Origin of the sequence: Nocardiopsis deserti, from assembly GCF_008638355.1 — a bacterium.
GTDB classification, from domain to species: domain Bacteria; phylum Actinomycetota; class Actinomycetes; order Streptosporangiales; family Streptosporangiaceae; genus Nocardiopsis; species Nocardiopsis alborubida.
In genome coordinates this window covers 1-115343 of record NZ_VWVS01000015.1, presented here as the reverse complement: position 1 = coordinate 115343, position 115343 = coordinate 1, and the positions used below count along the sequence as shown (strand labels likewise).

The window sequence follows — 115343 nt, the reverse complement described above, 5'->3', positions numbered from 1 at the left end:
TCACGGGGTCCTCGGTGCGCGGGTTGTCGTTGGTGATGACCAGCTGGTCGGCCAGGCGCGCGGCGGCCTCGCCCATGAGCGGGCGTTTGGCGCGGTCGCGGTCGCCGCCGCAGCCGACCACCATGGTCAGCTCGCCCTCGGTGGTGGCGCGCAGGGCGGTCAGGACGGCCTCGATGGCGCCGGGCTTGTGCGAGTAGTCCACGAGCGCGGTGAAGTCCTGGAAGGCGTGGGGCACGGCGTCGGCCACGACCGGTTCCATGCGCCCGGGCACGCCCGGGGCGGCGGCCACACCGGCGATCGCGGTCTCCAGCGGCAGTCCGGCCTCGACCAGTCCGACGATGGCGGCCATCGCGTTGGAGACGTTGAAGGGGCCGGGCAGGGCGATGGAGGCGTTGGCCTCCATGCCGCCGGGGCCCACGATGCGGAAGGCGCTCCCCGTGGCGCCCAGACGCACGTCCACGGCCCGCCAGTCGGCCTCCATGGCGGTGGCGGGGTCGGCGTCGGTGTAGCCGTCCACGGCGAAGGTGGTGACGGGGACGCGGCCGTCGGCCTGCACCATGTCCACGAGCGCGCGGCCGAAGCGGTCGTCGGCGTTGACCACCGCGATGTCGCAGTACTCGGGGGTGAACAGGCGGGCCTTGGCGTCGAAGTAGTCGCGCAGGTCGGAGTGGAAGTCCAGGTGGTCCTGGGACAGGTTGGTGAAGACCGCGACGTCGTAGCGGGTGCCGCCCACCCGGCCCAGGGCCAGGGCGTGGCTGGAGACCTCCATGGCGGCGGCGGAGACGCCGCGTTCGCGCATGAGGGCGAACAGGCCGTGCAGGTCGGTGGCCTCGGGCGTGGTGAGCGAGGAGGTGACGCGCTCGTCGCCCACCCGCATCTCCACGGTGCCGACGAGGCCGGTGTGCATCCCGGCGTGGCGCAGGCCCGACTCGACCAGGTACGTGACGGTGGTCTTGCCGCTGGTGCCGGTGGTGCCGATCAGCAGCAGGTCCTGCGCCGGATCCTTGAAGATCCACGAGGCCGCCTTGCCCAGCGCGGCGCGCGCGTCGGGGACCACGACGACGGGCAGTCCGGTGGCGGCGGCCAGCTCGGCCCCGTCACCGTCGGTGAGGACGGCGGCGGCGCCCGCCTCGGCCGCCTGCGCGGCGAAGTCGGCGCCGTGCGCACGGGTCCCGGGCAGGGCGGCGTACAGGTCGCCGGGCCCCACCTTGCGGGAGTCGTGGGTGATGCCGCGGACGTGCACCTCCCTGTCGGGCACCTCGGGGGGTCGGTCCGCGCCCAGGTCCGGGCGCAGGAGGGAGGCGTCCGGCCCGAGCAGCGCTGCGAGGGCGGACAGTGGACGAAGTGGCGTGTGTTCAGGTCGCATTACCGGTGGCACGTGTGGAGGTTAACCGCTGTCGACGACCGGTCGGTAATTTCCACGCTGCGTTCGTCGAGGTTTCCCGAACCGGGCGTTTCGGCCGGGTTACGCGGGTTCGTCGCACGCGTCGATGACCGTCCTGTGTCCTTCGCGGCCGGGGTCGCGCCCCCGGCGGGCGGGACCTCCGGAACCAACGACCGCGAGGAGGAGCGGCTGTGCCCTGGCGGGCTCCGGACGGTGCGGCGACAGGTCGCCAGCCCGGGCAGGCTGTTCCACGCCCAGGCGGTGTTTTCTGGGACCTCCGCTTCGCTTCGGCCCGCCCGTCGCCCGCCACCGCCCGTCGGGGGCGCTCCGCGACGAGGCGGGCTACCGCCCTCAACGGACGCTACGCGCAGCATTTTCCTTGTCCGGGCGCCCGGAGCACGGGAACCGGGTCGAAGCAGGCGCAGTGGCGCCGGAGGCGGGTGGGCTCGTGCCCACCCGTCACCCACCGCCGCCCTCGCCCGACTCCGGCCCCTCCAGGACCCCGTGGACGCCCGAACCAGACCCCACAAGCTTGAGAGGCCCGTCCGCGAAACAGACCCTAGGCTGGAGACGTCCCCAGGGCTCCTCGGACGCGGAGGTGGCACATGGCCGGAACCGTCCCGTCGCAGCGCCCTCTGGTGCTCGACGGCGGGCTGGCGACCCGTCTGGAGGCCTACGGCCGCGATCTGGGCGGCGGGCTCTGGTCGGCGCGGCTGCTGGCCGAGGAGCCCGACCTCGTCCGCCGGGTGCACCGGGACTACTTCGAGGCGGGCGCGGACGTGGCCATCGCCGCCGGGTACCAGGCGAGCGTTCCGGCGCTGACCGCGCGTGGCGCCACCCAGGCCGAGGCCCTGGCGCTGATCGCCCGCTCGGTGGAGCTGGCGCGGGCCGAGCGCGATGCGTTCGGCTCCGGCCTGGTGGCCGCCGGGGTGGGCCCCTACGGCGCGGCCCGGGCGGACGGCTCGGAGTACACCGGCGACTACGACCTGGACGAGGAGGGCCTGTACGCCTGGCACCGGGAGCGCTGGCGGGTGCTCGCCGACGCCGGAGCGGACCTGCTCGCCTGCGAGACCGTCCCCTCGGCGGCCGAGGCCCGGGCGCTGGCCCGGCTGCTGGCCGAGACCCCCGGCGCCCGCGCGTGGATCAGCTTCTCCTGCCGGGACGGCGAGCGCGTCAGCGACGGCACGCCCCTGCGCGAGGCCACCGCCGAACTCGCCCCTCTGCACGCCGCCGGGCGCCTGGTGGCGGTGGGCGTCAACTGCACCGCACCCCGGCACGTCCCCGCGCTGGTGCGCGCGGTCGCCGCGTGCGGCGTCCCGGCGGTGGCCTACCCCAACTCCGGAGAGGAGTGGGACGCGGCGCGGGGGCGGTGGACCGGCACGGCCGATCCCGAGGAGTTCGGCCGCGCCGCCGTGGGCTGGTACGAGGCCGGAGCGGCGCTCGTGGGCGGGTGCTGCCGCACCGGCCCCGAGCACGTACGCTCCGTGCGCGCCCACCTGGACCGCACCGTGCCCTGACGCGGTGGCCCCGCCCCGATGGGCCGCGACCCCGTACCCGTGGCGAGGCTCGAACGCCGAGATCGGCCACAGGTACAGGCCCAACGCGGGTCGGGGCCCGCGCATCACACCGGCGACGCTTTCGGCCAGCCCGCCTAACCGGCGCTCTGGTCCTCCGACAGCCGGATGGCGGGCGGCTCGGTCCCCGACGGCGGGATCTTCAGCGTCTTGAGCGCGAAGGACATGATGTCGTTGAACACCGGCCCCGCGGCCTCGCCGCCGTAGTAGTCCTCCTGCGGGTTGTGCAGCACCACCTGGACGACGACCTCGGGGTCGTCGGCGGGCGCGAACCCGGAGAAGGTGGACGTGTACCCGCCGCCGTCGTAGTCGCCCGTCTCGGGGTCGATCCGGTTGGCGGTACCGGTCTTGCCCGCGACCCGGTACCCGTCGATGCGGGCCTGGGGCGCGGTGCCCTCGTCGCTGGTGACCGCCTCCAGCATCAGCGCGAGCTGCCCGGCGGTCTCCTCGCTGATCACGCGCCGCTGTTCGGGCTCCTCGGACGGGGTGAACTCCCCCTGGGTGTTCACCGTCCCGGCGATCACCCGGGGCTCCACCCGCACTCCGCCGTTGGCGACGGTGGCGTACACCGACGCCATCTGCGCGGCGGTCACCGACAGGCTGTGGCCGATGGAGACCGACGGCAGCTGGGTGCCCCACCAGTCCTCCGGATCGTTGAGGACGCCCGCCTGCTCACCGGGCAGCTGGAGCCCGGTCGGCCGGCCGAGCCCGAAGTCCTCCAGGTAGGAGTGCAGGACGCCCCGCCCCACCTGGTCGGCGATCTTGATGGTGCCCACGTTGCTGGACTGGGCCATGATGCCGTTGGTCGTCAGGCGCAGGGTCTCGTGGGGGCTGGAGTCGTTGAACGTCTGGTCCAGGTACCGGATGCTGTCGGGCACGGTGTAGACCGTCTCCGGGGCGGTGATCCCCTCCTCCAGGGCGGCGGCCATGGTGATCACCTTGTTGGTGCTGCCCGGCTCGAAGATCGTGGCCACCGCGCCGTTGGACCACTGCTCGGCGGAGCTGGAGGAGATGTCGCTCTGGGAGTAGGTGGGGTAGTCGGCCATGGCGAGGACCTCACCGGTGCCGACCCGCTCCACGATGACACTGCCGCCCTGGGCGTCCAGCTCCTCCACGCGCTCGGCGAGGGTCTGGGCGGCGTACCACTGGATGTCCTGGTCCAGGGTCAGGCGCACGTCCTGGCCCGGCTCGGGCTCACTGACCAGGCCGCCCGCCATGGGGATCTGGGTGCCGTCGAGGCCCACCTCGACGCGGCGCTTGCCCGCCTCACCGGCCAGGGTGTCGTTGAGGTAGCCCTCCAGCCCCTCCAGGCCGTGGCCCTCGGCGCCCACGAAGCCGACGAGGTCGGCGGCACCGGTCTCCTCGGGGTAGACGCGCTCGTAGGAGGTCTGCGAGCCCAGGCCGGACAGGTTGAGGCCGGCCAGCTCCTCCCACTCCTCGGGCAGGACCCCGCGGGCGACCACCTCGTAGCGGCTGGGCGCGGCGTCCACCTTCTGGGCGACCTCGTCCTCCTCCAGGCCGAAGCGGGTGACGAGCTCCTCGACGAGCTGGTCGCGCTCGTCCTCGGCGACCATCTCGGGGTCGACGAAGACGGTGCGCACCTCCAGCGACAGCGCGAAGGGGTTGCCGTCGGCGTCGGTGATCTGGCCGCGCAGGGTGGGGATGTCGATGGTCTGGAGGCGCGTGTTGGAGGCCGCCTCGGCGTAGTGGTCGGCCTCCACGACCTGGATCTGCACCAGGCGTCCGGCGAAGAGCAGCAGGACGGCCATGATCAGGGCTCCGCCGATCTTGATGCGGCCCGGCGGCTCGCCCCTGCGGAAGGTGCGGCGCAGCAGGGGCGGGAGCGAGGGCGGGGAGCCCCCGCGGCGGGGGCGCTCACCGCCGCGCGCCTCCCGCGCCGGACGCTTCTGGGCGCGTGCCGAGGGGCGGGCGCCGCCGTCGGGTCGGCGCGGCTCGCGCTGGGGCCTCCTGTTGGGCCGGGACCCCGAGCGGTTGGCCGCCCCGGGCCTGCGCGGGTCCCGGGGGCGCCGGTCCCTGGGAGCGCTCACTCACCGCTCCCGGTGGCGCCGCTGATCTCGCCGGTGTCGGGGTCGAGGAAGAGCGGGGGCTCCCCGCCCCGCTCCATGCCCATGGCCTCGGCCTCGTCGGAGATGCGCTCGGCGCTCTCCAGCTCGGCGACGGTGCGACGCGCCTGCTGCTCCGCGTAGGACAGCTCCCGGTTCTCCTCCTGGAGGCTGGAGATGGCGAAGGCCTCCTCCGCCACGACGCTGCGCAGGACGAGCAGGCTGACGAGCGTGGCTCCCAGCAGGAACAGGATGAGCAGGACGAAGGGGATGCGCGGCGCCCGGCTCTGCGCGCCGTCCCCGGACCGGGTGCGCCCGGCCGGTGCGGGCGTGGGCTTGGACGGGGGCCTGGTCGCGCGCTTGGGCTGCGCGGGGGCCGTCTTCCCGGCGGGGGCCTTCCCGGCTGGGGTCTTGCCACCGCGGGCGGGTGCGCGGCGCGTGTCCGTCCTCGTGCTCATCTGGGTCTCCCTACTGCCGCGGTGGTCGCACGCGCTCGGCCGCCCGGAGGCGGGCCGACTGTGCGCGCGGGTTGCGTTCGTTCTCTTCGTCCGTGGGGAGTTCGGCGCCCCGGGTGAGGAGCCGGAGTTCGGGCTGCCGGTCGGGCAGGGGGACCGGCAGGTCCGCGGGCGTGGTGTCGGTGGCCAGCGCGGCCAGGGCCCTCTTGGTCATCCTGTCCTCCAGCGAGTGGTAGGACAGCACGGCCACGCGGCCGCCGACCGCCAGGCGCGCGACCGCGGCGGGCAGGGCGCGTTCGAGGATGGACAGCTCGGCGTTGACCTCGATGCGCAGGCCCTGGAAGGCGCGCTTGGCGGGGTGGCCGCCGGTGCGGCGGGTGGCCGCCGGGATGGCATCGCGCACCAGCTCGGCCAGGGCGCGGGTGGACTCGATGGGCGCCTGGGCGCGCTGGCGCTCGATGGCCCTGGCCACGCGGGAGGCGAAGCGCTCCTCGCCGTAGGCGCGCAGCACACGGGTGAGCTCGGCGACCGGGTAGGTGTTGACGACCTCGGCGGCGGTGAGCGGCTGGGTGCGGTCCATGCGCATGTCCAGCGGCGCGTCGTGGGCGTAGGCGAAGCCGCGGTCGGTCTCGTCCAGCTGCGGCGAGGAGACGCCGAGGTCGAGCAGGACGGCGTCGGCCTCGGCCGCGCCCGCCTCGTCCAGGGCGCGCGGGATGTCGGAGTAGACCGCGTGCACGAAGTGGGTGCGGTCGGCGTAGGGTACCAGGCGCGCGGCGCTGCGCTCCAGGGCGGTGGTGTCGCGGTCGACGCCGACCAGGCGCATGCCGGGGCAGGCGCGCAGGAGCGCCTCGGAGTGGCCGCCCAGGCCCAGGGTGCCGTCGACCAGGACGGCGCCGGGCCGCTCCAGGGCGGGGGCGAGCAGTTCCACGATCCGGTCGAGCATGACGGGCACGTGCAGGGGGTCGGCTCCGGAGCGGGTCGCGTCGACGCGCGTCCGCTCCCCGCCGGTGTGCTCCCCGTCCGCGGGGACGCCGTCCCCGCCCGGGTGGGCGTCCCCGGGCCCACCGCCTCGCCCGTGCTGCCGGTTGTCCCCCATGCGCTGCTGTTCCTCCACGCTGTCGCCGTCTCCCCCCGAGTCGCCGCGGTAGCGCCCCGGTCGGTGCGCTCCACGGTGTCCTTGGCACGGCCCGTCGGGTTCCGGCGGGCCTCCGGACACGGCCGCTATTGTCCACCTTCCGGTGGCTTCGCGCTCACGACCTGGCACCGGGGAAGTCGCGCCAGCTCGTGGAGACCGCGTCCGGAGGCCGTTGCCGGACTCCGGCTTGCGAGGGTGTGGACTGTGTGCTGGTCGGTCCGGCGGTGCTCCCGCCGGGGTCACAGCACCCCGGGCAGCACCTCCTCCGACAGTTGCGCGAAGGCGGGTTCCTGTTCGGCCTCGTAGTCCGACCACGCCCGGGAGTCCCAGATCTCCAGGCGGGTGTTGGCGCCGATCACGACGCACTCCCGGTCCAGGCCCGCGTAGTCGCGGAGCTTGGCCGGGATGGTGACCCTGCCCTGCTTGTCGCAGTTCTCGTCCGAGGCGCTGGCGAAGAGGACCCTGCTGTAGTCGCGCACCGCCTTGGCGGTGACCGGGGTGGTGGCGAGCGCGTCGGTGATGCGCCGGAACTCCTCCGTCGGGAAGACGTAGAGGCAGCGTTCCTGGCCCTTGGTGATCACCAGACCCCCCGACAGCTCGTCGCGGTACTTCGCGGGGAGGAAGAGCCGCCCCTTCTGGTCGAGCCGGGGCGTGTGGGTGCCGAGGAACACACTTCCACCTCCCTCACCCTCGAAGTGGAGAATTCACCCTCTCCACGGTGCCCCACCTTACTCCACTCTTCCCCACCGTCAACAGATCTTTCCGGCTTTCCCGACCTCTGGGAACAGCGAAACCGCAGTTCACAGCGCTGGGCGCGGAGGTGGGGGGGAGTGGAGGGCGCGGGGTGTGTCGCGGTGACACGGACCTTCGGGACCACGGCGACCTGCGGCGGCGCCACGCGCGTGCGAGCGTTCGCGCGCGGAGGAAACGGGGCGAGCGCCCACCGGATCGGCTCGGCGTGTCGGACCGGCGTGTCGGACCGGCGTGTCGGGTCCCGGGGCCGATCGCAGACAGGGTCCTCCCTGCTCCGCACCCTCGCCCCACGCCGGCGCCGTCACCGAGGATCAGGAGGGTGGTTGGACCCCTTTGACCTCTTTGGCCATCCCTGGAACCAATCGGCCGCTGATTCCGGCACTTTGGTTTGCAATCGGTTTGAATGGGCTTAGCCTCAGTTCCGAACAGCGACACACGGAGCCACAGGGAGCGGGAGGGGTCTGGTGTCACTCGGTACACACCACGGCGGTCGCGGGGGCGGCGTCCAGGGGGACGTCGGTGAGATCGTCGCCGTGGCCGACCGCGTCCGCGCCGCGATCGAGACGGTCATCGAGGGCAAGCCGGAGGTGCTGCGCCTGGCGCTGACGGTCCTGCTCGCCGAGGGCCACCTGCTCATCGAGGACGTCCCCGGCGTCGGCAAGACCATGCTGGCCAAGGCCCTGGGCCGCGCCGTGGACTGCTCCGTGCAGCGCGTGCAGTTCACGCCGGACCTGCTGCCCAGTGACATCACCGGCGTCAGCGTCTACCACCAGGACCGGCGCGAGTTCGAGTTCAACCCCGGCCCGGTGTTCGCCAACATCGTGGTGGGCGACGAGATCAACCGAGCCTCGCCCAAGACCCAGGCCGCCCTGCTGGAGTGCATGGCCGAACGCCAGGTGAGCGTGGACGGTCAGACCCGCGCCCTGGAGCGGCCGTTCATGGTGGTGGCCACCCAGAACCCGGGCGACATGGAGGGCACCTACGCCCTCCCCGAGGCCCAGCGCGACCGGTTCATGGCCCGCGTCTCGGTCGGCTACCCCGCTCCCCAGGCCGAACTCGACATGATCGACTCGCACAGCTCCAGCTCGCCGCTGGACAGCCTGACGCCCGTCACCAACGCCGCCCAGATCCGCGACCTGGCCGACCGGGTACGCACGGTGCACGTGGCCCCGGGCATGCGCCGCTACGTCGTGGACCTGATCAACGCGACCCGGACCAGCCCCGAGCTGCGCCTGGGCGCCTCGCCGCGGGCCACCCTGCACCTGGTGCAGGCCGCCCGCGCCTACGCCGCCCTGGACGGACGGCACTACGTCGTTCCCGACGACGTGCAGACCCTGGCCGTGCCGGTGCTCGCGCACCGGCTGCTGCCCGGCCCCGAGGCGCAGATGGAGCGCCTGACCCCCGAGCAGATCGTGGCCAAGCTGGTCGCGCGCCTGCCCGTGCCCGGCCCGCAGTAGACCCGGCGCCCGCGGCCCCGCGCGTCCGCCCCGCCCCCGTACGCACCCGCCCCCGAGAGAGGGTCCATGCGCCCGCACCGAACCCTCACCGCACGAGGCGTCTGCATGCTCATCCTCGGCCTGACCGCCCTGGTGGCCGGCCTGGTCGTGGGACAGCGCGAGGTCGTGGGCCTGGGCGTGCTGCTGACCGTGGTCCCGCCGCTGTCGGCACTGACGGTCCTGGGGGCCGCCTCCCGCGTCGTGCACAGCCGCACCCTGTCCCCCGTCCGGATCCCGGCGGGGCACAACGCCCAGGTACAGCTGCGCGTGGGCAACTCCTCGCGGACCTGGCCGGTGGCCGCGGTGTCGGTACAGGACACGCTGCCCGTACCGCTGGGCGACGAACCCCGTTACACGGTGGGTTACCTGGGTCCGCGCGCCGTGCGCGACATCGCCTACCTGGTGCGCCCGGCCGTACGCGGGAACTACCCGGTGGGCCCGCTGCGGATCGGGGTGACCGACCCGCTGGGGTGCGTGCGGGTCAGCCGCAGCGTGGGCGGGCCCTCGCGCCTGCTCGTGACCCCCGTGACCGTCCCGCTGACCGCGCTGGGCGCCGCCGACGGATCCAAGGGCGAGGACTCACCCCGGCGTTCGATGACCGGCGCCGGGGAGCAGGACCCCGTCCCCCGCGAGTACCGGTACGGCGACGACCTGCGCAAGGTGCACTGGCGGTCCACCGCCAAGCACGGTGAGCTCATGGTGCGCCGGGACGAGCAGCACTCGCGCGAGAACAGCGTGGTCCTGCTGGACACGCGGCGCCGGGCGCACGGGTACCCGGGCCCCGGCGGGTCCCTGGAGACCGCGGTGAGCGCGGCCGCCTCGGTGGCGGTGCACCTGCTCGACAGCGGCCACGAGCTGCGCCTGCACACCGAGCGGGGCCGGGTGCGGACCGCGAACGCGTCGGGCGTGCTGGACAGCCTGGCCGTCGCGGAGTCCTCCGACACACCCGGGCTGCTCGGCGGGATCGGCATGCTGGCCGACTCCCGCGGGACGACCAGCCTGGTCGTGGCGGTACTGGGCGCGGTGGACCCGGAGGAGGCCGCCGCCCTGTCCCGCACGGGCGGCCGGGGCGTGCGCGTCGCCGTGCTGTGTGCGCACGCCGCCTGGCCCGGCCCCGACACCCTGAGCGGGGTCCACGACGTGCTGACCGCGGCCGGATGGCGCGTCCTCGTCCTGGGTTCCGCCGCCGAACTGCCCGACCTGTGGCGCCGCGCCTGCGCGCCCGCTCCCGTCGCCGCCGGGCCGCACACCCCTCGGAAGGGTCCGCGTTGAGAGCACTGATGCCCCTGGCCACCCTGGTCTGCCTGCTGATGGCGCTGCCGCTGCTGGGCAGCCTCGTACGGGGCGAGACCTGGTGGGTCCCGGCCCTCGTGATGACGGTGGCGGTGGGCGGGGTGTCCGCGCTGTACCGCCTCAGCGGCTGGGGCTCCTTCCCGGTGCCGTTCCTCCAGGTGCTGGTGGCGGCGCTGCTGATGACGCCGCTGTTCGCCGGGCACGTCGCGCCCCTGGGACTGCTGCCCTCCGGTGACGTGGCGGCGCACCTGCTGCGGGTGTTCGACGAGGGCCTGGAGACGGTCAACGCCAGCGCGCCCCCGGTCTCCTCCACCGCCGGGATCATGCTGATCATCGCGCTGGTGTTCGTCCTGTTCGCGATCATCGCGGACTTCCTCGCGGTGACCGCGCGCTGCCCCGGGATGGTCGGCGTCCTGGTGGCCGTGCTGATGACGGTCCCGCTGATCGTGGACGACGCCGGACTGGGCTGGCTGCCCGCGGTCAGCGGCGCCGTGGGCTTCCTGCTGCTGCTCGCGGTGGACGTGTGGGTGCGCGGCCGCGAATGGGGCGTGCGCGTCCCGGACGGCCACGACTCCTCGGCCCGGGTGCTGAGCGCGGTGCGCAGGACGGCGACGGTGTCGCTGGCCTCGGCCGCCGCGGTGCTGCTGGCGCTGACGGTGCCGCTCGCGGTGCCGTCGCTGCGCACCGACGTGCTCCACACCATGGCCGACGGCACCTACATCGGCACCGGCGGGGACCTCATCACCACCACGCACCCGCTGGTCTCGCTGCGGCGCGAACTGGCCGCCTCCTCCGACCGCACGGTGCTGACCTACCGGACCGACGCCGAGCAGCCCGACTACCTGCGCACGTACGTGCTGGACGAGTTCGACGGCGCGAACTGGACGATGACGCCGGTGAACGCCTCGGGCGACACCCTGGTCGACGGGGAGCTGCCGCCGCCCACCGGGTGGGGCTCGGACTCCTCCGGCGACGCTGCGACCACGCGGATCTCGATGGACTCGGACTCGCCCGGGATCGACTTCCTGCCGCTGCCGTACTGGGCGCGGACGGTGGACGTGGCCGGGGAGTGGTACGCCGACCCCGCCAGCCACATGGTGTTCACCACCGAGAGCGCGCCCACGGGGCTGAGCTTCACCGTGGAGACCGTGGACCGGGAGCCGTCGGCCGAGGAACTGGCCGACAGCGGCAGCCCGCGGTCGCTGCCGGGCGACTTCCGCGACCTGCCCAGCGGGCTGGACCCGCGGGTCCGGGAGCTGGCCGAGCAGCTGACCGAGGACGCCCGCACCCCCTACGAGCGGGCGGTGGCGATCCAGGACCACTTCACGGGGGGCGCGTTCACCTACGACCTGTCCCCGCCCGCGGTGCCCGACGGCGCCGACCCCCTCGCCTACTTCCTGTTCGAGGACCAGGTGGGCTACTGCGAGCAGTTCGCGGGGGCGATGGCGGTCATGGCCCGGCAGGTGGACATCCCGGCGCGGGTGGCGGTGGGCTACACCGCGGGCGAACGCCAGGGAGACAACCGCTGGGCGGTGTCCGTGGGCGACGCCCACGCCTGGCCGGAGCTGTACTTCGAGGGCGCGGGCTGGGTGCGGTTCGAACCGACCCCGTCCTCTGCCGGGGGGCAGGGGTCGGCGTCGGTGCCCGACTACTCCCGGGGCGGGCAGGAGGGCGCCGAGGCCCCCGACGGCGCCGCGCAGGAGACGGAGGCCCCCTCCCCCGAGGAGTCGGAGGCCGCGGAGGACGAGGCCTCCGCGGAGGCCGAGGAGCCCAGTGATGCTCCTGAGGAGGAGCCCGGGGACGAGCCGTCCTCGTCGGTGGCGGCTCCGGGCGGCGGCGCGCAGGACGGCCCGGACCTGTCGTGGCTGCCCGTGGCGGGCGCCGTCGCGGGCGTGCTGCTGCTGTTGGCGCTGCCCGCGCTGGTGCGCGCCCTGACCCGCTGGTCCCGGACGGCGGCGCTGCCCGGCGGCGGACGGGGGACGGGCACCGGGGGCGCGCACACCGCGTGGCGGGAGCTGCGGGACACCTGCCTGGACCTGGGTGGTACGTGGTCGCTGGCGGAGAGCCCGCGTGCCACGGCCGAACGCCTGGCCGGTTCCGGTCCGGGGCCGCGGCCCGAGGCGGCCCCGGTGGGGCTGATGTCGGGGGCCGCTCCGGGCCCGGTGCCGCCGGAGGCCGCGGCGGCGCTGCGGCGGCTGGCCCTGGCCGAGGAGCAGGCGCGCTACGCGCCCTCGCCCCAGGCTCCGGAGGGGCTGCGCGCGGACCTGCGGACGGCCCTGGCGGGGCTGACCGGGGTGGTCGGGGCGGGAGCGCGCCTGCGCGCGGTGCTGCTGCCCCGGTCGCTGGCCCCGTGGCACCGACCGCGCCGCGCCGTCGCCCCCGAGCCCGTGACGTCGTAGTGGACTGACCAGAAGTGTTGTTGGCGTGACGCAAGGGCCCTGACCTGCGATGATCTTGTACTTATAGCCGATGTCGGCACTCGGGCCTCGCTACGGGTACAAGATCACGGTGCACGAGGCGGACCGGTGAATCCCTGGTCTCCGCACCAGCGGTACCGGCCGGGTCCCCGCCGCGGGACGGGTCCCGGTCCACGCCGCGCTCCGGTCCGTGTGCGGACCCCTCGTACGGGGTACTCGTCCGCCTCCCGCACGGAGGCCAGGGCAGGCCCTGCCCGCCGGCCCCTCTACGTCGAGGCCGGGCGCCGATCCACCCGGCGGTAGGGCTCGGTGTCCGGTCAGCAGGTCAGCAGGTCAGCGGCCCTCGCCGCTGGGTCCGGTGTTCTTCCGGCGGGACCACCGCTCTCGGTGCCCGGACGAAAAACGTGGTGGGCCCCGCACCACTGTGCGGGGCCCACCACGGGGAACTGCGTGTCCGGCACGGATCCCCTGCGGGATCCCCGCCGACGGGGTACGGCCGAGCGCGACCGCCGCGGGGTGCGGGACCGGGGTCCTACTCCTCGCCCTCCTGGCGACGGCGCCAGCGCTCCTCGAAACGATTCATCATGCCGGGACGGCTGCCGCCCCGACGCTTCTGCTTGGGCTCCGCCGCCACGGTGCCCTGGTCGGCACCGCCGCCCCCCGAGGCCTTGCGCCAGGCGTTGGCACCCCACAGGAAGCACAGCAGCATGACGAGGAAACCGAGGACGCTGATGGCGACCTGGGCGACTGTGGACTGGAGCATCAACCCCGTCATCAGCAGCACGATACCGACGACGAAACCGAGTCCGGCCTTGATGATCCAGCGCTTGTAATGGACCGCGGGGTTCGTTTGCCGAACGGTGTTCGCGAACTTCGGGTCCTCGGCATACAGCGCCCGCTCGATCTGGTCGAGCATGCGCTGCTCGTGTTCAGAGAGCGGCACGGCGCCTCCCTACGGCAGTCCCCGGTTGGGGTGACGGGTACTGAAGAACAGTCTCTTGGTCAGTGGTATGCCCAGAATACGATGAGCTAGCGCCCGGTGGAAAGAAAAGCTGCGTGCGTACCTGACCACCACAGGCCACGATACCCTCGCCCTGTATCGGAAACACCGGCTTCCATGCCTCTCTTCTACCCTCATTCCGGTCCTACCCTTGGGAACGCTCCGAGGGCCCCGGAAGTTGCCGCATCATACGTCGTTTTCGTCACGCTTGGCCAACACGGCCGACTGTATCGCGCCCGGCCCGAAACGTGCCGTTACGCGATCCATAACCCGTTCAACATCCCTCCAACCCGATTCCTCCTCCCCCAGCGCCAACTGGCGGTGCACCTGCTCCACCGGAATGACCCCCTCCACCCGCACTCCCACCAGGCGCAGCGGCACCCCCCGCAACCCGGAGGCGGTGTACAGCTCGCGGGCGACGGCGCTGATCTCGCGGGCCACGTCGGTGCCCTCGGGCAGGGTTCGCGACCGGGTGATGGTGGAGAAGTCGCCGCGGCGCAGCTTCACGCTCACCGTGCGTCCCGCCTGCCCCGAGGCCCTCAGGCGGCGCCCGACCTTCTCGGCCAGCCTCAGCAGCTCGCGGTCCACCACCCCGGGGTCGGTCACGTCCTCGTCGAAGGTCTCCTCCGAGCCGATGCTCTTGTCCGGCGACTCGGGCACGACCGGGCTCGTGTCCACGCCCCGGGACAGCTCGGCCAGGCGGGTTCCGGCCTTGTCGCCCAGCTCCATGCGCAGCAGGTCCGGCTCGTAGCGGGCCAGCTGGCCGACCGTGCGCACGCCCAGCCGGGCCAGGGTCCGCTCGGTCCGGTCCCCCACTCCGGGCAGCGCCCCGACCGGCAGCGGGTCCAGGAAGTCGCGCACGCGGGCGGTGGGCACCAGGAGCAGGCCGTCGGGCTTGCAGTGCGTGGAGCCGAGCTTGGCGGTGAAGCGGGTGGCGGCCACGCCCACGGAGCAGGTCAGGCGCTGTTCCCGGCGTACCCGCTCGCGGATCATCGCGGCGATGCGCACCGGCCCGCCCAGGCGGCGGCGCGCGCCGGACACGTCCAGGAAGGCCTCGTCCAGGGAGAGCGGCTGCACCAGCGGCGTCACCGAGCGCAGGATGTCCATGACGGCCTCCGACGCCTGGCGGTAGGCGCGGCCGTCGGGCGGGAAGACCAGGGCCTCCGGGCACAGGCGCAGGGCCCGCGCCATGGGCATCGCCGAGTGCACGCCGTGCGCGCGGGCGAGGTAGTCGGCGGAGGAGACCACGCTGCGCGGGCCGGTGCCGCCCACGATGACGGGACGCCCGCGCGCCTCGGGGTGGCGCAGTTGCTCCACGCTCGCGAAGAAGGCGTCCATGTCCAGGTGCAGGATGTGGCAGTCGCCGTCCGGTCCGGAGCCGTCCGCGGGGAAGTCCGCGTCCAGCGCGGCGATGCCCTCCGGGGAGACCATGCCCCGCATCGCGGCGCCGCGTTCCAGTTGGCGTCGGCTCATACAGCCAGGTTATGCCGTGCCGGGGGAACCCCGTCCCCCGGCACCGGGGTTCAGGAGCGGTGTGCGACGACGTGCAGCTGGGTGGCGACGCCGATCAGCTCGGGGTGCTCGGCGGCGGCCCTCTCCAGCTCCACCAGGTGCTGCCCGGCGTGGGCGTCGCCCTCCCAGGCGTGCCCGGGCACGAGGTCGGCGAACGCGCGGACGCCGCGGACGCTCTCCCCGGACAGCCCGGCCCGGCCGATCAGCTCCAGGACCTGCTGACGGGTGAAACGGCGCGGCATCGGGTCCCCCTCGCCCCAGCGGCCGTCGGGGTCGCCGAGCAGGTGGTGGGCCTCGGTGATGTGCCCGGCCAGCGCGCGGTGCAGGGCGCCGGCGACCGCGTTGGTGACCAGCAGGCTCACCGCACCGCCCTCGCGGGTGGTGCCGACCACGTCGCGCAGCGCCGCGGCCGGGTCGTCCACGTACTCCAGCACGTTGTGCACCAGGACGAGGTCGGCGCTGCCCGGTGCGAACAGGGAGGCCAGGTCGCGGGTCTCCCCCTGGACCCCGCGTACGGACACCCCCCGCTCCGCGGCGCGGCGCTCCAGGGCCGCGAGCGAGTCGGGGCTGGGCTCGACCACGGTCACCCGGTGGCCGAGTTCGGCCAGGGGGACGGCGGCTCCGCCGGTACCCCCGCCCGCGTCGACGATCTCCAGGGGTCCGTCCCCGAGCCGGTCCAGCAGTCCGACGAGGGCGTCCCACACGACCGCGGTCCGGGCCGCGTTGGCGGCCCGCCCCGGTCCGGTCGCCCCGCTCGCGCCGAGGCCGCCGCCCGCGGCCACGCTGGTCCTGTCAGTCACCTGCGTTCCCTCAATCCACGTTGCCCCGGCGGTCCTCCGAGCGCCGATGTGCCGCCACTCCCTAGAGCGAGAGCGTCGACTTGTTCTCCATCAGCCTGGACAGGAGTCCGCTGACGAAGTTGGGGGACTCGTCGGTGGACAGCTCCTTGGCCACGCCGACCGCCTCGGCGATCGCCACGCCGTCCGGGATGTCGTCGGCCCACAGCAGTTCGTAGGCGCCCATCCGCAGGATGTTGCGGTCCACGACCGGCATGCGCTCCAGGGTCCAGCCGATGGCGTAGGTGTCCAGGAGCTCGTCGATGCGCTCGCGCCGCTCGTCGACCGAGCGGGCCAGACTCTCGGTGAAGTCGTTGATCGGCGGTTCGGGCTGGGCCCGTCGGCGCCGGATGACGTCCTCCACCGAGGTGGCGCGCACCTCGGCCTCGTAGAGGACCTCGACCGCGCGCCGCCGCGCCTTGCGCCGTGCTCCGCTCATCAGTTGACTCGCCCGAGGTAGTCACCCGTGCGGGTGTCGACCTTGACGCGCTCGCCGGTGGTGATGAACAGGGGCACCTGGATGGTGGCGCCGGTCTGGACGGTGGCGGGCTTGGTGCCGCCGGTGGAGCGGTCGCCCTGGACGCCCGGGTCGGTCTGGGTGATCTCCAGCTCGACGGCGGGGGGCAGCTCGATGTAGAGGGGGTTGCCCTCGTTGGTGGCCACGGTGGCCTTGGTGTTCTCCAGCATGAAGTTCTTGCCGTCGCCGACGACGGCCTCCGGGACCGGGATCTGGTCGTAGGTCTGGGTGTCCATGAAGATGAAGGACTCGCCGTCGTGGTAGAGGTACTCCATCTCGCGGCGGTCGACGTTGGCGAACTCGACCTTGGACCCGGCGTTGAAGGTCCTGTCGACGATCTTGCCCGTGAGGACGTTCTTCAGCTTGGTACGGACGAACGCGCCGCCCTTGCCCGGCTTGACGTGCTGGAACTCCAGGACGTTCCAGAGGACGCCGCCGTCGAGCCGCAGGGTCGTGCCGTTCTTGATGTCGTTCGTCGTGGCCACTTCGGTCGTCTCTCCAAGGGGTCTGACACGTCGGGGACCGGCCCTCGCGGGGCCCGGTCGGTGTTCGGTGGGGCCGGGCACGGGCACCTCGGGGAGCTCCCCGGGCGCGCCGGTGCGCACGTCGCCTGTGTGCAGTCTAGTGGCTTCGCGGAACCCGGGTGTCGCCAGTGACCGCGCGGTACGCCTCGTCCAGCAGTTCGGGGGCGGGGCCGCTGAGGATGGCGGGCCGCGCCAGGCCGTCCAGGACGACGAAGCGCAGGGTGGCCCCGCGGGCCTTCTTGTCCACACTCATGGCGGCGCGCAGCTCGGGCCAGGCCCCGGGGGCGTAGGAGACGGGCAGGCCGACCGAGGAGAGCAGTGAGCGGTGGCGTTGGACCAGGTCGTCGCCCACACGGCCGTCCAGGCGGGCGAGTTCGGCGGCGTAGACCATGCCGATGGAGACCGCGTAGCCGTGCCGGAAGGTGTAGTTCTCGGCGCGCTCGATCGCGTGGCCCAGGGTGTGGCCGTAGTTGAGGATCTCGCGGCGGCCGCTCTCCCGCAGGTCGCCGGAGACGACGTCGGCCTTGACCCGGATGGCGCGCTCGATGAGCTCGCGGGTGTGCCTGCCCTCGGGTGCGGCCGCGCCCTCGGGGTCGTCCTCGACCAGGTCGCAGATGACGGGGTCGTCGATGAACCCGGCCTTGACGATCTCGGCCAGGCCGCCGATGTAGTCGGCCCGGGGGAGGCTCGGCAGGGTGGCGAGGTCACACAGGACCCCGGCCGGGGGGTGGAAGGCGCCGACGAGGTTCTTGCCCTCGGGAGTGTTGATGCCGGTCTTGCCGCCGACGGCGGCGTCGACCATGCCGAGCAGGGTGGTGGGCACCAGGACGGAGCGCACGCCGCGCAGCCAGGTGGCGGCGACGAACCCGGCCAGGTCGGTGGCGGCTCCCCCGCCGACGCCGACGACGGCGTCGCTGCGGGTGAAGCCCCGCTGCCCGAGCCGGGACCACAGGTCGGCGGCGACGGCGGCGGTCTTGGCGGCCTCGCCGTCCGGAACGGGCATGGAGTGCGCCCGGTAACCGGCGGCCTCCAGGGCGCCGACCACGGGACGGGCGATCCCGTCCAGGCTCTGGGGGTGGATGACGGCCACCTGGGCGGCGTCGCCGACCAGGGAGGGGAGTTCGGAGAGGACCCCGCTGCCGACCACCACGTCGTAGCGGCCGGTGGAGTCGCCCACACCGATCCGGGTCGCGGTCACTGCTGAGCCTTTCCGGAGTCCTGTCCGGCCAGCGAGGGCAGGATGGCGTCGACGATCTCTTCGGGGTGGTAACCGGTCGTCTCGACGGTGACGGTGGCCAGGCGCTCGTAGACGGGCAGGCGCTCGTTGAGCAGTTGGCGCAGCCGGGTGCGGGGATTGCCCGCGAGCAGGGGGCGGGCGACGTCCATGCCCACGCGCTTGGCGGCCTCGCCGAACTCCACCTGGAGGTAGACCACGTGGTGCTCGGCCAGGTCGCGCTGGGTGTCCTCGTCCAGGACCGCGCCGCCGCCGACGGCGATCACGCCCTCCCAGGCGCGCAGGCCCTCGGCGACGACCTCGCGCTCCAGGGCGCGGAAGCGCTCCTCGCCGTCCTCGACGAAGATGTCGCCGATGGGCTTGCCCGCGCGCTTCTCGACCTCGGTGTCGGTGCACAACAGGTCGGCGCCCAGACGCCCGGCCAGGGCCTCACCGACGGTGGACTTGCCCGATCCGGGTGAACCGATGAGCACCGCGATCGCTTTTGCCACGCTCTGCCTGCCTAGGTGATCCGTGGGTCCCTTCCCCGCGTGCGCGGGAGGTACCGCCCTGTTACGTGCGTCTTCCTGTCTAGCAGACCTCGGACACGCGGGTTCGGGGAGGACGAGGTCGTCCACAGGCCGGGCCACGCCGCTGGTGCGGGTGTCCGGTCCGCCTCCGTGCTCGGGTTCGGCGACCTCGTCGCTCACAGGCGCGTCGTGCGCCCCCGACCCCAGTGTGGCCCCTTCCGTCCGTGCCCCGCCAGCCCCGAAGGCGCCCCTGTGGACAACCGCCCCGGCAACCGGGCGCCCGGGCCGGGGCCGGGGCCGGGGCCGGGCCGGGGCCGAAGGTCAGCGGATGGTCAGCGCGTCCAGGTAGCCCTTGAGGTTGCGCGCCGTCTCGGCGACCGAGTCGCCGCCGAACTTCTCGACGGCGGCCTCGGCGAGCACCAGGGCGACCATCGCCTCGGCGACCACACCGGCGGCCGGGACGGCGGTGACGTCGCTGCGCTGGTGGTTGGCCTGCGCGGGCTCGCCGGTCTCGACGTCGATGGTGTCCAGCGCCCTGGGTACCGTCGCGATGGGCTTCATCGCCGCGCGCACGCGCAGCGGGTCGCCGGTGGTCATCCCGCCCTCGACGCCTCCGGCGCGGTTGGTGCGGCGGCGCACGCCGTCCGGACCGGGTTCGATCTCGTCGTGGGCCGCGGAACCGCGGCGGGCGGCGGTGCGGAAGCCGTCGCCGACCTCCACGCCCTTGATCGCCTGGATGCCCATGAGCGCACCGGCCAGGCGCGCGTCCAGGCGCCGGTCCCAGTGCACGTGGCTGCCCAGGCCGGGCGGCAGGCCGTAGGCCAGCACCTCGACCACGCCGCCGAGGGTGTCACCGGACTTCTTGGTGTCGTCGACCTCCTCGACCATGCGGGCGCTGGTCTGGGCGTCGAAGCAGCGCAGCGGGTCGGCGTCGATCGCGGCCAGGTCCTCCGGGCGCGGCTCCGGCGCGTCCTCGGGCACCGCCACGGGCCCCATGGACACCACGTGGCTCAGGATCTCCACGCCCAGGGCCTGGCGGCAGAACTGGCGCGCCACCTCGCCGATCGCGACGCGGGCGGCGGTCTCGCGGGCGCTGGCGCGCTCCAGGATCGGCCGCGACTCCTCGTGGCCGTACTTCTGCATGCCGACCAGGTCGGCGTGGCCGGGGCGGGGCCGGGTGAGCGGCGCGTTGCGCGCCACGCTCTCCAGTTCCTCGGCGGGCACGGGGTCGGGCGACATCACCTTCTCCCACTTGGGCCACTCGGTGTTCCCGACCTCGACCGCGACCGGGCCCCCCTGGGTGCGGCCGTGGCGAATGCCCCCGATCACGGAGACCTGGTCCTTCTCGAACTTCATCCGGGCACCCCGGCCGTACCCGGCGCGGCGGCGGAGCAACGCGGCGGCGATGTCGTCAGAGGTGACGGACACACCGGCCGGGAGGCCCTCCAGAATCGCGACGAGTGCGGGCCCGTGGGACTCCCCCGCGGTCAGCCAACGCAACATGTGCACGATCCTTTCACGGATCGGTGTGCGGTGGCGCCCCCGGGTTCAGGGTTGTGGAAACAGCGCTCCTCCCGCCAGGACGGTGGCCAGCGCGGCGGCGAGCATGAACGGGCCGAGGGGGAAGGGGTCCCTGCGGGTGAGCCTTCGCAGCGCCATGAGCACGATCCCCACCAGGGAGAAGGCCGCGAAGGCCCAGAACACGGCGACCAGCGCGCCGAAGGTCCCCGCCGCCCACCCCGCGTACAGCGCGGTGAGCCCGGAGAGCTTGACGTCGCCGAACCCCAGCCCCGCGCTGTGTACCCGCCACAGCAGCCAGTACAGCACCGTGACCAGGACCATGCTGGCGAGCGCCCCCGCGGCCCGGCCGGTGTCGGGGCCCTCGGGGGGCAGCAGGACGGCCATCCCGATCAGGGCCGCGGCGACCGGGTAGGCGGGGAGGACGACTGCGTCGGGCAGGCGCATGACCCGCAGGTCGATGACGGCCAACGGCACGCCGACGGCGGTCAGCCAGAGCACGGCCAGCACGCCGAAGGGGCACCAGTCGGGTTGGAGGGTGGCCCACAGGCCGACGCAGCCGAAGAGCGCGGCGGTCACGACGACGACCGCGGGGTGGGATCGGATGACCTGCTCGCAGTGGGGGCAGGCCCCCCGTCTTCGGAACGTCCGGGCCTCCACGGCGGGGAACCAGCGCAGGAAGCGCAGCTCGGCGCGGCAGTGGGGACAGCGGGGCGGCGGCGGGCCCTCGTCGTCGTCCTCCGGTGGGAGCCGGCGCTCGCCTCGCACGTCCTCGCCGGTGTCGGGGACCGTGGTGGCGTCGTCGCGCGCGGGCTGGACGTGCCGGTCGGCGCGGGGTGTGAGCGAGCTGCGGGAGGCGGGTGTCCGCGGCGGGCCGGCGGGGCCGAAGAGGTGGACGATACGGCCGTTGACCTGGCCCACCACCGCTCCGAGCAGGGCGAGCAGGACGGCGACGGTGACCGTCCACAGGTGCGGGTGGAGGAGGAGTGTCGAGGGGGTGGGCATGGTGGGAAGCTACCCTTCCGGGGCCCGTGGCGACACCGCCCGGCTTGGCCTGTGGAAAACTCCACGCCCGCGAACGCCGTGGCACCGCGCTCCAGCACGGGGCGTGCGCGGGACGAAGGCGCGCGGCGGTCGGGGCCCGCGGGGCCCCTGGCCGGCCGGAAGCGCCCGGGACGGAGTCAACCCTGGTCGGCGGCCCCGGGCCCGCTCGGGGACGCGTCGTCGCGCCGGGCGCGCACGACGGCGCTCAGTTCGATACCCCCGGGCAGCACGTACCGCAGTTCGGCGGTGAGCCTCTCGGCCACGCGGCGCAGGACCTCGTCGTCGCGCTCGTCGAGTTCGAGGCGGATGCCGATCTCGCCGCGCTCGGAGGGGTGGATGCGGACGCGCTCGATGCCGAACTCGGTCCGGGTGATCTGGTAGATGAGCCCGAGGACCTGCGGGTCGTCCTTGGGCTCGGGCACGGCGCCGCTCTCGGCGAGCATGCTGAGGAAGGGGCCCTGCACGGTGTAGGGCACGGGGCCGGCCACGTCGAGCACCAGCGCGTCCGCCTCCTCCTCCAGGGCCGCCTGGCAGGCGTCCCTGACGGTGAAGGGGACGGGGCGCGCGTCCGGGCGCCAGCGGCGGACCGCGTCCACGGAGGTGAAGGCGAGCATGCCGCGCCGCCCGTCCCTGCCGGTCATGATCGGGACGGCGACCTCGCTGTTCTTGTCCCTGGTGAGCCCGCCGGCGCCCTCCTCGGTCTCGGTGGCCACGGCGACCACGGGGATGAGCACGCGGGTTCCGCTGAGCGCGGCCAGCACCTGGCGGTCGCCCGTCTCACCCGACGCGTGTTCGCGCAGGCGTGCCTCGACCTCGGGATCGACGCTGCCGTCGTCGTCGCGGAAGTTCTGGGCGCCGATGATGGATGGTCTGCTCACGTGCACCGACTCTACCGGTGGGGCGCGGGACCCGTATCGCGCACTCGCGAAGGGCCACGGATCGGACGACGCGCACCCGGGTCCCGGCCTGCCCCGAGGATTCGGGCCCACGAAACGCTCGCACCCACGGGTACAGCACGCGCGGACCCTTATCCCCGCCGGTCGGCCCCGCCGCCCTCCAGCGCCCCGATGATCGAGCCGAGCTGGGCGACCTGCTCCCCGCTGAGGCGGTCGAAGATCAGCGAGCGCACGCGCGTGGCGTGTCCGGGCGCGGCCTGGCGCAGGAGGAGGGAGCCCTTCTCGCTGAGCACGGCCCACAGCCCGCGGCGGTCGTCGTCGCAGTGCTCCCGGTGCACGTAGCCGCCGCGTTCGAGCCGTGCGACCTGGTGGGAGAGCCTGCTCTTGGACACGATGACGCTGTCGGCGAGCACCCGCATGCGCATGCGCTGCCCCTCGGCCTCGGACAGGTGCACGAGGATGCCGTACTCGATGAGCGAGAGCCCGGTACGGGCGCGCAGGTCCTTCTCCAGCTCGTCGTAGACCCAGGCGTTCATCCTGAGGAAACCACGCCAGACGTGCTGTTCTCCGGCGTCGAGCCACCCGGCGTTCTCCATGCGGCCCATCGTAGCGGCGTGTCCGAAACCTCCGCTTCGCCACACCGCCGAGTCCCACGACGACGCGCGGCGGAATAACGCCTTGCACGAGAGCCCGGCATTGCCTAAACTCCTCTTCCAAGGAAGATTCTTCTAAGATGCCTTGTTACACCTCAGCGAATGGGCCCGACCCCCGGGTCCACCGACCCGACAGGGAGACACCATGGCAGCGCAGGAACTTCAGGCCGGAACCTGGAAGATCGACACCGCCCACAGCGTGGTCGGCTTCTCCGTACGCCACATGATGGTCAGCAAGGTCCGCGGGCGCTTCGAGAAGTTCGACGCCACGCTGACGGTGCCCGAGGACCCCACCCAGGCGTCCGTCGAGGCCACCATCGACGCCAGCTCGATCAACACCGACAACGGTGACCGCGACAACCACATCCGCTCCGCCGACTTCTTCAACGTCGAGGAGCACCCGGAGTTCACCTTCCGCTCCACCGGTGCCGTCGCCAAGGGCGAGGACTTCGTCCTGCGGGGCGAGCTGAGCATCAAGGGCAACACCCGCCCCATCGAGATCGCGCTGGAGTTCAACGGCTCCACCATCGACCCCTACGGTCTCAACCGCGCCGGCTTCACCGGCTCCACGCAGATCAGCCGCAAGGAGTTCGGCGTGGACATCGAGATGCCGATGGACGGCGGCGGTGTGGTCGTCGGCGACAAGATCACCATCGACATCGACGCCGAGTTCACCCGCCAGGCCTGAGCGCACCCGTGACGGCCGGGCGGACTCCGGGCCGGACGGGACGGGGGAACGGGCGGGGCGAAGCGGCCTCCCGGAAGTTTTGACGACACACCGTCATCACCTTCGGGGCCGCTCGGATATCGTCAGCGGGGGGAGGGCGCACAGCCCTCCCCCCGCTCGTGTCACGCGTGCGCGCCACCCGCCGACCAGGAGGTCCCGTGCCCCCGTCCAGCTCCTTCTCCCCCGAGGTCGTCGCCGCCGTCACCGCCCACATGAACGGCGACCACCCCGAGGACACCCTGCTCATCTGCCGCGCGCTGGGCGGTCGGCCCGAGGCCACCGCCGCGCGCATGACGGGCCTGGACGGCGACGGCGGCGACTACGCGGTCACCGTGGACAGGGCCGAGCACGCCGTGCGCGTGCCGTGGGCGCGACCGCTCACCGAGCGCGCCCAGATCCGCGCCGAGGTCGTGCGCATGTACCAGGAGGCCTGCGAGAAGCTCGGCGTGACCCCGCGCGGACGGCACTGAGGACCTCGGACAGGTCCGTGCCCTCGTGCGGCGGGGGCGCGGCCCCGCGCGGGCGGCACTGAGCAGGCGGCACTGAGCGGGCGGAGGGCGACGGCACCGCCCGCTTCGTCCCGTGTCCGGTCCCACACGCACCGTTCCGCACCCCGGGTGGAACTCCACGCGCCCGCGGGGAGTCAAAGGGAACGGGGGGCTACGTCGAGGAACCCGCACCGGGGCCCGGGTCGACGGCGCGCGAACCGCGCCGCGCGGACCTACCCTGGAGGGACCCTCGTTCCCCCGCAGGCCCACGACACGAACGCCTATCCGAAGGATGGCTCCGACCCCGATGGTCACGCCCGACCCCGGTGACGAGAACGCGCCGACCCAGCGGATCGAACCCACCGCGCCCACCACACGCATCGGTCCCGGTGAGGACCGCACGCGTGCGGGACGCACGCGCTGGGCCACCCGTGTGTTCCGCCCGGGGACAGCCCCGGGGGACGACACCGGACCCACCCGTGTGTCCTCCCCGGCCGCGGACCGCACCAGCGTCCTGCCCGGCGCCGGTCAGGCCGACGCCACCCGCACAGCCGCCGGGGCCCCGGGGACGCGTCCCGCCCGCACCATCCCGGGCGACGGCCGCGTCGACGGCCGCGCCCCCTGGTGGCGGACCCTGTTCGGCCCGCTCCTGGACTGGATGGCCCGCCTGGTCTCGCGCGTGGTGGTCGGCCCCGCGAGCGACCTCGACTACGCCGTCCCCGCCGAACTGCGCCGCCGCTACCGCGTGCTCGACCACATCGGCGCGGGCGGCGAGGCCGTCGTCTACCTGGCCGAGCCCACCGACGCCCCCGGGCGCAGGCTCGCGCTCAAGGTGTACCGGCCCGGCCACGACATCAACCGCGAACTCCTCGACCGCCTGCGCGCCCGCGGCACCGCCTCACCGCACACCCCCGCCATCCAGGGGTACGGCACCGCCGCCAGCTCCTGGGGCGAGGACCTCGCCTGGGAGGCCCAGGAGTACTTCTCCCACGGCTCGCTGCGCGCGCTCATCGACCAGGCCCCGCTGCCGGACGACCGCGCCCGCGCCGTGGTCTCCGCCGTCGCCGAGTGCCTGCACCACTGGCAGGACGAGCTCCAGCACAACCACACCGACGTCAAACCCGAGAACCTGCTGGTGCGGTCCCTGGACCCGCCGGTCGTGGCGCTCACCGACTTCGGCGGCGCCGTGCGCGCCACCATGAGCCGCGTCTACGGCGGACTGGCGGTCACCGAGGACTACGCCGCACCGGAGGTCGTCGAGGGCCGCCGCGAGGCGCCCGCGGCCTGGTGGTCCCTGGGCGTGATCGTGCACGAGCTGGTGGCCGGACGCCGCCCCGAGCGCGGCGGCAACTGGCTGACCGCCCGCAACACCGAGGTGGACATCTCCGCGATCACCGACGAGCGCTGGCGCCTGCTGGCCCGCGGCCTGCTCGCGCTCGCCCCGTCGGCCCGCTGGGGCTACGACGAGGTCGTGCAGTGGCTGGCGGGCGAGCGCCCGCGGATCCGCGCGGTGAGCCGCCTGCGCCCCATCGAGTTCGCCGGAACCAGCCACGAGGACCCGCCAAGCCTGGCCTTCGACCTGCTCGACCGCTCCGAGACCGGCGCCATGTGGCTGCGCACCCACTGGTCGCAGCTGCGCAGCTGGCTGGACCGCGAGGTCAACGACTACACCTTCGACCGCGCCTACCTGACCGGCCTGGACGCCCACCCAGAACAGGCGCACGTGGCGATCAGCGCGCTGGCCGCCCGGTACGTGCCCGGGATGCCGCCGCGCTTCCGCGGCCACGAGATCAGCGCCGACGGGCTGCTGGACCTGGCCACCGGCGACGCCAGCCGCCACGCGGTGGTGCGCGAGGCCGTGACCTCGGGCGCGGTGGGGCTGGGCGCCCAGCACTGGTGCCCGCACCCGGCCTGCCGCTCGGGCGGTTCGGGGCGGTGCGCCCTGCTGGAGCGCGTCCAGCACGAGGTGCCCCTGATCATGCGCAAGGTGTCCGAGAACGTCGACCGGCTGGTCGGCTCGGGCCCCGACGCGCCCCGGCGCCCGGACACCCACGAGACCGACACCGCCTGGGCCAGGGCGGTCGAACTGGTCCTGCTCCCCGACACCGCGTCCCGGAGCCGGTCGCTGCTGCGCCGCCAGTCCTGGCACCCGCGCCAGCGGACCGCCGCCCCGCACGCCCCGTGGTGGGTGGAGCAGCGGCGCCTGGCCCTGCGCGACGCCAACGGCCGCGACGCCCTGGCCACCCGGGGTGCCCTGATCACGGCGGTGCTCCTGCTGCCCGAGGCGGCCCGGGTGGGCGGCGGGATCGCCGAGCGCGAGCGCGCCGACGGCAGGGCGCGCCGCCAGGACCGCTGGGCGTCGCTGGCCGGTTCGGCCGGTGAGCGCTGGTCGCAGGTCCGTGAGAAGGCGGCCGGAGTCCGCAGGCGCGCCGCCGGGCCCTCCGCACCCGGCCGCCCGGAGGACCCGACCGCGCCGCACCCCTACAACCCCGCGGGAACGCAGGACCCCTCGCTCGACCCCCGGGAACAGGAACGCCGCAGGCGCCGGGCCGACAAGACCATGGGCCAGATCCAGCGGGCGATGAAGGCGGGCAAGTGCCGCCGGTTCGCCTACCCCGCGGCGCTGCTCGGGCTCCTGGACGGGCTGGGCCGCGTGGTGCGCCCGCAGGAGGGGTTCTACCCCGAGAGCGAGTTCGTGACCTCGGCCTACACCGGGCTGCTGGACGCCAGCGACGGCGCGGTCCTGGGCTGGCTGTCGGAGGTCACCGGGGCCGTCACCGGCCTGCTGCCCGGCGGCGTCGGCGCCGCGTGGTGGCTGCCGGTGCTGCTGTCGGTGCTGCTGGTGGCGCTGGGCCGCTCCGCGGCCAGCAGGAAGCCCACCTCGCGGGCCCGTCGGCGCCTGGGGGCCTTCCGCCTGGCCGTGGTGGGAACGCTGTTCATGGTGGTGGTGCTGCTGTCCACGGGCCTGCTGGCACTGGGCTCGGGCGTGCTGATCCCCCTGGACGGCCTGCTCGCCTAGTGGGCCGGCCGGGGCCGCGGAGAGCGGGCCCCGCCCGGCCACGCCCGCGCGGCCGCGCTCAGGGCCGGAGCCTGCTCAGGGTGTAACCCCGCCCGGCCGGGTCCAGGGAGCGCGTGGCCTGCTTGAACAGGTACTCCGCCCGCGGGTAGGACAGGCGCCCGCGCCCCGTCAGCGGACACAGGTCGGCCGTGGCGGGACGCCGCGCCGGTCCCGGACGCCGGTCGGCCAGGAAGAGCGGCCCCCGGTCGCGCCCCGCCACGAGCGAGGGCAGCAGCCGGGCGGTCCCCGACCGCCAGCCCACCCAGCCGTCGCCCGCCCGCGCGCGGCGGTCCTCCAGGTCCAGGTCCTCCACGTTGAGCGCCAGCACGAACTTCACCCGGGCACCGGACTCGTGCAGCAGCCGCCACAGCACACGCTCGCGCAGCGCGAAACCCTCCCCGTCGCACAGGCGCGCCACGGTCTCGGGGTCGAGCGGAACGTGCGGGGAACGGGTCTCGCCGCGCCGTTCCAGGTCCGCCGCGAGGTCCTCCAGCCCTGCCCAGGCGCCGAAGGAGCACACGGTCGACCTGTGCCGGTTCCACGTGCGCGGGGCCGCACCGCCCCAGGCGGTGGCGAACACGCCCGCCACCCGTTCGGGGGTCAGGTCGGCCAGGGGCAGTCCCTCCCCCAGTGAGCGGCACAACCGGTCCAGGGTCTGACCGTAGGAGCGCAGCGTCTCGGGGTCCAGGTCGTCACGGCCCAGGAACTCCCGGGCCGTTCCGCCCAGGTCGGGCCCGGCCGCCTCTGGGACCGCGATCTCCTCGGCCCGGCGCGACAGGAAGGCGCGTTCGGCGGCGTTCGCGGCCAGCACGGCGGCGCGCTCGAACTCCCGCCGCGCCTCGGCGGCCCGGCCCAGCCGCAGGAGCAGGTCGCCGCGCACGCCGGGCAACAGGTGGTAGTCGCGCAGGACCGGGTCCCCCGCCAGCTCGTCGACCAGGGCCAGTCCCTCGCCGGGCCCGCGCGCCCTGCCGACCGCCACGGCCCGGTTCAGGCGCACGACCGGGGTGGGCAGTTGGACGACCAGTTGGTCGTAGATGGCCGCGATACGGGCCCAGTCGGTGTCCTGCGCGGTGGTGGCCTGGGCGTGGCACACGGCGACGGCCGCCTGGAGCACGTACGGGCCGGGCGGGCCGCCCGCGTCGCGGGCGCGCAGCATGGCGGCGAAGCCCCGGCGCACCAGCAGAGGGTCCCAGCGGCCCCGGTTCTGCTCGTGCAATTGGACGATCTCGCCGGAGGGGCCGATCCGGGCCCCGGCCCGGGACTGCTGGAGCTCCATCAGCGCCACCAGGCCGTGCGCCTCGGCCTCGTGCGGCACCAGTTCGGCCAGGGTGCGGCCCAGCCGCAGCGCCTCCAGGCACAGGCCGGGGCGCATCAGGTCCTCGCCCGAGGTCGCCACGTAGCCCTCGTTGAAGACCAGGTAGACGACGCCGAGGACGGAGGAGAGGCGTTCGGCCAGCTCCCGCCCGGCGGGCAGGCCGAAGGCCACGCCCCCCTCGGCGAGCAGCCGTTTGGCCCGCGCGACGCGCTGGGCGATGCGCTTCTCCCCGGTGAGGAAGGCGCGGGCGATCTCCCCGGTGCTCAGCCCGGCCACCAGGCGCAGGGTCAGCGCGACCCTCTCCGGAGTGGGCAGCACCGGGTGGCAGGTGACGAACAGCAGGCGCAGGACGTCATCGTCCGGGGCGGGTGCGTCCTCGGGGCGGCGCTCCAGCTCGTGGGCGATCTCCTCGTGCTTGCGCTCCAGGCGCTGCTCCCGGCGCAGGCGGTCCAGGACGCGGCGCTTGGCGGCGGTCATGAGCCAGGCGCCGGGGTTGTCGGGAACCCCCTCGCGCGGCCACTGCTCCAGGGCGGCGACGAGGGCGTCCTGGGCGCACTCCTCGGCGGCGCCGACGTCGTGCGCGATCCGGGTGAGCGAGGCGACGATCCGCGCCGACTCCAGCTTCCAGACCGCGTCGACGGTGCGGTGGACATCGGTCACACCGACGATGACAGCACCGGCCGGGCGCGTGCGCAACCCGGCCGACGCCGCGACCGGTCAGGGGCCGAAGACCTGCTGGATGACGCTCTCGCCGTCGCCGACGATGCGGCGGAAGCGACGGGCGACCTCAAGGGCCTCCTCACGGGAGCGGACCTCGACCAGGGCGAACCCGGCCACGGCCTCCCTGGCCTCGGTGAACGGGCCGTCGGTCACGGTGATCTCGTCGTCGGCGGAGACCACCCGGGTGCCGCCGGGCTCCAGCCCTCCGGTAGCCAGCAGGACTCCGGAGGCGGTGAGCTCCTCCACGAACGCGGCCATCTCGGCGTACAGGCCCTCGTCGTCGCGGGCGTTCTCGGTGGGGCGGGTGGTCATCAGGAAGCGCACGGTGTGCTCCTTCGTCTCGTTTCGTTGCCTTCGGATACACGTCGAACGGGGTGATGTGACAGGGAACGCGACCATTCCCTGTCACATCGCCTTAGCGACGTGGGAAGGAGAAGCACAGAACACGAGAGAGGCCCCGGCCATGACCGCCACCCACACTCCCGCCACCGCCACCACCGCGCCCCGTCTCCACCGCGCCACCGTGGGCACCACCCGCGCGCTGCTCGCCGGTGCGGCCCTCGCGGCGCCCCTGTGGTCCGCCGTCTCCCTGGCGCAGGCCGCCACCCGGGAGGGCTTCGACCTGACCCGGCACCCGCTGAGCGCGCTCAGCACCGGCGACCTCGGCTGGCTCCAGATCGCGAACTTCCTGGTCGCGGGCGCCCTGACCGCCGCCGGGGCCCTCGGGCTACGCCAGTCCCTGCGCGGCGCCCCCGGCGGTACGTGGGCACCACGGCTGGTCCTGGTCAACGGCCTCGGCATGATCGCGGCGGGACTCCTCGTCATGGACCCGGCCAACGGCTTCCCCGCCGGCACCCCCGCCGGGATGCCCGAGGAACTCACCTGGCACGGCTACGGCCACATGGCCGCCGGATCGGTCTCCTTCGTCGCGCTGATCGCCGCCTGCTACGTACTGGGGCACCACTACAGCCGCACAGGCCACCGGGGCGCGGCCGCCGCCTCCCGTGTCGCGGGCACCGCGCTGCTGGTCGGCAACGGCTGGGCGATGACCGGCGGCCAGTACGGCTCTGTGACCCTCGCCGTCGGAGCTGTCACCGCCATGCTGTGGGTGTCGGCGGTCGCCGCACACCGCCTCCACTCCTCCTGAACAACTTCCGTCACACGCGTCACATGTCCCACGGTGTCCCCCCGACAGGGCGCGTGGGCTATGATCGCCCGGTTCGGCACACGGACGCACGGCGACGACGGGGAAGCAGGTGTCAGGTGGGTGAGGTGATCGAGCTGCGTTCGGGAGAGTACCGAGCGCGCGTCGACCGCACGGGAGCGGGGCTGCGGGCACTCACCTGGCGCGGCCGCGACGTGGTCTGGCCCTACGACGGTGACGGCCCCAAGGCCTTCCAGGGCCAGGTGCTGGCGCCGTGGCCCAACCGCGTGACCGAGAACGGCTACCGCTTCGACGGGGTCGAACACCGCCCGGAGCCCAACGACCCGGCGACGGGCACGGCCATCCACGGCCTGGTCCACGACCGGACGTGGACGCCGGAGACGGTGTCCGAGGACGCGGCCGAACTGCGGCTGGACTTCGGGGGCGGCCCCGGCTTCCCCTTCCCCCTGGAGATGACCGTCGCCTACCGGCTCACCGCCGACGGGCTGACGGTCGCCACCACCGCCCGCAACCGGGGAGACTCCCCCGCGCCGTTCGGGCTGGGCTTCCACCCCTACCTGACCCTGGGCGAGCCGGTGTCGGCGCTGGCCGCGCGCGGCGAGTTCGCGCTGGAGGTCACCGCCGGCATCCGGCAGCCGGTGGACGGGCAGATGCTGCCCGTGGGAGACCCCGTACCCGTGGACGGCGGCGACTTCGACTTCCGCACGCCGGGCCGCCAGCTGGGCGGCACCGTCCTGGACACCGCCTTCTCCGCGTTGGAGCGGGACGCCGACGGGCGCGCGTGGGTGCGGGCGAGCGGCCCGGAGCACCGGGTGTCGCTGTGGTGCGACCGCAGCTTCGGCTGGTTGCAGCTGTTCAGCGCGGACACCCTCGGCGGGGACGACCACCGGGCCCACCTGGCCGCCGAGCCCATGACCTGCCCGGCCAACGCGCTGGCCACCGGCACCGACCTGATCGTGCTCGCCCCGGGGGAGTCGACCGCGCACGTGTTCGGCATCCTCGCCGAGCCCCTGGCCTGAGTCCGGGCGCCGACGCACCAGCGCGCACCGCGTTCGTGACTCGAACCGCGGGCCCGGCCGCGCGGGGAGGGCCAGCGGTCGGGCGATCCGGCGACGCGGCCCACGGAAGGTCAGCCGCGCGGGGGCCGCGCGCACCGGACACGGCCCGCGCCACGGGGGCTCAGCCCGAGCCGGAGGGCTCCCTGCCCAGCACGTCGCTGAGCCGCTCCAGGTCCTCCGCCGTGTCGATGTCCTCCGGACTGGCGATGTCGTCGCAGGCCACGGCAGTGACCAGATGGGAGTACGCGCGCAGGAACGGGCGCGCCCCCACGTCGTGCACGGCCATGGCGTAGGCCGTCGACCAGTGCTCGCGGCCCAGCAGCACGGGGTTGCGCTGGTTGCCGTGGTAGGTGGCCACCGCGGCGCGGGCGCCCTGCTCGTGCGCCTCCACCAGGCGGTGCACCGCCTCGGGGGTGACCAGGGGCTGGTCGGCCAGCGCGATCAGCACGGCGTCGACCGTGTCGGGCAGGGCGTCGATCCCGGCGCGCACCGAGGACCCCATGCCGGTCCGCCAGTCGGGGTTGTGCACCGTGTGGGCGCCGCGCACCGGGGTGTCGGCGGCGCCCAGCACCACCATGACGGGGGCGCAGCCGCCCGCGGTCAGCGTGCGCACGCCGCGGTCGACCAGGCGTTCGCCGCCCACCTCGACCAGCGCCTTGGGGCGCCCGAGTCTGCTCCCCGAACCCGCGGCCAACAGCAGGCCCGCCACCGGGCCCGTACGCGTCCGCTCCCTGCCCTGCTCCTGCCCCCCAGTACCCATGACGTGATAATGCCACGCACGGGCGCGGAGGATGGGCGACCTGACGCAGCCCGTCCGGACGTGTTCCGCGAGCGCCCCCGGGGACCCGCCGTGACCAGGCACTCCAGGGCCGGACGGGTTTCGGTTCACTTCACACGGTGGCCGAATCCGGCCGGAACCAGGGGTTTACCCGGTGTTTCGTGGTGGATTCGGCCACTGGTCTCGCGCAGGGCCCGGCCGCTGCCGCCCCACCGGGCCTGCACCAGCTCCGCGGCGATCGACACCGCCGTCTCCTCCGGGGTGCGCGCCCCCAGGTCCAGGCCGATCGGCGAGTGCAGGCGCGCCAGCCCGGCCTCCCCCACCCCGGCCTCGCGCAGCCGCTCCAGCCGGTCCTCGTGGGTGCGCCGGGACCCCATCGCGCCGATGTACCCGGCACGGGTGCGCAGGGCCGCGCTGAGCACCGGCACGTCGAACTTGGGGTCGTGGGTGAGCACGCAGATGGCCGTGCGCTCGTCGATCTGGTCGGCGATCTCGTCCAGGAACACGTGCGGCCACTTGACCACCACCTCCTCGGCGGTGGGGAAGCGCTTGGCCGTCGCGAACACCGGCCGGGCGTCGCACACCGTCACCCGGTAGCCCAGATAGGTGCCCAGGTCGGCGACGGCCGCCGCGAAGTCGATCGCGCCGAACACCAGCATGCGGGGCGCGGGCGCGAAGGACTGCACGAACACCTCCAGCTCGTCCCCGCGCCGCTGCCCGTCGGTGCCGTACCGCAGCAGGCCCGTACTGCCCTGGGCGAGCATGCCGCGCACGTCGTCGTCCAGGGCGTCGGCCAGCCTGTCGCTGCCCAGGTCGCCCTCGGCGTGGCCGGGCCAGACCACGCGGCGCCGCCCCACCCGGCCCGGGTCGGAGGGGTCGGAGACGATGGTGGCCACGGCGACCGGCTGGTGCTCGTCGATCGCGCCGATCACCGAACCCAGCTGGGGATAGACGGCCCGGCTGATCGGCTCGACGAACATGTGCAGTGTTCCGCCGCAGGTCAGGCCGACGCTGAAGGCGTCGTCGTCGCTGACCCCGTAGGTGCGGCGCACGGGGACCCCCGTGCGGATGACCTCCAGGGCCTCCTCGTAGACCGCGCCCTCCACGCAGCCGCCGGACACGCTGCCGACGACCTCCCCCGAGGCGCTGACCAGCATCGCCGCCCCGGCGTCGCGGGGCGCGCTCTTGTAGGTGTCGATCACGGTGGCCAGCGCGAACGTCTCGCCCGACGCGTACAGGTCGGACACGGCCGCTCGGATGTCGCGCACGCGGTACCTCTTCCACGTTCCGTCGATGGCTCTCGGTACCAAACTATGTGCCCCGCACAACACTCGGGAGCCACCGATCCCCAGGAATTCGGCGGCTCCCTCCGGAGGTTCCTACGAGCGGCCCGGCTCGCGGCCCTCGCCGCGCGCGTGCAGCAGCGCGCGGAACTCCTCCAGGCCGAGCCGGGCGCTCTCGCCGTCGGCGCTCTGGATGGCCATCACCGCCAGGGTCGTACCGTCGGACAGGTCCGCCGAGGGCCAGGGTTCGCCCTCGGGCATCCGCATGTCCACGACCTCCGCCCAGGACAGCACGTGGGTGCGGATGCTGTTGACCACCGTCACACCCTCCTCCGTGGCCACCAGCCGCGGCCTGGCCAGCAGGTGCAGGGCGGCCGCGATGGCCAGGCCCAGCCCCACCATCAGGACCCGGTCCATGACCCCCCAGCTCCCCGGCAGGATCGCGGCCAGGACCGCCAGGGTCGCCACGATCAACAGCGCCAGGCCGTAGGCGACCCACCGCACCGACCGGGGCCGCCACGTCCTGGGCAGCACCGCCTGCCTCGACGCCTCGTCGTCCACGGGCTGTTCCCTCGTCCGCACCAACTGCTCCACTTCTGGACCGTGTTCGCCGCGGTCCCTCGGCTCACCGCGTCCGGACCGCGTCCCCGCGCACAACACCTCTTCGGCCGCCCGCGTGTGCGGGCGGTCCACCATCGTCACCGTGCGCGCCACCGGGCCGGATCAGCGGCGCAGCCCGCGCAGGACCACCGCCGTGTCCAGGGCGGCCAGCGCGGCCTCGGCGCCCTTGTCCTCGGCGCTCCCCGGCAGTCCGGCGCGGTCGAGCGCCTGTTCCAGAGTGTCACAGGTGAGCACGCCGTTGCCCACGGGGGTGGAGTGGCGCAGAGCCACCTCGGTCAGGCCGTGGGTGACCGACTGGCACACGTAGTCGAAGTGCGGGGTGCCCCCGCGGATGACCGCGCCCAGGGCGATCACGGCGTCGTGCTTGCGGGCCAGCTCCTGGGCGACCACCGGGATCTCGACCGCCCCGGCCACCTCCACCACGGCGGGCTCGACCGCACCCGAGGACCTCACCACCTCCAGCGCTCTGGTGAGCATCGGCTGGACCACGCCCGCGTTCCAGCGGGTCACGACGATGCCCACCGACACCCCCGAGGCGTCGACACCGTTGCTGTCGGGGCGTCCTTCACCACTCATGGGTTCCTGCTTTCTGTACGAACGGGTTGCGCGGGGCCCGGGCCGCCGCGCCCACCGGGGGCGGCCCCGGGGAGCGCCGCGCGCGGGGCTGCCGGTCGGCCGCGCCGGGAGGCCGGGGTCAGCGGACGACGCCGGTCAGGTCGTGGCCCATGCGGTCGCGCTTGGTGCGCAGGTAGTCGATGTTGTCCTCGGTGACGAAGGAGGGCATCGCCACCCGCTCCTTGACCCGCACCCCGTGGTGCTCCAGACCCTCGGCCTTGGCGGGGTTGTTGGTCAGCAACCGCACCGACGACACGCCCAGGTCGGTCAGGATCTGCGCCCCGGCTCCGAACTCGCGCGCGTCGGCGGGCAGGCCCAGGCGCAGGTTGGCGTCCACGGTGTCCGCCCCCTCGTCCTGGAGGCTGTAGGCGCTCAGCTTGTGCAGCAGGCCGATCCCCCGGCCCTCGTGGCCGCCCAGGTAGACGACCACCCCGCGCCCCTCCTCGGCGATGTCGGCCATGGCGGCGTCCAGCTGGGCGCCGCAGTCGCAGCGGTGGGAGCCGAACGCGTCGCCGGTGAGGCACTCCGAGTGCAGGCGCGCCAGGACGTCCGTGCCGTCGGTCAGGTCCCCGTACACCAGCGCGACGTGCTCGGCGCCGTCGGCGGCGCCCCGGTACCCGACCGCGCGCCACTGGCCGTACCTGTTGGGCATGCGCGTCTCGACCACGCGGGTGACCAGCGGCGGGTGGGCCTCGGCGTCGGTGAGCGCCTCGCCCAGGGCCTCCCGGTACGCGGCGAGCTGCTCGACCGAGACCAGCTTGAGGCCGTGCTCGTCGGCGAACGCGCGCAGCCGCGGCAGGCGGGCCATGGTGCCGTCGTCGTTGACGACCTCGGCGAGCACGCCCGCGGGGCGCAGACCGGCCAGGCGGGCGAAGTCGACGGAGGCCTCGGTGTGTCCGCGCCGGGCCAGCACGCCGCCCGGGCGGGCGCGCAGCGGCAGGACGTGGCCGGGGCGCACGAAGTCGGCGGGGCGGCTGCCCTCCGCGGCCAGCAGGCGGATGGTGCGGGCCCGGTCGGCGGCGGAGATCCCCGTGGTGACGCCCTCGCGCGCGTCCACGGTGACCGTGTAGGCGGTGCGCAGGCTCTCCTCGTTGCGCGCGGTCATCAGCGGCAGGTCGAGGCGGTCCAGGTCCTCGCCCTCCAGGGGGACGCACACCACGCCGGAGGTGTGGCGGATCATGAACGCCAGGAGTTCGGGCGTGGCGAGCTCGGCGGCGAAGATGATGTCGCCCTCGTTCTCGCGGTCCTCGTCGTCCACCACCACGATGGCCCGCCCCGCGGCGAACTCGGCGACGGCCTCCTCGATCGGGTCGAGGACGACGGCCTGGTCGATCGGTGTCGTGGCCGGGGTGGGCTCGGTGACGGTCATGTCCGCTCCCTGGGGTGCGTCGTGGATGTGGGTGCTGGGGCGGGCGGCGGCCCGCCCGCGCGGGTCCGCCCCCTCGCGCCGTGCGCGGGCGCTCACGCCCGCGGGCGGACCGCCGCCACGGCGGTGATCCTCTCGACGTACTTGGCGATGACGTCCACCTCGATGTTCACGGTGGCGCCGGTGGCCAGGCCGCCCAGGGTGGTCGCCCGCAGGGTCTCGGGGATGAGGCTGACCTCGAAGAACTCCTGCTCCGCGCCGGGCTCGCTGACCGCGGAGACGGTGAGGCTGGTGCCGTCGACGGTGATCGAGCCCTTCTCGACCACGTACGGCGAGAGGTGTGCGGGCAGCCCGAAGCGCAGAACGTCCCAGTTGTCGCCGGGATTCCGGGAGACCAGGGCGGCGGTGCCGTCGACGTGGCCCTGGACGATGTGGCCGCCCAGGCGGCCGTCGGCGCGGGCGGCGCGTTCGAGGTTGACGGGGGAGCCCGGGACCAGGCCGCCGAGGTTGGAGCGGTCCAGCGACTCCTTCATGACGTCGGCGGTGAAGGCGCCCTCGCCCCGGTCGACCACGGTCAGGCACACGCCGTTGACCGCGATGGAGTCGCCGTGCCCGGCGTCCGAGCTGACCAGGGGGCCTCGGACGGTGAGCAGCGCGGCCTCGCCCGTGGTGCCCGCGGCCTGGATGGAGACGACCTCGCCGAGTTCCTCGACGATTCCGGTGAACACGTCCTTGCCTTCCCTTCGCCTGGTGGCTCCGGGGTGAGGGGACGCGTGGAGAAGGGTCCACGAACAGGACGGCACCGGGGCCGCGCGTCAGCGGACGCGGGCGGCCAGGGACCGTCCCGACACGTACTGCCTCCCATCCGGACTTTCACCGTCGGTACCGGAATTCCACCGGTTCAACCGGCCGATGGACTCGGCCGGGTCGCGGACTGTCACCGCCGGTTCGGAATTACACCGACCCCGGAGCACGTGTTGAACTTGCTGGTAGGGATCCTAACCCCTCGTCAACAGGAGCGCCTAGCCGGTGTGACGGGAATCATCCGGCCCCGTCGCCGTCGGCGGAGACGGCGCGCGCTCGGGTTGGCGGCCCCGGCGGGCGTGTCGCCGCGGCCATGAGCCCCGCCCGCTCAGGGGGTTTCGGCCGCGGTTTCGGGTCTGGTGGCCAGGCCGCTGCGGACGAAGGCCTCCGGGGCCAGGAAGGAGGCCCAGAAGGTGATCGCGCCGTAGGCGACGAAGGACACGGCGGCGTCGGCGAGTCCGGTCAGGTGGCCGAAGAGCACGCTCACGAACACCTGTACCAGCACGATCACCGAGACGCCGAGGACGAAGCGGGCGGCCCGGGAGGCCAGGGTGCCCGCGGCGCTGTACCAGCCGCGCCGGGCGAGCAGGGTGAAGCCCACGAGCCCGCCGAGCAGGGTTCCGGCCACCGTGTACAGGCCGGTGAGGGTCTCGGCGGCCGGGTCGGCGGGGACGGCGCCGATCCACTCCTCGGGGACCGTCCAGTCGCCGCGCACCAGCAGCTGCCACAGGGTGGCCGCCAGGCAGGGCAGCAGGGCGGCGGCCAGGGCGTAGCCCACCCAGCGGGCGGTGCCCAGGCCCAGCCACCAGGCGGTGACGCGCTCCTCCCAGCGCAGGACCGCCCACAGCAGTGCGGCGCCCACCAGCAGCCCGGCCGCGACGTCGCTGACGAAGTGCGCGCCCAGGTAGACCCGCGAGAGCGAGACGAGTGCGATGACGGCGGCCACCGCCCACAGCGCGGCGCGGCGGCCGGACCTGATCCCGAGGTAGCCCCAGGTGACGGTGGCGCCCTGGGTGTGCCCCGAGGGGATTCCGAAGCTGTCCGAACTCGTGTGGGCCGTGACGCGGGCGTCGAACCAGGGGGGCCGGGCCCCGTAGAGCACGGACTTGAACAGCTGGTTGACCACTCCGGAGGAGGCCACCACGACGAACAGGCGCGCTCCCAGGCCGGGGTTGACGCACCAGAAGACCAGGGTGAGGGCGAGGATGACGAGGGTGTGGGAACCCAGGTGGGTGACCAGGCCCAGCGGATGGGCGAGCCAGTCCCCCAGGCCCTGGAGCCAGAGGATGGGGACGGTCTCCGCCTCCCACAGCGCGTCCATGGCCAGGTGTTCGACGGTCCAAGCGTTCAACGCGTACTCCCGGGGGTCCGCGCCTGGCAACGCGCTCACGCCGCGCCGCTCCCCCACGCGCGCGGAGGCGGAGGGGAAGACGGAGCCGCGACCAAGCGAGATTCACGACTACGAGTCGCACAGCCTAGGGGGAGGCGCCGGGCGGGGCCAGCGGTGGGCGCAACCGTGTCGCGATCGTTGCTCAGACGGACGTTCGGTGACGGTGGGGTCAGGGCCTCGCGGAGGCCCCGGCGGCGAGGGCGCGCAGGGACTCCACGGCCTTGGCCGGGTCCTGGGCCCCGTAGACGGCCGAACCGGCGACGAAGACGTCGGCTCCGGCCTCGGCGGCCCGCTCGATGGTCTCGTCGCTGACGCCGCCGTCGACCTGGAGCCAGACGGAGGCCTCGCGGCTGTCGAGGATCTCGCGGGCGCGGCGGATCTTGGGCAGGACCACGTCGAGGAACCTCTGCCCGCCGAAGCCGGGCTCGACGGTCATGAGCAGGAGCATGTCCATCTCGCCGACGAGGTCGGCGTAGGGCTCGACGGCCTCGGCGGGGTTGAGGGCCAGGCCCGCGCGGGCGCCCAGGCGGCGGATCTCGCGCAGCGTGCGCACGGGGGCCCCGGCGGCCTTGGCGTGGATGGTGACGCTGCCCGCGCCCGCCTCGGCGTAGTCCGGGGCCCAGCGGTCGGGCTCCTCGATCATCAGGTGGCAGTCCAGGGGGGTGTCGGTGGCCTTGAGCAGGGACTCCACGATGGGCAGGCCGAGCGTCAGGTTCGGGACGAAGTGGTTGTCCATGACGTCGACGTGGAGCCAGTCGGCGGACGGGGACACGGCGGCCGCTTCGTCGGCGAGGTGCGCGAAGTCGGCGCTCAGGATGCTGGGTGAGATCTGGATGGCCACGCGTGCAGTGTAGCCACGGCGAGCGGGGCGAGTGGCCGGGGTGCGGAGCCCGGAACTGCGGGGACGCGGGGAGGACGCGGAGGAGCGGTTTCTCTCCCCTCGTTGCGTGGGGATGACTCCGTAGCGGATCTTTACGACGTAGATTACAAATCGCCCTTTACGGACATGGAGACTGGCCGAGAGGAGTGGGGGGAGAGGGCGCCCGCGCGCACCGGGAACGGCCCCCGGGGAGGTGGGGCCCGTGCCAGGTGCCGTGGCGGGCGCCCGCGCGAGAGCGGCCGGAAGGACGGGAGATCCGTGAGCGAGGACACCGCGACGGGGCTGGGCGTGGTCTGCGAGCACGCCCGCGACATCCGCTACCGGCTGGAACGGGTGCCCGGCGGGCCCGCGCTGGTCGACGCGGTGCTCGGGGCCGCACGCGGCGGCGGGGACGCGTCGGCGGAGCTGGCCCGGCTCCAGGAGGCCCTGGTCGCCCTCGACGGGCGCGGGCTGACCGCCCACGCCGACGGCGTGCACCGGGTGGGGTCCGGGGGCGCGGGGGTGGCCGGGATCGGCCTGCCCCGCCCCGCCTTCGCCCTGTACGGGTGCCCCCAGGGCCGGTGCGCGCGCACGTGGGAGCCCACACCGGCCGAGGACGTGCCGGTCTGCCTGGTCAGCGGCGCCTCCCTGCGCCCGCCGCGGGGGCGGTAGGCGGTGGGCGACCTGTGGGCGGAACTGGGCCGCAGGCTCACCGAGCGGTGGGCCAGCGCCCTCGCGCTGCCCGGCGCCCTCTACCTGGCGGTCGCCACCGCCGCGTACGCCCTCGGCTGGTCCGGGGCGTGGGACGTGGGACACCTGGCCGAGCGGGTCACCGGCTGGGCCGCGGACCCGCGCGTGGACACCCTCGGCGGCCAGGCCCTGGTGCTGGCCGCCGTGCTGGCCGGGAGCACCGCCGTGGGCCTGGTCGCCCGGGGTCTGGGCTGGCTGGTCGAGCGCCTGTGGACGGCCGCGGACTGGGAACGGTGGCCGCCGCCGCTGCGCGGCTGGACCGGGCGGTGGGTGCGGTCGCGCCGCGCGAGGTGGGACCGGCTGCGGGGGGAGGCCGAGCGGGCGCGGCGCGGGGGCGGTGAGGAGGCGTTCGCGCAGGCCTACGACCGCATGGCGCGGCTCTCCCCCGAGCGGCCGGAGCGTCCCACCTGGTGCGGTGACCGGCTCGGGGCCGTGCGCACGCGGCTGGCCCGCGACCACCGCGCGGACCTGGCCGTGCTGTGGCCGCACCTGTGGCTGGTCCTGCCGGAGGAGGAGCGTGTGGAGGTCACCGGAGCCCGCGAGGACCTGGCCCGCGCCACCGGACTGACGGCGTGGGCGCTGCTGTACCTGCCGCTGACCGTGTGGTGGTGGCCCGCCGTGCTCGTCGCGGCCGCCGCGGCGGGGATCGCGTGGGTGCGTGCCCGGTCGGCGACCGGGGCCTACGCCACGCTGGTGGAGGCCGTCGTGCGCCTGCACGCGGTGGAGCTGGCCGACCGCGCGGGGGTGGTGCACGACGGGTCGTTCAGCGGGGAGCTGGGCGAGCGGTTGACCCTGCGCCTGCGCGCGAGCATGCCGCCGGTACCCGCGCCTTCACCCCCGCCCCGGCCGGACGGCGGCGCCTGAACACCGCGCGGGCGCCCCCGGACGGGTCGCGGACGCCCCCCGTGCGGGCTCAGGTCTGCTCGGACCTGCGCAGCAGCGCCAGGAACATCGCGTCGGTCCCGTGCACGTGCGGCCAGAACTGGGCGTACCTTCCCTCCGGACCGGCCGCGAGGTCGGGCACCCCGTCCAGGTAGTCGGCGGCGCGCAGCAGCGTGAGGTCGTCGCGCTCGGAGAGCACCCGGCGCACGGTTCCGTCGGTCTCGTCCAGGTGCGGCGAGCACGTGACGTAGGCGACCACACCGCCGGGGCGCACGGCCTCGACCGCGCTCACCAGCAGGCCGTGCTGGAGCGGCGCCAGATCGGCGGCCGACCTCTCGGTGCGCCGCCAGCGCGACTCCGGGCGTCGGCGCAGCGCGCCCAGGCCCGTGCACGGCGCGTCCACCAGCACCCGGTCGAAGGCCCCCGGACGCCAGGCGGGCCTGGTCCCGTCGGCGACCACGACCCGGCCCGCGTCGCGCGGGGAGCGGCGCACCGCACCGGCCACCAGCCCGGCCCGCGCGGGCTGCACCTCGGCGGCCAGCAGGCGGGCGTCGCGCTGCCCGGCCAGGGACGCCAGCAGACCGGCCTTGCCGCCCGGCCCAGCGCACATGTCGAGCCAGCGCTCGTCGTCGCCGTGGGTGTCCACCCTGGTCAGGGCGAGGGCGACCAGCTGGCTGGCCTCGTCCTGCACCGCGGCCCGGTTCTGGTGCACCTCGCGGATCGCCGCCGGGTCGCCCTCGGGCAGGTAGGCGGCGAACGGCGAGTAGCGGGCCTCCTCGGCACCGGAGGCCACCAGGTCGGCGACGGTGGAGCGGCCCGGCTTGGCCACGAGGGTCACCCGGGGGCGCTCGTTGTGCGCGGCGAGCAGGCGCTCGGTCTCGACCAGCCCGCCGGCGGACCGCTCCCCCAGTGCCCGGGCCAGCTCCTTGACGATCCAGCGCGGGTGGCTGTGCACGACCGACAGGTACCCGCTGGGGTCGGTGGCGCGGTCGGGGGCGACCACGGCCGTCCACGCGTCCAGGTCGCGGGCGGAGACCTTGCGCAGGACGGCGTTGACGAACCGGCCGCGGTGGTGGCCCACGACCCTGCGCGCCAGGTCCACGGTGGCGCTGACCGCGGCGTGCGGCGGGATCTTGGTGGACAGCAGCTGGTGGGCGCCCAGGCGCAGCAGCGGCAGCGCCTCGGTGTCCACGGAGGCGAGCGTGCGGTCCACGCAGGCCTCCAGGATCGCGTCGTAGGTGCCCTGGAGACGCAGGGTCCCGTAGGTCAGCTCGGTGGCCAGGGCCGCGTCGCGGCCGCTGATGCCGCGTTCGCTGAGCAGGGCGGGCAACAGCAGGTTGGCGTAGGCGTCGCGCTGGCCGACCGCGCGCAGCACGTCGTAGGCGACGCGGCGGGAGGGGTCGCGGGGCGGGGACTGTCCGTCCCCGCCCCGGCCGCCGCCCTGCGCGGGCTTCCCGCCGCGGCGGGGACGGCGGTACGGGGATCGGGACTGCTCGCTCAACGTGTGCTGCCTCAACAAACCGGGGACGGGACCGGCGGGCTCACCCGCCAGGTCGAGACTACGGCAGCTCAGCGCCCCAGGCGGTCCTCGTCGCCGGGACGCACGCCGCGCGCCCAGTCGACCGCGGCCATGGCGCGCTTGCCCTGCGGCTGTACCTCGCCCAGGACGACCGGGTGGGTGGCGGTCCCGACCAGGACCCGCTTCTTGTCGGCGTGCAGCTGGCCGGGGTCGAGCGCGGGTGTGTCGGCGTCGGTGAGGGGGGTGACCGGGCCCACCTTGAGGCGGCCGCCGCGGAAGGTGGTCCAGGCGCCCGGGGCGGGGGTGCAGGCGCGGGCCGTGCGGTCCACGCGCAGGGCGGGGGCGGTGAAGTCGAGTTCGGCGTCCTCGGGCGTGAGCTTGGAGGCGTGGGAGACGCCGTCGGCGGGCTGCTCGACCGGGCTGAGACGGTCGGCGGCGATGCCGTCGACCGTGCGCACGAGGAGTTCGGCTCCGGAGACGGAGAGCCGTTCCAGGAGTTCGCCGCTGGTGTCGGTGGGGCGCACGGTCTCGGTGAGGGTGCCGTAGACGGGACCGGCGTCGAGTTCCTTGACGATCCGGAAGGTGGACGCGCCGGTGATGTCGTCGCCGTGCAGGACCGCGTGCTGGACGGGGGCGGCGCCGCGCCAGGCGGGCAGCAGGGAGAAGTGCAGGTTGACCCAGCCGTGGCGGGGGATGTCGAGCGCGGACTGGGGGAGCAGGGCGCCGTAGGCGACGACGGGGCAGCAGTCGGGGGCGATCTGCGCCAAGCGCTCCAGGAACTCGGTGTCGCCCGCCTTGGCGGGTTTGAGGACCTCGATGCCCTCGCTCGCGGCGAGTTCGCCGACCGGGCTGGCGGAGACCTTCCGGCCGCGCCCGGAGCGGGCGTCGGGGCGGGTGACCACGGCGGCGACCTCGTGGCCGGAGTCGATCAGTGCGCGCAGGGACGGTACCGCCACCTGCGGTGTTCCGGCAAAGACAAGCTTCAACGTGGGTTCCCCTCCACCGCGGTCTGTCGGTTCCCCAGTTCTACCAGTGGCACCGGGCCGCGCCGCCCGGTGCGCGGGGCGGTGTCGCACGGTTCTGGTAGACAGAAGGGGATGACAGCGCAGCCCGGTCAGCCCGACGGGGTCCTCTTCGACCTTCCGGAACAGGAGAAGGCCACGGCTCGGGCGGCAAGCAGGTCCCGCCGCCCGGCCCCACGCAGGCCCGCCGAGCGGCTGCCCGTCGCGCGCGTGGTCGTGGACACCCCGCTGCCCCACCTGGACCGGTACTTCGACTACCGGGTGCCCGCCGACATGGACGAGGCGGCGGTGCCCGGCTGCCGGGTGAAGGTGCGGTTCAACAACCGCCAGCTGGGAGGGTTCCTGGCCGAGCGGGTGGAGACCTCGGAGTTCTCGGGGCGGCTGGCGTACCTGGAGGCGGTCGTCTCCCCCGAACCCGTGCTCACCCCCGAGATCCTGGGGCTGGCCCGCGCGGTCGCCGACCGCTACGCGGGCACGCTGAGCGACGTGCTGCGGCTGGCGGTGCCGCCCCGCCACGCCCGCGTGGAGAAGGAGGCGGCGAAGGCCGCGGAGAAGGCGGGGGCCGGCGCGTCCACGGAGACAGCGGGGTCCGGCGCGGATCCCGGGACGGCGGGGACCGGCGCGCCCCCGGAGACAGCGGGGACCGGTGCGGCCCCCGGGACGGCGGGGACCGGGGCGATCCCGGGCGACGCTCCGGCCGGGACGGACCCGAACGCCCCTCCGCCAAGGGCGTCCCCCGGCCCCGGGCCGGACACCGCTGGCGCCCCGCGGGCGTCCGCAACCGTGGCGGACGCGCCCCCCGGGGTGGCAGCGGCACAGGATGTCACCGAGGCGAATCCCGGACCCGGACCCTGGGCGGACTACCCCGAGGGCCCCTCGTTCCTGCGCGCGCTGCGGGCGGGCCAGCCCGCCCGTGCGGTGTGGAACGCCCTGCCCGGCACCGACTGGGCGGACGCGGTGGCGGTCGCCGCCGGGGAGACCCTGGCCGCCGGGCGCGGCACCGTGGTCGTGGTGCCCGACGGCCGCGACGTGCAGGCCGTCGACCAGGCCCTGGAACAGCGCCTGGGCGAGGGCCGGTACGTGGCGCTCACCGCCGACCTCGGACCGGCCGAGCGTTACCGGCGCTGGCTCTCGGTACTGCGCGGCGGGGTCCGGGTCGTGGTCGGCACGCGCGCGGCGGTGTTCGCGCCCGTGCGGGACCTGGGGCTGGTGGTGCTGTGGGACGACGGCGACGACGTGCACGCCGACCCGCACGCCCCCTACCCGCACTCGCGCACGGTGCTGTCGATGCGCGCGCACCGGGCCGGGGCCGGTGCCCTGATCGGCGGGCACACGCGCACCACCGACGCCCAGCTGCTGGTGGAGTCGGGGTGGGCGCACCCGCTGGCCGCGGACCGGGCGACCCTGCGCCGCCGCGCGCCCGTGGTCCGGGCGGCCGGGGACGACCGGGAGCTGGCCCGCGACGAGGCGGCGCGGTCGGCGCGGATGCCGAGCGTGGCCCTGCGCGCGGCCCGCGAGGCCGCCCGGACCGGCCCGGTGCTCTTCCAGGTCCCGCGCCGGGGCTACCTCAACACGCTGGCCTGCGCCGGGTGCCGCGAACCCGCGCGCTGCGACTCCTGCCGGGGCCCGCTGGCCGTGCGCGGTTCGCACGCCATGCCCTCGTGCGGCTGGTGCGGCCGGGTCGCCGGTCAGTGGGCGTGCCCGGAGTGCGGCGTCACCCGCATGCGCGCCGTGGTGGTGGGCGCCCGCCGCACCGCCGAGGAGCTGGGCCGCGCGTTCCCCTCGCTGACCGTACGCACCTCGGGCCGCGAGGACGTGCTGTCGCGGGTGGCGGACGCGCCGTCGCTGGTGGTGGCCACACCGGGGGCCGAACCGGTGGCCGAGAACGGGTACGCGGCGGCGGTCCTGCTGGACGGCTGGGCGCTGCTGAACCGGATGGACCTGCGCGCCTCGGAGGAGGCGCTGCGGCGCTGGTTGAACGCGGGGGCCCTGGTGCGGCCGGGCGGCACGGTGGTGGTGTCGGCCGACGCCTCGCTGCCGGTGGTGCAGTCGTTCGTGCGGTGGGACCCGGCGGGCTTCGCCGAGCGCGAGCTGGCCGAGCGCCGCGAACTGGGGTTCCCCCCAGCGGTGGCGATGGCCTCGGTCACCGGCGCCCCCGAACACGTGCGCGAGCTGCTCGACCAGCTCGAACTGCCCGAGGGCACCGAACTCCTGGGGCCGGTGCCGGTGGGCGCGGACCGGGCGGTCGGCCCGGACGGCGCCCATCCCCCGGAGCGCGCGCTGCTGCGGGTGCCCCGGGGCGGGGTGGGCGCGCTGTCCCGGTCGCTCAAGGCGGCGGCCTCGGCGCGCAGCGCGCGCCGCGACGAGCACCTGGCGCAGGTGCGGATGGACCCGCTGCACGTGGTCTAGCCGTGCACGGCCGGGAGTGTTCCCGGTGTGACCCAAGCGGCCCTGACCTGCGGTGATCTTGTACTTATAGCGAGTTTGGGCGCTCGAGCCCCGCTATAAGCACAAGACCACGGTGTGGGGGCGGCTCAGCGGCCGTACTCCGCGCGGTACAGGTCGCGCAGCGCGGCCACCTCCGCCGCGTGGTGGATGACCTCCCGGTTGACGTGGAGCACGAGGGCGACCATCGGGAAGTCCTCCCACTGGGGCGCCTCGGCGCTGCGCACCGGCGCGGCCAGGCCGCTCTCGCCCAGCTCCTGGACGTGCGAGGTCCAGGCCGTGTAGGCGTGGCGCAGCCGCTGCCGGGCCTCGGCGGCGGTCGCGGGCCAGTCGGCGTTCTCCCGCGTGGCGGTGCGGTCGCCGAAGTGCCAGTTGACGCGGGTCTCCAGGACCTCGACGACGATGTGCCCGAGCCGCCAGGCGATGGTGGTCACCGGCGGCGGTTCGGGTTCGGGGACGGCCGTGTCGGGCCGGTGGCGCCCGTCCGGCCCCTCGCGCACGGTCCAGGCGCCGGGCACCGGCATCCAGTGGAACTCCTCGTCGGTGAGCCCCTCCAGGCGGGGCCACAGGGAGAAGTCCCAGTAGAACCGCAGCTGCGCCAGGACCTCTCCGGTCCAGTTCACCGCCACCTGCGGACGCCCCCTCCGCGGCCGGGCGCGCGGCCCAGCCCGGCGAGGACGCCGGTGCCCGGGTCGGGCACGTCCTCGTCCGGGTAGGGCCACCACCGCAGGTCGGCCACCCCCGGTTCGATCGGCTGGAAGGGGGCGAAGGCGCGCTCCACCGCGGCACGGGGCGCCGGGGAGGTGAGCGCGAGGTAGCCGCCCCCGCGCATGAGGGCGTGCAGGCCGTCGATCCCGGCGGGCGGGTCGTCCGCGGTGAAGGGGCGGGTCATCAGAACGGCGACGGGCTCGTCGAAGTCGACGAGCCCGGAGGTGCCGAGACGGCGCAGGAGCGTGTCCGTGCCGGATCCGTCACCGGAGAGCACGGAGGCCCCGGCGGTGGAGAGCATGCCCGCGGCGCCGTGGGGGGCGACGTGGACGACCGAGGCGTCGGGGGCGGCGGCGTGCACCCGCTCGGCGGTCCCGGGTACCGGGCACCCCCAGTCGACGAACTGGCGTACGCCCGCGTCGGCGGACAGGTAGTCGACCGCGCGCCCCAGGAAGGCCTGGTGCAGGCGGGTGTGCTCGGCGTGCCGCGGGTCAGGACGCTCGCCCGTGCGGGAACCGAGGTCGACCACGCCGGAGCGTTGACCGGGGACGGGTACGGCCCCGCGCCCGCGGAGCACGGCCGTGAGCCGACCCGTCTTGGGTCCTCGGACGTTGGTCACGTTCACGCTCCCCCAGCCGGTTCGCTCGCGGGAGGCAGACGCTCGGCGGAGCGGGCCGGTCGGGCCCGGACAGCGTCGCGCCATGCCGTCAGGGCCCGATGGTACCCCCTGCGAAAGTGATCCTCGGCACACACATGGGTGTTATGCGCCCTATTTCGCCCTTTGGGGCCTCCTGGGGCGCAAGTGTTTCTGGTGAACGAACCCGACTCCGCGGACGGGGAGGGAGCGTCACGCCCCGCTCCACCGTGATTCCAGCAGGTCACCGCCCTGTGCCCTCGGGAAGGTCTTCCGACACGGCCGGACGGTCCCGAAAAGCACGCTTTCCTCAGTTTTCTGGGAAGCGGCCCCGTCCCGTGCCAGAGGCTCCCGTCCGGCCACCGGCCACCCGTCCCGAGAGCTGACCCGTGGTGGAAGGGCCCGGCCCTCCACCACGGAAACCGTCCCCCGTCGGAGGGCACCCGTCAGGCCCCCAGCGCTACCGGTCGGCGGTCAGCCTCCTGGCGGGGAGCTCCGCGCACAGCCAGGACACCACCGCGACCACCAGCACGGTCGCGGGCAGCAGCCAGAACGGGCCGCCGGGCCACGGACGCCCCAGGAGCCCCATCCCCGCGAAGGCGAGCGGGACCGCCGAGGCCAGGACACCGGCGACGACCGCGCCGACCGCGATCAGGGCGGCCTCCCTGCGCAGCAGCGACCGGACCTGCGCCGGGGTCATGCCCACGGCACGCAGCGCGTCCGTCTCCGCACGGCGGCGCAGTGTCTGGGCGGACAGGCGGTTGGCCACCGAGAGCAGCACGTACCCGGCCAGGCAGAGCAGCACCACGAGGTTGAGCACCGTGTTCGCCGCGAGCCCGGACCCGGCCTCGTCCGGGGCGGCGTCGGTGACCTCCACCCCCGGGTGGGCCGAGGCCAGGCCGTCGAGGGCCTCGCGGACCTCGGGCTCCCGTCCGGGTTCGGCGAGCACCCGCAGTTCGGCGGGCAGGTCACCGGTCAGATGGCCCCGGGCCAGGTCCCGCGAGACCAGGGCCCGGCCGAAGCCGAGTTCTCGCTCGTACAGCGCGACCACCTCGGCGCTGACCTCGCTCCCGTCCCCCATCCGGAACGTCACCGTCTGCCCCGGCTCCGCGTCGAGGGAGCGCGCGGTCTGCGCGCCCAGCGCGACGGTGTCGCCGGTCAGCGCGCCCAGGTCGCCCTCGGTGACACCCACGTCGACGACCTCCGGGGCGCCCGGCCCCAGGACCAGAGCGGGTACCTCCTGGTGCAGCGCCCCCTCCTCGAACGGCATCTCGGTGGTCCACACGAGGGTGGTCGGCGTGGCGGTGACGGCCGCGGCGACGGACGGGTCCTGCCGCACGGTCTCGGCCAGCCCCCGCGGAAGCCCGCCGAGCGCGGGCGCGGTCAGCGTGCTCGCGGCCAGTTCGCCTTCCTCGCGCTGCTCCGTCTGCGCGGTCAGCAGCGTGGTGTTGACGTAGCCCTGGCTGAGGGCGAAGGCCACCAGCATCGCCAGCGCGCTGACCGCGCCCGCCACCCGGTGGGAGTGACCGTGCAGGTTGCGCACCGCCAGCCAGGTCAGGGCGGAGGAGTGTGCGGGCAGGCGGCGGCCGAGCGCACCGCTCACCGCCCGCAGCAGGGCGGGGCCGACCAGGGCCAGTCCGACCACCGCGAGCAGGCTGGCCGAGGCCGGGCCGACCGCGGCCATCTCGTCGCCCAGCACCAGCGCCGGAACCGACGCCCCCACCGAGGCCAGGAGCAGTGCCGCCCCCGACCAGGTCCGCGCCCGGCCGGGAACGCGCGGCTCGACGACGGACCCGGCGAGCGCGTCGGTGGGCGGCGCGTCCGCGGTCCGGCCGACCGCGGCCAGCGAGGCCAGCCACACCGCGAGCGCCATCAGCACGACCGTGGCCAGGGCGGGCAGCGGTCCGAGCACCGGAGGCAGGCCCGGCGGGACCAGGCCCAGGGACGCGAACCAGTCCAGCGCGACCCCCGCCAGCAGGTAGCCCCCGCCCACACCGAAGGGCAGGACCGCCAGGGCGACGAGGAGGTTGGGGACGGCGACCAGGCGGCGGACCTGCCGGGGCGTGGCGCCCACGGCCCGCAGCAGCGCCAGGTCGCGGCGCTGGGCGGCCACGGAGACCGACAGCGCTCCGGCGACGGTCAGGCCGATGGTCATCACCAGGACGCCGCCGAGCGAACCGGCCACCGCGACCAGGACACCGCGTGCGGCTCCGGCGGCCGGGGACTCGGCGTCGCCGATCCGGTCCCCGGTCCGCACGAGCGCGTCCTCGCCGGCCAGGGCCTGCTCCACCGCCTCGGTGAGCCGCTCCTCCGACACGTCGGGCGCGGCGCGCAGGGCCACCAGGTCCACGGTGCCCCCGCGGGGACCCTCGGTGCGTCCGGCCAGGTCGGCGGCGGTGTCGTCGGCGAACAGGACCACGGTGGCGCCGGTGTCCAGCACCCCGGAGAGCCGGTGGTCGCCGGTGCGTCCCGCAGCGGTGACCCGCACCCGGTCGCCGACCCCGGCACCAGCGGCGGCTGCCGTGGCGGCGTCCAGGGCCACCTCCCGCGTTCCCTGAGGGGCCTCCCCCTCCAGGGAGGCGTCCTCCAACAGTGCGGCGGAGGACCAGCCGTGGCCGGTGGTGCGGGGATCGGCTCCCGTGACGACCCCGTCCCCGGTGTGCACGGCGGCCGGGAACCCGACGTCTCCGACGGCGGTGCCGACCTCGGGCAGGGCGGCCAGCCGGGCGGTGAACTCCTCGGGCAGTCCGGCCCGCTCGGGCAGTGGCAGGTCCAGGTCCTCGGCCTGCTCGACCGTCTGGGGCGCGGTGACCACGGCGTCCGCGCCCCGGAGCCGTTCGGCGGGGACCGACGAGCGCACCCCGGTGTCGGCGAGCACGCCGCCGACGGTGACGAACACCGATCCGCCCAGGACCGCGACGGCGACGGCGGTCAGCACCCCGGCACGGCCGCGCGCCAGCTTCGGCGCGAGGGGGCCGCGGCCGCCGACGGGGTTCGGCGCGACGGGACCAGGGGGCGGTCCGGGATCGGAGGCGGGACCGGAGCCGGAGTCGGGGCTCTGACCGGGAGCAGGTCCCGAACCGGAGAACGGACCCGGACCGGGGGTCGCCGTCATCGGTCCGCCTCCGCCCCGGCCGTCTCCAGGGAGGCCAGGTGTTCGGCCAGGTCGGACGCGGAGGGGGCGTGCAGGACGTCGGCGAGGCGGCCGTCGGCCATGACCGCGGTGGCGTGCGCCCGGGCGGCGGCCTTGGGGTCGTGGGTCACCATGACCACGGTCTGGCCGAGCTCGTCCACGACCTCCCGCAGCAGACCCAGGACGCTGTCGGCGGTCGCGCCGTCGAGCGCTCCGGTGGGTTCGTCGGCGAAGACGATGTCGGGGCGGGAGGCCAGGGCGCGCACGATCGCGATCCGCTGCTGCTGGCCGCCGGAGAGCTCCGTGGGCCGGTGGCGCAGCCGCTGCCCCACTCCCACCCGGCCGACGAGCGCGCGCAGCCAGCCCTGGTCGGGGGTCCGTCCGGCCAGGCGCAGCGGCAGGGTGATGTTCTCCTCCGCGGTGAGGGTGGGCACCAGGTTGTAGGACTGGAACACGAAGCCGACCCGCTCGCGGCGGAACTCGGTGCGCCGGGGCTCGCGCAGGGTGCTGATGTCGGTGCCGCCCACCACCACCGAGCCCGAGGTGGGGCGGTCCATGCCGGACGCGCAGTTGAGCAGGGTGCTCTTGCCCGATCCGGACGGCCCCATCACGGCGAGGAACGATCCGCGGGGAACCCCCAGCGACACCCCGGCCAGCGCCGAGACGGCGCCCTCGCCGTCGGAGTAGACGCGGTGGACGTCGGTGAGCCGGACGGCCTCGCCTTCGGCGTCCGGACCGGTGGGGCCCGGTGCGGTGAAGGCCGGGGCGGTGGCCGCCCCGTTCGCGCCGCTCAACGGTCGCCCCTGCGGGCCAGGACGATCAGCGCGGTGAGCGAGGCCAGCGCGGTGAGCCCGAAGGCCGACCCGACCAGCGTGTGGCCAAGCAGGGACAGGGTTCCGTTGGCCGCGGCGGACCCGGCGAGGACGACGCCGAGCAGGGCCAGGAGGGCCCTGCGGGCGGGTGTACGCCGGGGTCGGGAGGGCGCGGGGAGCGGCTGCGGAACGGAGGGCGACGGGGCTCCGGCGGTCGGAGCGTCGATGCGGTAGGGGTCGTCGGGCACGGTTGCTCCCTGGGTTCGGCGGGTGGCTGGACACGGCCGGTGTAGCGCCCGCCGTGTCGTCTCCGACGCTACGGAGCCGCGGCCCGCCGAAACATCCCGCCCACCCGCCGACCCCTGCTACAGCCAGCTGTAGCAGCGCTGCCCCGGACCCTTGTGACCAGCCGCCACACGCGCTCCCGCCATCACGGTGAGCGCACTGTGCCGCACCACCGCACCGCCGCAGGGTCCGGCGGGACGGCTCCGTCCGCGGCTCCCGTCAGAGCACCCGCACGGGGTCGGGCACCGGGGCGAGGCGGCCGTCGCAGTCGGCGTACTCCCAGCGCGGTCCGCGGGCCACGAGTTCGGCGACCGCGCCGACGAGGCGGTCCACGTGCTCCCGCGTGGTGCCCACCCCCAGGCTCGCCCGCACCGCCTGGGCGTGGCCCCGGGGCAGCAGGTGCCGGGTGAGCGGGTGGGCGCAGAACAGGCCGTCACGCACCCCGATCCCGTACTCGGCGGACAGGGCGGCGGCCAGCAGGTCGGCGGGCAGGCCGTCCACGGTGAACGACACGATGCCCACCCGCGGGTGCTCCCCGCCCCACAGGGTCAGCTCGGTGACGCCGTCGACCTCGGCCAGCCCCGCGCGCAGCCGCTCCAGCAGCGCCGACTCGCGGACGTGCAGGAGTTCCTGGGTGGCGGGGGCGAGGGCGTCGCAGGCGGCGGCCAGCGCCACGGCGCCCAGCACGTTGGGGCTGCCCGCCTCGTGCCGCGCGGGCAGGTCGTTCCACACCACGTCGTGCTCGGTGACCAGCCGTGTGGCCCCGCCGCCGGACAGGTAGGGCGTGGCCTCGCGCAGCCAGTCGGCGCGACCGGCCAGCACCCCGGAGCCGAAGGGGGCGTAGAGCTTGTGGGCGGACAGGGCGACGTAGTCGGCGCCGGTCGCCTCCAGGCTGAAGGGCAGGTGCGGCACGTACTGGGCGGCGTCCACGACCACGCGCGCGTCCTCGGCGTGGGCGGCCTCCACCAGTTCCTCCACCGGCCAGATCTCGCCGGTGACGTTGGAGGCGGCGGTCACGCACAGCAGGCGCGGGCCCTCGGGGGCCCCGCGCAGCGCGGAGCGGGCGGCCTCCACCGCGTCCTCCGGGGAGGCGGGCAGCGGCAGGCGCACCACCCGACCGGCCCGGGCGGCGGGGTGCTCCCAGGGCAGCAGGCTGGCGTGGTGCTCGGACTCGAACACGACCACCGTGCAGCCCTCGGGCACCGAGCGGGCCAGCAGGTTGAGGGCGTCGGTGGTGCCGCGCACGAACACCACGGCGTCGGCGGGCTGCGAGCGCACGCCCACGAAGCGGGCGACGCTGCGGCGGGCACGCTCGTAGGCATCGGTGCTGACCTGGGAGTGGTGGCCCGCGCCGCGGTGCACGCTGGCGTAGTAGGGCAGCGCCGCGGACAGGGCCTCGGCCACCGGGGTCAGACACGGGGCGCTGGCCGCGTAGTCGAAGTTGGCGTACTCGACGCGTTCGCCGGTGACCAGGGGGACGCCCTCGTCGGAGGTGACGACGGTGCACGCGGCGGTGTCGGCCGGGGGCGCGGCGCGACGGGCGGTGTGGACGGTAACGGCAGTGGTCATGGGGGCACCTCTCCTGTGGGTCGTGGGACCCGCGGAGATGTCACTCCGGCAACGCCTCAGGGGTCCGCGCTTGTCCGACACGGTCGTGTCGGGACCTGGTCCTCACCCGGGGCACCCCACCGCGGTAGGAGGGTTGCCGACCAGCTAGCCGGGGCTTGACGCTGGTACTCGTGACCTGCGAGGCAGACTAACACAGCCGTCCGGCGCGCGGCAGGGGGGCGGTGTGTGGCCCGGACCACCGCCCCGCTTGACAGCGGCGCGCGCGGTGGGGACATACTTGTGCCTGCCTGCCCTCACGCCGCGGGTGTCCGGTTTCCCCCGGCCGCCCTCCAGGCGCGAGACTCCAGAGCATCGGAGTTTTCGCGTGCCCGTGAGCGAGAGGTGTCCACCTTGTACGGCGACGACCGTATCCAGCAGGTCCTGCGCAATCCCAGGGTCGTCCTGGTGTCCGGCTACGCCCGCCTCCCCGACTCGGTGGCGAGCCACTCCCAGTACCAGCGGCTCGGCGTCGTGCTGGCCGTGGACACCGCCGACGGGCGCGTCGTCGCCGCGGACACCACCCTGCTCACCGAGCTGGCCAGGGACTTCTTCCGTGCCCTGGTCGAGGGGGCGTCGGTGACCGGGGACGTCGCCGAACTGGTGCGGCGGGTACAGACCCGCTACGCGGGCCAGTCCGGCGCCGCGCTGACCACCGCCCTCCGCCGCTGTCTGGAGACCTACGCCCAGCTGCGGGAGGGCGACCAGTTGCCGGGAGACCCCGGGGACGGGGAGGAGGCGCTGTCGTGACCGACGACCTTTCCGGAAACGGGGCCCGCACCGAAGCCGGAACCGGCGCCGGGTCCGAAACCAGGCCCGAGACCGGGGCCGAGCACCGGACCGCGCCGCTGCCGCTGGCGGGCGTACGCGTCGCCGACCTGTCCCGCGTGCTGGCGGGCCCCTACGCCACCATGCTGCTCGCCGACATGGGCGCCGAGGTGGTCAAGGTGGAACAGCCCGGACGCGGCGACGACACCCGCTCCTGGGGTCCGCCCTGGGCGGGGGAGGCCGGAACCGGGGGGCACGGCGAGGCCGCCTACTTCCTGTCGGTGAACCGCAACAAGCGCAGCCTGGCCATGGACCTGAAGGATCCCGAGGGCCTGGCCGCGGTGCAGGAGCTGTGCGCGGCCTCCGACGTGGTCATCCAGAACTTCCGGCCCGGGGTGATCGACCGGCTCGGGCTCGGCTACGAGGCGGTCAGCGCCCGCAACCCGGCCGTCGTGTACTGCTCGGTGAGCGGATTCGGGCCCGAGCACGAGCCCGCGACGCGCCCCGGCTTCGACATCGTGGTGCAGGCCGAGAGCGGGCTCATGGCCACCACGGGGCCAGCGGAGGGACCGGCGAGCAAGGTGGGCGTGGCCCTGACCGACGTGCTCACCGGGCTCAACGCCGCCGTGGGCGTCCTGGGCGCGCTCATGCGGGCCCGTGTCACCGGGCGCGGGGAGAACATCAGCGTGTCGCTGATCAACTCCACCCTCTCCGGGTTGGTCAACCTCACCCAGCAGGCGCTGGTGACGGGGACCGAGCCCGCCCGGGTCGGCAACGCGCACACCACGATCGTGCCCTACCAGGCCTTTCCTGCGGCGGACGCCGAGATCGTCGTCGCCGCCGGGAACGACGCCCTGTACCAGCGTCTGTGCGCGGCCCTGGACCGCCCCGACCTGGGCGCGGACCCGCGCTACGCCACCAACCCCGGCCGGGTGGCGCACCGGGACGAACTGGTCGGCGAACTTTCGGCGACCCTGCGCTCCCGGCCCGCCGACCACTGGATGGAGCTGCTGGTGGGGGCCGGGGTACCGGTGGGGCGGGTGCGCGGGGTGCTCGACGCGCTGCGCACCGCCGACGCCAGCGGCGACGACGTCCTGCGCACCGTGAAGCACCCCACCGCCGGGCTGCTCGAACAGGTCCGCGCGGGGTTCCGCCTGGAGGGCACCCCGCCGCCGCTCACCGCGCCGCCGCTGCTGGGGCAGCACTCCCGGCAGGTCCTGGCCGAACTCGGCGTCGACGGGGCCAGCGTGGACGCGATGGTCGCGCGCGGCGCCGTCCAGCAGCCCGACCCGGCCTGACAGCGGCGATTCGCGCGCTGGACCGGCACGGCCCCAGCGCGCGGCCGCGCCGCGGGTCCCACCCGGATCCCGCGCCCGGCACGGAGACCACCTCCCGTCCCCCTCCCGGGTCCCGTACCCGGGCCCGAAGACACCGTCCGCCTCCCGTCCGGGCCCTGGCCCCGGACGCGGATACACCGTCCATCTCCCGCACGGCCGCACCGGCCGTCAGCACCACGAAGGGACACCCGACCATGAGCGACTCCCGAAAGCCCGCCGCCCCGGATCCGCGCGACTTCCTGGCCGTGGACGCCGACCTGTCCGACACCGAGCGCGACGTCCGCGACGCCGTGCGCGACTTCGCCGCGCGCGAGCTGGCGCCGCACGTGGCCGAGTGGTTCGACGCGGGAACCCTGCCCGACCCGCGCGGGCTGGCCCGGGCCTTCGGCTCCCTCGGGGTGCTGGGCATGCACCTGGAGGGGTACGGCTGCGGCGGCTCCAGCGCGGTCGCCTACGGTCTGGCCTGCCGTGAGCTGGAGGCCGTGGACTCGGGCCTGCGCAGCTTCGTGTCGGTGCAGGGCTCGCTGGCGATGGCGGCCATCCACAAGTTCGGCTCCGAGGAGCAGAAGGAGGCGTGGCTGCCGCGCATGGCCGCCGGTGAGGCGATCGGCTGTTTCGGCCTGACCGAGCCCGACTCCGGCTCCGACCCGGGATCGATGCGCACCCGCGCCCGCAGGGACGGGGCGGACTGGGTGCTCGACGGCACCAAGATGTGGATCACCAACGGCTCGGTCGCCGACGTGGTCGTGGTGTGGGCCGCCACCGACGAGGGCGTGCGCGGGTTCGTGGTGCCCGCCGACACGCCCGGGTTCTCGGCCAACGTCATCCACCGCAAGCTGTCGCTGCGCGCGTCCATCACCTCCGAACTGGTGCTGGAGGGCGTGCGGCTGCCCGCCGACGCGGTGCTGCCCGGGTCCCGCGGCCTGGGCTCGCCGCTGTCGTGTCTGAACGAGGCCCGCTACGGCATCGTGTGGGGCGCGGCCGGCGCCGCGCGCGCCTGCTACGAGGCGGCCCTGGAGTACGCGCTGAGCCGCGAGCAGTTCGGCCGGCCCATCGCCGGGTTCCAGCTGACCCAGCGCAAGCTCGCCGACATGGTGGTGGACGTCAACCAGGCGGCCATGACCGCGCTGCGGATCGGGCGCCTGAAGGACGAGGGCCGGTGCCACCACAACCACGTGAGCTTCGGCAAGCTCTCGTGCGTGGCCGCCGCCCAGCGGGTGGCGGCGGCGGCGCGCTCGGTGCACGGCGCCAACGGCATCACCCTGGAGTACCCGGTGATGCGGCACATGGTGAACCTGGAGACGGTCGCCACCTACGAGGGGACCGAGGAGATCCACGCGCTCAGCATCGGCCAGTCGGTGACGGGGATCTCCGCCTTCCGCTGACCGTGCCCCTGCGGGCCCTCCGCTTCGGTCCGTGTCCGGGCCGGTCAGCGGGGACTCGCAGCGGGATGTGCGCCTCCCCCGGTGCCGCCGGGTGCGCGCAGCCACCAGAATGGGGAACAGCCGAGCGAGGGAGTTGCCGAGATGGGGAACGAGCCGACGAAGCGGTTCGAGATGACGGGGCTGCGGCGGACCGCCAACGCCGTCGTCAGCGGCTTCGTCAAGTACGGGGTGTGCCTGCCCGAGTTGCACCTGCTCACCACGCGTGGGCGCAAGTCGGGCTTCCTGCGCACCATCCCGCTCAGTGTGCTGGACAGCGACCGCGGCCGGTTCCTGGTCTCCCCCTACGGGGAGGTGGACTGGGTCCGCAACCTGCGCGGGGACGGCTTCGCGACGCTGCGCCAGGGCGGCTGGATCGAGCTGATCAGCGTGCGCGAACTGGGAGCCGAGGAAGCCGCCCCGTTGCTCAAGGAGTACCTGGACCACCCGCGCTCCGCCGTGGTGGGCCTGTACTTCGAGACACCGCCGGACGCCCCCGAGGAGGCGTTCGCGGCCGAGGCCGACCGCCACCCGGTGTTCGAGATCGTGCGCTCGACCACGATCCGCATCTGACCGGTGCGCGCGGGCACCGGGCTCCCCGCGCGGGCGCCCGGAGCCCGGCCGTGCCGGGCACGGCCGTGCCCGCGCGGCCCCGGACGCGGCGCCGGGACGGGGCCGCCGTACCCGCGGCCTCTTCCCCCGCCGCCCGGCGGGATCAGTTGCGGACGCGGAAGACGTCGTAGACGCCGTCCACACCCCGCACCGCGCGCAGCACGCTGCCCAGGTGGGCGGGGTCGGCCATCTCGAAGGTGAAGCGGCTCTGCGCCACGCGGTCGCGGCTGGTCTGGACGGTCGCGGACAGGATGTTGACGTGCTGGTCGCTCAGCACCCGCGTGATGTCCGACAGCAGCCGGGACCGGTCCAGGGCCTCCACGTGCAGCGCCACCAGGAACATGGAGTCCTCGGTGGGCGACCACTCCACCTTGACCATGCGGTCGGTGTCCAGCGTCGCGGTGTTCACGCAGTCCCGGCGGTGCACCGACACCCCGTTGCCCCGCGTCACGAAGCCGACGATCTCGTCGCCCGGCACGGGGGTACAGCACTTGGACAGGCGCGCCCACACGTCGGCGTCGCCCTCCACGACCACGCCCGGGTTGCCGTGCTGGCGCTGGCGGGTGGCCGCCTTGGTGGGCAGCGCCGACTCGGCGATGTCCTCGGTGTGGCTCTCCAGGCCGCCCATGGAGTCGACGAGCTTGCCGACCACGTGCTGGGCGCTGACCTGGCGCTCCCCCACCGCCGCGTACAGCGAGTCCACGTCCGGGTAGCGCAGGTCGCTGGCCAGGCCGATGATCGCCTCACCGCTGAACAGGCGCTTGACCGGAAGCTCCTGCTTGCGCATGACCTTGGCGATCTCGTCCTTGCCCTGCTCAATGGCGGCCTCGCGGCGCTCCTTGGTGAACCAGTGCCGGATCTTGTTGCGGGCCCGGGCGCTCTTGACGAAGTTCAGCCAGTCGCGGCTGGGGCCGGCGTCGGGCGTCTTGGAGGTGAGGATCTCCACCGTCTCACCGTTGTGCAGCTCGTTCTCCAGCGGCACCAGGCGGCCGTTGATGCGGGCGCCCACGGTGCGGTGGCCGACCTCGGTGTGCACGGCGTAGGCGAAGTCCACGGCGGTGGCGCCCTGGGGCAGCGAGATGACGTCGCCGCCCGGGGTGAAGACGAACACCTCCTGCACCGACAGGTCGAAGCGCAGCGACTCCAGGAACTCGCCCGGGTCCTTGGTCTCCTGCTGCCAGTCGATGAGCTGGCGCAGCCACTGCATGTCGGAGCTGCCCCGGGGCTTGCTCTCGCCGCCGCTGCCCCGGTCCTCCTTGTACTTCCAGTGCGCGGCGATGCCGTACTCGGCGCGCCGGTGCATCGCGCGCGTGCGGATCTGGAGCTCGACCGGGTTGCCCGAGGGCCCTATGACCGTCGTGTGCAGCGACTGGTACATGTTGAACTTGGGCATCGCGATGTAGTCCTTGAACCGGCCGGGCACCGGGTTCCACCGCGCGTGGATGGTCCCCAGGGCCGCGTAGCAGTCGCGGACGCTGTCCACCAGGACCCGCACGGCGATGAGGTCGTAGATCTCGTCGAAGCCGCAGTTGCGGGCGATCATCTTCTGGTAGATCGAGTAGTAGTGCTTGGGCCGCCCGCGCACGGTGGCCTTGAGCTTGGACTCGCGCAGGTCGGCCGAGACCGCCTCGATGACCTCCTGGAGGTAGACGTCGCGGCGCGGGGCGCGCTCGGACACCAGGCGGGCGATCTCGTCGAAGCGCTTGGGGTAGAGGGTGGCGAAGGCCAGGTCCTCCAGCTCCCACTTGATGGTGTTCATGCCCAGCCGGTGGGCGAGGGGAGCGAAGATCTCCAGGGTCTCACGGGCCTTCTTCTCCCGTTTGGCGCGGGAGGGTAGGTAGCGCAGTGTGCGCATGTTGTGCAGCCGGTCGCACAGCTTGATGACCAGCACGCGGATGTCGCGGGCCATGGCCACGACCATCTTGCGCACGGTCTCGGCCTGGGTGGCCTCGCCGTACTTGACCTTGTCCAGCTTGGTGACCCCGTCGACCAGCTCCGCGATCTCGTCGCCGAAGTCCGAGCGCAGCTCGCCCAGGGAGTAGTCGGTGTCCTCGACGGTGTCGTGCAGGAGGGCGGCGGCCAGGGTGGCCTCCTGCATGCCCAGCTCGGCGAGGATCGTGGCGACGGCGAGCGGATGGGTGATGTAGGGGTCACCGCTCTTGCGCTTCTGGTCGCGGTGGTGGTGGGCGGCGACCTCGTAGGCGCGCTCGACCAGCCGCACGTCCACCTTGGGATGGGTGGCCCGCACTGTCTTGATCAGTGGTTCGAGCACCGGGTTCATCGTCACTCCCCGCTGGGCGCCGAGTCGGGCGAGCCTTCTGCGTACTCGCACCGTGGAGGGCGTGGTGGAGGGGGACGGCTGTCGCGTGGCCCCCGCTCCGGAGACGTCGGAGGGCGCCGCTCCGTTCGCGGCGCCCTCCGGCCGGTCTCCCCGTGGTCTTGTGGCGGCGTCCTGCGCACCGGTACCGCCCGTGCGCCCCTGGGGCGCGTCCGGTCGCGGTTCCTGGGAGGCGTCCCGCCGCGTCTCGTCCGTCGGTACCGCCCCGGTCGAGACCACTTCGTTTGGCATGCCTACCTCCCGCGGATCCGTCCGGTCGCGCGGGCGCCGTCAGCGCCGCCCGGCTCCACCGGTGCACGTGTGTCATCAGGGCCAGTCGTGACGTGGCCGCCGCGGTACCTCTCCCACCAGTCTAGTGGGGCCGTTCCCGGCGGGAACGGCCTCGGCCTCCCCGCTCCCGCCGCGCCCGGCGGCGGGTGTGACACTGGCCACCGGGGGCTCACCCCCGGTGGTGGAGTACGTCAACGATGACGGGCCGTCGCGCATTCCCCCGTGGGGAGGGGCGTCGGCCGCGGCGCGGGTCGGCCGGATCAGACCGTGAGGAGGGTGTGCAGCTCCACGTCGGGCACCCTGTCCCGTCCCCGGAGCGCGGAGAGCTCCATCAGGACGGAGAATCCCACGACCGTACCACCCGCCTTGCGGACCAGGTCCACCGCGGCCCTGCCTGTGCCGCCGGTGGCGAGGACGTCGTCGACGATCAACACGCGGCTGCCCGGGGAGACCGCGTCGGCGTGGATCTCGACGGTCGCGGTGCCGTACTCCAGATCATAGGCCTGCCCGATGGTCCGTGAGGGCAGTTTCCCGGCTTTGCGCGCGGGGACGAAGCCGGAGCCCAGCGCCATGGCGACCGGGGCGCCGAAGATGAACCCGCGCGCCTCCAGTCCGACCACGTGGTCGACCCCGGCGGCGCGGAAGGGGGCGGCGAGGCCCTCCACGGCGGCGGCGAAGGCCTCCCGGTGGTTGAGCAGCGGCGTGATGTCCTTGAACAGGACGCCGGGCTTCGGGAAGTCGGGGACGTCGCGGATGTGCGCCCGGATGAGCTCCGGGCTCGGGACGGGCGCCGCGGTGGCGGTGTCGTCGGGCATGTGGGATGGGCCTTCTGCTGGGTTCTCGTGTTGTGGGGGCCGACGGGGCCGGGGCCTTTCCGGGGCGTCGCGGCGGCGGTCCGCGGCGGTCCGGACACGGCGGTACCGGCCCCGTGGGGAGGCCGGTACCGGGGTCGGACGCGCGCGGGCCCCGCCCGCCCCCGCGCGTGCGCGGGGAGCGACGGTCTGGGCCGCCGTGCGGGCTGTCCAGTGGTCTGGCCGGAAACGTTGCTGGTGTGAACCAGGTGGTTTCCTCCGTGATGATCTTGTACTTATAGCGAGGTTGGACGGTCGGAACGCGCTACAAGTACAAGATCACGCTGGGGAGTGTTTTCTGGACCTCCGCTTCGCTTCGGTCCGTGTTCGAGCGCCCGGAGAACAGGAACCTTCGGCGCCTACGGCGGGTTCGCTCGTTCCTCACGAACCCGCCTCCGGCACCTCCAGAACCCTGTGGGCGCCCGAACCGACCCCCCAGCTGAGACCGGTCCAAAAAACAGAACCTAGACGATGCCGAACTGGTGCACCTTTTCGGTCACCGCTCTAGCCCTTGGGCTTGTCGTCGTCGCCGAAATCGGGGCGGTCCTCCACCGGGGTGTCGTCGGCGGCCGGGGTGACGACCTCTCCGACACCGGCCTTGAGCATGCGGATGCGGGTCCCGGGCGCGATCTCCAGCAGGACGTCCTGCTCGTGGATCTCGACGACGGTGGCGAAGATACCGGCCTTGGTCATCACCTCGACACCGGGGACCAGGGCGTTGTGCATCTGCGTCTCCTGCTGGCGGCGCTTCTGGGCCGGGCGCCAGAACAGCAGCCAGAACACCACGAGGATCAGCAGGAACGGGAACAGCATGCCGAGGAGTCCGCCCGTGGGCTCTCCTTCGGCAGCGAGGTGGTAAAGGCCCTGCACGGGGGCGTCCTTCCTGACGTTTCGTCGTGTGGCCGACGGCTGTCGGATCGGACACCGCGACGGCCACCTTCTTCGCATCGGCACGAACCGCGTGGTCCGGACCTGTCCGGCACGTACAACGCGCCAGAGGTCCGGCTCGTTCCACCGGTGTCGAACGACACGTACGGAGCCTTGCCCCGTATCGGCTGTTTCGTCCCAGCTTACGTGGCGTGGGTCACCGGTATCCCACCGGATGAGATCGGAGTGTTAACGGTTCGTCCCCGATCCGCGCGGCCGGAACCCATTGTGCCTGGATCGGGGCCCTGTGTCAGACGCACTGGTCAGGGACTCGCCGTGCCGTTGTTACCGGGGTTGCCAGCGGGGGCGGGGTTGCCCGTGGCACCGCCGCCGTTGGCCGCCGCCGCGCCGAAGGCCGCGTCCGGCGGCGGGGTGAGCCCCATGTGCGCCCAGGCCTGCGGGGTGGCCACCCGGCCGCGCGGGGTGCGGGCCAGGAAGCCGGAGCGGACCAGGAAGGGCTCGGCGACGGTCTCCACCGTCTCGGCCTCCTCCCCCACCGACACCGCCAGCGTGGACAGGCCGACCGGGCCGCCGCGGAACCGTCTCATGAGCACGTCGAGGATGGCGCGGTCCAGCCGGTCCATGCCCAGTTCGTCCACCTCGTAGAGTTCGAGGGCGGCGCGGGCGGTGGCCAGCGACAGCTGTCCGTCCCCGCGCACCTCGGCGTAGTCGCGCACCCGGCGCAGCAGCCGGTTGGCGATCCGGGGGGTGCCGCGCGAGCGTCCGGCGATCTCCACGGCGGCGTCCGCGTCCAGGGGCGCGCCGAGCAGGCCCGCCGAGCGCTGGAGGATCAGCTCCAGCTCCTCGGGGGTGTAGAAGTCCATGTGCGCGGTGAACCCGAAGCGGTCGCGCAGGGGCGCGGGCAGCATCCCCGCCCGGGTGGTGGCCCCGACCAGTGTGAACGGCGCGATGTCCAGCGGGATGGCGGTGGCACCGGGCCCCTTGCCGACCACGACGTCGACCCGGAAGTCCTCCATCGCGACGTAGAGCATCTCCTCGGCGGGGCGGGCCATGCGGTGGATCTCGTCCAGGAAGAGCACCTCGCCCTCCTGGAGGGTGGAGAGCACGGCGGCCAGGTCCCCGGAGCGCTCGATGGCCGGGCCCGAGGTGATGCGCAGCGGGGCCCCCATCTCGGCGGCGATGATCATGGCCAGGGTGGTCTTGCCCAGGCCCGGGCCCCCGGACATCAGGATGTGGTCGGGCGCCCGGTTGCGCCGCCTGGCGCTGTGCAGCACCAGGGAGAGCTGCTCGCGCACGCGTTCCTGGCCGACGAACTCGTCCAGGGCGCGCGGGCGCAGGGCGCCCTCGATCTGGCGCTCGTCCGTGCCCGCGTCGGGCGAGACCGCGTCGCGCTCGTAGGGCGGGGGCCCGCCGGGGGCCGGGCCGCCGGGGTCTTCCTCGTGGAAGTCGTACACGGGGGTTCTCCCTGTTCCTAGGCGCGGCTGAGCCTGCGCAGGGCGCTGCGCAGCAGGACGGCGACGTCGTCGGTGTGCTCGGCCTCGGTCGCCACGGCGGAGGCGGCGGCCTCGGCGTCCTTGGCCGACCAGCCGAGGTTGACCAGGCCGGAGACCACCTGTCCGCGCCACGCGCCGTGGGGTTCGTTCCCGGACCCGGCGGCCTCGGCTCCGGGCAGGGTGCCGTCGGTGAGCACGGGCGCGTCGAGCTTGCCGCGCAGTTCCAGGACGATGCGCTGGGCCCCCTTCCTGCCGATGCCGGGTACCCGGGTGAGGGCGGTGGTGTCCTCGGCGGACACGGCGTGGCGCAGGCTGGAGGGGCTGTGGACCGAGAGCATGGCCAGGGCCAGGCGGGGGCCGACCCCGGAGGCGGTCTGGAGCTGCTCGAACAGGTGCTTCTCGTCGTCGTCGGCGAACCCGAACAGGGTCAGGGACTCCTCGCGCACGACGAGGCTGGTGGCCACGGTCCCGGTCTCGCCCACGTGCAGGCGCGAGAGCGCGGAGGGCGTGCACTGCACGGTCATGCCGACCCCGCCGACGTCGATGACGGCGGTGCCCGCGCCGCGTGCGGCCACCCGGCCGGTGAGGAACGCGATCATCTGGTGTGGGCACCGGGGAGGGTGCCCCTCTCCTTCCTGGGGGCGGGGCGCTAGCGGCCGCGGGTGCGGCGGGCCAGTTCCACCTTGCGGGCGAAGTCCTGCTGGGCCTGGGCGACGCGGGCCTGGGCCCCGCCGCGCCAGATGTGGCAGATGGCCAGGGCGACGGCGTCGGCCGCGTCGGCGGGCTTGGGGGGCCCGTCGAGTCCGAGGATACGCGCCACCATGGTGCCGACCTGCGCCTTGTCCGCGCGGCCGTTGCCGGTGATGGCGGCCTTGGCCTCGCTGGGGGTGTGCATGGCCACGGGCAGGCCGCGGCGGGCTGCGCAGACCAGGGCGATGCCGCTGGCCTGGGCGGTGCCCATGACGGTGCTGAGGTTGTGCTGGGCGAAGACGCGCTCGACGGCGACGGCGTCGGGCTGGTAGCGGTCCAGCCACTCCTCGATGCCGCGCTCGATGCCCACGAGCCGGTGGGGCAGGTCGGTGTCGGGGCTGGTGCGCACGGCGTCGGCGCCGAGCAGGGTGAGCGGTCGGCCGATGGCGCCGTCGACGGCGGCGACACCGCACCGGGTCAGTCCGGGGTCGATCCCCAACACGCGCACGCGCCCCACCCTCATCTTCTCGAACGTCCGTTCGCACACATGCTAGCGGCGGGTACCGACCTCCGCCTCCGGACCACCGCCCGGGCGTGTCCCCATCCGGAGGCGCCGATCCGGACCGGAACCCACCACAGTACGGCCACGGTCACGGGCCGCCCTGCCGCGAGCGTAGTCGCCCGGCCGGGCGCGACCACACGGCTCCGGCCCGCGCCCCGTCTTCGCGTTCCGGAGAAAAGGGATGGACGGGACACCGAACGCGTGCTAAGTTGCTCTCAGTTCGAGAAATACTCGAAATGAGCACAACTGGAGGCGCACGTGGCCGACCCGCGGCGCGAGGACGGCGAGAGCCGGTTCCTCGCCGACTACGACCCGCACGCGTTCGCCCCGGCCGCGATCACCGTCGACGTCGTCGCCCTCACCATCCGGTCGGGCGCGCCGCACGTACTGTTGACGCGGCGTGCCGCGCACCCCCAGCGCGGCTGGTGGGCGCTGCCGGGCGGGTTCGTCCGGGCCCAGGACGGACCGGAGGGCCCCGCCGACCCCGACCTGCCCGACGCCGCCCTGCGCGTGCTCTCGGAGAAGACCCTGCTGCCCACCGAGCTGCACCTGGAGCAGCTGGGCACCTACGGCGCCCGGGACCGGGACCCGCGCATGCGCGTCTTCTCGGTCGCCTACGTCCTGCTGGCCCCCGACCTGCCCGACCCGCACACCGGCCGGGACACCGAGGAGGCCGCCTGGGTCCCCTGGCGCGACCTCGGCCACGGCGACGGCGCCCGCGCCGGACTCGACCTGGCCTTCGACCACGGCCGCGTCCTGGCCGACGCCGTCGAGCGCGCCCGCTCCAAGCTGGAGTACACCCCGCTGGCCACGGCCTTCCTGCCGCCCGCCTTCACCATCACGGCGCTGCGCGAGGTGTACGAGGCCGTGTGGGGCCAGTCCCTGCACGCGGCCAACTTCCACCGCAAGATCCTCGCCGCCCCCGGGTTCGTGGAGGACACCGGGGAACTCGCCGAACGCGGCGGCGCGGGCGGCGGACGGCGCGCCCGGCTCTACCGGGCGGGCGGCGCCGCCCTGCTGCACCCTCCCCTGCTGCGGAGCACGCAGTGACCCCCGAGAGGAGTCCGATGACGGCCACCGGCCCCGCCTTCGAGGACGCCGAGCGCCAGGTCGCCCTGGCGGGCGATCCCGTGGAGCTGTTCGGCCCGCTGCCCGGGGGCGGCGGCGTGCCCCCGGCCGCCACGGCCCGCCACCGCGAGCTCGCCCGCGCGCTGCACCCCGACACGGCGCCGCCCGGAAGCGGCACCGCTCCCTTCGCCCGGCTCTCCGAGTTGTGGGACCTGTACCGGGCGATGGCCGCGGGCGACCTGCGCTTCGACGACCTCACCCTGGCCACCGGCGCGCACGCCTACCGGGTCGGCCGGGAGCGGCTGGCCCGGGGCGACGTGGCCGACCTGTACCCGGTGCGCTACCGGGCCCCGGAGTGGCGCGACGCGGTGCTCAAACTGCCCCGCGCCCCGCGCGACAACGACCTGCTGGAGGCCGAGGCGACCGCGCTGCGCCGCGTCCGGGAGCACGGCCACGAGCGCTACCGGGCCTTCGTCCCCGAACTGGTGGAGTCCTTCAAGCACCGCGACGCCGCCACGGGCGTGGAGCGGCGGGCCAACGTCCTGGGGCGGCTGCACGGCTTCCACACCCTGGCCGAGGTGCGCCGCGCCCATCCCGACGGCGTCGACCCGCGCGACGCGGCGTGGATGTGGCGGCGGCTGCTGGTCGCCGTCGGCAACGCCGCACGGGCGGGGGTGGTGCACGGCGCGGTCGTGCCCGAGCACGTGATGATCCACCCGGCCGAGCACGGCCTGGTCCTGGTCGACTGGTGCTACTCGGTGACGGCGCACGCCCCGCGCACCGCACCGCACGTCCCGGCGATGGTGCCCGGCCGCGAGGACCTCTACCCGCCCGAGGTGGCCGCGCGCCGCCCCGCGCTGGCCCAGACCGACATCCACATGGCGACCCGGTGCGTGGAGTACGTGACCGCGGGCCGCCTGCCCCGGCAGCTGCGGGCCTTCGCGCGCGGCTGCACCCTGCCCGCTCCCGAGCGGCGGCCCCGCGACGGGTTCGCCCTGCTCTGCGAGCTCGACGAGGCGCTGGAGCGCCTCTACGGGCCGCGCCGGTTCCGCCCCTTCGCCATGCCGGAACCGGCGCCGGCACCGGCCGCCGAAGCCTGACCCTCCCGCCCCTCGACCCCCGCCCCCGCCCCCGGCGGCCCGATCCGCCCACCCCGTTCCAAGGAGAACCCCCATGGGAAGCAGCCACTGGTCCACCGACGCCTACCACGCGCGTCAGGCCTACAACTCCTCCGTCGGCTCCAGCAGCTTCGGCTACACCGACGACGTGCTCGCCTCGACCCCGCGCGGTTCCTGGCGGGTCCACGACAGCCTCGACCCCCACGGGGTGGGCGTGCGCGAGAGCCGCGACTCCGCCGAGCACCCCGAGTCGCTGGCCATCTCGGTGCTCTTCGACGTCACCGGGTCCATGCGCAACGTGCCGCGCGTGTTGCAGACCAAGCTGCCCGACCTGTTCGGCCTGCTGCTGCGCAAGGGCTACGTGCGGGACCCGCAGATCCTCTTCGGCGCGATCGGCGACGCCACGTGCGACCGGGCCCCGCTCCAGGTCGGCCAGTTCGAGTCCGGCAACGAGCTGGAGGACGACCTGGGCAACATCCTGCTGGAGGGCGGCGGTGGCGGCCAGGTGACGGAGTCCTACGAGCTGGCCATGTACTTCATGGCCCGGCACACCTCCATGGACTGCCTGGAGAAGCGCGGGCGGCGCGGCCACCTCTTCGTCATCGGCGACGAGATGGCCTACGGGGCGGTCAAGGCGCGGGAGGTGCGCGAGGTGATCGGCGACGACGTCACCGAGGACATCCCCTTCCCGCGGATCCTGGCCGAGCTGCGGCGCAGCTTCGAGGTGTACTTCATCATGCCGACCGGCAGCGGGCACTTCCACAACGACAAGGTCCGCGGCTTCTGGGACACCCACCTGGGCCAGAACGTCATCTACCTGGACGACCTCGACGCGGTGTCGGAGACCATCGCGGTCACCGTCGGACTCGCCGAGGAGGCCATCGACCTGGAGAGGGGCCTGGCCGACCTGGCCGAGGCGGGCTCGGACGCGGGCGAGGCGGTGGGCAGGGCGCTGCGGACGCTGTCCGCGAGCCGCGGCCCCGTGGTCGTGGCCGACGCCCCGGGCGGACTCGGCGGCCCGGCCGACGCGGGCGGGGTGGACCGGCTGTGACCGGCGCGACCACCCCGTGGGCCGACGGGAACGCCGTCGTCGTCGACCTGGGGTTCGGTGACGCGGGCAAGGGCGTGACGGTCGACCTGCTGTGCGCGCGGCGGCGCTTCGGCGCCGTCGTGCGCGCCAACGGGGGCGCCCAGGCCGCGCACAACGTGGTGACCCCCGACGGCCGCCACCACACGTTCGCGCAGTTCGGCGCGGGCACACTGGCCCCAGGCGGCCCGGTGCCCACGCACCTGTCGCGGCTGATGGTGGTGGACCCCTTCGCCCTGGCCGCCGAGGCCGGGCACCTGGCCTCGCTCGGTGTGCCCGACCCGTTCGCGCTGGTCACCGTGGACCGCCGTGCGCTGATCAGCACGCCGTGGCACCGGGCGGCCAACCAGACGCGGGAGCGGGCGCGGGGCGAGGCCCGGCACGGCTCCTGCGGGATGGGGGTGGGCGAGACCGTGGCCTACGCCCTGGCCCGGCCCGAGGACGCGCCGACCGCCGGCGACTGCGCGCGGCCGGACGTGCTGCGCCGCAAGCTGCGCCGTCTGGCCGACCACCTGCACGCGGTGCGCCGCGCCCTGGAGCCTCCGGGCGCGGCGCGGACCGCACCGGGCACCACGGGCACGGCAGCCATCGCGGGAAGTCCTCCGGACGTGACGGGTCCGGGGACCGCTGCGAAAGCCGCGCCGGGCGCCACGGGCGCGGGAACCCGGTTCGGGGACACGGCGGCCGGGCCCGGGGCGGCGGCCTCCGGAGCGGCCCCGGACCTTCCCGCCGGGGTCCGGCCCGAGGCCGACCCCGACGTCGAGGAGTGCGTCGAGGCCTACCTGGCCTTCGCGCGGCGAGTGCGGCTGGTGGACGAGGACCACCTGCCCCGGCTGCTCGCCCGCTCCCCCGTGGTGTTCGAGGGGGCGCAGGGGGTGCTGCTGGACGAGTGGCACGGGTTCCACCCGTATACCACCTGGTCCACGACGACCACCGCGAACCCGCTCGCGCTCCTGTCCGAGGCCGGACGCCCCGGCGACGCCCGACGTGTCGGTGTGGTGCGCGCCTACACCACCCGGCACGGCGCGGGCCCGCTCGTGGCCGAGGACCCGGAACTGGGCGCGGTGCTGACCGAGGCACACAACGGCGCGCACCCGTGGCAGGGGGCGTTCCGGGTGGGGCACTTCGACGCGGTGGCGCACCGGTACGCGCTCGCCGCCACCGGCGGGGTGGACTCGCTCGTGGTCACGCACGCCGACGCCCCCGCGCGGGCGGGCGGGAGGCTGCGCTGGTGCACGGGCTACACCGCACCGGACGGGTCCGCCCTGGAACCGGTTCCGGCACCGGCCCCGGCGCCCACCCGTCCGGGCGCCGCGCTGACGGGCGCGGCGATGGCGGACGCCGCGGTGCGCCTGGACCGGCAGGAGCGGCTGGCCCGCGCCCTGCTGGCGGCGCGGCCCGTGCTCGCCCCCATGCCCGCCTCCCCCGCCGAGGCCGTCGGCGAGGAGCTGGGGCTGGCCCTGGAGGCGGTGTTCTCGGGCCCGACCCGCGCCGACGCCCGCGTCCCGTCGCGGGTCTGACCGCCCCCGTCCCGGCGGGACCGGTTCCGACGGGCGGCGGACACCCGTGTCGCGCGGATCGTACCGGCACGCGGGAACGCGCCGACACGCGGGCGGCCCGGCGCCATGTCCCCTGGAGGGTTGGCGAACCGCGCACTAGCGTGGGGCCGTGACTTCTCTCTCCGACCCCCGGGTCCGCGACTTCCTTCTCCAGGGCACCCGTACCGGGATGCTCGCCTACACCGCCTCGGACGGACGACCGCTGGCGGCGCCGGTGTGGTTCGTCGTCGAGGACGGCGACATCGTCTTCAACACCGGGGCCTCCACCGCGAAGGGCCGGTCCATCGCGCGCGACCCCAGGGTGGCGCTCACCGTGGACCTGCCCGAGCCGCCGTACGCCTTCGTGCAGGTGCAGGGCGAGGCCGTCGTCTCCGAGGACCCCGACGAGCTGGTGCGCACCGCGACCGCGATCGCCCGCCGGTACGTGGGGCCGGAGCAGGACGAGGAGTTCGGGCGGCGCAACGGCGTCCCCGGCGAACTCGCGGTGCGGCTGCGCCCGACCAGGGTGGTCTCCGCCTTCGACATGACCGGCTGAGCGCCCGCGTGTGAGCATTCCCGGGGACGCGGCCCTGTTCATCTACAACGATGACGAGAAGAAGCTGTACTACAGCCTCAGGCCGAACAGCGCGGGTGATCGCGGCTTCATCACCGACTGCAGGTCCCTGGGCGACGCGGTGGCGGTACTGCGCCAACACGGCTTCGGAGTCAACGCGTCAGATTTCGGCCTGGGCGGACTCAACCCGTCAGATCCCGAAGAACTGATGAGCCCGAACCACCGGTGAGGACATTGCTTCGGGGTTCGCTCAGCGGTCTCGGGCCTACTCCGCGTGGTCAGCCCACCGCGTGGGCCGCGAACGCCTCCGCGGCCGCGGTGAGCGGCCCCCTCCTGCTGATCAGGGACACGTGCAGGTGACCGGTGGGCTCCAGGTCCAGCACCAGCGCCCCGGCCCGCTCGGCCAGGTCCCGCCAGGCGTCGGTGACCACCGCGATCCCGGCCCCGCCCAGCACCAGCGGCAGGAGGGACACCCGGTGCTCGCTCTCCACGGCGACCCGGGCGTCCAGGCCGTCCGCGACCAGTTCGTCGACGAACCGGCGCATGCCCGAGCCGTGCTGCCCCACGATCAGCCGCTGGCCCTCCAGCCGCTCGGCGCGCACAGTCTCCCCGGCGCAGAAGGGCCCGTCGGGCGGGGCGAGCAGCACGAAGCTCTGGCACACCAGCGGATGGGCGCGCACCCCCGTTCCCGCGAACGGCCCGGAGGTGGCCACCACACCGAGCTCGCAGGCGCCGGTGCGCACCATCTCGACGGCGTCGCGCGTGGTCAGCGCGCTCCGGACCGACACCGACACCTCCGGGTGGCGCCGGGTGAAGCCCGCCACCAGACCGGTCAGCGGCTCGATCGCCTGGGTGGGCAGCACGGCCACGTCCACCCGGCCTCCGCGCAGCTCCCGGACCGACTCGACCGCCGAGCGGGCCAGGTCCAGGGCGCGCACCGCCTCGCGGGCGGGCTCGATCAGCGCGCGGCCCGCCTCGGTCAGCACCACGCGGCGGCCGATGCGGTGGAAGAGGTCGCTGCCCAGGTCGCGTTCCAGGGCCCGGACCGCCTGCGACAGGGACGGCTGGGACAGGTACAGGGCCGAGGCCGCACGGTTCACCCCGCCGTGGTCGACCACGGCCAGGAAGTACTCCAGCTGCCGGACGTCCACCGCTTCTCCTTATAGGCCGGTCCTATCAACGATATCGGCAGCCGGTCTTGGACGCCCGCGCACCCGGCCTGCTGGAATCCACCCATGGACCTCCTTCCCTCCGGGTTCGCCCGCCGCACCGTGGACGCCGGGGGCGTGCGCGTCAACGTCCGCCTGGGCGGGGACGGCCCCCCGCTCCTGCTGCTGCACGGCTACCCGCAGACGCACCTGATCTGGCACCGCGTCGCACCGCTCCTGGCGGACCGGTTCACGGTGGTCATGACCGACCTGCGCGGCTACGGGGACAGCGACAAGCCCGCATCCGACGAGCGACACGCCCCCTACGCCAAACGGGCCATGGCGCGGGACCAGTACCTGGTCATGCGCGAACTGGGCTTCGACTCCTTCGCCGTGGCGGGCCACGACCGCGGCGGCCGGGTCGGCCACCGCCTCGCCCTGGACCACCCGGAGGCGGTGACGGCGCTGTGCGCGCTGGACATCGTGCCGACCCGGTACGCCTTCGAGCACGCCGACGCCGAGTTCGCCCTCGGATACCACCACTGGTTCTTCCTCGCGGCGGGCAACGGCATCCCCGAGCACCTCATCGGGCAGGACCCGGACTTCTGGGTCCGTACCCGGATGGAGGCGCGCCACCACGGCGGCACCCCCTTCACGCCCGCAGCCGTGGACGAGTACGTGCGCTGCTTCCGCGACCCGGCCGCCATCCACGCCTCGTGCGAGGACTACCGGGCGGCGGCCTCCATCGACCTGGAACACGACCGGGCCGACGCCGGGCGCCGCCTGGAGTGCCCGGTCCTGCTGCTGTGGGGGCGGCACAGCTTCGTGGGCCGCCACTACGACGTGCCGGGCGCCTGGAGCGGGTACGCCCGGGACGTGCGGGGCCACGCGCTGGACTGCGACCACTACGTGCCCGAGGAGGCGCCCGAGGCCACGGCACGGCACCTGCGCGCGTTCCTGGGCGGGGGTTGCGCGACCTGAGCACGGACCCCCGGCGCCGGATTCGACCCCCTCGCCCCGAACACGGGGGTCGCGCTCCCTGAGTGCGGTCTCCGCGTCCCACCCGACACGCCCGACACGCCCGCCCAGCGACCCGCGCCCGCCCCTCCCGGCCGGGCTCCGGACCCTCCCCCCTGCCGTCCCCGCACCTCCCCGAACACCCCGAACACCCCTTGGAAGGACACCGCCATGAAGCACTACCGCGTCGCCACGATCCCCGGTGACGGCATCGGCAAGGAGGTCCTGCCTCCCGCGCGGGCCGTCCTGGACCGGATCGGCGCCCACCACGCGCTCTCCTTCTCCTACGACGAGTTCGACTGGTCCTGCGCGCGCTACCTGGCCGAGGGCGCCATGATGCCCGACGACGGCCTGGACCGGATCCGCCACCACGACGCCGTCCTGCTGGGCGCCGTGGGCTGGCCCGGCGTCCCCGACCACGTGTCGCTGTGGGGGCTGCTCATCCCCATCCGCCGCGGTTTCCACCAGTACGTCAACCTGCGGCCGATCAGCGTCCTGGAGGGGGTGCCCAGCCCGGTCGCGCGGGCACTGCCCGGCGAGGTCGACTTCGTGGTCGTGCGCGAGAACAACGAGGGCGAGTACTCGCGCGTGGGCGGCCGGGTCCACGAGGGCACCCCGTACGAGGCGGCCCTCCAGGAGGCGGTGTTCACCCGCAGGGGCGTGGAGCGGGTGCTCGACCACGCCTTCACCCTGGCCGGACGGCGCGGCGGGAGGCTGACCTCGGCCACCAAGTCCAACGGCATCGTGCACACCATGCCGTTCTGGGACGAGCTGGTGGCCGAGCGCGCGGCGCACCACCCGGAGGTGGCCTGGGAACAGGAGCACATCGACGCCCTGGCAGCCAAGATCGTCCTGGACCCGGCGCGGTTCGACGTCATCGTGGGCTCGAACCTGTTCGGCGACATCCTCAGCGACCTGGCCGCCGCCGTGGCGGGCGGTATCGGCGTGGCGCCGTCGGCCAACCTCAACCCCGAGCGCGAGTACCCGTCGATGTTCGAGCCCGTGCACGGTTCGGCGCCCGACATCGCGGGCAAGGGGCTGGCCAACCCGCTGGGGGCCATCTGGTCGGCGTCGATGATGCTCGACCACCTGGGCCACCCCGAGGCGGGCGCGCAGGTCATGGACGCGGTCCGCGCCGTCCTGGCCACCTCTCCCGTGCGCACGGCCGACCTGGGCGGCAGCGCGGGCACGGACGAGTTCACCGCCGAGGTGCTCTCCCGCCTGCCCTGACCGGGACGCGGACCCCGCCACCCCCTTTGTCTGACGGACACAGGGAACCCACCCCTGCTTGTCGCTTCCCGACAAGGCCTCCGCCCCGGAAAGCGAGCATGGTGGGAACCGACAGACGCGGTGAACAGGGGGAACCGGAGCGATGGCGGACGTGGGGCGTGTCGGCGGGGTCCAGCACGTGCTGGTCGTGGGCGCGGGGGTGGTCGGCCTGTCGACGGCCTGGTTCCTCCAGGAGCACGGCGTCCGCGTCACCGTCGTGGACCGGGACGGGGTCTGCTCCGGAGCCTCCTGGGGCAACGCCGGATGGCTCTCACCGGGCCTGGCCATCCCCCTCAACGAGCCGGGCGTGCTGCGCTACGGCCTGCGCTCCCTGCTCGACCGCGACGCGCCCCTGTCGGTCCCGCTGTCGCCCTCGCCGGACCTGTGGCTGTTCCTGGCCCGCTTCGCCGCGCACTGCCGCTGGGACTCGTGGGAGAGGGCCGTACGCGCCAACCTCGCCCTCAACACCGGGGCCCTGGACGCCTTCGACACCCTGGCCAAGGGCGGCGTGGAGACCACGGAGGTCACCGGGCCCATCACCGCCCTCTTCCGCTCCCCGCGTTCGGCCGTCGCTCTCCTGCGCGAGCTGGACCGGATCGCGGCCTCGGGGCTGGACGTCGACCACGCCGCCCTCACCGGAGCGGCGGTCCGCGAGGTCCTCCCCCACGCCTCGGGTGCCGTGGGGGCGGCGGTGCGCCTGGACGGACAGCGCCACGTCGACCCCGGCACCCTCGTCCACAACCTGGCGGCCTCGGTGCGCGAGCGCGGCGGTCGGGTCCGCACCGGGTTCGAGGCGGTCGGCCTCCGCCGGGAGGAGGGCGCGGTCGTCACCGTCTCCGGCGCCGGCGAACGGATCCGCTCCGACGCGGTCGCGGTGTGCACGGGCGCCTGGTTCGACCGGCTGGCCGCCGAACACGGCGTACGCGCCCGGGTCCGCGCCGGGCGGGGTTACTCCTTCACCGTCCCCACCGACGAGCCGGTGCCCGGCCCCGTCTACCTGCCGGAGGCCCGCGTGGCGTGCACCCCCTACCAGGGGGCGCTGCGGGTCGCGGGGACCATGGAGTTCCGGGGCCCCGACGACGCGCTCGACCCGCGACGGGTCGAGGCCATCGAGCGCTCGGCCAGCCCCTACCTCAGGGGGGTGCGCTGGAAGGAGCGCACCGACACCTGGGTGGGGCCCAGGCCGGTCACCTCCGACGGCGTGCCCCTGGTGGGGGCCGCCCGCACCCCCGGCGTCTACGTCGCGGGAGGACACGGAATGTGGGGGCTCACACACGGCCCGGTCACCGGTGGCCTCCTGGCCGAGCAGATCGCGACCGGCGTCCGCCCGCGCGCGCTGGAGGCGCTCGACCCGCTGCGCTGAACCCCCTGCTTCCGGCACCGGTGTCCCCGAGGGGCGCCGGTCCTTCCGTGCGCGGGACACACCCGCGTCCTTTCCGACGTCCCCGTTCCCACCGGGACGTCCCCGCCCTGAGAAGGTGAACGATGTCCACGCTGTCCCTCACCCGGGTCTACCGGTCCGACGCCGGTGAGATCGCGGTGCGCTCCTGGTGCGAGCGGACACTGGGCGGGGCCCGTGACCTGCGCTCGCCGGGGGCGGTGACCGCCGCCGGACGCGCGACCCGGGTGCACGTCCTGCCGGGCGGGCCGGGGACTCCCGTCCTGCTGCTGTCCGGAGCCCTCCTCGGGTCGGCGAACCTGGTCGCGACCGCGCGGGTGCTCCGCGCCGACCGGACCGTGCTCCTGGCCGACCTGCCCGGACACCCGGGCACGAGCGACTCCCGGCGCCCCCTGCTCGGACGGGCGGACGCCTACGGCGCCTGGTTGGACGCGCTGTTACCCCAGGTCACCTCCGAACCGGTGATCCTGCTCGGGCACTCGACGGGTGCCGCGGCCGCCCTGGCGGCGATGCCCTCCCCGCTCTTGGCGGGGCTCGTGCTGGTCGGTCCGGCGGGTCTGGCCGCCCCCGTCATGGACGGCGAGAGGCTGCGCGCCACGTTCTCCTGGCGGCTCTCACCGGGCGAGCGGACCAGCTCGCGGCTCCTGGGCCTGCTCAGCGGGCCCGTCGCCGCGGGCAGCACCACCCACCCGCTCACGGAGTGGGCGACCATGGTCGGACGCCACTGCCGCCCCAGCCCGGTCCCGGGCATACTGCGGGGCGAGGACTTCCGGGACTGGTCGGGCACACCCGTCACGGTGGCCACCGGAGCCCACGACCGCGTCTTCACCCCCGCGCTGCTGCGCGGTGCGGTGCACAGGCTGCTGGGCACCGACGTGCGCACGATCGCGAGCGCGGGCCACCTCGCGCTCCACGAGGCGCCCGCGCGCGTTCGCGACCTGCTGCGGGAGGTCGCCTGACCGGAGGATCAGCCGATCTCGGCCAGAACCGGCTGCGATGGCCCTGACCAACGGAGCACATGCTTCCGGGTCCGCCTCCGACGTACCGGTGCCCCTCCGTCCCGGCCGGATGGAGGGGCACCGGTGTGCTGGGCGGCGCGGAATCCTCACCCGTGTGCGCCCCGGGGTTCCGTATCCAGCACGCGTACCAGGAAACCGGCCAGTGCCAGGGCCTTGGTGCCCGCGTCGAGTTCGCCGTCACCGCTGACGCTCCACTCGGCGCTGCGGTCCTCCTTGACGTCGACCTCCAGCGTCAGCCGCCCGCCCGGCCTCCGGGCTTCGAGGTGGGCGGGGTCGTCCACATCGGGACCCTCCACCTCCATCCCGGCGGCGCGCAGGAGCGAGGCGTACGCGCGCTCGCTGACGCTGGTCGCCAACAGGCACTCCACGAAACGGGAGATCGAACGCTGGGTCGACCTCCGCATGGACCGCCAGCAAGTTCTTGGTCGCGATGAGCCGATCCGTATGTCCGTAGTTCTTGACGAGGCCATTCTCAGGCGTCCGGTGGGCGGGCCACAGGTCATGTCGGCACAGCTCCGGCGCCTGCTGGACGTGGTGGGTCTACCGCACGTCGATCTTCGGGTGCTGCCGTTCAGCGTCGGTGCTCACTCCGGTCCGGACGGTCCCCTTATCCGGACGGTCCCCCACCCTCATCAAGATGGCCGAACCGTTTCCCGAGGTCGCGCATATCGAGAGTCCCGCTGGCTCCATCTACCCGGAAACCGACGCCGTGGACCGATGCGCGGACACCTGCGATGGGTTGCAACAGCACAGTCTCCACGCCCAGGACACCGCCGCGCTCCTCGCGGCCGCAGAGAAGGAACTCCGATGAGCAGGGACAAGGCGGCCACCGTCCTTCCGGTCGCCTGACACGTCAGCAGTCACCGTGTCAACGGCAGCGGCCAGTGCGTGGAGGCAGGCCCCTTCACCGACGGGTCCGCGGCCCACGCGGTACGCGACTCCGTCAACCGCGACCACGGACACCTCGCCTTCGACACCGCTGGATGGGCGGCGTTCGTGGGTGGCGTCACCGGCCAGGACCCCGAAACGCCTGTGGCCGCGGCCCCGAGAGGCGCGGCCACAGGCGTCGGTTCCGAAGGGTCAGCCGATCTCCGCCATGACCTCGTCGGGGATGTCGGCGTTGGTGAAGACGTTCTGCACGTCGTCGGAGTCCTCCAGCGCGTCCACCACCCGCATGACCTTCTTGGCGGTCTCGGCGTCGACCGGGACCTCCATGGTCGGCAGGAAGCTGGACTCGGCGGAGTCGTACTCGATGCCCGCCTCCTGGAGCGCGGTGCGCACGGCGACCAGGTCGGTGGCCTCGCAGACGATCTCGAAGACGTCGCCCAGGTCCTCGACGTCCTCGGCACCGGCTTCCAGCACCGCCAGGGTCACGTCGTCCTCGGTGGTGCCCTCCTTGGACACGATGACGACGCCCTTGCGGTTGAAGAGGTAGGACACCGAACCGGCGTCGGCCATGTTGCCGCCGTTGCGGGTCACGGCCACGCGCACCTCGGAGGCGGCGCGGTTGCGGTTGTCGGTCAGGCACTCCACCAGCAGGGCTACGCCACCGGCGGCGTAGCCCTCGTACATGATGGTCTGCCACTCGGCGCCGCCCGCCTCCTCGCCGGAGCCGCGCTTGCGGGCGCGCTCGATGTTGTCGAGCGGTACGGAGCTCTTGCGCGCCTTCTGGATGGCGTCGTAGAGCGTCGGGTTCCCGTCGGGGTCCCCACCGCCGGTCCGCGCGGCCACCTCGATGTTCTTGATCAGCTTGGCGAAGAGCTTGCCGCGCTTGGCATCGATGACGGCTTTCTTGTGCTTGGTGGTGGCCCACTTGGAGTGGCCGCTCATGAATGTCCTTTCACGATGTCGACGAAGAGGCGGTGGATGCGCGTGTCGCCGGTCAGTTCGGGATGGAAGGACGTGGCCATCAGGCCGCCCTGCCGTACGGCGACGATCCTACCGGCCTCGTCGGGACCGGGGACTGCACCGAGCACCTCGACCCCGGGCCCGACCGACTCCACCCAGGGCGCGCGGATGAACACCGCGTCGAAGGGGTCGCCCCCCAGGCCGTCGATGTCCACGGCGGCCTCGAAGGACTCGGTCTGGCGCCCGAACGCGTTGCGGCGCACCGTCATGTCGATCCCGCCGACGGTCTGCTGGTCGGCGGTCCCGCCCAGGATGCGGTCGGCGAGCATGATCATCCCGGCGCACGTGCCGTAGGCGGGCATCCCCGCGGCGATCCGCTTGCGCAGCGGTTCCATCAGGCCGTAGCGGACGGCCAGCTTGGACATGGTGGTGGACTCCCCGCCGGGGACGACCAGCCCGTCCAGGGTGTCGAGCTGGTCGGGGGAGAGCACCTTGACGGTGTGCGCGTCCAGGGCCTGGAGCGCGCGCAGGTGTTCGGCGACGTCGCCCTGGAGGGCGAGGACGCCGATGGTGGGTCTGGCGGTCAAGTACGGCCTCACTCGTGGACGTAGGCTCGTGTTCTCCTGCAAGCGGGCGGCGGGGCCGGTCGCGGCCCCGCCGCCCGCATGGCGGGCGCGACGGGCGACCGTCGTGCGGCGGCTACCAGCCGCGGCCGGCGTAGCGCTGGGAGTCGGACAGGTCGTCCAGGTTGATGCCGACCATCGCCTCGCCCAGACCACGGGACACGCGCGCGATGACCGCGGGGTCCTCGTAGTGCAGGGTGGCCTGCACGATGGCGTCGGCACGCCTGGCCGGGTCACCGGACTTGAAGATGCCAGAGCCCACGAACACGCTCTCGGCGCCGAGCTGGCGCATGAGCGCGGCGTCGGCCGGGGTGGCCACGCCTCCGGCGGAGAACAGCGGGACCGGGAGCTTGCCCAGCGCCGCCACCTCCTTGACGACCTCGTAGGGGGCGCGCAGCTCCTTGGCCGCGCCGAACAGCTCGGCCTCGTCCAGGGTGCCCAGGCGCCGGATCTCGCCGCGGATGGAGCGCATGTGACGGGTGGCCTCGACGACGTTGCCGGTACCGGCCTCACCCTTGGAGCGGATCATGGCCGCGCCCTCGGCGATGCGGCGCAGCGCCTCGCCCAGGTTGGTCGCCCCGCACACGAACGGGACGGTGAAGGCCCACTTGTCGATGTGGTGGGCCTCGTCAGCCGGGGTGAGGACCTCGGACTCGTCGATGAAGTCGACGCCGAGCGACTCCAGGACCTGGGCCTCGACGAAGTGGCCGATGCGGACCTTGGCCATGACCGGGATGGAGACGGCCTCGACGATGCCGTCGATCATGTCGGGGTCGGACATGCGGGCGACGCCGCCGTCCCTGCGGATGTCGGCGGGGACGCGCTCCAGCGCCATGACCGCGACGGCACCGGCGTCCTCGGCGATCCTGGCCTGCTCGGGCGTGACGACGTCCATGATGACGCCGTTCTTGAGCTGCTCGGCCATGCCGCGCTTGACACGCTCGGTACCGACGGCGTTGTCGGAGGTGTTCGATGCGTTGTTGGCCACGGTGGTGGACTCCCGTTGTCTCGGTTCTGCTGAGGGCTGCCTTCGGGCAGCGGAGTCGACGGCCCCACGCGGCGGTACGCGGGCACCGTCGGCGCCGCGCACCCAGGTCGACCAGCCCCTCATCCTACTTCCACCCCCTTTCGAGGGTTTTGGCCAGATCGGTGTTTTCCCGGGTCCCGTCTCTACGGGGTGTCGGGTCCGACGGGCAGGAGCAGGATGCGCGGCGGCTGGTCGTCGATCTCGAAGAAGTCCGGCAGGGACGCCGTGCCCGCCAGGCGGAACGTCCGGACCAGCCGGGAACGGCGGGCGCGGCGGGTGTCGGAGACCGCGCCGTTGTAGAACGTGCGGGCCATGTGGACGCCCTTGGCGGCGGCCTCCACCTCGGTCAGGTGGGGCCGCAGCAGTTCGGAACGCTCGGCGGCCCCCGGAGATTCCAGTGCGGCGCGCAGCGTGCGCGAGAGCGCGCTCTCGGCCAGCTCCCGTTGCCGGTCGCGCGCCTCTCGGGCGGCCGCGGCGGCCCCGGGCAGGGCGCGCGTGGCGTCGGTGCCGTCGGCGGCGGCCAGCGCGGACGCGGCGGCCAGGCGCCGCTCCAGGGCGGCCTCCAGGGCCGCGCGGGCGGTGTCGACCCGGTGGTGCAGGCGGTGCAGGCGGGTGGCCCGCCACGAGAGGTAGAAACCGAACAGCATCAGGGCCAGGAGGATGCCGACGACGGCGGCGGCGAAGAGGACGTCCTCGGTCAGGGCCGTTCACCCCGTTCCGCGGTCACGTCGTCCCCCGGTGCAGCAGGGCGGTGGCCCGGGGCCCGCCGTCCGGGCGCACCCCCGCGGAGCGGCCGTCCCCGTCCCACAGCAGGACGGTCTGGTAGACGTGGGCGACGTCGGCGGCCACGGTGTCCCAGTCGTAGGCGCGCACCGCGCGGCGGGCGGCGCGCGAGAGCTCGGCGCGCCGCCCGGGTGCGTCCAGCAGCGCACCGGCGCGTTCGGCCAGGTGGGCGGGGTCGCCCGCGGCGAACAGCTCCCCGGCGGCGCCGCCGTCCAGGACCGCGGCGAAGGCGGGGATGTCGCTGGCAGCGATGGCCGCGCCGGAGGCCATCGCCTCGGTCAGCACGATGCCGAAGCTCTCCCCGCCCAGGTTGGGCGCGCAGAACACGTCGGCGGAGTGGTAGGCGCGCGCCTTGTCGGCGTCGTCCAGGCGCCCCAGCAGCACGACGCGTTCGCGCAGGTGCGCGGGGACGGCCTCCATGGCCGCCGAGGCGTCGCCGGGCCCGGCCACCATCAGGCGCAGGCCGGGGCGCTCGGAGGCCATGAGCACGAAGGCCTCCAGCAGGACGCCCAGCCCCTTGCGGGGTTCGTCCAGGCGCCCCAGGAAACCGATCGAGCCGCCCTCGCCCGGCCAGCCGGGCAGGGGGTCGGCGTGCGCGAACCTGCGCACCGCCACCCCGTTGGGGATGAGCACGGCGTCCCCGCCCAGGTGTTCGACCAGGGTGCGCCGGGCGGCCTCGGACACGGCGATGCGGCCGTTGATCTTCTCCATCGCCGAACGCAGCGCCGGGGAGCTCACCGCCATCGCCCGCGACCGGGGGTTGGCGGTGTGGAAGGTGGCCACCACGGGACCGTCGGCCGCCCAGCACGCCAGCAGCGAGACGCTCGGCGCGGACGGCTCGTGGATGTGCAGGACGTCGAACCCCCCCTCGGCGATCCACCGGCGCACCCGCGAGGCGGCCCTGGGGCCGAAGGTGAGCCGGGCCACCGAGCCGTTGTAGGGCACCGGGACCGGTCTTCCGGCGGGAACGAGGTAGTCGGGCAGGGCGCCGGTGTCCGCGTCACCCACCGGCGCCAGTACCGACACCTCGTGCCCCATGCCGGTGAGCGCCTCGGCGAGGTCGCCGACGTGCTGCTGCACCCCGCCCGGGACGTCCCAGGCGTAGGGGCAGACCAGGCCGACCCGCATGTCCACGGTCACCCGTTCCGTTCGTCTCGTCCGGGGGTCCTCTCCCCGCTGTCTTGAGGGGCCCCTACCCCGTTCGCCGCGGGGAACCCGCCCTCCGCACCCGGTACGGTGCCGCCGCCCGGTCGGCCCTGCGCGTGGCGCTCGTGGTCGGCACGTCCGTGGTCGGCGCTGAACACCGGCTGGAGCATGTGCCAGTCCTCGGGGTGCTCGGCGATCGCTCCCTCGAAGACGCGGACCAGCTCCTGGGTCGTGGCCTGGACCCGCTCGGCGCGGGTGGCCCCCCCGGCGACGGGGATCTCGTCGTGGACCCGGATGTTCCAGTACGGGCCGTCGTACCACAGCGAGACCGGCATCAGGGCGGCGCCGGTGTTGAGGGCCAGCGCGGCGGGCCCCGCGGGCACGCGCGCACGCTCCCCGAAGAAGTCCACCTCCAGGCCGGTGCCGCTGATGTCGCGGTCGGCGAGCAGGCACACCAGGCCGCCCTCGCGCAGCCGCCGGGCCAGGGTGCCCACGGTGCCCGAACCTCCGGTCAGCGGCAGCACCTCCATGCCCAGGGACTCGCGGTAGGCGGTGAAGCGCTGGAACAGGCTCTCGGGGCGCAGCCGCTGGGCGACGGTGGTCAGCGGGGTGCCCCTCAGGGCGATCCAGGCTCCGGCGTGGTCCCAGTTGCCCATGTGGGGCAGGGCGGCGACCACGCCGCGACCCGACCGGACGTGCTTCTCCAGTACCTCGATCCCGGTGGCGCGGGTCCGGCCCAGGACGTACTCCTCGCTCATGGCGGGGAGGCGGAACATCTCGTAGTAGTAGCGCATGTAGGAGCGCATGCCCGCACGGGAGAGCGCGCGCAACTGGGCGTCGGTGGCCCCGGGGCCGACCAGGCGCCTCAGGTTGCGCTCCAGGCCACGTGTGCTCTCGTCGTGGGAGCGCCAGGAGCGGTCGGCCAGGCGTTGGAACACCGCCCGCCCCGCGCGCTCGGGTGTGCGGCGGATCATCGCCCACCCCGCCGTGTAGGCCAGGTCGGCCGTGCGTTCGTCCACGTCGTGTCCCCGTTCCCGCGTCTCCCTGTTTCCCGTGTGCTCAGGCTCCGCTGTTGGCGTCTCCGGTTCCCGCGGCTCCCTCGACGTAGTCGGGGTCGTTGAGGCGGGCGCGGGTCTCCACCAGGCGCTGGAGGACGGTGAGCAGGCTCATCGCGGCCAGCAGCCACAGGCCGCCCGCGAGGACGTAGGGCACGTCCAGGCCGCCGAGGCCCACGGCGACGAGGATGACCACCAGGCGCTCGGTGCGCTCGGCGACGCCGACGTCGCAGTTGACGCCCAGCCCCTCGGCGCGGGCCTTGATGTAGGACACCATGAAGCCGCTGACCAGGCAGAAGAGGGTGAGTCCGGCGAGCAGGGGGTCGTCGCCCTCACCGATGAACCACCACAGGAGCCCGGAGAGGATGGCGGCGTCGGCGACCCGGTCGAGGCTGGAGTCGAGGAAGGCGCCGAACGCGCTGGCGCTGTCGCGGGCCCTGGCCACGGCTCCGTCGAGCATGTCGAAGAGCACGAAGACGGTGACGACGACCGACCCGGCGTACAGCTGTCCCTGTGGATAGAAGTACAGGGCGCTGACGACGACGCCGAGGGCGCCGACGATGGTGACGATGTTCGGTGTGAGGCCGAGGCGGGCCAGGCTCCGGCCGAGCGGAGTGGTGACCCGGGAGATCATGGGGCGAAGGATTCTCAGCATGTCTTCTTGGAATCGTAGGGCGGGAAGGGTCGCGGGGGTGGAAACCGCACCGGCGGGGGCGGATCGGGATGGGAACCGCAGCAGCGGGGAGGGCTCGGGGCCGGGCTGTGTGGGCTCGGGTGGGTTCGGTGGGTTCGGATGAGCTCAGGTGAGTTCGGGTGGACTCGTGGAGGGACGGGGCGGCGTCCGGGGGCGTGTCGCGTGCTCCCGTGGAACGCGCCCTAGTCTCTGGGCCAGTGCGCGGCGACCCTGGCCCGGGTCTGCTCCAGCATCTCGGGCAGCACCTTGGTCCGGCCGACGACAGGCATGAAATTGGCGTCGCCGCCCCAGCGGGGAACGATGTGCTGGTGCAGATGGGCCGCGATCCCGGCACCGGCCGCGTCGCCGAGGTTCATGCCGACGTTGAAGCCCTGCGGCCCGTAGGCGGCGCCCAGCGCCCGGATGCCCGCCTGGGTGAGGGAGGCCACCTCGGCGGTCTCGTCCTCGTCCAGGGCGGTGTAGTCGGACACGTGGCGGTAGGGGCAGATCAGCAGGTGGCCGCTGTTGTAGGGGTAGAGGTTGAGGACCACGTAGGCCGACTTGCCCCGGGCGACCACGAGGCCCTCTGGGTCGGACAGTCCGGGGGCGCGGCAGAAGGGACACCCGTCCTCGGGGCGCGAGCCGCTGGGCTTGCCCTCGCCTTTGATGTAGGCCATGCGGTGCGGCGTCCACAGCCGCTCCCAGCCGTCGGGACTCCCCGTGCCTGTGCCCGTGCCGGGAGGGTCGACCGGAACGTCTCCGTGCTCGTTGTCGGCACCGCGCATGGCCCGTCCGTTTCCGTCGCCTGTCCGTACTCTCTCGCGTCTCCAGCATAGAAGCGCGATGCCGACCGCGCGTCGAACCCGCCCCGGCCTGTGGACAACTCCGCGGGAACCGGTCGCGCCTGCCGCGGCCGCCGGTGTACCAACGCGTGGAGGGCGGCCGGAGTGCCCGACCATGCGGGTGTGGCCCGTCGGGGTGTGCGCCCGTCCGGGTGTCCGGTCCGGCGGGTGGGAGGTGAGCCCTTCGACTGTGACCCGCACCGACGGGTGAAGAGGTCGGGAAGCTGGGACCAGCTACCCCGGTGAGGTGGAGGTAGAGCCTCCAGCACACCGCCAGCCACACGGTTCGTTGGGGGTTTTGGACGCTTTGTAGGATCGGTGCCCGTGAGCACACTCCGTCCCGCCGTTCCGGCGGACCTCGAAGCCCTCACCATCTTCCTGCGCGGGGTCGACCTGACCCTGAGCGGACTCGACTCGCCGTCGGTGCGCCTGTGGATCGAGCGGGACGCCGACGGATCCGTCGCCGCCACGACCGGCTTCGAGCTCAGCGCCGACGGCCGCGACGCCCTCATCCGCAGCGTGGCCGTCCGGGAGGACCGGCGCCGTGCGGGCTCCGGGTCCGCGCTGGCCCGCCACGCGATCAGCCGGGCGACCGGACTGGGCGCGCGGCGGGCCTGGCTGTTCAGCCGCCGTTCGGGGCCCTTCTGGCGCGGCCTCGGCTTCGAGGAGGCCGACCGCCGCGAGCTGGCCCGCAGGCTCCCCGACACGCACCAGGTGCGCCTGTTCGTGGAGACGGGACAGCTGGACCGCGAGGTCGCCTGGCGGCGCCGACTGCTCTGAAGGCGGTTCTCCTACAGCTCCAGCAGGGTGCGCAGGTGGCGCGGGGGCGGGCTGCCGTGGGCGAGCATCGCGTCGTGACGCTCGCGCTCGGTGAGCGAGGGCCGGGCCAGGGCCAGGTCGCTCGCGATGTCGGAGACCTCGGTGTAGCCCACGTAGTAGGTGGACAGCTGGGCGCTGGTGAGCTGGGCGCGGCGCCACTTGCCGACGGCCTCGCCCTCCTCCTGGTGTCCGCGCTGGGTCATCAGGGAGATCGCCTCGGCCTCGGTGAGGTCGCCGGTGTGCAGGCGCACGTCCAGGATCGCGTTGATGATCATCCGCAGGCGCATCTTGAGCTGCACCAGGCGCAGGGACAGGTCCTCGCGACGGTCGCCGGACCAGCCGTGGCGGGCCAGCACCTCCTCGGCGTAGACCGCCCAGCCCTCCACGAAGGTGCCGCTCCACAGGGCCCGGCCCACCCGGGTGCCGCCCTCGTGGCGGGCGGCGTGGGCGAGCTGGAGCGCGTGCCCCGGCACGGCCTCGTGGGCCATCAGGTTGCGCAGCATGCCCGCGTTGTACTCGCGGAAGAACGACTCCCGGCGCTCGGCGGGCCAGTCCTCGGGCGGTGGGGCCACCGCGACCAGGGTCGTCTGCTCCCCTGCCCGCGGGTCGAGGGGGCCGGGGGGCTCGCAGTAGGCCACCGACACCCCGCGGCGGGCCTCGGGCATCGGGACGATCCGGACCGGGTCGTCGTGGACCGTGACGACGCCCAGCGCGCGCACCCGCTCGTTCAGGTGCAGGAGGGCGTCGGCGCAGGCGGGGCGGACGGTGTCGGCGCCGGTGGCGCCTCGTGCGGCCAGTTCGGCGAGCGCCTCGGCCACCCCCTCGCGGCGGCGCGTCCCTCCCAGGTACTCGGCCGCCGTCTCGGCGATCGCCTCCTCCGTGGCGAGCAGGTCGCTCTCGGCGCGCACCAGCAGCGCCTCGGGCGAGAGTTCTGAGTCGAGGGTGTACCAGAGCTGGGCGGCGAAGTCGCGCTCCCCCAGGCGGGGGTCTGCGGTGGCGGTCTCCAGCCGGTCGCGCAGCCAGGCCGCGTGCTCCTCCACGGCCACCAGGGCGGCCTCGCGGGCCGGTTCCAGGTCGGAGGGCGGGGAGGACTCCCGCGCGGCCAGGGCGGGCACGTCGGAGGCGAGCATGGCACGGGCCCCGGCCGCCTGGGCCAGGGCCGTCTCCACGTGCACGCGGGGCATGCCGGAGCCCTCCGACAGGCGCGAGCGCGCGGTGGCGAGGTAGTCGGGCAGGGCCGCGCAGCGCGCGGCGAGCGCCGACAGGCGTTCGGGGAGGGGCAGGACCTCGCGCTCCACGAGGGCGTGCAGGGCCTCGCCCGGCGAGTACAGCAGCGGGTCCCACGTGTGCGGGCGCAGTTCCGCGGTGTGCCACAGGTCGGCGCTGACGCGGGTCCGCAGCACCTCCAGGTCGACCCGGTCGCCGACGGGGACGAGGTCGGGGTCGATCTCGTCCAGGGAGCCGAGGGCGTCGGTGAGCACCGAGACGCGGCGCACGTCGGCCTCGGCGGAGTGGTCGGACAGGCGGGAGGCGCCACGGGTGTCGCCCAGTTCCAGCGCCCACTCGGGGGCGTCGTGGAGCAGGGAGTCGAGCACGCGCTCGGCCACGTCGCGGAACCGCCTGGTCATCGCCTCTGGGTCGGGCTGGGAGGAAGAGCTCATGGCGCCATGATGCCAGCACGGACGCCCGGTTCCCGTCCGACGGGAACCGGGCCGTGCTCTGTGCGGGACCCCGGCCCGGGTGGCCCTCCTAGCGCCAGGAGTTCTGGCCGCCCGTGGAAGTGGGCTGTCCGGCCGCGCCCTCGGGGTCCCCCACCGTGATGGCGTGCTCGACGAGGGTGATGAGCGTCGACTTGGTGGAGGCCTTGTCACGGGCGTCCACCTGGACGATCGGGATCTCCGGGCTGAGCGTCAGCGCGTCCCGGACCTCGTCGGCCGCGTGGGGGTAGTAGCCGTCGAACCCGTTGATCCCCACGATGAAGGGCAGACGCGCCTCCTCGAAGTAGTCGATCGCGGGGAAGCAGTCCGCCAGACGGCGGGTGTCCACCAGGACGACGGCGCCGATGGCGCCCTTGACCAGGTCGTCCCACATGAACCAGAACCGGTGCTGTCCGGGGGTGCCGAACAGGTACAGGATCAGGTCGGAGTCGAGGGAGACGCGGCCGAAGTCCATCGCCACGGTGGTGGTCTGCTTGTCCGGCGTCTTTGCGAGGTCGTCCACCCCGACGCTGGCGCTGGTCATGACCGCCTCGGTGGTCAGCGGCACGATCTCGGAGACGGAGCCAACGAATGTCGTCTTCCCGACACCGAAGCCCCCGGCGACGACGATCTTGACCGACGTCATCGCGTTCCCCCCAGCACCGCCTTCCTCGGCTGGGCTAGAGCTTGCGAAGTCCACTGAGCACCCTTTCAAGCAGGTTGGTGTTGGGACGGGCGTCGTTGTTGAGCGAGGACCTGATCTGGACCAGTCCCTGCTCGGACATGTCCGCCACAAGCACCCGCGCCACACCGAGCGGCATCCGCAACAGCGCGGAGATCTCCGCCACGGAACGCCATTCCCGGCACAGGTCGCTGATCGCCTGCCATTCGGGCGTCAGCGTCCCAGACTCGTTGCGGGCCGCCGCGGTGGCCGAGATCAGGGCTTCCAGGGGAAGCTGCGACTTCGGCTTGGTGCGGCCCTTGGTCACCGCGTAGGGACGGACCAGAGAACTGGGCGCGCTCCCCGCAGCGGATCGTTGGTCGTACGGTTGTTGGATTGGTCGGGGAACATCTCCGCCGCCCGGAACCGCCGGCATTCCCCCCGTGGGGGGACCGCTCGGCTGTTGTCCGAACCACGAGGCGCTCCCGGCATCTCTACTGTGAGGTGCCACCACTTCCTCCTGTCGGTGGTGGTTCAGTGGATTCCCGAGGTGCGCGCCGTTGGTGTCAGCGCCCGCCCCGCCCGCTCGACGAGCAGGGTCATCTCGTACGCGACCAGACCCAGGTCGCTCTCAGCCGACGCCAGGACCGCGAGGCAGGAGCCGTCGCTGATGGCCATGATGAGCATCAGCCCCCGCTCCATCTCCACGACGGTCTGGGCGACCGCTCCACCCTCGAACACCCGGGCAGCTCCCTGGGTCAGGCTCGACAGGCCGGAGGCGATGGCCGCCAGCTGGTCGGCCCGGTCCGTGGGGAAGCCCGCCGACGAGGCCAACGGAAGGCCGTCAGAGGAGACGACGATCGCGTGGGCGACATCGGGGACACGGTCGGCAAAGTCAGTGATCAACCAGTTGAGTTCATTCACCTGTCGACTCATCTGATCTCCTGTCCAGTTTCGCCGGCTGGTCTCTGGGCACTGCTACCGCCGGCACGGCATGTGACAGCACTGCCTCTACGAACTGCCCGGCCCCTCCCGTGGGGGTGGCCGGGAGTCTGGTGTTCTGCTCTCGTCAAGCTGTGGGTAAGACGCGTCCGAGAAGCTCGGTAGATGCTATTGCATCCAGCCCCTGGGATTAAGGGGGACCCCGTCCCACCAGGTTCCACTGAGGTCACCTCTCCGTCGGGCCTTCCCCGAGCCGGTCCCTGCCCTCGCGGACGCCCTTCTGGAAGCCCGAGAAGCGGTTGCGGACGCGGTCCGCGCTGCGCGTGGGCATCTGCTTGAAGTTCTCCGGCTTGGGCGCCGTCCCCGGAACAAGGTTTGCCTTGGGAACGCGTTTTGGCAAGCCCGAGGTGGTCAGCCCGTCCGCCTGGGGCTCCGCGGCGGTGCGCGCGGCCTTCCAGCCGCGGTCGGCCGCGGAGGTCCACCCCTGGTCGGAGCGGGTCCCCGCAGCGGGGCGGGACGCCTGGTCGGTACCGGCCGGGGAGCGCTGCTCCTGGGCCGCCGGGACCTGCTGGATCGGGCCGGTCTCGGTCGTGTCCACCGTGGGGCCGCCGCTGCGGCGCTTGAACCAGTTGGACTCGATCGCGTCGAAGATCGGCAGCGAGTCGCTCTCCTCACCCGACGGGGTGGGCGGCACGACGGTGTTGTTCGGCCCCTGGGCACCGCCGTAGCGGCGGGAGAGGTAGGCGGTCGAGCCGTACCCCTCGCGGGAGTCGACGCCCCCGGAGCGCCAGTTTCCGCCGTCCTGGGACGGGGGGACCGCCGGGAAGGTCTCGGTGTTGTCGTCGCGCTCCCTGGCGGCGGGACGCTCGTGGGAGCCGGTGTCGCGGCCGCCGAACGCCTGGCCCGAGCCGTTGCCGGAGAAGGCCTCGCCGCCCGCGGAGGCGCCGTTGTCGGAGGAGGCTCCGGTGTGGCCGCCCGACTGCGCTCCGGTGTTGCCGAACACGTCGTAGGACTCGTTCGCCGCGGGGCGGAACGCACCGGTGTCGGTGGCGGGTCGGCGGAACTCGCCCGTGTCGCCGGTGGGGCGGCGGAAGGACCCCGTGTCGGAGGGCCTGCTGAAGGACCCCGTGTCGGAGGGCCTGCTGAAGGACCCGGTGTCCGACGAGCGTCCCACGGAGCCGCCGCCGAAGGAGTCACCGCGGGGGCTCGGGTCGAAGAAGTTGCGTCCGCCGCTCTCGGGCTGCGGGCGCTGGGGCTCGTCGTCCTCGGAGGCGTCGTAGGGGTCGACGACGGGACGGCCGTTGGCACCGCCGGAGGAGGCTCCGGTGGTCCCGGCTCCCCTGGTGGTGTCCCACACCGAACCGGTGCTGGTGTTGCCCCACAGGTCCTGCCCGCTGGGCGGGTGCTCCTCGGGGTGGGACCCGGTGGGCTGGCGCCTGGGCAGGCCGCCCAGGTCGCCCGGGACGCTGCCGCTCTCCTGGGTCTGCCAGGGGTCGTTCGGCTCGACGGGCGCCGGGGTGGAGGCGAAGGCCGCCTCGGCGTCGGCGTAGGTGTTGGGCGCGCCCGAGGTGAGCTCGGGACGGCTGTCCGCACCGCCCAGGGCGTGCTGGCCCTCGACGGGGGTGATCAGCAGGTCCGGCGGGAAGATGACGTGCGCGGTGGTGCCGCCGCCGTGCGCCTCCTCCAGGCTCAGCCTGACGCCGTGGCGGTGGGCCAGGCGCGAGACCACGAACAGGCCCATGCGGCGCGAGACCGCGACGTCGATGACCGGCGGGGCGGCCAGGCGGGCGTTGATGCCCGCCATGTCCTCCGGCGCCATGCCGATGCCGCTGTCGGTGACGTCGACCTGGACGCCGCCGTTGTCGAGGGTCTTGGCGCTGACCAGGACCTCGGTGTCGTGCGGGGAGAACGAGGTGGCGTTCTCCACCAGCTCGGCGACCAGGTGGATGACGTCGTTGACGGGGCGGCCGAGCACCGAGATGTGGGAAGGGGCGCGCACGTTGACGCGCTCGTACTGCTCGACCTCGGAGACGGCGCCGCGCAGGACGTCGACCAGCGGGACGGGCTGCGCCCACTTGCGGGTGTTGTCCTGGCCGGACAGGACCAGCAGGTTCTCGTTGTTGCGGCGCATGCGCGTGGCGAGGTGGTCCAGCTGGAACAGGTCGGAGAGGCGGTCGGCGTCCTGCTCGGACTGCTCCAGGCCGTCGATGAGGCGCAGCTGCCGTTCCACCAGCGTCTGGCTGCGGCGGGACAGGTTGACGAACATCGCGTTGACGTTGCTGCGCAGCGCGGCCTCGTCGGAGGCCAGGGTGAGCGCGACGCGGTGGACGTCGTCGAAGGCGCGGGCCACCTCGCCGATCTCGTCGTGGGTGTCGACCTCGATCGGGGTGACCTTGACGTTCTCGGGGACCGTCCCGGCCTCCTGCATCCGGTTGATCGCGTCGGGCAGGTCGCGCTCGGCGACCCGGCGCGCGCCGTCCTCCAGGGCGCGCAGGGGGCGCACCAGGGAGCGGACCACGAGGGAGGTGAGGACGAAGACCGCCAGGAGCACGGCCGCGACGACGAGGAGGTCGATCAGGGCGCGGCCCATGGCCTCGTCACGCAGGGTGTTGGCGTCGGCGGCGATGCCCTGGGCGATGCCCTCCTCGACCGTCTGGAGGCGTCCCAGGGCCACGTCGGCGATCTCGCGGTACTCCTCGGGGCCGTCGTTGGCGGTCACACCGGTGAGGTCGTCGCCGCGGTCGGCGCGGTACATCACGCGCATGCGCATCGTGGAGACCTGGCTGACCTCCAGGCCGGTGAAGTTGTCGTTGAAGATCTGCCGCTGCTCCTCGGAGGCGGACTGGACGAAGTTGGAGATCTCGCTCTCGTAGCGGGCGCGCGCGGAGTCGATGGCCTTGGCGATACCGCCGGTCATCGTGTTGCGGGCCAGGGAGTGGCCCATCAGCGCGGTCTCGTAGGAGAGCTGGTCCCGGGCGGTGGACAGCGCGGTCAGCGTGCGCACGCTCTCGCGCAGGTCGGTGTCGCCGGTCTCGTCCGCCATCGTCTGGTTGAACTCGGTCAGCGAGCGGGTGATCGTGCGGTACTTGGTGACCACCGGCAGGACGGTGATACGGGTCTCGTCGACCTCGGTGCGCAGGGCTTCCACCGTGGAGAGCTGGCTGCGCATGCTGGACAGGCGGCTCGTGGCGGTCTCGGTGTCCACCTCGCCCATGTCGTCCAGGCGTGCGGTGAGGGTCTGCTGGAGGTCCCGGGAGGCGTCGCGCTCCTCCTCCATCCACTGGCGCAGCTCGTCCGAGCGCCGCGCGGGGTCGGCGTTGTCGGAGATGTAGACCGCGCTGGCGCTGCGCTCGTGGCCCAGCTGGTTGGCCAGCTCCACGATGAGGACGCCGACCTCGGCGCGGTCCTGGATGTGCGCGTGGGTGACGGTGGAGACCGCCGCCTCGTAGACCCGCAGGCCGCCGAGCGCCAGGGCCACCGCGGTGGGGATGACGATGAGGGCCACCAGTCGGGAGCGCACCCGCCAGTTACGTGGCCGCCACCAGTCGGCTCTGCGCTTGGGCGTGGCATCGGCATGTTCGGCCTGCGCTGCCTCGCTCTGCGCGCCGGCCCCGTTTTTCGTCGCTCGTGTCGACACGGACCCTCGCAACCTTTCGTGTCACCGCTTCGAGCGGCTGGTTGGACCCCAGGGACGACCGCTCCAACCGAAGGCTCTTCGGGGAAATCGGTACAGACCACGAGGTCCACCGAGCCGGAAGCGGCGGGAATGTGGGGAGATGTGAAGACTGTCCGCTGGACTCGCCTGGGATGAGAGGAGCCGCGCACCCGAAGATCTCCGTAGGTGCGCGTGCGGTGGATAGCGTACCAATGGGCGCGAAGGACTCGCTTCGGCGGTTTGACGGCGATCGGCGGGATCTTCTTCCCCTGACCGGTACATAATGCCTGTCATTCTCGGCATTATGGCCGATGTGCCAGGTCAGGGATGGCGTCCGAAACCATCCTGGGACTGAGGTAACTTTTTGGACACACCGCCAGCTTCCCCACCAACACCCCACCGACATGACATCGTGACAAGACGGTAGACGCAGGTCCCGGGGAGGAAGCGGAAATGCGTGCCTCGTCATGTCCTGGATCACACACGCTCGGTGACAACGCGAAAGCGAAGGGTTTCGACCGCGGGAAAACCCGCGGACCCTCCGTACGCGCCTTTTCGGTCAGTACCGCGCTTCCGGCCGGCCTCGCGGTACTGCTCTGCCTCTCCACCGCCGCGCCCGGGGCCGCCTCCGACGGCGGCGACTCGACGGGGAGCGCGCTGGGGAACGTGCGGGTGGAACTGGCCGCGCTGCGCGCGGGCATGGAGACGCTGCGCCAGGAGGCGTCGGAGAAGATCGAGCACTACGAGGCCGAGCGCGAACGCCTCACCGAGCTGACCGAGCGCAGCCGCGAGGCGGAGGAGCGCGCGGGGGAGGCCGACGAGCGCGGCGAGACGGCCCGCCTGGCCGCCGCCCGCCAGGCCGCCACCGCCTACAAGGGCGGCGAGCTGGGCATGGTCAACGCCTGGGCAGGGCCCGAGGGGCCCGCCGGGATGCTCGAACGGGGCGCCTACCTGGCCCTGTTCGGTTCGTACCGGGAGGCCGACGTGGACCGCGCCGAGGCCGCGCGGGTGGCCACCGACACCCTCGCCGGGATCGCCGAGACCGCGCGGACGGAGCAGGCCGAGGCGGTCGGGGACGCCAGGAGCGCCCGGGAGGACGCGGTGGAGGCCGTGGCCGACCAGGAGGCGGCGTTGGAGGACCTGCTGGAGGAGCAGACCCGGCTGGAGGCCCGGCTGGCGGAGGTGCGCGACGCCGAGGCCGCGGAGAGGCGGCGCGAGGAGGCGCTGCGCGACGCGCGGGCCGCGAACTCCTCCGTGGGATCGGCGGAGGACGAAAAAGACGACAATGCCGATTGGCACAACGACGAAAAGGGCAGCGGGGAGGGAATTCCCGTCGCGGAGAGCGCCGACCACGGGTGCACCGGGGGCGTCGCGACAGCCCACGCCAACGGACGGATCCCGGAGTCGGTGCTGTGCCCCCTGCCCCAGCCCGGCGAGCGGCTGCGCGCCGACGCGGCCGAGGCCTTCATCGAACTCGACGGCGACTACCGCGAGGCGTTCGGACGGCCGATGTGCGTGGCCGACTCCTACCGGCCCTACCACGAGCAGGTGCGCCTGTTCCAGGAGATGGTGCCCGGTATGGCCGCCCGGCCCGGGACGAGCCAGCACGGCCTGGGTCTGGCCGTGGACCTGTGCGGCGGCGTGAACACCCTCGGTACCGCCGAGCACCGGTGGATGCTGGCCCACGCGCCCGCCCACGGCTGGCACAACCCGCCCTGGGCCCGCGGCGGCTTCGAACCCTGGCACTGGGAGTTCACGCCGTAGGGCCGTGACCGCGAAGGTTCGCCGCGCCCGCCCCCCTCCGCCGTGATCTTGTACTTATAGCGGGGTTCGAGCGCCGACATCGGCTATAAGTACAAGATCATCGCAGGTCAGAACCCTCCTGACACACCAGCAACGTTTCCGTCCAGTCCACCGGGGAGCGCCGCGGCCGCGGTCAGACCTGGGAGCCGACACGGACCTCGAAGGTGCCCAGGACGTCGGCGTCCACGAAAAGCTCGTCGTCGGTCTCCAGCGGCGGGGTCGCCACCGGCAGCAGCGCGCGCACCCGCCCCGAGCCCGACACCAGCCACGCGTGCGCGGGGTCCACCAGGCCGCGGCCCAGCTCCCCCTCCTCCACCGAGGCGCTCACGCCCAGCGGCTCCCCCGGCACCTCGTCGGCGGTGGTCAGCACCGGCCCCAGGGTCAGCTGCACCGGCTGCCCCGCGCCGTCCAGCCACAGGCAGGCGGGCGTGTAGGCGCTCACCGACGCCCCTCCCCCGGCGACGGCGGCCACGCCCACGCGGGCCGAGCGCGCCCGGGGCGGCACGGCGTCGTCCGAGCCCCGCACCAGTTCCGGGGGGACCTGCCAGACCTCGTCGCCCGCCCGGACCGGCACCGGCTCCGCCGGGACCAGCGGGGCGCACATGCGCGCCTCCGGCTCGACGATGATCTCGATCGGTTCGGCGACGGCGCGTTCGTGGGCACCGGCCAGGACGTCACCGCCCGCCTCCAGCAGGTCGGCGAGGCGGACGGGGTCGGGGCTGCCCAGCACGTCGCCCTCGTCCAGGGCTCCGACGCGCTCGCTGCCGCCGCTCGGCGACAGATAGGTCACCCAGCGCATGTGCTTCTCCTTGTCCACCGCGGAAGGGGCGGCGTGCCCCCGTTCAGAGGGCGGCGGTGGGGCTGTGCTCCTTGCCCGTGCCCGCGCACCCGCGGCAGGGCTCGTCGACGCGGAGCCAGACGATCACCCCGCTGCCGTCGCGGTGCGGCCGCTCGGGTCGCCACCAGCCCGTGCCGGAGCAGAACCGGCAGTCGACGCCGTCCCGCTCACACCATCCGCACGAGGAAATCGCACACCGGCTGTGTGTCGGTTCCCGCTCCATGCGCTCCCACCGTCTCCCGCGAAATCGCGACCAGCCTCGCACAGTCACCGCGCCGCGTCCACCTGGGAGGGCGTGAACGGGCGGGTCAGAACGCTGCGGGGCGGTGCGTGCGCGGGTCCCGGCGGCGCCGGGACGCCCCGCGGCTCAGCCGGTCTCGCGGACGACCAGGTGGGTGCCGAGCATGACGGTCTCGGCCTCCGTCGTGCGCGGGATCGCCACGTCCACCAGGAGCCGCGCCATCTCCTGTCCCATCTGCACCGTGGGCTGGTGGATGGTGGTCAGCGGCGGGTCGCTGTGCTGGGCCATGACGGTGTCGTCGTAGCCCACCAGGGCCACGTCCCCGGGCACGCTCAGGCCGCGTGCGCGCAGCACCCGCAGTCCGCCGAGCGCCATCATGTCGGAGGCCGCGAACACCGCGTCGGGCTCCAACCCGGTGTCCAGGAGCCGCTCCATCGCCTCGGCTCCCCCCTCAACGCTGAAGTCGCCCTGCACGACGAGCCTGTCGTCGACCTCCAGCCCGGCGGCGGCCATGACCTCGCGGTAGCCGCGCAGGCGCTCCACACCGGCGTTCATGTCCAGGGGGCCGGTGATGGCGGCCACCCGTCGGCACCCGCGGTCCAGGAGGTGGCGGATGGCCATCCGTGCCCCGCCGATGTTGTCGATGTCGACGCAGTAGGGCGCGGGCTGTTCGGGCGAGTGCGGGCGACCGCCGTGGACGACCGGCACCCCGGCCTCGTCCAGACGGGCCGAGAGCGGGTTGTCGCTGTGCAGGGAGATCAGCAGCGCTCCGTCCACGTGGAAGCCGCTGAGGTAGTCGCCCACGCGCTTGTGCTCGGCCTCGGTCCGGGCCGTGGTGAGCATGAGCTGGAGGTCGCGCTCGTGCAGGACCGAGCTCACGCCGCGGATGATGTCGGCGAAGAAGGGGTCGGAGAACAGCCGGTCCCGGGGCTCGGAGACGACCAGCGCGATCGTGTCGGTGCGCCTGGTGACCAGGGTGCGCGCGGCCTGGTTCGGGCTGTAGCCGAGTTCGGCGATCGCGGCGTGCACGGCCTCCCGGGTGCGGGGGCTCACCTGCGCGGACCCGTTGATCACCCGCGAGACGGTCCCACGTCCGACCCCGGCGCGCTGCGCCACCATCTCCAGGGTCGGACGCTTCCGACCACCACCGATCTTGGCCACTTCGAGGCTCCCTCTGGGATCGTGTCCCGCCGTCCCGGGGACTGCTTCCCCGGGGCGGCGGCGTGTGCGACGGGCATCCACGGTCATACCCGCCCGGAACGACTGTGTGGGGTGCCCCTGGGGACACCCCACGATCCTTCCGCGGTTCGCCGGACCGCCGCCGCGTGCGCGGCGGCGGTCCGGCGCGATGCAGGACGTGCTCGGCGGACACCTACCCCGCCACGCGAGGGGCAGCGTACGCCGGACGTGTCCTAACGCTCGGGGAACTGCCCCGTCTTGGCCAGTTCGGCGTACCAGTGACCGCTGTCCTTGATGGTCCTGCGCTGCGTCTCGTAGTCGACGTGCACGATGCCGAAACGGCGGGAGTATCCCCACGCCCACTCGAAATTATCCAGGAGCGACCAGGCGAAGTAACCGCGCAGGGGAACTCCGGACAGGGCGGCCTCCCTGGCCGCCCTCAGGTGGCCCTCGTAGTAGTCGATCCGGTCGGTGTCGTTGACCTCGCCGCTGTCGGTGACGGTGTCCTCGAAGGCGCACCCGTTCTCGGTGACGTAGAGGTCGATGCCGCCGCTCTCCCCGGCCAGGCGGACGAGCACGTCGTACAGGCCGGTGGGGTCGATCTCCCAGCCCATGTGCGTGACGGGCAGCCCCTGCGAGACGTGCACCTCCTCGGGCTCGGCACCGAGCCAGGCACCGCCCTCACCGCTGACCAGCGCCGGGTCCAGGCCCTTGGCGGAGGCGGCGACGAACTCGGGCGAGTAGTAGTTGACGCCCAGGAAGTCCATGGGGGCGGAGGTGATGTCCAGGTCGCCGTCCTGGATGAAGGAGAAGTCGCTGACGTCGGCGAGATCCTCCCTGACGTCCGCGGGGTAGCGGCCCTTGAGCAGGGGGTCGGTGAAGATGCGGTTGCGCACGCCGTCGGCGCGGCGGGCGGCGCGGGCGTCCGCGGCGCTGGGGCCGTGGGGCCGGATGACCGCCTGGTTGTGGGCGAGGCCGACCCGGGCGGGGTGCCCGGTGGAGCGGATCGCCTCGACCGCCAGGCCGTGGCCCAGCAGCAGGTGGTGGGCGGCGGCCAGGGCCGCGGCCGGGTCCTTGTGGCCCGGCGCGTGGTGGCCGTTCTCGTAGCCGAGGAACGCCGAGCACCAGGGCTCGTTGATGGTCATCCAGTTGCTGACGCGGTCACCGAGGGCCTCGGCGACGACCTGGGCGTAGTCGCGGAAGCGGTAGGCGGTGTCGCGGTGGGGCCAGCCTCCCGCGTCCTCCAGCGGCTGGGGCAGGTCCCAGTGGTAGAGGGTCGCCCAGGGCTGGATCCCGGCCGCCAGGAGGGTGTCCACCAGGCGGTCGTAGAAGTCGATCCCGGCCTGGTTCACGGCGCCGGTGCCCTCGGGGATGATCCGCGGCCAGGCGACGGAGAAGCGGTACGCGCCCAGGTTGAGCTGGCTCATGAGCGCGACGTCGTCGGCGTAGCGGTGGTAGTGGTCGTCGGCGGGGTCGCCGGTGTCTCCGCCCAGGACCTTGCCGGGTGTCTCGGCGAAGGTGTCCCAGATGCTGCGGCCTCGGCCGTCGGCGGTCGTGGCGCCTTCGATCTGGAACGAGGCGGTGGCCGCCCCCCAGAGGAAGCCCTCAGGGAAATCGTTGCGGTTGCTCACTGCTGGTGTACGCACCTTCCATGACGAGGGGACATCGTTTGGGAGCGCTCCCATAAAAGAAACAGAGAAGTACCCTCGATGTCAATCAAGAGCCCTCGCACCGCAATCCAAACGTTACGGGAAAACGGTGGTGGCGACGGCTCCGCACCGTGCCGCGGCGGCCGCGCCGCGGGATCCCGCGGCGCGGCCCGTACGACCCGACCGACGCCACCCTCAGGTGCCCTCACCGCCGACGGGGACCACGACGCCCTGCCAGCGCTCCTCCATGAACGCGCGCACCTCGTCGCTGTGCAGGAGTTCGTCGAGCCGGGCGATCTCCTCGTCGCCGATGTCGTGCGTGGGCACCACCAGCCCGTTGGCGTAGGGGTTGTCCTCGGTCTCCTCCCAGGCCAGCACGTTGGCGCTGGAGACCAGGTCGGCCTCCAGGGCGTAGTTGCCGTTGACGACCGCCGCGTCCAGGTCCTGGAGCGAGCGCGGCAGCTGGGCCGCCTCCACCGGCGTGATCGTGACGTCGAGCGGGTTGTCCTCGATGTCGTCGACCGAGGGCGCCCCGTCGCCCGTGTCGGCCAGGGTGATGACGCCCTCGGTGTCGAGCAGGTCCAGTGCCCGGCCCATGTTGGAGGTGTCGTTGGGCACGCCGATCTGCGCGCCCTCGGGCAGGTCCGCCAGGTCGGACAGCTCCTGGGAGTAGACGCCGAAGGCCTCCAGGTGCACGTCCGTCACGTAGCTCAGGTCCGCGTCCGGGTTGCCCTGGAGGTACTCCTCCAGGAACGGCCGCGTCTGGTAGTAGTTGGCGTGCAGCTCGCCCTCGGCCAGCGCCGCGTTGGGCTGGTTGTAGTCGGTGTACACGGACACGTCCAGGTCCAGGCCCGCGTCGGCCGCCAGGTTCTCGTCGACGAACTCCAGGATCTCGGCGTGCGGCGTCGGGGTGGCGCCGATCCTCAGGACGGTCACGTCCTCCCCGCCGGTCTCCTCCTGGGCCCGCTCGCTGGGACTGCCGCAGGCCGCCAGCAGCACCGCCGCCGTCGCCGCGGCAGCGGTGCCCTGCGCCGCGCGCCTCCTCGCGTCTTCGGTCATCGCCGTCTCCCTCCGTGCCGTCAGGACAACTCGTGGGGGGAGGGGGCTGCTCTTCTGTGTGTACCCGGTCGCGTCAGCGCCGCGCCAGGCGGCGCACCAGGAGGTCGCCCAGGCTCTGCGCGATCTGCACGATGACGATGAGCAGGATGACGGTGGCCCACAGGTAGTGGTCGTTGAAGCGCTGGTAGCCCTCGCGGATGGCCAGGTCGCCCAGGCCGCCGCCGCCGATGGCTCCGGCCATCGCCGAGTAGGAGATGAGGGTGACCACGGTCATCACCAGGCCCGCGATGAGTCCGGGCATGGCCTCGGGCAGCATCACCTTGCCCACGATGGTGACGCGGCGGGTGCCCATGGCGTGCGCGGCCTCGACGACCCCGCGGTCCACCTCGCGCAGGGAGGTCTCCACCAGGCGGGCGAAGAAGGGGATCGCGCCGATGCTCAGGGGCACGATCGCGGCCGTGGGGCCCAGGGTGGTGCCCACCAGGAGGCGGGTCAGGGCGAGCACCGCCACCATCAGGACGATGAACGGCAGCGAGCGGCCGATGTTGACGACGGCGCTGAGCACGGCGCGCACCGCGGGGGCGGGGATGAGCCCGCCCCGGTCGGTGGCCACCAGCAGCACGCCCAGCGGCAGGCCGAACAGGACGCTGACGACGGTGGCCCACCACACCATGTAGACGGTGTCCAGGGTGCCCAGCCACAGGTCGGGCCACATCGCGGGCCAGGCCTGGACGAACGCGACGACGGCGTCCCAGGGGCCGGTTCCCCCGGCAGCGGCGGCGAGGTGGAGGACGTCTGCGGGGTTGGTGCTCACTTGCGGGCCTCCTCGACCAGCAGGCCGTGCTCGGACAGGTAGGCGAGCGCCTGGTCGCGGCGGTCGCCGCGCAGGTCGACGCTCAGGCGGCCCACGGACTGCCCGGCGACCTCCTCCACGCCGCCGCCCAGAATGTTGACGTCCACGTCGAAGCGGCGGGTGAGCTCGGACATGAGCGGCTCGTCGAAGGAGCGCGGGTAGGTGACGTAGACCGTGTCGGGTCCGCCGTGTGCGGGCAGCGGGAAGAGCGAGCGCGCCAGCAGCGAGCCGGGGGTGCCGATGAGGTCGAGCACCCGGCCCGACTCCAGGAACGCGCCGTTCTCCATGATCGCCGCGGAGTCGCAGATCCGCTTGATCACGTCCATCTCGTGGGTGATCAGCAGGATGGTCAGGCCCAGCTCGTCGCGCAGGCGGCGCAGCAGGGCGAGGATGGCGTCGGTGGTGGCCGGGTCGAGCGCGGAGGTGGCCTCGTCGCTGAGCAGCACCTTGGGGTCGGAGGCCAGCGCTCGGGCGATACCCACCCGCTGCTTCTGGCCGCCGGAGAGCTGGGAGGGGTAGGCGCGCGCCTTGTCCCCCAGGCCCACGAGTTCGAGGAGTTCGCCCACGCGCCTCCTGCGGCGGGCGCGGTCGACACCGGAGACCTCCATGGGGAAGGCCACGTTGCCCGCGACGGTGCGCGAGGACAGCAGGGCGAAGTGCTGGTGCACCATGCCGATGCGGCGGCGGGCCACCCGCAGCCGTGCGCCGCGCAGCGCGGTGAGCTCCTCGCCGTCGACCCGGACCGTTCCGGCGTCGGGGCGCTCCAGGAGGTTGACCGAGCGCAGCAGGGTGCTCTTGCCCGCACCGCTCTGGCCCACGACACCGAAGATCTCGCCGGGCTCGACGTGCAGGTCGACCCCGTCCAGGGCGGTCACCCGGTGCTTCTTCAACCTGTAGGCCTTGTGGAGGCCCACTGCGTCAATCACGGTGTTCCCATCGACGTCTGGCGGTGGTGTGGCGCCCGGCGGGGATCCGGCACGGGCCCGTCGCCCGTGTTCGAGCGTACGGAGCGCCCCGCGGGCGCGGGCGACGGCGCGCCGGTGGTCGGGCGGGCGCCGACAGCGGTGGCGCGCACGCGCGGGGCGGCCGGTTCGGGGACGCGCCGCCCTCGGCGGCGGTCTCCCCTACTCCCCGCTGTCCGGGGGCTGAGGACGGCTCCACGGGACCGGGCGGACACGACAGCGTCCGCCGGGCAGCGGCAGACACCGCTCGGCGGTGTCCGACCGCGTGGGCGCGGTGGTCGCTGGGTCGTACGCGGAAGCCTTCACGTTTCCTACTCAATCACGGGGAAAAGGGTCGGTTCACCGGATTTCGCTGTTCGGCCCGGGTTACATCCACCACACCGGGGCTCCCTCGGCACGGTGTATTCGTCCCGTCCCTCCCGAATCCCCGCGCGAGTGCCTACACTCATGACGGTCCCGTTACTCTCGCCCCCGGCCCCCGGGCGTGCGCGAGAGGCCAGGGCCGGAGGCCGCTCCCGCGGCTGTCGGCCCCGCTTGGGAAACGACGAGAAACAGCGCCCGCTCCGCTCCCGTGCCCGGGGGCCGCGCGGGCACGAGGAGCGACCACACCGTGCAGCCCGACGATCTGAGCCGAGTGGACGATTTCGCCGACTTCTGGGCTCCCGACCCTCCCGAACTCAGCTGGCCGGACCGCGCCCGGGCCCTGGCGGGGCTCCTTCCCGCCGCCGTGCGCCCGGGCCGCGCGCGTGTGGCGGCGCTGGCCGTGGCCGTGCTGGGGAGCTTCCTGTTCGCGCCCCAGGGCACGGCCGTGGCGGCGCCGGTGCCCGGTGAGCCGGAGGACATGAGCGCCCTCCAGGACCGCGCGGAGGCCCTGAGCGAGGAGTTCAACGGCGAGCTGCGCGACATGGAGGGCGTCATCCAGGAGGTCGAGCGCGCCGAGGAGCGGGCCCAGAGCACCCGCGAGGACGTGGACGCCGCGCGCGAGCAGGTGCGCGCCCTGGCGGTGGCCACCTACACCAGCAGCGGGATCGGCCTGTCGATGTCGCTGTTCGTCGAGACCGAGCCCGACGAGGTCATCGACCGCGCGGTGGTGATCGACTACCTGTCCACCAGCAACCAGGACAAGATCGACCAGCTCAGCCAGGCCCTGGAGCGCGACGAGACCGCGCAGGAGAACGCCGAGGAGCAGCTGGCCGAGGCCGAGGAGGACCTGGACGAGCTGGAGGGGCGCCGCGAGGAGGTCCAGGAGATGATCGCTGACCACCCCGTGCAGCCGATGGGCGGCCCGCTCAACATCACCCCGCGCACCGAGCAGATGCGTGAGCTGATCATCGAGGAGTTCGGCGAGGGCACCGAGTACGGCGGTGTGGGCTGCTACCGGGCGGTCGGCGGCTGGGTCGTCGGCGAGCACCCCAAGGGCCGCGCCTGCGACTTCATGGTGGACCCCAACGGCAACACCCCCATCCCCGAGCAGGTCGACCGCGGCTACGCGATCGCCGAGTGGGCCAGGGAGAACGCCGACCGCCTGGGCATCATGTACATCATCTACCGGCAGCAGATCTGGGACATCCGCCGGGGCGGCGAGGGCTGGCGCGACATGGCCGACCGCGGCAGCATCACCGAGAACCACTTCGACCACGTGCACATCTCGATGTTCTGATCCGACGGTGCCCGCGACGGACGCCCCATTACCCCGCGCGGGACGCGACCGCGCGGGGAACGGCGTCACGATTGCGTCACGTGCGGGATGAACTCCTGCACAACCGACACAAAACAGTGACGATTCACCCTGCTACCCCCGGTCTGACCTGCCCAGGTGACACCACTCGCGGCTAGGATGCACACGTCCCGGCCCGGGCCGAAGGACGTCTTCGGCCTCATCCGGCCACCGCCCCCGGTGGTCGGTCCCCCGGTCCACCGCAACCTCCGCACGGAGGCGGGGAACGCCCGCCCACTCCCCCGCCCTCGCCCGCGGGACGGCAGTGGCGACAGGTGCGCCTCCCCCCACACGGTCACCGTGTCCCTTCCGGGGTCGCACGGGAAGCCGTGAGAACCCAACGGCGCACACACGCGTCCCAGACAACACGGTCATCACACACGGGCGAGGGGAGCCATGAGCGAAAACGGACCATACAACCAGCCGCCGCAGAACCCATACGGCGGTGGGGACAGCAGTGGGGGCCAGCCGCCCTACGGCCCGCCCCACGGCGCCCCCTACGGTGACCCCGGCACCGGCGGACAGCCGCCCCACGGCGCCCCCTACGGTGACCCCGGCACCGGCGGACAGCCGCCCCACGGCGCCCCCTACGGTGACCCCGGCACCGGCGGACAGCCGCCCTACGGCGGCCCCGCGGGTTTCCCCGGCCCCCAGGAGCAGCAGATGTACGGGGGCGGCCAGCCGCCCTACGGCGGAGGCCCCGGCGGCCCCGGATACCCCCCTCCGCCGCAGCAGCCCCAGGGCGGCAGCAAGGCGGGCCTGTGGGTCGTGATCGGCGGCGGCGCCGTGATCATCGTCCTGGTCATCGCGGTCGTGGTCGTGCTCGTCACCAACGGCAGCGGACAGCAGACCGTGGCGCCCGAGCCCGAGCCCTCCCCGACCGCGGAGGCGACTACCGGCGGCGAGGAGACGACCGAGCCCACCCCCGACGCGGCCCCCGCGGGCGAGCCCCCCTACGCGGTGCCCGCCGAGCCCTGCGACGCCTTCACCGACCAGGTGCTCTCGGACTTCCTGATCCAGGACGAGGGCGACAAGTACGTCCAGGACAACAACTCCTACTGCGAGAGCCTGGAAGGGGCCGCCCCGGAGGGCAACCCGTCCGAGAGCTACGCGATGTTCGAGATCAGCTACCAGGTCCCCTACTCCGCCGCCGACTCCGTCGAGGCCGCCACCACCGACTTCCAGTCCGGGGTGCAGGAGCTCAGGGGCGAGGGTGACTACAACACCTTCTACGACTCCGCGAACGTGGAGGAGGACAAGGAGGTGGACCTCGGCGACGAGGCCCACTACGTCCTCACCAAGTACGACTTCCTGGGCGAGGACATCCCCGAGGCCACGCTGCTGATCCGCACCGCCAACCTCAACGTCCGGGTCCAGTACCAGTTGCACCCGCCCTTCACCGAGGGGGCCTCCGCCGAGGATCTGGTCATGCCCGACAACGTCGAGGAGATCATGCTCAACGCCGGCGCCGAGGCGCTGGCCCTGGTCGGCAGCTGAGACAGCTGACCGGACACGGCCTGAGGGGGCCGCGGCGTTCGCCGCGGCCCCCTCTCGCGTGTCAGCCCCCGGTGGTCAGACGCCCGGCAGGTCGGCGCGCACCCGGCGGGCCGCCTCGACCATGTTGCGCAGGGCCTGCTCGGCCTCGACGTAGCCGCGCGTCTTGAGGCCGCAGTCGGGGTTCACCCACAGGTTCTGGGCGTCGACGTGCGCGACCGCCAGGCGCAGCGCCCCCTCGATCTCCTCCACCGAGGGCACCCGCGGGGAGTGGATGTCGTACACGCCCGGGCCGATCCCGCGCCTGTAGCCCCGACCGCCCAGGTCCCGCACCAGCTCCATGCGCGAGCGGGCCGCCTCCACGCTGGTGACGTCGGTGTCCAGCGCCTCGATGCCGCCGACGATCAGCCCGAACTCCGAGTAGCACATGTGCGTGTGGACGGTCGTGGACGGCGACACCCCCGACGTGGCCAGGCGGAAGGAACCCACCGCCCAGTCCAGGTACCGCTCCCGGTGCTCCGAGCGCAGCGGCAGCAGTTCGCGCAGGGCCGCCTCGTCCACCTGGATGTGGCGGATCCCGGCGCGTTCCAGGTCGGCGACCTCGTCGCGCAGCGCGAGGCCCACCTGGCGGGCGGTCTCACCGAGCGGCTGGTCGGTGCGCACGAACGACCAGGCGAGCATGGTGACAGGCCCGGTCAGCATGCCCTTGACCGGCTTGTCGGTGCGCGACTGTGCGTAGGTGGTCCACTCGACCGTCATCGGCGCGGGGCGCGAGACGTCGCCGAACAGGATCGGCGGGCGCACGCACCGCGAACCGTAGGACTGCACCCACCCGTTCCGGGTGGTGGCGTAGCCCTCCAGCTGCTCGGCGAAGTACTGGACCATGTCGTTGCGCTCGGGCTCGCCGTGCACGAGCACGTCCAGGCCGATCTCCTCCTGGAGCGCGATCACGCGGTCGATCTCCTCGCGCAGGACGTCCTTGTAGGCCTCCTCGGCCAGTTCGCCCCCGCGGTGGGCGGCGCGGGCGCGGCGCAGCTCGGCGGTCTGGGGGAAGGATCCGATGGTGGTCGTGGTGAGCGGGGTGTCGGTGGGCCTCCCCCGCTCCTGCGGGCGCTCGTAGGCGTCCGGGCCCAGGGCGTCGAGCCGGGCGCGTACGCGCGCGTCGGTGAAGGCGGGGGGACGGACGCCGCCCTGTCCGGTGTACTCGGCCTCGGCCCCCTCGGACAGCACGCGGCCGAGCAGGGCCGTCTCCTGGGCCTTCTGCCTGGCGAAGGCCAGGGCCCCGCGCAGCCCGGGTGCCAGGGAGGTCTCGGCGTCCAGGTCCAGGGGTACGTGCAGCAGGGAGCAGGAGGTGCTCACGGTGAGCTCGTCGGCGAGGGCCAGCAGGGTGCCGAGCGTGGCCACGGCGGCCGGAACGTCGGTGCGCCAGACGTTGCGGCCCTCCACCACGCCCGCGACCAGGCGGGTGGCGCCCAGGCCGGAGACCCGCACCAGGTCGTCCACGCCCTCGCCGTCGGTGACCAGGTCCAGGCCGACCGCCTCGACCGCGGAGTCCTTGAGGACGCGCAGGGCGGCGGAGCCGATGGAGCCGAAGTAGGTGGACACCAGCAGGGAGGGGCGGTCAGTGACCGACCCCAGGCGCTGGTAGGCGCGCTCCAGGTGGCCGACGGCGGCGCGGCCCTCGTCGGTGGCCAGGATCGGCTCGTCCAACTGGACCTCGGTGGCGCCCGCGGCCCGCAGGTCGCCGAGCAGCTGGGCGTAGGCGTCCAGGAGCTGGTCGAGCAACTGGACGGGCTCCCAGCCCCCGGGTGCGCCGTCGGCGGGCTTGGCCAGCATCAGGAAGGTGAGCGGGCCGACCAGGACCGGGCGGGTGTGGAAACCCGCCTCGGCGGCCTCGCGGAACTCGGCGACGGGCTTGTCGCCCACCAGGCGGGGGCGGGTGCCGGGCGAGAGTTCGGGGACCAGGTAGTGGTAGTTCGTGTCGAACCACTTGGTCATCTCCAGCGGCGGAGCGCCCTGCTCGCCGCGGGCGAGCGCGAAGTAGCGGCGCAGCTCCTCCTCGCGGTCCGGCGCGGCGGCGGGCGGGGCGAAACGGGAGGGGACCAGGTCGAACAGGACCGCGGTGTCCAGCACGTGGTCGTAGTAGGAGAACGTGTTGGAGGGGATGTCGTCGACACCGGCCTCGCGCAGCTGGGCGTAGACGCCCAGGCGCAGCTCGGCGGCGACCGCGTCCAGTTCACGGGCGGTGGTGCGGCCCCTCCAGTACGACTCGCAGGCGCGCTTGAGCTCGCGGTCGGGGCCGATGCGCGGGTAGCCGTGCACGGTGGAGCGCACGGAGGGGCGGGGCCCGCCCGGGGCCGCGGACGGCGTGGGGGTCGTGGTCATGAGCTTCTCTCCCTCGTCGAAAGCCGGGTACCGGCCGCGAGGGGGAGGAGAGGGGCGGGCACGCCGACGGGCGCGCCTCCGGCGCGCACCGGACCTGCCACCGCCTCCGGCCCTCCCTCGGGGCGCGGGACCACCGGCGCCGCGGGTGCGCCGCCGGGTGGAGGCAGGTCTTCGGACTCGGGGGCGCGGGCGGTGCGGACACCGCTCCTCCTACTGGCCGCCGCTTCCCGGTTTCCGGTCCTCGTGACCGGCACTACCAGTGCTCATGGCGACGTTCGTTCCCCCATACCGCTGCGGGGCAGTCCCGGACTCGCACCGGGTTCCCTCTTGCGACATGGTTCCGCCCCGTCCGGGCCGGGCCCGCGAGGTGGATCATGTACCTTCCACGGCTGCAAGTATAGGGAGGGCCCCCGCCCCTGTACTCGGCGTGCGGCCCCATGCGACCGACCCGAACGGTGAGAACCCCCGTCCCACGGTCGGCGTCACACACGAAGTCAAGCGTTGCGCGGGTGAGCCTCCCCTCTGCTCCCCGCGGACGTTCGTCTGAGCGATGAACGTGGAGATTCCCTCGTGAATAAGCAGTCCCGCCTCGCCATGGCACCGGACCACCCCCTGATCACGGTCGTGGTAGCCCTGGCGGTACTGGCGGGCATGGTGTTGTTGGCCACCCGCTCCTCCGGCGAGTCCGAACCCCCGGAGCAGACGCACGGAGCGCCGGTCTCCGAGAGCGAACCGCCGCCCCCGGCCTCCGGTGATCCCGACGGGCTGACCGAGGTGGACGCGGCCGCCGTGGCGGGCGTGGAGGAGGCCGAGCTGCCCTACGACGGGGATGTCTCCGTCGCGGTGACCTACCCGGTGATCCCCAACGCCGAACCGCTGGCCGACTTCCTGGAGCGTGAACTGACCGACGAGGTACACGCCTTCGAGGCGGCCAACCCCGGCGCGGTCTCCTTCGAGGCGGGGTGGAACCTGACCGCGGCGCGCGACGGCCTGCTCGGGGTCCGCATGACCCGGGTCGAGACCGACTCCGAGGGGTCCCGGGAGGGGTACACCACCTACTGGTACGACACCGCGACCGCGGCGCACCACCCCTCCGCCGCCCTGGTCGGCGGCCAGGAACAGCTGGAGGAGCTCAACGGCCTGGTGCGCGGCGCCGTCGGGAACGGGGACGGCGGGGAGGGGTCGGCCGACCCCGACGTCATCCATCCGATCAGCTCCCTGTACGACTCGGTGGGCTTCAACCCCGACGGGGACCTGGTCGTGGAGTTCGACGCCGGGCAGGTCGCCCCGGCGGAGGAGGGCCGCACGCGCGCGGTGGTGGACGCCGGTGAGGCCGAGGGCCTGCTGTCCGAGCTGGGCCTGCGCGTGCGCGACGCCGCGACCGTGGGCGTCGAGGACTTCTCCATCGCCGCCCCGCCCCAGGCCGACAAGGACGGCCAGGAGGACGGACCCGTGCCCGGACAGGTGTCCGCGGTGGACTCCGGCGTCGACTGCTCCGACCCCGACACCAAGTGCGTGGCGCTGACCTACGACGACGGCCCCGGCGGGCGCACCCCCGAACTGCTGGACGCCCTCGCCGAGTACGACGCGCGGGCCACGTTCTTCGTCACCGGCAACCCCGTCATGGAGCACCCGCACACGGTGCGGCGCGCCTACGCCGAGGGGCACGAGATCGCCAACCACACCCTGAACCACCCCGACCTGGCCGGTCTGGGCGCGGGAGGGGTGCGCTCGGACCTGGACGTCGTGCAGGCACTGGTGTACCGCGAGACGGGCTACAGCATGGACCTCATGCGCCCGCCCTACGGCTCGACCAACGAGAGCGTGGCCTCGGTGACCGCGGACATGGGCCTGGCCCAGATCCTGTGGAGCGTGGACACCCTCGACTGGAAGGACCGCAAAACCTCGTTGGTCCACGACCGGGCGGTGGAGGGAGCCTCGGACGGGGCGATCATCCTCATGCACGACATCCACGGCACGACCATCGACGCCTCCCGCGCGATCATCCGGGATCTGGACGAGCACGGGTACACCATGGTCACGGTGTCCCAGCTGCTCGGGACCACGACCCCCGGCGAGATCTACGTCGACGGGGTCCCCGACGCCCCGGAGGAGAGCGCCGAGCCCTCCGAGGGGGCCGGGGAGCACGGTGAGGAAGACGAGCAGGCTCCCTAGGGAGCCCCGAGAGGCTTCCGAGGGGGCCTGAGGGCGCGGCGTCACGGCGCGGCGAGCGGTCCGGGGGAGGATGTCCCCGGGAGAGGGCTTCGGGGCCGCGACCGGTGGGACCCACGGTGCGCGGAGCCGTGTGAGGGCACCGGGTGACGCGGGAAGGGCGCCCCGCGGGGGTGTTCCCGGTCTCCGGCGCGTTCTCCGTCCTGTGGCGGTGACCACATGTGGTCACCGTCACAGGACGGGGGACGGCGTCCCCTATGTTGCTCCCAGCAGCAGCCGTGTTGGCCACCCGCTGAGGGATGAGGGAGTCCGGTGTTGTCGTCGACTCGAATCCACCCGAACGAGGCCGCCCCGCGCCCCGGGGCCGGGGGGAGCCGGCCGTGGGCGCGCAGGGCCCGGTGGCCCGGGGCGGCGCTGGTCGCGCTGGTCCTGCCCCTGTCCGCGTGCGACACCGAGGGGATCGCCTCGGGGGGTGGGAAGGACCCGGAGCTGATCACGGTGGTGGTGGACGAGCCGGGGGACGGGGTCACCGAGTGGCGCGGGGACGCCTCCGACTTCGAGGACCACCCGTACAAGCCCGAAGGGCTCGCGATCGACGTCGCCTACCCGGTGTTCGCGGGGGCGGACGCCTTCGCCGAGGAACTGGCCGCCCAGGTGGACCAGGAGGTGCGGGACTACCGGGGCGCCAGCCGTGACCCGGTCAGCCTGGACGTCGACTGGGAGGTGGCCGCCGCCGGGAACGGGGTGCTGGGTGTGCGCCTGGTGCGCACCGAGGAGGACTTCCACGGGCTGCGCCAGGGGTACGGGACGTACTGGTACGACGCGTCCACCGGCCACACCGCCTACTCCACGGAGCTGCTGACCGACGACGCGGCGCTCCGGGAGCTCAACGGGATCGTCCGCGCCTCGTTCGCCGACGAGGAGGCCGTGGACGCGCGGGGCCTTCACCCGGTGATGCGCACCTACGACTCGATGGGGTTCAACGCCGACGGGGACCTGGTGGTGGAGTTCGACGACGGGCATCTGTCCCCGGTCGTGGAGGGCCACCCCCCGTCCTCGGAACCGGGGAGGATGGTCGCGGTGGTGCCCGCCGAGAAGGCCGCGCCCCTGCTGTCCGACCTGGGCGAGCGGGCGCGGGAGGCTTCCATGGCGGAGGAGCCCGTGCTGACCGTGGAGGCGCCCGCCGGCGAGCCCCCGGCCGAGCCGCGGGTGCCGGGGGTGGTCTCGGCGGGAGACCCGGACCTGGACTGCGCCGAGGCCAAGTGCATCGCGCTGACCTTCGACGACGGACCGGTCGCGACGACTCCGGAACTGCTGGACCTGCTGGCGGAGGAGGAGGTGGCGGCCACCTTCTTCCTCAACGGCAACCCTGCGCTGACCCGGCCCAGCGTGATCCGGCGCGCCTACGCCGAGGGGCACGAGATCGGCAGCCACAACCATCTGCACGAGCACATGCCCAAGGCCTTCAAGGGGGAGGAACTGGCCCACCAGGTGGCCGCGGTGAGCGCGATGGTGCGCCGCCAGACGGGACACACCGTGGAACTGTTCCGGCCGCCGTTCGGCGACAGCTCGCCGGAGGTCCTGGAGGAGATCGGCCGTCAGGGCATGGCCGAGATCCTGTGGAGCCAGGACAGCGAGGACTGGACCGACATGAGCCGCGACGAGGTCGTGGAGAGCGTGGTGGACGGGGCCCGGCCCGGAGGCGTGGTGCTGCTGCACGACCCCCTTGAGCCGACCCTGGCCGCGGTCCCCGAGATCATCGAGCGGCTACGGGCGGACGGGTACGAGTTCGCGACCGTCAGCCAGGTCTACGACGGCCCGGAGACCGGGAAGAGCTATCCGCCCGAGGGGCTGTCCGCGCCCGCCGGTTCCTGAGGCCCGCGGGCGGGTGAGGCACGCGCGTCGGCGGCCGGTGGGGAGCGTCCCACCGGCCGCCGCGTCCGTGGAGCGGCGTCGTGCCCCGCCCGTCGCGGCGGGCCCGGCTGTGGTGGCGGGCTCAGCCCTGGGCGGTGGCCGCGGCGGGGTCCGCCCCCTGCCCGGCGCCGGCCGCCGGGGCGATCGGCGCGGGGACGTCGGCCCCGACGACCTCGTTGATGGAGCGGTGGCCGGAGGCCCGTACCAGCCGGGCGAGGCCGCGGTTGATGCGGCGAGGCCAGAGGGGACCGCCGTAGATGAGACCGGTGTAACCCTGCACGAGGCTGGCCCCCGCGCGGATGCGGAACCAGGCGTCCAGGGGCGTCTCGATGCCGCCGACGGCGATCAGGGTCACCCGGTCGCCCACGCGGGCGCGCAGGCGGCGCAGCACCTCCAGGGAGCGCCGCTTGAGGGGGGCGCCGGACAGGCCACCCCCACCGGCGGCCTCCACCTGCGCCGCGGGGGTGGTCAGGCCCTCGCGGGAGATGGTGGTGTTGGTGGCGATGATGCCGTCGAGCCCCTCGGCCAGGGCGAGGTCGGCGACGGCGTCGACGTCCTCGTCGGCGAGGTCGGGGGCGATCTTCACCAGGAGGGGCAGGTCCGGGCGACCGGCCTCGGCCAGGGCCTCGCGCACGGCCGCCAGGAGCGGGCGCAGCTGCTCCACGCCCTGGAGGTTGCGCAGCCCGGGGGTGTTGGGCGAGCTGACGTTGACCACCAGGTAGTCGGCGTAGCGGGCCAGGCGCCGGGCGCTGAGGGCGTAGTCGGCGGGGGCCTCCTCCTCGGGGGTCACCTTGGTCTTGCCGATGTTGACGCCGAGCACGGGACGGCGCCCGCCGCGCCGGTGGTGGAGGCGTTCGGCGACCAGGGCCGACCCCTCGTTGTTGAAGCCCATCCGGTTGACGATCGCGCGGTCGGCCACCAGCCGGGACAGGCGCGGCCGGGGGTTGCCCGGCTGGGGCTGGGCGGTGACGGTGCCGACCTCCACGAAGCCGAAGCCGAGCGCGGCCAGCCCGGAGGGGCTCTCCGCGTTCTTGTCGAAACCGGCCGCGAGCCCCAGCGGACCGGGGAACTCCTGCCCGAGGGCGTGCACCGTCAGCTCCGGCTCACGCGGACCGAGCACACCGTTCATGGCGGAGGCCACGGCGGGCAGGGCGGTCACCCCGCGCAGCGCGGCGAAGCTGAGCCTGTGGACCTTCTCCGCGTCCATGTGGCGCAGGACCGAGCGGAAGAGCATCTGGTAGAACACGGTCATCCGTTTCCCTCGCCCTCGCGCTCGGCGAGGAAGCGTTCGAGTTCGGCGCCGAGCTCGTCGGCGGTGGGCAGCTGGGCGTCGTCCTCGGCCAGCGGGAGCGTGGGACGTTCCTGGGGGTCGGTCCGCGAGGACATGATGTCGTCGTACTGGCGCTCCAGGTTGGCCACGACCCGCTGGATCTCCTCGGAGGCCATGACCTGCTCCGCGATGTCGACGTCGGTCGCCGCGGCGACCTCCTCCATCTCCGTGGTGGGCAGGGCCAGGCCGGTGGCCCCGGCCACGTACTCGGCGGCGGCGATGGCCGCGCGCGGGTACTGGGCCTGGGCCAGGTAACTGGGCACGTGGACTGCGTAGCCCACGAAGTCGTGGCCTCCCTCGCCCAGCCGGTACTCCAGCAGCGAGGTGGCGCTGCCGGGCACCTCGACGCGGCCGATCCACGGGGTGTGCCCCTCGACCAGCTCGGGACGGGTGGAGTGCGGGGTGACCGTGACCGGCCGGGTGTGCGGGACCGCCATGGGGATGCCGTGGACGCTGACGGACAGCGTGACGGAGAAGTGGTCGACGAGGCGGCCCACGGCGGCGACGAAGGCCTCCCACTCGCGGTCCGGCTCCGGGCCGTGCAGGACCAGGAAGGGGGCGCCCTCGTCGTCGTACATCCGGTACAGGGCGAGCTTGGGCGCCTCGTAGGCGGTCCAGGTGTTCTCGACGAAGGTCATCGTCGGACGGCGCGAGCGGTAGTCCACGAGGCGGTCGGCGTCGAAGGTCGCGATCTCCTCCGCGGTGAACCGCTCGAACAGCGACGTGATCATCTGGCGCCCGGCGTGTCCGGCGTCCACGAAGCCGTCCAGACAGACCAGCATCGCCAGTCCGGCGACATCCTCGAAGCCTGGGTGGAGTTCGTACAGATCTGCGGAATCGCGCACCGGGTTCTCGTCTCCAAAACTGGTCGGGATCACAGGGTCGCGCTCACGCGGCGGTCGGGCGCCGGGGTACGGCCGGGAGGCCCGATTCGCACCGCCTGGGAGGCTGTGCCCTGCTTCTCCACAATACCGACCGGGGCTGCCTGTGGCTGAGCCGTGCGAGGACGCTCACCCCCCACGTTCCCAGCGACCCCGGCCGGTGGGGGGAGCACACCCCACCGGCTGAGCCGTGCGAGGACGCTCACCCCGCACCCCTGTCAACCCCGACCGGTGGAGGGAGCTTCCTGCAACCGGGGTATGAGAGGACCACCACACCCCGGCCCCGCCCCGGTGGCTCAGTGCAGGTCGGCCACCAGCAGCGAGCGCAACCGGTTGAGGACGGCGGCGACCTCGAACCGGCGCGGCAGGACGTAGTCACCGCCGAAGTCGGCGCCGAGCAGGGTGACGCCCCTTCTGTCCAGGGCCTCCTCCAGGGAGTCGAGCGCCTCGGCGAGGGTTCGGCTGCCGTCCAGGTGGCGTCCGGCGACCAGCTCGCGCAGGGCCAGCCCGGCACCGGTGATCTGTCCGGGGTCGACGAACTGCTCCACCGAGCGCACGTCGACGTCGTGGTCGCCGAACACCAGCACGTCCATGTCGCGGCGCTTGATCCTGCCCCGGCCCCGTGAGGTGCTGTCGTCCACGGAGGCGGGGTCGACCACACGGGGGCGCGGCAGGGCGAAGTCCGCGTCCACGCGCTCGTGGGCGAGTTCGCGCGCCCGCTGGGTGACGTCGTGCGGGTGGTAGGCGTCGAGCATGATGACGTGGTCGGCGACGTCGAAGTAGTCGCCGCTGCCGCCCATGACCAGGACCGTGGACACCCCGTGGTCGCGGTGCAGGGGCCGGACGAGGTCGATGAAGGGGACCAGGGGCTCCCGGTCGCCGTGCACGAGGGCCTGCATGCGCTCGTCGCGGATCATCAGGTTGGTGGCGGTGGAGTCCTCGTCCACCAGCAGGGTGTGCGCCCCCGCCTCGACGGCCTCGCAGATGTTGGCCGCCTGCGAGGTGGACCCGGAGGCGTTCTCGGTACGGAAGTCGCTCGTGTCGGCGCCGGTGGGCAGGTTGCGCACGAAGGGGCTCACGTCCACGCGTTCGACCCTGCGGCCCTCCTCCGCGCGGATCTTGACGGCGTCGTCCCTGGTCACCACCAGTTCGCGCCCGTCGCCGGGAACGTGGTCGTAGACGCCGCGCTCCAGGGCGTGCAGCAGGGTGGACTTGCCGTGGAAGCCGCCGCCGACGATGAGGGTGATGCCCTCGGGGACGCCCATGCCGCTCACCGTGCCCCTGTGCGGCAGGTCGACGCTGATCCGCAGGCCCTCGGGGGAGGCGAAGGGCACGGCGCCGCCGGTCATGGGTTCGTCGCTGACGCCACTGCGCCGGGGCAGCACGGCGCCGTCCGCGACGAAGGCCACCAGGCCCCTCTCCCCCAGTTGGGCACGCAGGGCGACCGTGTCGGCGACGGTGTCGGCGAAGGCCGCGGCCTCCTCGGTGTCGATCTCCTCCCAGTCCAGGTCGTCCACCAGGCCGGGCAGCGTGCGGCACAGCTCCCGCTCGGCGGTGCGGCCGTCGATGCGGCGGCCGTGTCCGGGCAGGTCGATGCCGACGCGCAGGTCGATGCCGCCGTCGGTGAGCTGGCAGGAGGAGCGTTCGATCACCTCCTGGCCGCCGGTGTCGATCTTGAGCAGCGATCCGCGCAGGAGTCGGCGTGCGCGCCGCCCCAGGTAGTCGGCGGTGGCGCGGCGGCGCACCGGGTCGCCCCAGGCGCTCTTGGGAATGCCCGCGTCCGGGATGAGCACGCGCACCCGCGAGGGCGGCGCGAAGGGGTCGGACTGGACCCGCTGCACGGTCAGGGTGAAGTCGCCGAAGTCCCAGTCGCCCTTGAGGGACTTGTAGCGCCCGTAGGAGGCGCCGTCCATGCGCAGGAGTTCCTCGGAGAGCCGGGCCTCGTCGCGGACGCCGCGGATCGGCTCGGGCTCGGGTTTGCGCCCGCCGCCGCGGCCTCCCCCGCCGCCGTACCGGCGCCCCTGGCCGCCCCCGTACCGTCCCGTCATCGCTCTGTCCCCCAGACGTCGTTTCCTCTGCTCCGGCCAGGTTAGGCGTTTGGCGGATCCGCCGCAGAGGGCCTGTGGACAACCGCGTCCGTCCTGTTCGGAGCGAGGACTGGCGCGGACGCCCCGCCCGACAGCGGACGCGGTGGCGCCGGCGGGACGGCTTCGCCGACAGTCCCGGAAACGGTGGCCGTCCGCCGGAGAGGACCGGCCCCGCAGGGGCGGCGGGGCCGGTCTTCCGGGGGGTGCGCCGCGGCCCCCCGATACCAAGGGGGTGTGCCGGAGAGGCCGCGGCGGGCACCTCCCCGGGAGGGGTGGGGAGGTGCCTCGGACCAGTTCTACCGGAACTCGGGGCCCCGTGAGGGGGAAACCCGGATTCCTCCCTCCCCGCGCTCGCGTTCGGCGTCCGCCGGACCCGCCGCGGCCCGCACGGTCGGCCCGGCGCTCCGGGGCGGTGAGCAGGGCCCGGTCGGAACCTAGAGGTACAGCGTGCCGGTGGCCACGGTGACCGCCTCGCCGCCGATCAGCACGCGCCCGTTGCGCTCCTCCACCAGCAGGTCGCCGCCGCGCGCGGAGGCCTGGTGCGCGCTCAGCGCGCTGCGGCCCAGACGGTCGGACCAGAACGGGGTGAGCACGGTGTGCGCCCTGCCGGTGACCGGGTCCTCGGGAACGCCGACGTTGGGGCCGAAGACACGGGAGACGAAGTCGGGGCCCTCGTCGGCCCGGGCGGTGACGATGACCAGGTGGTACGGCATCCGCCCCAGCGCGGCGATGTCGGGCACCAGTCCCCGCACGGCGTCCTCGTCGGCGAGCTCGACCAGCAGGTCCTCTCCCCCGAGGCCCAGCCCGGTCCACAGGGGGCGGGAGCCCAGGGCCTCGGCCAGCCCCTCGGGCTCCTCGACCCGCTTGGGCCACGCGGCGGGGAAGTCCATCCACAGCCGTCCGTCCCGCTCGGTGACGGTGAGGACGCCGCTGTGGGTGGTGAAGCGGTAGGGGCCGGGAACGCCGAGTTCGGACAGGGTGTGCGCGGTGGCCAGGGTGGCGTGCCCGCACAGGTCGACCTCGACGGTGGGGGTGAACCAGCGCAGTTCGTAGTCGGCCCCGGACTCGTGCACGGGCCGGACGAAGGCGGTCTCGGAGAGGTTGAACTCGGCGGCCACACCCTGGGCCCAGTCGTCGGAGTAGGTCTCGTCCAGGACCAGGACGGCGGCGGGGTTCCCGGCCAGGGGCCGGTCGGTGAAGGCGTCGACCACGCGGTACTCAGGCATGGGGCCAGACTAGGAGCCTCCCCCGCTCCGCCCCAAGGTCCATTTCCCGGGGCGGTGGTCCTTTCCCCCGGCCCCGTCTAGGTTCTGTTTTGTGAACCGGTCTCAGCTGGGGGTTGGTTCGGGCGCCCACAGGGTTCTGGAGGTGCCGGAGGCGGGTTCGTGAGGAACGAGCGAACCCGCCGTAGGCGCCGAAGGTTCCTGTTCTCCGGGCGCCCGAACACGGACCGAAGCGAAGCGGAGGTCCAAAAAAACACCACCTAGTGTGCTGATTTATTAGTTCGTTTCGGGATGCGTTGGCAGTACACCGCGATGCTCTGGAGGATCTCCTGGGCCGTTTTGGTCCACACATACGGCCGAGGAGCCTCGTTCCACGCGGCGGCCCAGTCACGGATGTCCTTCTCCAAAGCCTGGACGCTGCGGTGGGTCCCCCGGCGGATCAACTTGGTGGTGATCTCGGCGA

100 protein-coding genes, 3 pseudogenes and 3 riboswitches (1 of these 106 running past the window's edge) are annotated in these 115343 nt (G+C 73.7%); of the genes and pseudogenes, 35 read left to right on the top strand and 68 right to left on the bottom strand.

Annotated features, from left to right (window positions below):
* On the bottom strand, positions 1 to 1366 hold the 5' portion of the coding sequence (locus tag FYW99_RS20540) for a UDP-N-acetylmuramoyl-L-alanyl-D-glutamate--2,6-diaminopimelate ligase (protein ID WP_150253661.1). The gene continues 302 nt to the left of window position 1, outside the view; the window shows 1366 of its 1668 coding nt (coding positions 1-1366); it begins with the start codon at positions 1364 to 1366; its stop codon lies beyond the left edge, outside the window.
* 623 nt (positions 1367 to 1989) lie between these two features.
* Between FYW99_RS20540 and mmuM the strand changes: the two genes are divergently transcribed.
* Entirely contained in the window at positions 1990 to 2901 is a 912-nt protein-coding gene (gene mmuM / locus FYW99_RS20535; protein ID WP_150253660.1) for a homocysteine S-methyltransferase, read from the top strand.
* A 134-nt stretch (positions 2902 to 3035) separates the two neighbouring features.
* Here mmuM and FYW99_RS20530 read toward each other — a convergent pair whose 3' ends face one another.
* From FYW99_RS20530 to mraZ, 4 genes are all read right to left on the bottom strand, one after another.
* The gene (locus tag FYW99_RS20530) at positions 3036 to 5006 is read right to left on the bottom strand and encodes a peptidoglycan D,D-transpeptidase FtsI family protein (protein ID WP_150253659.1); all 1971 of its coding nucleotides are present in this window, start codon (positions 5004 to 5006) and stop codon (positions 3036 to 3038) included.
* Positions 5003 to 5479 carry a cell division protein FtsL gene (locus tag FYW99_RS20525; RefSeq protein WP_150253658.1) on the bottom strand — a complete coding sequence of 159 codons (477 nt, stop codon included), beginning with the start codon at positions 5477 to 5479 and terminating at the stop codon, positions 5003 to 5005. The genes FYW99_RS20530 and FYW99_RS20525 overlap by 4 nt, the downstream gene beginning before the upstream one ends.
* Before the next feature lie 10 nt (positions 5480 to 5489).
* Positions 5490 to 6572, bottom strand: coding sequence for a 16S rRNA (cytosine(1402)-N(4))-methyltransferase RsmH (gene rsmH / locus FYW99_RS20520; protein ID WP_150253828.1), 1083 nt, complete (start codon positions 6570 to 6572; stop codon positions 5490 to 5492).
* A 278-nt stretch (positions 6573 to 6850) separates the two neighbouring features.
* On the bottom strand, positions 6851 to 7282 hold the full coding sequence (gene mraZ, locus FYW99_RS20515; protein WP_017565728.1) for a division/cell wall cluster transcriptional repressor MraZ: 432 nt from the start codon (positions 7280 to 7282) through the stop codon (positions 6851 to 6853).
* Between the two features lie 546 nt (positions 7283 to 7828).
* Here mraZ and FYW99_RS20510 point away from each other — a divergent pair.
* The 3 genes from FYW99_RS20510 (at position 7829) to FYW99_RS20500 (ending at position 12552) form a co-directional block, all read left to right on the top strand.
* Entirely contained in the window at positions 7829 to 8821 is a 993-nt protein-coding gene (locus FYW99_RS20510) for an AAA family ATPase (RefSeq protein WP_150253657.1), read from the top strand.
* Positions 8822 to 8887: 66 nt separating this feature from the next.
* Positions 8888 to 10132: a DUF58 domain-containing protein gene (locus FYW99_RS20505; RefSeq protein WP_190394739.1), complete on the top strand. Its 1245-nt coding sequence runs from the start codon at positions 8888 to 8890 to the stop codon at positions 10130 to 10132.
* Positions 10133 to 10140: 8 nt separating this feature from the next.
* Entirely contained in the window at positions 10141 to 12552 is a 2412-nt protein-coding gene (locus FYW99_RS20500; protein ID WP_150253826.1) for a transglutaminase TgpA family protein, read from the top strand.
* Between the two features lie 550 nt (positions 12553 to 13102).
* Here the strand turns inward: FYW99_RS20500 and FYW99_RS20495 are convergent.
* The 11 genes from FYW99_RS20495 to FYW99_RS20445 all read right to left on the bottom strand — a co-directional run bounded on the left by FYW99_RS20495 (position 13103) and on the right by FYW99_RS20445 (position 22756).
* The gene (locus FYW99_RS20495) at positions 13103 to 13513 is read right to left on the bottom strand and encodes a DUF3040 domain-containing protein (protein ID WP_150253656.1); all 411 of its coding nucleotides are present in this window, start codon (positions 13511 to 13513) and stop codon (positions 13103 to 13105) included.
* A 243-nt stretch (positions 13514 to 13756) separates the two neighbouring features.
* Entirely contained in the window at positions 13757 to 15010 is a 1254-nt protein-coding gene (dinB, locus tag FYW99_RS20490; protein WP_150253825.1) for a DNA polymerase IV, read from the bottom strand.
* An 83-nt stretch (positions 15011 to 15093) separates the two neighbouring features.
* Positions 15094 to 15882 (bottom strand): methyltransferase domain-containing protein, encoded by a 789-nt coding sequence (locus tag FYW99_RS20485; protein WP_150253655.1) that lies wholly within the window; start codon positions 15880 to 15882, stop codon positions 15094 to 15096.
* 61 nt (positions 15883 to 15943) lie between these two features.
* On the bottom strand, positions 15944 to 16357 hold the full coding sequence (gene nusB / locus FYW99_RS20480; RefSeq protein ID WP_013151931.1) for a transcription antitermination factor NusB: 414 nt from the start codon (positions 16355 to 16357) through the stop codon (positions 15944 to 15946).
* A complete protein-coding gene (gene efp / locus FYW99_RS20475) occupies positions 16357 to 16920 on the bottom strand; it encodes an elongation factor P (protein WP_150253654.1) in 564 nt (187 codons plus the stop codon). Before efp ends, nusB begins: the two co-directional genes overlap by 1 nt.
* Positions 16921 to 17056: 136 nt before the next feature.
* Positions 17057 to 18157: a 3-dehydroquinate synthase gene (gene aroB / locus FYW99_RS20470; protein ID WP_150253653.1), complete on the bottom strand. Its 1101-nt coding sequence runs from the start codon at positions 18155 to 18157 to the stop codon at positions 17057 to 17059.
* Complete coding sequence (locus FYW99_RS20465) at positions 18154 to 18666, bottom strand: shikimate kinase (RefSeq protein ID WP_150253824.1); 513 nt, start codon at positions 18664 to 18666, stop codon at positions 18154 to 18156. The genes aroB and FYW99_RS20465 overlap by 4 nt, the downstream gene beginning before the upstream one ends.
* 357 nt (positions 18667 to 19023) lie before the next feature.
* The gene (gene aroC / locus FYW99_RS20460) at positions 19024 to 20205 is read right to left on the bottom strand and encodes a chorismate synthase (RefSeq protein ID WP_061078462.1); all 1182 of its coding nucleotides are present in this window, start codon (positions 20203 to 20205) and stop codon (positions 19024 to 19026) included.
* A 45-nt stretch (positions 20206 to 20250) separates the two neighbouring features.
* Entirely contained in the window at positions 20251 to 21225 is a 975-nt protein-coding gene (locus tag FYW99_RS20455) for a prepilin peptidase (RefSeq protein ID WP_150253652.1), read from the bottom strand.
* 176 nt (positions 21226 to 21401) lie between these two features.
* Positions 21402 to 22142 (bottom strand): SseB family protein, encoded by a 741-nt coding sequence (locus tag FYW99_RS20450; protein WP_150253651.1) that lies wholly within the window; start codon positions 22140 to 22142, stop codon positions 21402 to 21404.
* Positions 22143 to 22291: 149 nt separating this feature from the next.
* Complete coding sequence (locus FYW99_RS20445) at positions 22292 to 22756, bottom strand: MarR family winged helix-turn-helix transcriptional regulator (protein WP_150253650.1); 465 nt, start codon at positions 22754 to 22756, stop codon at positions 22292 to 22294.
* Between the two features lie 202 nt (positions 22757 to 22958).
* Between FYW99_RS20445 and FYW99_RS20440 the strand changes: the two genes are divergently transcribed.
* The 3 genes from FYW99_RS20440 to FYW99_RS20430 all read left to right on the top strand — a co-directional run bounded on the left by FYW99_RS20440 (position 22959) and on the right by FYW99_RS20430 (position 27047).
* Entirely contained in the window at positions 22959 to 23501 is a 543-nt protein-coding gene (locus FYW99_RS20440; protein WP_017565713.1) for a YceI family protein, read from the top strand.
* A 197-nt stretch (positions 23502 to 23698) separates the two neighbouring features.
* The gene (locus FYW99_RS20435; protein WP_150253649.1) at positions 23699 to 24010 is read left to right on the top strand and encodes a DUF2470 domain-containing protein; all 312 of its coding nucleotides are present in this window, start codon (positions 23699 to 23701) and stop codon (positions 24008 to 24010) included.
* Positions 24011 to 24335: 325 nt separating this feature from the next.
* Complete coding sequence (locus tag FYW99_RS20430; protein ID WP_150253823.1) at positions 24336 to 27047, top strand: protein kinase domain-containing protein; 2712 nt, start codon at positions 24336 to 24338, stop codon at positions 27045 to 27047.
* A 58-nt stretch (positions 27048 to 27105) separates the two neighbouring features.
* On the opposite strand, the gene FYW99_RS20425 is transcribed toward FYW99_RS20430, so the two are convergent.
* Together FYW99_RS20425 and FYW99_RS20420 are read right to left on the bottom strand one after the other, a co-directional pair.
* Positions 27106 to 29061, bottom strand: a complete 1956-nt coding sequence (locus FYW99_RS20425; RefSeq protein WP_150253648.1) for a sigma-70 family RNA polymerase sigma factor — start codon at positions 29059 to 29061, stop codon at positions 27106 to 27108.
* A 57-nt stretch (positions 29062 to 29118) separates the two neighbouring features.
* Positions 29119 to 29445: a YciI family protein gene (locus tag FYW99_RS20420; protein WP_150253647.1), complete on the bottom strand. Its 327-nt coding sequence runs from the start codon at positions 29443 to 29445 to the stop codon at positions 29119 to 29121.
* A 139-nt stretch (positions 29446 to 29584) separates the two neighbouring features.
* On the opposite strand from FYW99_RS20420, the gene FYW99_RS20415 reads away from it, so the two are divergent.
* Together FYW99_RS20415 and FYW99_RS20410 are read left to right on the top strand one after the other, a co-directional pair.
* Complete coding sequence (locus FYW99_RS20415) at positions 29585 to 30268, top strand: DUF998 domain-containing protein (RefSeq protein WP_150253646.1); 684 nt, start codon at positions 29585 to 29587, stop codon at positions 30266 to 30268.
* A 116-nt stretch (positions 30269 to 30384) separates the two neighbouring features.
* A complete protein-coding gene (locus FYW99_RS20410) occupies positions 30385 to 31305 on the top strand; it encodes an aldose 1-epimerase family protein (protein ID WP_150253645.1) in 921 nt (306 codons plus the stop codon).
* A 160-nt stretch (positions 31306 to 31465) separates the two neighbouring features.
* Here the strand turns inward: FYW99_RS20410 and FYW99_RS20405 are convergent, their stop codons facing one another.
* The 8 genes from FYW99_RS20405 to rpe all read right to left on the bottom strand — a co-directional run bounded on the left by FYW99_RS20405 (position 31466) and on the right by rpe (position 39042).
* Positions 31466 to 32053: a nucleotidyltransferase family protein gene (locus FYW99_RS20405; RefSeq protein WP_061078457.1), complete on the bottom strand. Its 588-nt coding sequence runs from the start codon at positions 32051 to 32053 to the stop codon at positions 31466 to 31468.
* A 176-nt stretch (positions 32054 to 32229) separates the two neighbouring features.
* Positions 32230 to 33390 (bottom strand): XdhC family protein, encoded by a 1161-nt coding sequence (locus FYW99_RS20400; RefSeq protein WP_150253644.1) that lies wholly within the window; start codon positions 33388 to 33390, stop codon positions 32230 to 32232.
* A 111-nt stretch (positions 33391 to 33501) separates the two neighbouring features.
* The gene (locus FYW99_RS20395; RefSeq protein WP_150253822.1) at positions 33502 to 33966 is read right to left on the bottom strand and encodes a PH domain-containing protein; all 465 of its coding nucleotides are present in this window, start codon (positions 33964 to 33966) and stop codon (positions 33502 to 33504) included.
* Between the two features lie 162 nt (positions 33967 to 34128).
* Complete coding sequence (gene ribH, locus FYW99_RS20390; RefSeq protein ID WP_150253643.1) at positions 34129 to 34602, bottom strand: 6,7-dimethyl-8-ribityllumazine synthase; 474 nt, start codon at positions 34600 to 34602, stop codon at positions 34129 to 34131.
* Between the two features lie 118 nt (positions 34603 to 34720).
* Positions 34721 to 36010 (bottom strand): bifunctional 3,4-dihydroxy-2-butanone-4-phosphate synthase/GTP cyclohydrolase II, encoded by a 1290-nt coding sequence (locus FYW99_RS20385; RefSeq protein ID WP_150253642.1) that lies wholly within the window; start codon positions 36008 to 36010, stop codon positions 34721 to 34723.
* A gap of 92 nt (positions 36011 to 36102) precedes the next feature.
* Complete coding sequence (locus tag FYW99_RS20380; protein ID WP_150253641.1) at positions 36103 to 36735, bottom strand: riboflavin synthase; 633 nt, start codon at positions 36733 to 36735, stop codon at positions 36103 to 36105.
* A 119-nt stretch (positions 36736 to 36854) separates the two neighbouring features.
* Positions 36855 to 36985: riboswitch (FMN riboswitch) on the bottom strand.
* A gap of 154 nt (positions 36986 to 37139) precedes the next feature.
* On the bottom strand, positions 37140 to 38162 hold the full coding sequence (locus FYW99_RS20375; protein ID WP_190394751.1) for a phosphatase PAP2 family protein: 1023 nt from the start codon (positions 38160 to 38162) through the stop codon (positions 37140 to 37142).
* A 208-nt stretch (positions 38163 to 38370) separates the two neighbouring features.
* Positions 38371 to 39042, bottom strand: a complete 672-nt coding sequence (gene rpe, locus FYW99_RS20370) for a ribulose-phosphate 3-epimerase (protein WP_150253640.1) — start codon at positions 39040 to 39042, stop codon at positions 38371 to 38373.
* A gap of 297 nt (positions 39043 to 39339) precedes the next feature.
* On the opposite strand from rpe, the gene FYW99_RS20365 reads away from it, so the two are divergent.
* Both FYW99_RS20365 and FYW99_RS20360 read left to right on the top strand, forming a co-directional pair.
* On the top strand, positions 39340 to 39732 hold the full coding sequence (locus FYW99_RS20365) for a hypothetical protein (protein ID WP_150253639.1): 393 nt from the start codon (positions 39340 to 39342) through the stop codon (positions 39730 to 39732).
* A 3-nt stretch (positions 39733 to 39735) separates the two neighbouring features.
* Positions 39736 to 40674 carry a hypothetical protein gene (locus FYW99_RS20360; RefSeq protein WP_223839304.1) on the top strand — a complete coding sequence of 313 codons (939 nt, stop codon included), beginning with the start codon at positions 39736 to 39738 and terminating at the stop codon, positions 40672 to 40674.
* A gap of 49 nt (positions 40675 to 40723) precedes the next feature.
* On the opposite strand, the gene FYW99_RS20355 is transcribed toward FYW99_RS20360, so the two are convergent.
* Entirely contained in the window at positions 40724 to 42193 is a 1470-nt protein-coding gene (locus tag FYW99_RS20355; protein WP_150253638.1) for an RsmB/NOP family class I SAM-dependent RNA methyltransferase, read from the bottom strand.
* A gap of 68 nt (positions 42194 to 42261) precedes the next feature.
* Complete coding sequence (gene fmt / locus FYW99_RS20350; protein ID WP_150253637.1) at positions 42262 to 43197, bottom strand: methionyl-tRNA formyltransferase; 936 nt, start codon at positions 43195 to 43197, stop codon at positions 42262 to 42264.
* Between the two features lie 111 nt (positions 43198 to 43308).
* On the opposite strand from fmt, the gene FYW99_RS20345 reads away from it, so the two are divergent.
* Positions 43309 to 45642: a primosomal protein N' gene (locus FYW99_RS20345; RefSeq protein ID WP_150253636.1), complete on the top strand. Its 2334-nt coding sequence runs from the start codon at positions 43309 to 43311 to the stop codon at positions 45640 to 45642.
* A 125-nt stretch (positions 45643 to 45767) separates the two neighbouring features.
* On the opposite strand, the gene FYW99_RS20340 is transcribed toward FYW99_RS20345, so the two are convergent.
* From FYW99_RS20340 to FYW99_RS20315, 6 genes are all read right to left on the bottom strand, one after another.
* Positions 45768 to 46307, bottom strand: a complete 540-nt coding sequence (locus tag FYW99_RS20340) for a DinB family protein (protein ID WP_150253635.1) — start codon at positions 46305 to 46307, stop codon at positions 45768 to 45770.
* Positions 46298 to 47005, bottom strand: a complete 708-nt coding sequence (locus FYW99_RS20335) for an SAM-dependent methyltransferase (protein ID WP_190394738.1) — start codon at positions 47003 to 47005, stop codon at positions 46298 to 46300. Before FYW99_RS20335 ends, FYW99_RS20340 begins: the two co-directional genes overlap by 10 nt.
* 475 nt (positions 47006 to 47480) lie before the next feature.
* Entirely contained in the window at positions 47481 to 50135 is a 2655-nt protein-coding gene (locus FYW99_RS20330; protein WP_150253633.1) for an FtsX-like permease family protein, read from the bottom strand.
* A complete protein-coding gene (locus tag FYW99_RS20325; protein WP_150253632.1) occupies positions 50132 to 50947 on the bottom strand; it encodes an ABC transporter ATP-binding protein in 816 nt (271 codons plus the stop codon). Before FYW99_RS20325 ends, FYW99_RS20330 begins: the two co-directional genes overlap by 4 nt.
* Positions 50944 to 51213, bottom strand: coding sequence for a hypothetical protein (locus FYW99_RS20320; RefSeq protein ID WP_150253631.1), 270 nt, complete (start codon positions 51211 to 51213; stop codon positions 50944 to 50946). Before FYW99_RS20320 ends, FYW99_RS20325 begins: the two co-directional genes overlap by 4 nt.
* A gap of 256 nt (positions 51214 to 51469) precedes the next feature.
* Positions 51470 to 52819 carry an aminotransferase class V-fold PLP-dependent enzyme gene (locus tag FYW99_RS20315; protein WP_150253630.1) on the bottom strand — a complete coding sequence of 450 codons (1350 nt, stop codon included), beginning with the start codon at positions 52817 to 52819 and terminating at the stop codon, positions 51470 to 51472.
* A gap of 61 nt (positions 52820 to 52880) precedes the next feature.
* Positions 52881 to 52995: riboswitch (SAM riboswitch) on the bottom strand.
* 214 nt (positions 52996 to 53209) lie between these two features.
* Between FYW99_RS20315 and FYW99_RS20310 the strand changes: the two genes are divergently transcribed.
* The 4 genes from FYW99_RS20310 to FYW99_RS20295 all read left to right on the top strand — a co-directional run bounded on the left by FYW99_RS20310 (position 53210) and on the right by FYW99_RS20295 (position 56954).
* A complete protein-coding gene (locus FYW99_RS20310; protein WP_150253629.1) occupies positions 53210 to 53605 on the top strand; it encodes a DUF3870 domain-containing protein in 396 nt (131 codons plus the stop codon).
* Positions 53602 to 54921: a CaiB/BaiF CoA transferase family protein gene (locus FYW99_RS20305; protein WP_394350369.1), complete on the top strand. Its 1320-nt coding sequence runs from the start codon at positions 53602 to 53604 to the stop codon at positions 54919 to 54921. The genes FYW99_RS20310 and FYW99_RS20305 overlap by 4 nt, the downstream gene beginning before the upstream one ends.
* 233 nt (positions 54922 to 55154) lie before the next feature.
* A complete protein-coding gene (locus FYW99_RS20300) occupies positions 55155 to 56345 on the top strand; it encodes an acyl-CoA dehydrogenase family protein (RefSeq protein WP_150253628.1) in 1191 nt (396 codons plus the stop codon).
* Positions 56346 to 56486: 141 nt separating this feature from the next.
* A complete protein-coding gene (locus tag FYW99_RS20295; protein WP_017565686.1) occupies positions 56487 to 56954 on the top strand; it encodes a nitroreductase/quinone reductase family protein in 468 nt (155 codons plus the stop codon).
* Between the two features lie 142 nt (positions 56955 to 57096).
* On the opposite strand, the gene FYW99_RS20290 is transcribed toward FYW99_RS20295, so the two are convergent.
* The 6 genes from FYW99_RS20290 to ruvC all read right to left on the bottom strand — a co-directional run bounded on the left by FYW99_RS20290 (position 57097) and on the right by ruvC (position 64031).
* Positions 57097 to 59274 carry a RelA/SpoT family protein gene (locus FYW99_RS20290; protein WP_019607013.1) on the bottom strand — a complete coding sequence of 726 codons (2178 nt, stop codon included), beginning with the start codon at positions 59272 to 59274 and terminating at the stop codon, positions 57097 to 57099.
* A gap of 587 nt (positions 59275 to 59861) precedes the next feature.
* Entirely contained in the window at positions 59862 to 60416 is a 555-nt protein-coding gene (locus FYW99_RS20285) for an adenine phosphoribosyltransferase (RefSeq protein ID WP_019607012.1), read from the bottom strand.
* Positions 60417 to 60956: 540 nt separating this feature from the next.
* Positions 60957 to 61322, bottom strand: a complete 366-nt coding sequence (yajC, locus tag FYW99_RS20280; protein ID WP_223839295.1) for a preprotein translocase subunit YajC — start codon at positions 61320 to 61322, stop codon at positions 60957 to 60959.
* A 320-nt stretch (positions 61323 to 61642) separates the two neighbouring features.
* Complete coding sequence (gene ruvB, locus FYW99_RS20275; RefSeq protein ID WP_150253627.1) at positions 61643 to 62794, bottom strand: Holliday junction branch migration DNA helicase RuvB; 1152 nt, start codon at positions 62792 to 62794, stop codon at positions 61643 to 61645.
* A 17-nt stretch (positions 62795 to 62811) separates the two neighbouring features.
* Positions 62812 to 63432 (bottom strand): Holliday junction branch migration protein RuvA, encoded by a 621-nt coding sequence (ruvA, locus tag FYW99_RS20270; RefSeq protein ID WP_150253626.1) that lies wholly within the window; start codon positions 63430 to 63432, stop codon positions 62812 to 62814.
* 50 nt (positions 63433 to 63482) lie between these two features.
* Positions 63483 to 64031 carry a crossover junction endodeoxyribonuclease RuvC gene (gene ruvC, locus FYW99_RS20265; protein WP_017565680.1) on the bottom strand — a complete coding sequence of 183 codons (549 nt, stop codon included), beginning with the start codon at positions 64029 to 64031 and terminating at the stop codon, positions 63483 to 63485.
* A gap of 312 nt (positions 64032 to 64343) precedes the next feature.
* Between ruvC and FYW99_RS20260 the strand changes: the two genes are divergently transcribed.
* From FYW99_RS20260 to FYW99_RS20235, 6 genes are all read left to right on the top strand, one after another.
* On the top strand, positions 64344 to 65135 hold the full coding sequence (locus FYW99_RS20260) for an NUDIX hydrolase (RefSeq protein WP_150253625.1): 792 nt from the start codon (positions 64344 to 64346) through the stop codon (positions 65133 to 65135).
* Between the two features lie 17 nt (positions 65136 to 65152).
* A complete protein-coding gene (locus tag FYW99_RS20255; RefSeq protein WP_150253624.1) occupies positions 65153 to 66253 on the top strand; it encodes a molecular chaperone DnaJ in 1101 nt (366 codons plus the stop codon).
* 73 nt (positions 66254 to 66326) lie between these two features.
* A complete protein-coding gene (locus FYW99_RS20250; RefSeq protein WP_150253623.1) occupies positions 66327 to 67322 on the top strand; it encodes a hypothetical protein in 996 nt (331 codons plus the stop codon).
* The gene (locus FYW99_RS20245) at positions 67319 to 68878 is read left to right on the top strand and encodes an adenylosuccinate synthetase (protein WP_150253622.1); all 1560 of its coding nucleotides are present in this window, start codon (positions 67319 to 67321) and stop codon (positions 68876 to 68878) included. The genes FYW99_RS20250 and FYW99_RS20245 overlap by 4 nt, the downstream gene beginning before the upstream one ends.
* 148 nt (positions 68879 to 69026) lie before the next feature.
* Positions 69027 to 69452, top strand: coding sequence for a PPOX class F420-dependent oxidoreductase (locus FYW99_RS20240; protein WP_150253621.1), 426 nt, complete (start codon positions 69027 to 69029; stop codon positions 69450 to 69452).
* A gap of 10 nt (positions 69453 to 69462) precedes the next feature.
* A complete protein-coding gene (locus FYW99_RS20235; RefSeq protein WP_150253620.1) occupies positions 69463 to 69699 on the top strand; it encodes a hypothetical protein in 237 nt (78 codons plus the stop codon).
* Positions 69700 to 69748: 49 nt separating this feature from the next.
* On the opposite strand, the gene FYW99_RS20230 is transcribed toward FYW99_RS20235, so the two are convergent.
* Positions 69749 to 70621 carry a LysR family transcriptional regulator gene (locus FYW99_RS20230; RefSeq protein WP_150253619.1) on the bottom strand — a complete coding sequence of 291 codons (873 nt, stop codon included), beginning with the start codon at positions 70619 to 70621 and terminating at the stop codon, positions 69749 to 69751.
* Between the two features lie 84 nt (positions 70622 to 70705).
* On the opposite strand from FYW99_RS20230, the gene FYW99_RS20225 reads away from it, so the two are divergent.
* The 4 genes from FYW99_RS20225 to FYW99_RS20210 all read left to right on the top strand — a co-directional run bounded on the left by FYW99_RS20225 (position 70706) and on the right by FYW99_RS20210 (position 75262).
* Positions 70706 to 71599 (top strand): alpha/beta fold hydrolase, encoded by an 894-nt coding sequence (locus FYW99_RS20225; protein WP_150253618.1) that lies wholly within the window; start codon positions 70706 to 70708, stop codon positions 71597 to 71599.
* 207 nt (positions 71600 to 71806) lie between these two features.
* The gene (locus FYW99_RS20220) at positions 71807 to 72865 is read left to right on the top strand and encodes a tartrate dehydrogenase (protein ID WP_150253617.1); all 1059 of its coding nucleotides are present in this window, start codon (positions 71807 to 71809) and stop codon (positions 72863 to 72865) included.
* A gap of 142 nt (positions 72866 to 73007) precedes the next feature.
* Entirely contained in the window at positions 73008 to 74267 is a 1260-nt protein-coding gene (locus FYW99_RS20215; RefSeq protein ID WP_150253616.1) for an NAD(P)/FAD-dependent oxidoreductase, read from the top strand.
* Between the two features lie 122 nt (positions 74268 to 74389).
* On the top strand, positions 74390 to 75262 hold the full coding sequence (locus FYW99_RS20210; RefSeq protein ID WP_150253615.1) for an alpha/beta fold hydrolase: 873 nt from the start codon (positions 74390 to 74392) through the stop codon (positions 75260 to 75262).
* A gap of 146 nt (positions 75263 to 75408) precedes the next feature.
* Here the strand turns inward: FYW99_RS20210 and FYW99_RS20205 are convergent, their stop codons facing one another.
* Positions 75409 to 75678, bottom strand: coding sequence for a hypothetical protein (locus tag FYW99_RS20205; protein WP_150253614.1), 270 nt, complete (start codon positions 75676 to 75678; stop codon positions 75409 to 75411).
* On the opposite strand from FYW99_RS20205, the pseudogene FYW99_RS33090 reads away from it, so the two are divergent.
* From FYW99_RS33090 to FYW99_RS20200, 3 genes and pseudogenes are all read left to right on the top strand, one after another.
* A pseudogene (locus FYW99_RS33090) lies at positions 75623 to 75871 on the top strand (Scr1 family TA system antitoxin-like transcriptional regulator); the annotation flags it as partial. The gene FYW99_RS20205 and the pseudogene FYW99_RS33090 sit on opposite strands and share 56 nt — an antisense overlap.
* An 88-nt stretch (positions 75872 to 75959) precedes the next feature.
* A complete protein-coding gene (locus tag FYW99_RS31880; RefSeq protein ID WP_190394737.1) occupies positions 75960 to 76133 on the top strand; it encodes a hypothetical protein in 174 nt (57 codons plus the stop codon).
* A 56-nt stretch (positions 76134 to 76189) separates the two neighbouring features.
* A pseudogene (locus FYW99_RS20200) lies at positions 76190 to 76318 on the top strand (DUF397 domain-containing protein); the annotation flags it as partial.
* Positions 76319 to 76402: 84 nt separating this feature from the next.
* Here the strand turns inward: FYW99_RS20200 and FYW99_RS20195 are convergent.
* The 8 genes from FYW99_RS20195 to FYW99_RS20160 all read right to left on the bottom strand — a co-directional run bounded on the left by FYW99_RS20195 (position 76403) and on the right by FYW99_RS20160 (position 83262).
* Positions 76403 to 77152, bottom strand: a complete 750-nt coding sequence (locus FYW99_RS20195; protein WP_150253613.1) for a YebC/PmpR family DNA-binding transcriptional regulator — start codon at positions 77150 to 77152, stop codon at positions 76403 to 76405.
* On the bottom strand, positions 77149 to 77757 hold the full coding sequence (gene pdxT / locus FYW99_RS20190; RefSeq protein WP_017565665.1) for a pyridoxal 5'-phosphate synthase glutaminase subunit PdxT: 609 nt from the start codon (positions 77755 to 77757) through the stop codon (positions 77149 to 77151). Before pdxT ends, FYW99_RS20195 begins: the two co-directional genes overlap by 4 nt.
* Before the next feature lie 112 nt (positions 77758 to 77869).
* Positions 77870 to 78781, bottom strand: coding sequence for a pyridoxal 5'-phosphate synthase lyase subunit PdxS (gene pdxS, locus FYW99_RS20185; protein ID WP_150253612.1), 912 nt, complete (start codon positions 78779 to 78781; stop codon positions 77870 to 77872).
* Positions 78782 to 78963: 182 nt separating this feature from the next.
* The gene (locus tag FYW99_RS20180; protein ID WP_150253611.1) at positions 78964 to 79467 is read right to left on the bottom strand and encodes a hypothetical protein; all 504 of its coding nucleotides are present in this window, start codon (positions 79465 to 79467) and stop codon (positions 78964 to 78966) included.
* A gap of 76 nt (positions 79468 to 79543) precedes the next feature.
* On the bottom strand, positions 79544 to 80743 hold the full coding sequence (locus tag FYW99_RS20175; RefSeq protein WP_150253610.1) for a glycosyltransferase family 4 protein: 1200 nt from the start codon (positions 80741 to 80743) through the stop codon (positions 79544 to 79546).
* Positions 80740 to 81768, bottom strand: a complete 1029-nt coding sequence (locus tag FYW99_RS20170) for a phosphatidylinositol mannoside acyltransferase (protein WP_150253609.1) — start codon at positions 81766 to 81768, stop codon at positions 80740 to 80742. Before FYW99_RS20170 ends, FYW99_RS20175 begins: the two co-directional genes overlap by 4 nt.
* 40 nt (positions 81769 to 81808) lie before the next feature.
* On the bottom strand, positions 81809 to 82438 hold the full coding sequence (pgsA, locus tag FYW99_RS20165) for a phosphatidylinositol phosphate synthase (protein WP_150253819.1): 630 nt from the start codon (positions 82436 to 82438) through the stop codon (positions 81809 to 81811).
* A gap of 242 nt (positions 82439 to 82680) precedes the next feature.
* Entirely contained in the window at positions 82681 to 83262 is a 582-nt protein-coding gene (locus tag FYW99_RS20160) for an HIT family protein (RefSeq protein WP_150253608.1), read from the bottom strand.
* 381 nt (positions 83263 to 83643) lie between these two features.
* Between FYW99_RS20160 and FYW99_RS20155 the strand changes: the two genes are divergently transcribed.
* On the top strand, positions 83644 to 84099 hold the full coding sequence (locus FYW99_RS20155; protein ID WP_150253607.1) for a GNAT family N-acetyltransferase: 456 nt from the start codon (positions 83644 to 83646) through the stop codon (positions 84097 to 84099).
* Between the two features lie 11 nt (positions 84100 to 84110).
* On the opposite strand, the gene FYW99_RS20150 is transcribed toward FYW99_RS20155, so the two are convergent.
* From FYW99_RS20150 to FYW99_RS20130, 5 genes are all read right to left on the bottom strand, one after another.
* A complete protein-coding gene (locus FYW99_RS20150) occupies positions 84111 to 85766 on the bottom strand; it encodes a DUF885 domain-containing protein (RefSeq protein WP_150253818.1) in 1656 nt (551 codons plus the stop codon).
* Between the two features lie 121 nt (positions 85767 to 85887).
* Positions 85888 to 86481, bottom strand: coding sequence for a GTP-binding protein (locus FYW99_RS20145; RefSeq protein ID WP_017565656.1), 594 nt, complete (start codon positions 86479 to 86481; stop codon positions 85888 to 85890).
* A 34-nt stretch (positions 86482 to 86515) separates the two neighbouring features.
* Positions 86516 to 86932, bottom strand: a complete 417-nt coding sequence (locus FYW99_RS20140) for a DUF742 domain-containing protein (protein WP_223839293.1) — start codon at positions 86930 to 86932, stop codon at positions 86516 to 86518.
* A 98-nt stretch (positions 86933 to 87030) separates the two neighbouring features.
* Positions 87031 to 87432 carry a roadblock/LC7 domain-containing protein gene (locus FYW99_RS20135; protein ID WP_017565654.1) on the bottom strand — a complete coding sequence of 134 codons (402 nt, stop codon included), beginning with the start codon at positions 87430 to 87432 and terminating at the stop codon, positions 87031 to 87033.
* Between the two features lie 232 nt (positions 87433 to 87664).
* Complete coding sequence (locus tag FYW99_RS20130; protein WP_150253817.1) at positions 87665 to 90958, bottom strand: sensor histidine kinase; 3294 nt, start codon at positions 90956 to 90958, stop codon at positions 87665 to 87667.
* Positions 90959 to 91765: 807 nt separating this feature from the next.
* Between FYW99_RS20130 and FYW99_RS20125 the strand changes: the two genes are divergently transcribed.
* Positions 91766 to 92857, top strand: a complete 1092-nt coding sequence (locus tag FYW99_RS20125; protein WP_190394749.1) for a M15 family metallopeptidase — start codon at positions 91766 to 91768, stop codon at positions 92855 to 92857.
* A gap of 172 nt (positions 92858 to 93029) precedes the next feature.
* Here FYW99_RS20125 and FYW99_RS20120 read toward each other — a convergent pair whose 3' ends face one another.
* The 7 genes from FYW99_RS20120 to FYW99_RS20090 form a co-directional block, all read right to left on the bottom strand.
* A complete protein-coding gene (locus FYW99_RS20120; protein ID WP_150253605.1) occupies positions 93030 to 93695 on the bottom strand; it encodes a hypothetical protein in 666 nt (221 codons plus the stop codon).
* Between the two features lie 43 nt (positions 93696 to 93738).
* Entirely contained in the window at positions 93739 to 93957 is a 219-nt protein-coding gene (locus FYW99_RS32465) for a hypothetical protein (protein ID WP_150253604.1), read from the bottom strand.
* 144 nt (positions 93958 to 94101) lie between these two features.
* Positions 94102 to 95136, bottom strand: coding sequence for a LacI family DNA-binding transcriptional regulator (locus FYW99_RS20110; protein ID WP_150253603.1), 1035 nt, complete (start codon positions 95134 to 95136; stop codon positions 94102 to 94104).
* 251 nt (positions 95137 to 95387) lie between these two features.
* Positions 95388 to 96785: a GH1 family beta-glucosidase gene (locus FYW99_RS20105; RefSeq protein ID WP_150253602.1), complete on the bottom strand. Its 1398-nt coding sequence runs from the start codon at positions 96783 to 96785 to the stop codon at positions 95388 to 95390.
* 213 nt (positions 96786 to 96998) lie between these two features.
* Positions 96999 to 97862 carry a MetQ/NlpA family ABC transporter substrate-binding protein gene (locus tag FYW99_RS20100; RefSeq protein WP_150253601.1) on the bottom strand — a complete coding sequence of 288 codons (864 nt, stop codon included), beginning with the start codon at positions 97860 to 97862 and terminating at the stop codon, positions 96999 to 97001.
* A gap of 73 nt (positions 97863 to 97935) precedes the next feature.
* Positions 97936 to 98676, bottom strand: coding sequence for a methionine ABC transporter permease (locus FYW99_RS20095; protein WP_150253600.1), 741 nt, complete (start codon positions 98674 to 98676; stop codon positions 97936 to 97938).
* Positions 98673 to 99629 (bottom strand): methionine ABC transporter ATP-binding protein, encoded by a 957-nt coding sequence (locus FYW99_RS20090; protein WP_150253816.1) that lies wholly within the window; start codon positions 99627 to 99629, stop codon positions 98673 to 98675. The genes FYW99_RS20095 and FYW99_RS20090 overlap by 4 nt, the downstream gene beginning before the upstream one ends.
* Before the next feature lie 658 nt (positions 99630 to 100287).
* Between FYW99_RS20090 and FYW99_RS20085 the strand changes: the two genes are divergently transcribed.
* A complete protein-coding gene (locus FYW99_RS20085; protein ID WP_150253599.1) occupies positions 100288 to 101337 on the top strand; it encodes a coiled-coil domain-containing protein in 1050 nt (349 codons plus the stop codon).
* A 453-nt stretch (positions 101338 to 101790) separates the two neighbouring features.
* Positions 101791 to 102891 (top strand): DUF3558 domain-containing protein, encoded by a 1101-nt coding sequence (locus FYW99_RS20080; protein WP_150253598.1) that lies wholly within the window; start codon positions 101791 to 101793, stop codon positions 102889 to 102891.
* A 75-nt stretch (positions 102892 to 102966) separates the two neighbouring features.
* On the opposite strand, the gene metE is transcribed toward FYW99_RS20080, so the two are convergent.
* Positions 102967 to 105273 (bottom strand): 5-methyltetrahydropteroyltriglutamate--homocysteine S-methyltransferase, encoded by a 2307-nt coding sequence (gene metE / locus FYW99_RS20075; RefSeq protein WP_150253597.1) that lies wholly within the window; start codon positions 105271 to 105273, stop codon positions 102967 to 102969.
* Positions 105274 to 105438: 165 nt separating this feature from the next.
* A riboswitch (cobalamin riboswitch) is annotated at positions 105439 to 105599 on the bottom strand.
* A gap of 268 nt (positions 105600 to 105867) precedes the next feature.
* On the opposite strand from metE, the gene FYW99_RS20070 reads away from it, so the two are divergent.
* Together FYW99_RS20070 and FYW99_RS20065 are read left to right on the top strand one after the other, a co-directional pair.
* Entirely contained in the window at positions 105868 to 107448 is a 1581-nt protein-coding gene (locus FYW99_RS20070; protein WP_150253815.1) for a polysaccharide deacetylase family protein, read from the top strand.
* A 312-nt stretch (positions 107449 to 107760) separates the two neighbouring features.
* Positions 107761 to 109320 (top strand): polysaccharide deacetylase family protein, encoded by a 1560-nt coding sequence (locus tag FYW99_RS20065; protein ID WP_150253596.1) that lies wholly within the window; start codon positions 107761 to 107763, stop codon positions 109318 to 109320.
* Positions 109321 to 109441: 121 nt separating this feature from the next.
* Here the strand turns inward: FYW99_RS20065 and FYW99_RS20060 are convergent, their stop codons facing one another.
* The 5 genes and pseudogenes from FYW99_RS20060 to FYW99_RS31875 form a co-directional block, all read right to left on the bottom strand.
* Positions 109442 to 110611, bottom strand: coding sequence for a quinone-dependent dihydroorotate dehydrogenase (locus FYW99_RS20060; RefSeq protein WP_150253595.1), 1170 nt, complete (start codon positions 110609 to 110611; stop codon positions 109442 to 109444).
* Positions 110608 to 111534 carry a proteasome assembly chaperone family protein gene (locus FYW99_RS20055; protein ID WP_150253594.1) on the bottom strand — a complete coding sequence of 309 codons (927 nt, stop codon included), beginning with the start codon at positions 111532 to 111534 and terminating at the stop codon, positions 110608 to 110610. The genes FYW99_RS20060 and FYW99_RS20055 overlap by 4 nt, the downstream gene beginning before the upstream one ends.
* Before the next feature lie 332 nt (positions 111535 to 111866).
* A complete protein-coding gene (locus FYW99_RS20050; protein ID WP_150253593.1) occupies positions 111867 to 113618 on the bottom strand; it encodes an ABC-ATPase domain-containing protein in 1752 nt (583 codons plus the stop codon).
* 473 nt (positions 113619 to 114091) lie between these two features.
* Positions 114092 to 114883, bottom strand: coding sequence for a PhzF family phenazine biosynthesis protein (locus FYW99_RS20045; RefSeq protein ID WP_150253592.1), 792 nt, complete (start codon positions 114881 to 114883; stop codon positions 114092 to 114094).
* A 257-nt stretch (positions 114884 to 115140) separates the two neighbouring features.
* Positions 115141 to 115343: pseudogene (locus tag FYW99_RS31875) on the bottom strand (IS630 family transposase); the annotation flags it as partial.

What these genes read in the sequence shown, in the direction of transcription:
- aroC (WP_061078462.1), bottom strand. Translation starts at nt 20,205, where the DNA reads ATGTTGCGTTGGCTGACCGCGGGGGAGTCCCACGGGCCCGCACTCGTC.
- FYW99_RS20285 (WP_019607012.1), bottom strand. Translation starts at nt 60,416, where the DNA reads ATGCCCGACGACACCGCCACCGCGGCGCCCGTCCCGAGCCCGGAGCTC.
- metE (WP_150253597.1), bottom strand. Translation starts at nt 105,273, where the DNA reads ATGACCACGACCCCCACGCCGTCCGCGGCCCCGGGCGGGCCCCGCCCC.
- FYW99_RS20300 (WP_150253628.1), top strand. Translation starts at nt 55,155, where the DNA reads ATGAGCGACTCCCGAAAGCCCGCCGCCCCGGATCCGCGCGACTTCCTG.
- FYW99_RS20500 (WP_150253826.1), top strand. Translation starts at nt 10,141, where the DNA reads ATGCCCCTGGCCACCCTGGTCTGCCTGCTGATGGCGCTGCCGCTGCTG.
- FYW99_RS20050 (WP_150253593.1), bottom strand. Translation starts at nt 113,618, where the DNA reads ATGACGGGACGGTACGGGGGCGGCCAGGGGCGCCGGTACGGCGGCGGG.
- ruvA (WP_150253626.1), bottom strand. Translation starts at nt 63,432, where the DNA reads ATGATCGCGTTCCTCACCGGCCGGGTGGCCGCACGCGGCGCGGGCACC.
- FYW99_RS20250 (WP_150253623.1), top strand. Translation starts at nt 66,327, where the DNA reads ATGGGAAGCAGCCACTGGTCCACCGACGCCTACCACGCGCGTCAGGCC.
- ribH (WP_150253643.1), bottom strand. Translation starts at nt 34,602, where the DNA reads ATGAGTGGTGAAGGACGCCCCGACAGCAACGGTGTCGACGCCTCGGGG.
- FYW99_RS20430 (WP_150253823.1), top strand. Translation starts at nt 24,336, where the DNA reads ATGGTCACGCCCGACCCCGGTGACGAGAACGCGCCGACCCAGCGGATC.
- FYW99_RS20070 (WP_150253815.1), top strand. Translation starts at nt 105,868, where the DNA reads ATGGCACCGGACCACCCCCTGATCACGGTCGTGGTAGCCCTGGCGGTA.
- FYW99_RS20210 (WP_150253615.1), top strand. Translation starts at nt 74,390, where the DNA reads ATGTCCACGCTGTCCCTCACCCGGGTCTACCGGTCCGACGCCGGTGAG.
- FYW99_RS20045 (WP_150253592.1), bottom strand. Translation starts at nt 114,883, where the DNA reads ATGCCTGAGTACCGCGTGGTCGACGCCTTCACCGACCGGCCCCTGGCC.
- nusB (WP_013151931.1), bottom strand. Translation starts at nt 16,357, where the DNA reads ATGAGCGGAGCACGGCGCAAGGCGCGGCGGCGCGCGGTCGAGGTCCTC.
- dinB (WP_150253825.1), bottom strand. Translation starts at nt 15,010, where the DNA reads ATGCGGGGCATGGTCTCCCCGGAGGGCATCGCCGCGCTGGACGCGGAC.
- FYW99_RS20415 (WP_150253646.1), top strand. Translation starts at nt 29,585, where the DNA reads ATGACCGCCACCCACACTCCCGCCACCGCCACCACCGCGCCCCGTCTC.
- FYW99_RS20180 (WP_150253611.1), bottom strand. Translation starts at nt 79,467, where the DNA reads ATGCTGTTCGGTTTCTACCTCTCGTGGCGGGCCACCCGCCTGCACCGC.
- FYW99_RS20330 (WP_150253633.1), bottom strand. Translation starts at nt 50,135, where the DNA reads ATGACGGCGACCCCCGGTCCGGGTCCGTTCTCCGGTTCGGGACCTGCT.
- pgsA (WP_150253819.1), bottom strand. Translation starts at nt 82,438, where the DNA reads ATGATCTCCCGGGTCACCACTCCGCTCGGCCGGAGCCTGGCCCGCCTC.
- FYW99_RS20445 (WP_150253650.1), bottom strand. Translation starts at nt 22,756, where the DNA reads ATGGAGAACGCCGGGTGGCTCGACGCCGGAGAACAGCACGTCTGGCGT.
- FYW99_RS20145 (WP_017565656.1), bottom strand. Translation starts at nt 86,481, where the DNA reads ATGACGTCGGTCAAGATCGTCGTCGCCGGGGGCTTCGGTGTCGGGAAG.
- FYW99_RS31880 (WP_190394737.1), top strand. Translation starts at nt 75,960, where the DNA reads ATGGCCGAACCGTTTCCCGAGGTCGCGCATATCGAGAGTCCCGCTGGC.
- FYW99_RS32465 (WP_150253604.1), bottom strand. Translation starts at nt 93,957, where the DNA reads ATGGAGCGGGAACCGACACACAGCCGGTGTGCGATTTCCTCGTGCGGA.
- FYW99_RS20160 (WP_150253608.1), bottom strand. Translation starts at nt 83,262, where the DNA reads ATGCGCGGTGCCGACAACGAGCACGGAGACGTTCCGGTCGACCCTCCC.
- FYW99_RS20255 (WP_150253624.1), top strand. Translation starts at nt 65,153, where the DNA reads ATGACGGCCACCGGCCCCGCCTTCGAGGACGCCGAGCGCCAGGTCGCC.
- FYW99_RS20060 (WP_150253595.1), bottom strand. Translation starts at nt 110,611, where the DNA reads ATGACCGTGTTCTACCAGATGCTCTTCCGCTCGGTCCTGCGCCACATG.
- FYW99_RS20385 (WP_150253642.1), bottom strand. Translation starts at nt 36,010, where the DNA reads ATGACCGTCACCGAGCCCACCCCGGCCACGACACCGATCGACCAGGCC.
- rsmH (WP_150253828.1), bottom strand. Translation starts at nt 6,572, where the DNA reads ATGGGGGACAACCGGCAGCACGGGCGAGGCGGTGGGCCCGGGGACGCC.
- FYW99_RS20195 (WP_150253613.1), bottom strand. Translation starts at nt 77,152, where the DNA reads ATGAGCGGCCACTCCAAGTGGGCCACCACCAAGCACAAGAAAGCCGTC.
- mmuM (WP_150253660.1), top strand. Translation starts at nt 1,990, where the DNA reads ATGGCCGGAACCGTCCCGTCGCAGCGCCCTCTGGTGCTCGACGGCGGG.
- FYW99_RS20215 (WP_150253616.1), top strand. Translation starts at nt 73,008, where the DNA reads ATGGCGGACGTGGGGCGTGTCGGCGGGGTCCAGCACGTGCTGGTCGTG.
- FYW99_RS20220 (WP_150253617.1), top strand. Translation starts at nt 71,807, where the DNA reads ATGAAGCACTACCGCGTCGCCACGATCCCCGGTGACGGCATCGGCAAG.
- FYW99_RS20505 (WP_190394739.1), top strand. Translation starts at nt 8,888, where the DNA reads ATGCGCCCGCACCGAACCCTCACCGCACGAGGCGTCTGCATGCTCATC.
- FYW99_RS20225 (WP_150253618.1), top strand. Translation starts at nt 70,706, where the DNA reads ATGGACCTCCTTCCCTCCGGGTTCGCCCGCCGCACCGTGGACGCCGGG.
- FYW99_RS20100 (WP_150253601.1), bottom strand. Translation starts at nt 97,862, where the DNA reads ATGACCGAAGACGCGAGGAGGCGCGCGGCGCAGGGCACCGCTGCCGCG.
- FYW99_RS20440 (WP_017565713.1), top strand. Translation starts at nt 22,959, where the DNA reads ATGGCAGCGCAGGAACTTCAGGCCGGAACCTGGAAGATCGACACCGCC.
- FYW99_RS20120 (WP_150253605.1), bottom strand. Translation starts at nt 93,695, where the DNA reads ATGCGCTGGGTGACCTATCTGTCGCCGAGCGGCGGCAGCGAGCGCGTC.
- FYW99_RS20345 (WP_150253636.1), top strand. Translation starts at nt 43,309, where the DNA reads ATGACAGCGCAGCCCGGTCAGCCCGACGGGGTCCTCTTCGACCTTCCG.
- FYW99_RS20525 (WP_150253658.1), bottom strand. Translation starts at nt 5,479, where the DNA reads ATGAGCACGAGGACGGACACGCGCCGCGCACCCGCCCGCGGTGGCAAG.
- FYW99_RS20455 (WP_150253652.1), bottom strand. Translation starts at nt 21,225, where the DNA reads ATGCCCACCCCCTCGACACTCCTCCTCCACCCGCACCTGTGGACGGTC.
- FYW99_RS20080 (WP_150253598.1), top strand. Translation starts at nt 101,791, where the DNA reads ATGAGCGAAAACGGACCATACAACCAGCCGCCGCAGAACCCATACGGC.
- FYW99_RS20290 (WP_019607013.1), bottom strand. Translation starts at nt 59,274, where the DNA reads ATGAACCCGGTGCTCGAACCACTGATCAAGACAGTGCGGGCCACCCAT.
- FYW99_RS20315 (WP_150253630.1), bottom strand. Translation starts at nt 52,819, where the DNA reads ATGACCACTGCCGTTACCGTCCACACCGCCCGTCGCGCCGCGCCCCCG.
- FYW99_RS20135 (WP_017565654.1), bottom strand. Translation starts at nt 87,432, where the DNA reads ATGAGTCGACAGGTGAATGAACTCAACTGGTTGATCACTGACTTTGCC.
- FYW99_RS20295 (WP_017565686.1), top strand. Translation starts at nt 56,487, where the DNA reads ATGGGGAACGAGCCGACGAAGCGGTTCGAGATGACGGGGCTGCGGCGG.
- FYW99_RS20140 (WP_223839293.1), bottom strand. Translation starts at nt 86,932, where the DNA reads ATGCCGGCGGTTCCGGGCGGCGGAGATGTTCCCCGACCAATCCAACAA.
- FYW99_RS20150 (WP_150253818.1), bottom strand. Translation starts at nt 85,766, where the DNA reads ATGACCAGGCGGTTCCGCGACGTGGCCGAGCGCGTGCTCGACTCCCTG.